This window comes from Castellaniella sp. (genome assembly GCF_049673105.1).
GTDB lineage: Bacteria > Pseudomonadota > Gammaproteobacteria > Burkholderiales > Burkholderiaceae_B > Castellaniella.
Window position 1 is genome coordinate 1 of the sequence record NZ_JBATXG010000014.1, and the last position, 110,203, is coordinate 110,203.

General features: G+C 64.0%; 109 protein-coding genes and 2 tRNA genes. 60 read left to right on the forward strand and 51 right to left on the reverse strand.

Annotated features, from left to right (window positions below; genetic code table 11):
• Window positions 1–110 precede the first annotated feature (110 nt).
• Window positions 111–1,664 carry a methyl-accepting chemotaxis protein gene (locus WBF69_RS04630; protein WP_424261705.1) on the reverse strand — a complete coding sequence of 518 codons (1,554 nt, stop codon included), beginning with the start codon at window positions 1,662–1,664 and terminating at the stop codon, window positions 111–113.
• 334 nt (window positions 1,665–1,998) lie between these two features.
• On the opposite strand from WBF69_RS04630, the gene WBF69_RS04635 reads away from it, so the two are divergent.
• The 6 genes from WBF69_RS04635 to WBF69_RS04660 all read left to right on the forward strand — a co-directional run bounded on the left by WBF69_RS04635 (window position 1,999) and on the right by WBF69_RS04660 (window position 8,016).
• Window positions 1,999–2,823, forward strand: a complete 825-nt coding sequence (locus WBF69_RS04635; protein ID WP_424261707.1) for an energy transducer TonB — start codon at window positions 1,999–2,001, stop codon at window positions 2,821–2,823.
• Window positions 2,824–2,853: 30 nt separating this feature from the next.
• Window positions 2,854–3,744 carry a MotA/TolQ/ExbB proton channel family protein gene (locus WBF69_RS04640; RefSeq protein WP_424261915.1) on the forward strand — a complete coding sequence of 297 codons (891 nt, stop codon included), beginning with the start codon at window positions 2,854–2,856 and terminating at the stop codon, window positions 3,742–3,744.
• A gap of 2 nt (window positions 3,745–3,746) precedes the next feature.
• On the forward strand, window positions 3,747–4,202 hold the full coding sequence (locus WBF69_RS04645; RefSeq protein WP_424261709.1) for an ExbD/TolR family protein: 456 nt from the start codon (window positions 3,747–3,749) through the stop codon (window positions 4,200–4,202).
• A gap of 132 nt (window positions 4,203–4,334) precedes the next feature.
• A complete protein-coding gene (locus tag WBF69_RS04650; RefSeq protein WP_424261711.1) occupies window positions 4,335–5,006 on the forward strand; it encodes a response regulator in 672 nt (223 codons plus the stop codon).
• A 61-nt stretch (window positions 5,007–5,067) separates the two neighbouring features.
• Window positions 5,068–6,126, forward strand: coding sequence for a sensor histidine kinase (locus WBF69_RS04655; protein ID WP_424261713.1), 1,059 nt, complete (start codon window positions 5,068–5,070; stop codon window positions 6,124–6,126).
• 3 nt (window positions 6,127–6,129) lie between these two features.
• The gene (locus WBF69_RS04660; RefSeq protein WP_424261715.1) at window positions 6,130–8,016 is read left to right on the forward strand and encodes a potassium transporter Kup; all 1,887 of its coding nucleotides are present in this window, start codon (window positions 6,130–6,132) and stop codon (window positions 8,014–8,016) included.
• 4 nt (window positions 8,017–8,020) lie between these two features.
• Here WBF69_RS04660 and WBF69_RS04665 read toward each other — a convergent pair whose 3' ends face one another.
• From WBF69_RS04665 to WBF69_RS04695, 7 genes are all read right to left on the reverse strand, one after another.
• Window positions 8,021–8,419, reverse strand: coding sequence for a hypothetical protein (locus tag WBF69_RS04665; RefSeq protein ID WP_424261717.1), 399 nt, complete (start codon window positions 8,417–8,419; stop codon window positions 8,021–8,023).
• 107 nt (window positions 8,420–8,526) lie between these two features.
• Window positions 8,527–8,871, reverse strand: coding sequence for a monovalent cation/H(+) antiporter subunit G (gene mnhG, locus WBF69_RS04670; protein ID WP_424261719.1), 345 nt, complete (start codon window positions 8,869–8,871; stop codon window positions 8,527–8,529).
• Window positions 8,868–9,152 carry a K+/H+ antiporter subunit F gene (locus tag WBF69_RS04675; protein WP_424261721.1) on the reverse strand — a complete coding sequence of 95 codons (285 nt, stop codon included), beginning with the start codon at window positions 9,150–9,152 and terminating at the stop codon, window positions 8,868–8,870. Before WBF69_RS04675 ends, mnhG begins: the two co-directional genes overlap by 4 nt.
• Window positions 9,149–9,640 carry a Na+/H+ antiporter subunit E gene (locus WBF69_RS04680; protein WP_424261723.1) on the reverse strand — a complete coding sequence of 164 codons (492 nt, stop codon included), beginning with the start codon at window positions 9,638–9,640 and terminating at the stop codon, window positions 9,149–9,151. Before WBF69_RS04680 ends, WBF69_RS04675 begins: the two co-directional genes overlap by 4 nt.
• Complete coding sequence (locus tag WBF69_RS04685) at window positions 9,637–11,259, reverse strand: monovalent cation/H+ antiporter subunit D (protein ID WP_424261725.1); 1,623 nt, start codon at window positions 11,257–11,259, stop codon at window positions 9,637–9,639. Before WBF69_RS04685 ends, WBF69_RS04680 begins: the two co-directional genes overlap by 4 nt.
• Complete coding sequence (locus WBF69_RS04690) at window positions 11,256–11,597, reverse strand: Na+/H+ antiporter subunit C (RefSeq protein ID WP_424261728.1); 342 nt, start codon at window positions 11,595–11,597, stop codon at window positions 11,256–11,258. The genes WBF69_RS04685 and WBF69_RS04690 overlap by 4 nt, the downstream gene beginning before the upstream one ends.
• Window positions 11,598–11,599: 2 nt before the next feature.
• Window positions 11,600–14,506: a monovalent cation/H+ antiporter subunit A gene (locus WBF69_RS04695; protein WP_424261730.1), complete on the reverse strand. Its 2,907-nt coding sequence runs from the start codon at window positions 14,504–14,506 to the stop codon at window positions 11,600–11,602.
• Window positions 14,507–14,683: 177 nt separating this feature from the next.
• Here WBF69_RS04695 and hemN point away from each other — a divergent pair, with 177 nt between their 5' ends.
• Window positions 14,684–16,123, forward strand: coding sequence for an oxygen-independent coproporphyrinogen III oxidase (gene hemN, locus WBF69_RS04700; protein WP_424261732.1), 1,440 nt, complete (start codon window positions 14,684–14,686; stop codon window positions 16,121–16,123).
• Here the strand turns inward: hemN and WBF69_RS04705 are convergent.
• Complete coding sequence (locus tag WBF69_RS04705) at window positions 16,105–16,506, reverse strand: YbaN family protein (protein ID WP_424261734.1); 402 nt, start codon at window positions 16,504–16,506, stop codon at window positions 16,105–16,107. The genes hemN and WBF69_RS04705 overlap by 19 nt on opposite strands.
• A 75-nt stretch (window positions 16,507–16,581) precedes the next feature.
• Between WBF69_RS04705 and WBF69_RS04710 the strand changes: the two genes are divergently transcribed.
• Complete coding sequence (locus WBF69_RS04710) at window positions 16,582–17,241, forward strand: Crp/Fnr family transcriptional regulator (RefSeq protein WP_424261917.1); 660 nt, start codon at window positions 16,582–16,584, stop codon at window positions 17,239–17,241.
• On the opposite strand, the gene WBF69_RS04715 is transcribed toward WBF69_RS04710, so the two are convergent.
• Together WBF69_RS04715 and WBF69_RS04720 are read right to left on the reverse strand one after the other, a co-directional pair.
• A complete protein-coding gene (locus WBF69_RS04715) occupies window positions 17,238–18,578 on the reverse strand; it encodes a hypothetical protein (RefSeq protein ID WP_424261736.1) in 1,341 nt (446 codons plus the stop codon). The genes WBF69_RS04710 and WBF69_RS04715 overlap by 4 nt on opposite strands.
• A 2-nt stretch (window positions 18,579–18,580) precedes the next feature.
• Complete coding sequence (locus WBF69_RS04720; protein WP_424261738.1) at window positions 18,581–18,802, reverse strand: DUF2249 domain-containing protein; 222 nt, start codon at window positions 18,800–18,802, stop codon at window positions 18,581–18,583.
• Between the two features lie 197 nt (window positions 18,803–18,999).
• Between WBF69_RS04720 and ubiU the strand changes: the two genes are divergently transcribed.
• The 5 genes from ubiU to alr all read left to right on the forward strand — a co-directional run bounded on the left by ubiU (window position 19,000) and on the right by alr (window position 24,207).
• On the forward strand, window positions 19,000–20,055 hold the full coding sequence (gene ubiU / locus WBF69_RS04725; RefSeq protein WP_424261740.1) for a ubiquinone anaerobic biosynthesis protein UbiU: 1,056 nt from the start codon (window positions 19,000–19,002) through the stop codon (window positions 20,053–20,055).
• Window positions 20,056–20,128: 73 nt separating this feature from the next.
• Window positions 20,129–21,082, forward strand: coding sequence for a ubiquinone anaerobic biosynthesis protein UbiV (ubiV, locus tag WBF69_RS04730; RefSeq protein ID WP_424261742.1), 954 nt, complete (start codon window positions 20,129–20,131; stop codon window positions 21,080–21,082).
• A 37-nt stretch (window positions 21,083–21,119) separates the two neighbouring features.
• On the forward strand, window positions 21,120–21,623 hold the full coding sequence (ubiT, locus tag WBF69_RS04735) for a ubiquinone anaerobic biosynthesis accessory factor UbiT (protein WP_424261744.1): 504 nt from the start codon (window positions 21,120–21,122) through the stop codon (window positions 21,621–21,623).
• Between the two features lie 92 nt (window positions 21,624–21,715).
• Window positions 21,716–23,038 carry a D-serine ammonia-lyase gene (locus tag WBF69_RS04740; RefSeq protein WP_424261746.1) on the forward strand — a complete coding sequence of 441 codons (1,323 nt, stop codon included), beginning with the start codon at window positions 21,716–21,718 and terminating at the stop codon, window positions 23,036–23,038.
• A 53-nt stretch (window positions 23,039–23,091) separates the two neighbouring features.
• Window positions 23,092–24,207, forward strand: coding sequence for an alanine racemase (gene alr, locus WBF69_RS04745; protein ID WP_424261748.1), 1,116 nt, complete (start codon window positions 23,092–23,094; stop codon window positions 24,205–24,207).
• A 27-nt stretch (window positions 24,208–24,234) separates the two neighbouring features.
• On the opposite strand, the gene WBF69_RS04750 is transcribed toward alr, so the two are convergent.
• The 7 genes from WBF69_RS04750 to WBF69_RS04780 all read right to left on the reverse strand — a co-directional run bounded on the left by WBF69_RS04750 (window position 24,235) and on the right by WBF69_RS04780 (window position 30,209).
• Entirely contained in the window at window positions 24,235–25,044 is an 810-nt protein-coding gene (locus tag WBF69_RS04750) for an anaerobic ribonucleoside-triphosphate reductase activating protein (protein WP_424261750.1), read from the reverse strand.
• Between the two features lie 13 nt (window positions 25,045–25,057).
• Window positions 25,058–25,240, reverse strand: coding sequence for an anaerobic ribonucleoside-triphosphate reductase (gene nrdD / locus WBF69_RS04755; RefSeq protein WP_424261752.1), 183 nt, complete (start codon window positions 25,238–25,240; stop codon window positions 25,058–25,060).
• 96 nt (window positions 25,241–25,336) lie between these two features.
• Complete coding sequence (locus WBF69_RS04760) at window positions 25,337–27,145, reverse strand: ribonucleoside triphosphate reductase (protein ID WP_424261754.1); 1,809 nt, start codon at window positions 27,143–27,145, stop codon at window positions 25,337–25,339.
• A gap of 258 nt (window positions 27,146–27,403) precedes the next feature.
• Entirely contained in the window at window positions 27,404–27,643 is a 240-nt protein-coding gene (locus WBF69_RS04765) for a DUF2249 domain-containing protein (RefSeq protein ID WP_043681763.1), read from the reverse strand.
• Window positions 27,644–27,817: 174 nt separating this feature from the next.
• Window positions 27,818–28,012 (reverse strand): oxidoreductase-like domain-containing protein, encoded by a 195-nt coding sequence (locus WBF69_RS04770; RefSeq protein ID WP_424261756.1) that lies wholly within the window; start codon window positions 28,010–28,012, stop codon window positions 27,818–27,820.
• 57 nt (window positions 28,013–28,069) lie between these two features.
• Window positions 28,070–28,900 (reverse strand): class II glutamine amidotransferase, encoded by an 831-nt coding sequence (locus WBF69_RS04775; protein WP_424261758.1) that lies wholly within the window; start codon window positions 28,898–28,900, stop codon window positions 28,070–28,072.
• 154 nt (window positions 28,901–29,054) lie between these two features.
• Window positions 29,055–30,209 (reverse strand): cytochrome P450, encoded by a 1,155-nt coding sequence (locus tag WBF69_RS04780; RefSeq protein WP_424261760.1) that lies wholly within the window; start codon window positions 30,207–30,209, stop codon window positions 29,055–29,057.
• 184 nt (window positions 30,210–30,393) lie between these two features.
• On the opposite strand from WBF69_RS04780, the gene WBF69_RS04785 reads away from it, so the two are divergent.
• Together WBF69_RS04785 and clpB are read left to right on the forward strand one after the other, a co-directional pair.
• The gene (locus tag WBF69_RS04785; RefSeq protein WP_424261762.1) at window positions 30,394–30,540 is read left to right on the forward strand and encodes a hypothetical protein; all 147 of its coding nucleotides are present in this window, start codon (window positions 30,394–30,396) and stop codon (window positions 30,538–30,540) included.
• Between the two features lie 96 nt (window positions 30,541–30,636).
• Window positions 30,637–33,228 (forward strand): ATP-dependent chaperone ClpB, encoded by a 2,592-nt coding sequence (gene clpB, locus WBF69_RS04790; RefSeq protein ID WP_424261764.1) that lies wholly within the window; start codon window positions 30,637–30,639, stop codon window positions 33,226–33,228.
• A 142-nt stretch (window positions 33,229–33,370) separates the two neighbouring features.
• Here the strand turns inward: clpB and WBF69_RS04795 are convergent, their stop codons facing one another.
• A complete protein-coding gene (locus WBF69_RS04795; RefSeq protein ID WP_424261766.1) occupies window positions 33,371–33,757 on the reverse strand; it encodes a winged helix-turn-helix transcriptional regulator in 387 nt (128 codons plus the stop codon).
• Window positions 33,758–33,913: 156 nt separating this feature from the next.
• On the opposite strand from WBF69_RS04795, the gene WBF69_RS04800 reads away from it, so the two are divergent.
• The gene (locus WBF69_RS04800) at window positions 33,914–34,762 is read left to right on the forward strand and encodes an SDR family oxidoreductase (RefSeq protein ID WP_424261768.1); all 849 of its coding nucleotides are present in this window, start codon (window positions 33,914–33,916) and stop codon (window positions 34,760–34,762) included.
• An 8-nt stretch (window positions 34,763–34,770) separates the two neighbouring features.
• On the opposite strand, the gene WBF69_RS04805 is transcribed toward WBF69_RS04800, so the two are convergent.
• Window positions 34,771–35,019, reverse strand: coding sequence for a GlsB/YeaQ/YmgE family stress response membrane protein (locus tag WBF69_RS04805; protein ID WP_424261770.1), 249 nt, complete (start codon window positions 35,017–35,019; stop codon window positions 34,771–34,773).
• A gap of 111 nt (window positions 35,020–35,130) precedes the next feature.
• Window positions 35,131–37,893: a bifunctional [glutamate--ammonia ligase]-adenylyl-L-tyrosine phosphorylase/[glutamate--ammonia-ligase] adenylyltransferase gene (gene glnE / locus WBF69_RS04810; protein ID WP_424261772.1), complete on the reverse strand. Its 2,763-nt coding sequence runs from the start codon at window positions 37,891–37,893 to the stop codon at window positions 35,131–35,133.
• 124 nt (window positions 37,894–38,017) lie between these two features.
• Between glnE and WBF69_RS04815 the strand changes: the two genes are divergently transcribed.
• Complete coding sequence (locus WBF69_RS04815; protein WP_424261774.1) at window positions 38,018–41,575, forward strand: YhdP family protein; 3,558 nt, start codon at window positions 38,018–38,020, stop codon at window positions 41,573–41,575.
• 25 nt (window positions 41,576–41,600) lie between these two features.
• On the opposite strand, the gene WBF69_RS04820 is transcribed toward WBF69_RS04815, so the two are convergent.
• Complete coding sequence (locus tag WBF69_RS04820; protein ID WP_323017073.1) at window positions 41,601–42,026, reverse strand: Lrp/AsnC family transcriptional regulator; 426 nt, start codon at window positions 42,024–42,026, stop codon at window positions 41,601–41,603.
• A 240-nt stretch (window positions 42,027–42,266) separates the two neighbouring features.
• On the opposite strand from WBF69_RS04820, the gene WBF69_RS04825 reads away from it, so the two are divergent.
• Together WBF69_RS04825 and rocF are read left to right on the forward strand one after the other, a co-directional pair.
• The gene (locus WBF69_RS04825) at window positions 42,267–43,343 is read left to right on the forward strand and encodes an ornithine cyclodeaminase (protein ID WP_424261776.1); all 1,077 of its coding nucleotides are present in this window, start codon (window positions 42,267–42,269) and stop codon (window positions 43,341–43,343) included.
• Between the two features lie 17 nt (window positions 43,344–43,360).
• Complete coding sequence (gene rocF / locus WBF69_RS04830) at window positions 43,361–44,302, forward strand: arginase (RefSeq protein WP_424261778.1); 942 nt, start codon at window positions 43,361–43,363, stop codon at window positions 44,300–44,302.
• 92 nt (window positions 44,303–44,394) lie between these two features.
• Here the strand turns inward: rocF and WBF69_RS04835 are convergent, their stop codons facing one another.
• The 9 genes from WBF69_RS04835 to WBF69_RS04875 are packed head-to-tail and all read right to left on the reverse strand — an operon-like array spanning window position 44,395 to window position 52,990.
• A complete protein-coding gene (locus WBF69_RS04835) occupies window positions 44,395–45,846 on the reverse strand; it encodes a cryptochrome/photolyase family protein (protein ID WP_424261919.1) in 1,452 nt (483 codons plus the stop codon).
• A gap of 53 nt (window positions 45,847–45,899) precedes the next feature.
• The gene (locus WBF69_RS04840) at window positions 45,900–46,379 is read right to left on the reverse strand and encodes a nuclear transport factor 2 family protein (protein WP_322998648.1); all 480 of its coding nucleotides are present in this window, start codon (window positions 46,377–46,379) and stop codon (window positions 45,900–45,902) included.
• A 2-nt stretch (window positions 46,380–46,381) separates the two neighbouring features.
• Window positions 46,382–47,164, reverse strand: a complete 783-nt coding sequence (locus tag WBF69_RS04845) for an SDR family NAD(P)-dependent oxidoreductase (RefSeq protein WP_424261781.1) — start codon at window positions 47,162–47,164, stop codon at window positions 46,382–46,384.
• Between the two features lie 4 nt (window positions 47,165–47,168).
• Window positions 47,169–47,705, reverse strand: a complete 537-nt coding sequence (locus WBF69_RS04850; protein ID WP_322998646.1) for a DUF3833 domain-containing protein — start codon at window positions 47,703–47,705, stop codon at window positions 47,169–47,171.
• The gene (locus WBF69_RS04855; protein WP_424261783.1) at window positions 47,702–49,012 is read right to left on the reverse strand and encodes an MFS transporter; all 1,311 of its coding nucleotides are present in this window, start codon (window positions 49,010–49,012) and stop codon (window positions 47,702–47,704) included. The genes WBF69_RS04850 and WBF69_RS04855 overlap by 4 nt, the downstream gene beginning before the upstream one ends.
• Window positions 49,009–49,605: a chalcone isomerase family protein gene (locus tag WBF69_RS04860; RefSeq protein ID WP_424261785.1), complete on the reverse strand. Its 597-nt coding sequence runs from the start codon at window positions 49,603–49,605 to the stop codon at window positions 49,009–49,011. The genes WBF69_RS04855 and WBF69_RS04860 overlap by 4 nt, the downstream gene beginning before the upstream one ends.
• 27 nt (window positions 49,606–49,632) lie before the next feature.
• Complete coding sequence (locus WBF69_RS04865) at window positions 49,633–50,862, reverse strand: class I SAM-dependent methyltransferase (protein WP_424261787.1); 1,230 nt, start codon at window positions 50,860–50,862, stop codon at window positions 49,633–49,635.
• Window positions 50,863–50,864: 2 nt separating this feature from the next.
• Entirely contained in the window at window positions 50,865–51,689 is an 825-nt protein-coding gene (locus tag WBF69_RS04870) for a DUF1365 domain-containing protein (RefSeq protein WP_424261789.1), read from the reverse strand.
• Complete coding sequence (locus tag WBF69_RS04875) at window positions 51,686–52,990, reverse strand: NAD(P)/FAD-dependent oxidoreductase (RefSeq protein WP_424261791.1); 1,305 nt, start codon at window positions 52,988–52,990, stop codon at window positions 51,686–51,688. Before WBF69_RS04875 ends, WBF69_RS04870 begins: the two co-directional genes overlap by 4 nt.
• A gap of 117 nt (window positions 52,991–53,107) precedes the next feature.
• Here WBF69_RS04875 and WBF69_RS04880 point away from each other — a divergent pair, with 117 nt between their 5' ends.
• The 3 genes from WBF69_RS04880 to WBF69_RS04890 all read left to right on the forward strand — a co-directional run bounded on the left by WBF69_RS04880 (window position 53,108) and on the right by WBF69_RS04890 (window position 55,708).
• The gene (locus tag WBF69_RS04880) at window positions 53,108–54,082 is read left to right on the forward strand and encodes a MerR family transcriptional regulator (RefSeq protein WP_424261793.1); all 975 of its coding nucleotides are present in this window, start codon (window positions 53,108–53,110) and stop codon (window positions 54,080–54,082) included.
• Between the two features lie 18 nt (window positions 54,083–54,100).
• A complete protein-coding gene (locus tag WBF69_RS04885) occupies window positions 54,101–54,703 on the forward strand; it encodes a lipocalin family protein (RefSeq protein ID WP_322998639.1) in 603 nt (200 codons plus the stop codon).
• Between the two features lie 105 nt (window positions 54,704–54,808).
• Window positions 54,809–55,708: a TIGR01777 family oxidoreductase gene (locus WBF69_RS04890; protein WP_424261795.1), complete on the forward strand. Its 900-nt coding sequence runs from the start codon at window positions 54,809–54,811 to the stop codon at window positions 55,706–55,708.
• A gap of 105 nt (window positions 55,709–55,813) precedes the next feature.
• On the opposite strand, the gene gdhA is transcribed toward WBF69_RS04890, so the two are convergent.
• From gdhA to trxA, 3 genes are all read right to left on the reverse strand, one after another.
• The gene (gene gdhA / locus WBF69_RS04895) at window positions 55,814–57,154 is read right to left on the reverse strand and encodes an NADP-specific glutamate dehydrogenase (protein WP_424261797.1); all 1,341 of its coding nucleotides are present in this window, start codon (window positions 57,152–57,154) and stop codon (window positions 55,814–55,816) included.
• A gap of 12 nt (window positions 57,155–57,166) precedes the next feature.
• Complete coding sequence (gene rho / locus WBF69_RS04900; protein ID WP_424261799.1) at window positions 57,167–58,423, reverse strand: transcription termination factor Rho; 1,257 nt, start codon at window positions 58,421–58,423, stop codon at window positions 57,167–57,169.
• Between the two features lie 83 nt (window positions 58,424–58,506).
• Window positions 58,507–58,833 (reverse strand): thioredoxin TrxA, encoded by a 327-nt coding sequence (gene trxA, locus WBF69_RS04905; RefSeq protein ID WP_424261801.1) that lies wholly within the window; start codon window positions 58,831–58,833, stop codon window positions 58,507–58,509.
• A 142-nt stretch (window positions 58,834–58,975) separates the two neighbouring features.
• Between trxA and WBF69_RS04910 the strand changes: the two genes are divergently transcribed.
• From WBF69_RS04910 to WBF69_RS04970, 13 genes are all read left to right on the forward strand, one after another.
• Window positions 58,976–60,949 (forward strand): DNA topoisomerase IV subunit B, encoded by a 1,974-nt coding sequence (locus tag WBF69_RS04910; RefSeq protein WP_424261803.1) that lies wholly within the window; start codon window positions 58,976–58,978, stop codon window positions 60,947–60,949.
• Between the two features lie 9 nt (window positions 60,950–60,958).
• Window positions 60,959–63,262: a DNA topoisomerase IV subunit A gene (parC, locus tag WBF69_RS04915; RefSeq protein ID WP_424261805.1), complete on the forward strand. Its 2,304-nt coding sequence runs from the start codon at window positions 60,959–60,961 to the stop codon at window positions 63,260–63,262.
• 116 nt (window positions 63,263–63,378) lie between these two features.
• Entirely contained in the window at window positions 63,379–64,422 is a 1,044-nt protein-coding gene (locus tag WBF69_RS04920; protein ID WP_424261807.1) for a CDP-6-deoxy-delta-3,4-glucoseen reductase, read from the forward strand.
• A complete protein-coding gene (locus WBF69_RS04925; RefSeq protein WP_424261809.1) occupies window positions 64,419–65,672 on the forward strand; it encodes a D-amino acid dehydrogenase in 1,254 nt (417 codons plus the stop codon). The genes WBF69_RS04920 and WBF69_RS04925 overlap by 4 nt, the downstream gene beginning before the upstream one ends.
• 7 nt (window positions 65,673–65,679) lie before the next feature.
• The gene (locus WBF69_RS04930) at window positions 65,680–66,996 is read left to right on the forward strand and encodes an extracellular solute-binding protein (protein ID WP_424261811.1); all 1,317 of its coding nucleotides are present in this window, start codon (window positions 65,680–65,682) and stop codon (window positions 66,994–66,996) included.
• Window positions 66,997–67,141: 145 nt separating this feature from the next.
• Window positions 67,142–68,017, forward strand: a complete 876-nt coding sequence (locus WBF69_RS04935; protein ID WP_424261813.1) for a TcpQ domain-containing protein — start codon at window positions 67,142–67,144, stop codon at window positions 68,015–68,017.
• Window positions 68,014–69,606, forward strand: a complete 1,593-nt coding sequence (locus tag WBF69_RS04940) for a hypothetical protein (protein ID WP_424261815.1) — start codon at window positions 68,014–68,016, stop codon at window positions 69,604–69,606. The genes WBF69_RS04935 and WBF69_RS04940 overlap by 4 nt, the downstream gene beginning before the upstream one ends.
• On the forward strand, window positions 69,607–70,866 hold the full coding sequence (locus tag WBF69_RS04945; RefSeq protein WP_424261817.1) for a hypothetical protein: 1,260 nt from the start codon (window positions 69,607–69,609) through the stop codon (window positions 70,864–70,866).
• Window positions 70,850–71,338 (forward strand): hypothetical protein, encoded by a 489-nt coding sequence (locus WBF69_RS04950; protein WP_424261819.1) that lies wholly within the window; start codon window positions 70,850–70,852, stop codon window positions 71,336–71,338. The genes WBF69_RS04945 and WBF69_RS04950 overlap by 17 nt, the downstream gene beginning before the upstream one ends.
• A complete protein-coding gene (locus WBF69_RS04955) occupies window positions 71,335–73,020 on the forward strand; it encodes an ATPase, T2SS/T4P/T4SS family (protein WP_424261822.1) in 1,686 nt (561 codons plus the stop codon). Before WBF69_RS04950 ends, WBF69_RS04955 begins: the two co-directional genes overlap by 4 nt.
• The gene (locus WBF69_RS04960) at window positions 73,008–74,132 is read left to right on the forward strand and encodes a hypothetical protein (RefSeq protein WP_424261824.1); all 1,125 of its coding nucleotides are present in this window, start codon (window positions 73,008–73,010) and stop codon (window positions 74,130–74,132) included. Before WBF69_RS04955 ends, WBF69_RS04960 begins: the two co-directional genes overlap by 13 nt.
• A gap of 40 nt (window positions 74,133–74,172) precedes the next feature.
• Window positions 74,173–74,760 (forward strand): type 4 pilus major pilin, encoded by a 588-nt coding sequence (locus tag WBF69_RS04965; protein WP_424261826.1) that lies wholly within the window; start codon window positions 74,173–74,175, stop codon window positions 74,758–74,760.
• Entirely contained in the window at window positions 74,750–75,817 is a 1,068-nt protein-coding gene (locus WBF69_RS04970; protein ID WP_424261828.1) for a pilus assembly FimT family protein, read from the forward strand. Before WBF69_RS04965 ends, WBF69_RS04970 begins: the two co-directional genes overlap by 11 nt.
• 49 nt (window positions 75,818–75,866) lie before the next feature.
• Here the strand turns inward: WBF69_RS04970 and WBF69_RS04975 are convergent, their stop codons facing one another.
• Window positions 75,867–76,370, reverse strand: coding sequence for a cysteine hydrolase family protein (locus WBF69_RS04975; RefSeq protein WP_424261830.1), 504 nt, complete (start codon window positions 76,368–76,370; stop codon window positions 75,867–75,869).
• Window positions 76,371–76,464: 94 nt separating this feature from the next.
• Here WBF69_RS04975 and WBF69_RS04980 point away from each other — a divergent pair, with 94 nt between their 5' ends.
• Window positions 76,465–77,397 carry a GlxA family transcriptional regulator gene (locus WBF69_RS04980; RefSeq protein WP_424261832.1) on the forward strand — a complete coding sequence of 311 codons (933 nt, stop codon included), beginning with the start codon at window positions 76,465–76,467 and terminating at the stop codon, window positions 77,395–77,397.
• 26 nt (window positions 77,398–77,423) lie between these two features.
• On the opposite strand, the gene WBF69_RS04985 is transcribed toward WBF69_RS04980, so the two are convergent.
• Both WBF69_RS04985 and uraH read right to left on the reverse strand, forming a co-directional pair.
• Entirely contained in the window at window positions 77,424–78,644 is a 1,221-nt protein-coding gene (locus WBF69_RS04985) for a urate hydroxylase PuuD (RefSeq protein ID WP_424261834.1), read from the reverse strand.
• A gap of 51 nt (window positions 78,645–78,695) precedes the next feature.
• On the reverse strand, window positions 78,696–79,049 hold the full coding sequence (gene uraH, locus WBF69_RS04990; RefSeq protein WP_424261836.1) for a hydroxyisourate hydrolase: 354 nt from the start codon (window positions 79,047–79,049) through the stop codon (window positions 78,696–78,698).
• Window positions 79,050–79,312: 263 nt separating this feature from the next.
• On the opposite strand from uraH, the gene WBF69_RS04995 reads away from it, so the two are divergent.
• From WBF69_RS04995 to yghU, 6 genes are all read left to right on the forward strand, one after another.
• On the forward strand, window positions 79,313–80,071 hold the full coding sequence (locus tag WBF69_RS04995; RefSeq protein WP_424261838.1) for a GntR family transcriptional regulator: 759 nt from the start codon (window positions 79,313–79,315) through the stop codon (window positions 80,069–80,071).
• 37 nt (window positions 80,072–80,108) lie between these two features.
• On the forward strand, window positions 80,109–81,038 hold the full coding sequence (gene puuE / locus WBF69_RS05000) for an allantoinase PuuE (protein ID WP_424261840.1): 930 nt from the start codon (window positions 80,109–80,111) through the stop codon (window positions 81,036–81,038).
• 178 nt (window positions 81,039–81,216) lie between these two features.
• On the forward strand, window positions 81,217–82,224 hold the full coding sequence (gene alc / locus WBF69_RS05005; protein ID WP_424261921.1) for an allantoicase: 1,008 nt from the start codon (window positions 81,217–81,219) through the stop codon (window positions 82,222–82,224).
• A 41-nt stretch (window positions 82,225–82,265) separates the two neighbouring features.
• Window positions 82,266–83,522, forward strand: coding sequence for a M20/M25/M40 family metallo-hydrolase (locus WBF69_RS05010; RefSeq protein ID WP_424261842.1), 1,257 nt, complete (start codon window positions 82,266–82,268; stop codon window positions 83,520–83,522).
• A gap of 58 nt (window positions 83,523–83,580) precedes the next feature.
• Entirely contained in the window at window positions 83,581–83,799 is a 219-nt protein-coding gene (locus WBF69_RS05015; protein ID WP_424261844.1) for a SlyX family protein, read from the forward strand.
• Between the two features lie 74 nt (window positions 83,800–83,873).
• Window positions 83,874–84,716 carry a glutathione-dependent disulfide-bond oxidoreductase gene (gene yghU, locus WBF69_RS05020; protein WP_424261846.1) on the forward strand — a complete coding sequence of 281 codons (843 nt, stop codon included), beginning with the start codon at window positions 83,874–83,876 and terminating at the stop codon, window positions 84,714–84,716.
• Here yghU and WBF69_RS05025 read toward each other — a convergent pair.
• The gene (locus WBF69_RS05025) at window positions 84,713–85,906 is read right to left on the reverse strand and encodes an MFS transporter (protein ID WP_424261848.1); all 1,194 of its coding nucleotides are present in this window, start codon (window positions 85,904–85,906) and stop codon (window positions 84,713–84,715) included. The genes yghU and WBF69_RS05025 overlap by 4 nt on opposite strands.
• A gap of 195 nt (window positions 85,907–86,101) precedes the next feature.
• On the opposite strand from WBF69_RS05025, the gene WBF69_RS05030 reads away from it, so the two are divergent.
• The 4 genes from WBF69_RS05030 to WBF69_RS05045 all read left to right on the forward strand — a co-directional run bounded on the left by WBF69_RS05030 (window position 86,102) and on the right by WBF69_RS05045 (window position 89,321).
• The gene (locus WBF69_RS05030; RefSeq protein ID WP_424261850.1) at window positions 86,102–87,001 is read left to right on the forward strand and encodes a carbohydrate kinase family protein; all 900 of its coding nucleotides are present in this window, start codon (window positions 86,102–86,104) and stop codon (window positions 86,999–87,001) included.
• A gap of 103 nt (window positions 87,002–87,104) precedes the next feature.
• Window positions 87,105–88,046, forward strand: coding sequence for a sulfurtransferase (locus tag WBF69_RS05035; protein WP_424261852.1), 942 nt, complete (start codon window positions 87,105–87,107; stop codon window positions 88,044–88,046).
• A gap of 18 nt (window positions 88,047–88,064) precedes the next feature.
• The gene (locus WBF69_RS05040) at window positions 88,065–89,144 is read left to right on the forward strand and encodes a YeeE/YedE thiosulfate transporter family protein (RefSeq protein WP_424261923.1); all 1,080 of its coding nucleotides are present in this window, start codon (window positions 88,065–88,067) and stop codon (window positions 89,142–89,144) included.
• 15 nt (window positions 89,145–89,159) lie between these two features.
• Window positions 89,160–89,321, forward strand: a complete 162-nt coding sequence (locus WBF69_RS05045) for a hypothetical protein (RefSeq protein ID WP_424261854.1) — start codon at window positions 89,160–89,162, stop codon at window positions 89,319–89,321.
• Window positions 89,322–89,340: 19 nt separating this feature from the next.
• On the opposite strand, the gene WBF69_RS05050 is transcribed toward WBF69_RS05045, so the two are convergent.
• Entirely contained in the window at window positions 89,341–90,234 is an 894-nt protein-coding gene (locus WBF69_RS05050; RefSeq protein ID WP_424261856.1) for an MBL fold metallo-hydrolase, read from the reverse strand.
• Window positions 90,235–90,367: 133 nt separating this feature from the next.
• On the opposite strand from WBF69_RS05050, the gene WBF69_RS05055 reads away from it, so the two are divergent.
• From WBF69_RS05055 to WBF69_RS05065, 3 genes are read left to right on the forward strand one after another with little or no spacing between them, the layout of a single operon-like run.
• Window positions 90,368–90,694 carry a metalloregulator ArsR/SmtB family transcription factor gene (locus WBF69_RS05055; protein ID WP_424261858.1) on the forward strand — a complete coding sequence of 109 codons (327 nt, stop codon included), beginning with the start codon at window positions 90,368–90,370 and terminating at the stop codon, window positions 90,692–90,694.
• Window positions 90,684–91,118, forward strand: coding sequence for a YeeE/YedE family protein (locus tag WBF69_RS05060; RefSeq protein WP_424261925.1), 435 nt, complete (start codon window positions 90,684–90,686; stop codon window positions 91,116–91,118). The genes WBF69_RS05055 and WBF69_RS05060 overlap by 11 nt, the downstream gene beginning before the upstream one ends.
• Before the next feature lie 10 nt (window positions 91,119–91,128).
• Window positions 91,129–91,545: a DUF6691 family protein gene (locus WBF69_RS05065; protein ID WP_424261860.1), complete on the forward strand. Its 417-nt coding sequence runs from the start codon at window positions 91,129–91,131 to the stop codon at window positions 91,543–91,545.
• On the opposite strand, the gene WBF69_RS05070 is transcribed toward WBF69_RS05065, so the two are convergent.
• Window positions 91,518–92,111 carry a cytochrome b gene (locus tag WBF69_RS05070; protein ID WP_424261862.1) on the reverse strand — a complete coding sequence of 198 codons (594 nt, stop codon included), beginning with the start codon at window positions 92,109–92,111 and terminating at the stop codon, window positions 91,518–91,520. The genes WBF69_RS05065 and WBF69_RS05070 overlap by 28 nt on opposite strands.
• 110 nt (window positions 92,112–92,221) lie before the next feature.
• Window positions 92,222–93,031, reverse strand: coding sequence for an AraC family transcriptional regulator (locus WBF69_RS05075; RefSeq protein WP_424261864.1), 810 nt, complete (start codon window positions 93,029–93,031; stop codon window positions 92,222–92,224).
• A 70-nt stretch (window positions 93,032–93,101) separates the two neighbouring features.
• Here WBF69_RS05075 and WBF69_RS05080 point away from each other — a divergent pair, with 70 nt between their 5' ends.
• Window positions 93,102–93,494 carry a nuclear transport factor 2 family protein gene (locus tag WBF69_RS05080; protein WP_424261866.1) on the forward strand — a complete coding sequence of 131 codons (393 nt, stop codon included), beginning with the start codon at window positions 93,102–93,104 and terminating at the stop codon, window positions 93,492–93,494.
• A 125-nt stretch (window positions 93,495–93,619) separates the two neighbouring features.
• On the opposite strand, the gene WBF69_RS05085 is transcribed toward WBF69_RS05080, so the two are convergent.
• A tRNA-Thr gene (locus tag WBF69_RS05085) sits at window positions 93,620–93,695 on the reverse strand.
• A 113-nt stretch (window positions 93,696–93,808) separates the two neighbouring features.
• On the opposite strand from WBF69_RS05085, the gene WBF69_RS05090 reads away from it, so the two are divergent.
• Window positions 93,809–94,177, forward strand: coding sequence for an MAPEG family protein (locus WBF69_RS05090; RefSeq protein WP_424261868.1), 369 nt, complete (start codon window positions 93,809–93,811; stop codon window positions 94,175–94,177).
• Between the two features lie 57 nt (window positions 94,178–94,234).
• Here the strand turns inward: WBF69_RS05090 and WBF69_RS05095 are convergent, their stop codons facing one another.
• The 4 genes from WBF69_RS05095 to WBF69_RS05110 form a co-directional block, all read right to left on the reverse strand.
• Complete coding sequence (locus WBF69_RS05095; protein WP_424261870.1) at window positions 94,235–95,353, reverse strand: AI-2E family transporter; 1,119 nt, start codon at window positions 95,351–95,353, stop codon at window positions 94,235–94,237.
• Between the two features lie 22 nt (window positions 95,354–95,375).
• The gene (locus WBF69_RS05100) at window positions 95,376–96,605 is read right to left on the reverse strand and encodes a DUF3422 domain-containing protein (protein WP_424261872.1); all 1,230 of its coding nucleotides are present in this window, start codon (window positions 96,603–96,605) and stop codon (window positions 95,376–95,378) included.
• A gap of 562 nt (window positions 96,606–97,167) precedes the next feature.
• Window positions 97,168–97,713, reverse strand: coding sequence for a DUF488 family protein (locus WBF69_RS05105; RefSeq protein WP_424261874.1), 546 nt, complete (start codon window positions 97,711–97,713; stop codon window positions 97,168–97,170).
• An 86-nt stretch (window positions 97,714–97,799) separates the two neighbouring features.
• Window positions 97,800–98,063, reverse strand: coding sequence for a zf-TFIIB domain-containing protein (locus WBF69_RS05110; RefSeq protein WP_424261876.1), 264 nt, complete (start codon window positions 98,061–98,063; stop codon window positions 97,800–97,802).
• Window positions 98,064–98,205: 142 nt separating this feature from the next.
• Between WBF69_RS05110 and WBF69_RS05115 the strand changes: the two genes are divergently transcribed.
• From WBF69_RS05115 to WBF69_RS05125, 3 genes are read left to right on the forward strand one after another with little or no spacing between them, the layout of a single operon-like run.
• Entirely contained in the window at window positions 98,206–98,577 is a 372-nt protein-coding gene (locus tag WBF69_RS05115; protein ID WP_424261878.1) for an MbcA/ParS/Xre antitoxin family protein, read from the forward strand.
• Window positions 98,574–99,320 carry an RES family NAD+ phosphorylase gene (locus WBF69_RS05120; RefSeq protein ID WP_424261880.1) on the forward strand — a complete coding sequence of 249 codons (747 nt, stop codon included), beginning with the start codon at window positions 98,574–98,576 and terminating at the stop codon, window positions 99,318–99,320. Before WBF69_RS05115 ends, WBF69_RS05120 begins: the two co-directional genes overlap by 4 nt.
• Before the next feature lie 39 nt (window positions 99,321–99,359).
• The gene (locus WBF69_RS05125; protein ID WP_424261882.1) at window positions 99,360–99,743 is read left to right on the forward strand and encodes an RNA-binding S4 domain-containing protein; all 384 of its coding nucleotides are present in this window, start codon (window positions 99,360–99,362) and stop codon (window positions 99,741–99,743) included.
• A gap of 3 nt (window positions 99,744–99,746) precedes the next feature.
• On the opposite strand, the gene WBF69_RS05130 is transcribed toward WBF69_RS05125, so the two are convergent.
• Window positions 99,747–100,829: an acyltransferase family protein gene (locus WBF69_RS05130; RefSeq protein WP_424261884.1), complete on the reverse strand. Its 1,083-nt coding sequence runs from the start codon at window positions 100,827–100,829 to the stop codon at window positions 99,747–99,749.
• Between the two features lie 309 nt (window positions 100,830–101,138).
• On the opposite strand from WBF69_RS05130, the gene WBF69_RS05135 reads away from it, so the two are divergent.
• Entirely contained in the window at window positions 101,139–101,957 is an 819-nt protein-coding gene (locus tag WBF69_RS05135) for a universal stress protein (RefSeq protein WP_424261886.1), read from the forward strand.
• A 65-nt stretch (window positions 101,958–102,022) separates the two neighbouring features.
• Window positions 102,023–102,098, forward strand: a tRNA-Asn gene (locus WBF69_RS05140).
• Between the two features lie 442 nt (window positions 102,099–102,540).
• On the opposite strand, the gene WBF69_RS05145 is transcribed toward WBF69_RS05140, so the two are convergent.
• Window positions 102,541–104,118, reverse strand: coding sequence for a glutamate synthase-related protein (locus WBF69_RS05145; RefSeq protein ID WP_424261888.1), 1,578 nt, complete (start codon window positions 104,116–104,118; stop codon window positions 102,541–102,543).
• 303 nt (window positions 104,119–104,421) lie between these two features.
• Here WBF69_RS05145 and WBF69_RS05150 point away from each other — a divergent pair, with 303 nt between their 5' ends.
• From WBF69_RS05150 to WBF69_RS05165, 4 genes are all read left to right on the forward strand, one after another.
• The gene (locus WBF69_RS05150) at window positions 104,422–104,760 is read left to right on the forward strand and encodes a mannonate dehydratase (RefSeq protein ID WP_424261890.1); all 339 of its coding nucleotides are present in this window, start codon (window positions 104,422–104,424) and stop codon (window positions 104,758–104,760) included.
• A complete protein-coding gene (locus WBF69_RS05155; RefSeq protein WP_424261929.1) occupies window positions 104,669–104,923 on the forward strand; it encodes a hypothetical protein in 255 nt (84 codons plus the stop codon). The genes WBF69_RS05150 and WBF69_RS05155 overlap by 92 nt, the downstream gene beginning before the upstream one ends.
• Before the next feature lie 204 nt (window positions 104,924–105,127).
• On the forward strand, window positions 105,128–105,448 hold the full coding sequence (locus WBF69_RS05160) for a hypothetical protein (protein WP_424261892.1): 321 nt from the start codon (window positions 105,128–105,130) through the stop codon (window positions 105,446–105,448).
• 99 nt (window positions 105,449–105,547) lie between these two features.
• Window positions 105,548–105,940: a YchJ family protein gene (locus tag WBF69_RS05165; RefSeq protein WP_424261927.1), complete on the forward strand. Its 393-nt coding sequence runs from the start codon at window positions 105,548–105,550 to the stop codon at window positions 105,938–105,940.
• Here WBF69_RS05165 and WBF69_RS05170 read toward each other — a convergent pair.
• The 3 genes from WBF69_RS05170 to WBF69_RS05180 are packed head-to-tail and all read right to left on the reverse strand — an operon-like array spanning window position 105,937 to window position 110,174.
• Window positions 105,937–107,535: a DHA2 family efflux MFS transporter permease subunit gene (locus tag WBF69_RS05170; protein ID WP_424261894.1), complete on the reverse strand. Its 1,599-nt coding sequence runs from the start codon at window positions 107,533–107,535 to the stop codon at window positions 105,937–105,939. The two genes, WBF69_RS05165 and WBF69_RS05170, sit on opposite strands and share 4 nt — an antisense overlap.
• Complete coding sequence (locus WBF69_RS05175) at window positions 107,532–108,722, reverse strand: HlyD family efflux transporter periplasmic adaptor subunit (RefSeq protein WP_424261896.1); 1,191 nt, start codon at window positions 108,720–108,722, stop codon at window positions 107,532–107,534. Before WBF69_RS05175 ends, WBF69_RS05170 begins: the two co-directional genes overlap by 4 nt.
• A 15-nt stretch (window positions 108,723–108,737) precedes the next feature.
• Window positions 108,738–110,174, reverse strand: coding sequence for an efflux transporter outer membrane subunit (locus WBF69_RS05180; protein WP_424261898.1), 1,437 nt, complete (start codon window positions 110,172–110,174; stop codon window positions 108,738–108,740).
• Window positions 110,175–110,203 lie beyond the last annotated feature (29 nt).

Sequence of the window (110,203 nt, forward strand, 5' to 3'; positions counted from 1 at the left end):
TGGACCACCAGGCCGTGGATCCCTAGGATAGAATCGATTGGGGACATCGGCATTGCTCCATTAAACGTGTTCTTCGCAAAAACAAGTCTAATGAATGCCGGTGTCCCCCGTTAATGATGTAGAGCCCGATCTTCGCCCAGCCTGAAGGTCGCCACCAGGTCTGTCAGCGTATCTGCCTGGCGGCGCAGGCTGGCGGCTGCCGTGGCGGACGCCTCGACCAGGCCGGCGTTCTGGCGGGTGACGCCGTCCATTTGCGTCATGGCGGAATTGATTTCCTCGATGCCGGTGCTTTGTTCGCGGCTGGCGGCGCTGATTTCACCCATGATGTCGGTCACGCGGTGGATGCTGTCGATGACCGCCTGCATGGTGGCGCCGGCATGGGCGGCTTGCTCGTTGCCTTTGGCGGTGGCGGCGACCGAAGTATCGATCAGGTCCTTGATTTCCCGGGCTGCTGCTGCGGATCGCTGCGCCAGTGCGCGGACCTCGGCGGCGACCACGGCGAATCCGCGTCCTTGCTCACCGGCGCGGGCGGCTTCCACTGCGGCGTTCAGGGCCAGGATATTGGTCTGAAAGGCGATCGAATCGATGACGCCGATGATGTCGACGACCTGCTGCGATTTGTTGTCGATTTCACCCATGGTGCCAACCAGTTCGCCGACGATCAAGCCACCGTCGGTGGCGGTCTGGGCGGCGGACTCGGCCAGCGTATTGGCTTGTCGGGCGTTATCGGCGCTCAGGCGCACGGTCGCCGTGATCTGTTCCATGGTGGCGGCGGTTTCCGCCAGAGAGCTGGCTTGTTCGTCGGTGCGTGACGACAGATCCAGATTGCCTTCCGTGATCTGCGCCGAGGCGGTCGCGATGGCGTTGGAACTGCTGCGCACTTCGCTGACGGCTTGGCGCAAGTTGTCGGTCATGATGCTCAGTGCGGTCAGCAGTTGGCCGATTTCATCGCGGCTGTGAGCCCGGATGTGTACATCGAGCTGTCGCTGGGCGACGGTGCCCGCCAGATCGACGGCATGGCGCAGCGGTCGGACGATGGATCGCGTGACGCGCCAGGCAAATAGCGGCGCCAGGATCAGCGCTAGCAGCGTGGCGATCGCCAGCACGGTCAGCCCCAGCTGGCTGGATCGGGCGCTTTGGTCAAATAGCTGTTGCACCGATTCATTCTGGCGCTGCGACAACTGGTCGATCCGCGCCAGATAGTCAGCGGTCATTTTAGGCAGTTGCTGATTGAAAAAGGCGTCGGCTTCGCCGTAGTTGCCGCTGTCCAGGTCCTTGAACGCCTGGTTGCGGCTTTGCAGATAGGCGGCTCGGTCCTGCGCCGCTTGCTGCAGCAGCTTTTCCGCCGCCGCGCTGTTCAGCATGGCGTTCAGGCCTTGCGTGATGTCTTGCGTTTGCGCATCGGCTTTGGCGACCGATTCCTTCAGGGCGCGCAAGGTATCCGGGTCTGCCGCCAGCATGGCCTGCGTCTGGTTGGCGGCAATGTTGATCTGGCGGCCCAGTTGCTGCAGCAGATTGTTGGTTTGCAGCCGCTCATTCAGGGCGTGGTTGTCTTGCTGGGAATCCAGGATGCGCCAGGCGCCGATACCCGACAGAATCAGCAGCAAAATCACGACGAAACTGAAGCTCAGGGTGAGACGAGTGCTGATTTTCAGGTGGCGCATGGCGGGTCTCGCGAGGTTGAGGCCCGGCCATCTTAGTCGGGATGCTTCAGATTGTGACCTCGCTGCCGCATCTTTCTGTTATGCCTGAATGGTATGGGATTGAGCAATGCGGCAGTGCGCGGTCAGAAAGATGCGTGTTTGTATTGCATGGGTTTCTGGGAATTCCATGATGTTCATTAAACCCGTCAGGGCGAGATGAAGATAGACTTCACCTCTATCTGAGTGGCGGCCTGTAACAGGAAGAACGAGGTTGGACGTTCATGCCGAAATCAGTATTGAGAATCGTTTTCATTACTGATAATATCCCGCTTTTACTAATGTGGTTTCCATGTTCATGGGTTCGGGCTCTTCCTTGCGTTTTCCCTGGCTGAAGGCACTGGCTGCCGTGACGGCGCTCGGCCTGCATGCCGTCGTGCTGGCGATGGTGTTGTCGGCTCCGGTTGCTCAGGTGGCGATGGGGCAGCCCGATGCGCTGGATGTGCAGTTTGTCGAGCTGGGGCCTGCGCTGGATGCCGCCCCGGCATCGCCGCCCGCTGACCTGCCGGCTATCCCCGAACCCGAACCCATCGTCGAACCCGAGCCGGCCGCGGAACCGGAACCTGCGGTAGAACCAGTGCCCGAACCCGAACCCGTGGTTGAAGAACCCGAGCCGGAAGCCATTACCGAGGCGCCGCCGCCCAAGCCCAAACCGGCGTCGCCCCCAAAGCCGACCCCAAAGCCGACCCCAAAGCCGACCCCAAAGCCCAAACCCGTCGCTAAGCCGCAGCCCGTGCGCGAAAAGACGCCGCCGGCGGTCACGCCTGCTGCGGCAAGTCCGGCTGGCGGCGCTTTGCAGGCTGCTCAGGCACGGGGAGAAAATCAGGCGGTGGACCCGGACCGCCCGCGCACGATAGGTCGCGTGGATTATCTGGGCAAACGTCCCAGCCCCGTCTACCCGCGTGTGTCCCAGCGGCGTGGCGAGCAGGGTCGGGTGTTGTTGCGGGTACTGATTTCCCCCCGAGGGGACGTCGCGCACGTCAAGGTGCAGCGGTCCTCGGGATATGAGCGGCTGGACGATGCTGCGATCCAGGCGATGCAGCAGGCTCGCTTTCGCCCTTATACGGAAAACGGCATCGCCTACAAGGCGCTGGTGGACATTCCCTTCGATTTCGTTTTATAGGTCCAGGACCGACAGGAGTTTCAGAACATGATGATCGATCTGATCGGCAACGCCGCGCTGACGTTGGCTCAGGCTGTAGGGCCGGATGCTGCCCAGGCGGCTGTCGCCGTGGCGCAGAGCGCCGCGCCCGTCGCCGGAGCAGCCAACCAGGCGGCGAGCGCATTGTCCGCCGCCGAGTTGGCCGGCGGCAGCCAGGGGGTGATGCATTTCATCGGGCAAAGTGATGTCGTGGGGAAGTCCTTATTCGGGTTTTTGCTGCTGATGTCCCTGGCCAGTTGGTATCTGATCCTGGCCAAAGGCTTTACGCATCTGCGCATCCGCCAGCGATCCAGGAAATTTCTGGCGGAATTCTGGGCGGCCAGTTCCCTGGAACAGGTGGAACATGAAATCGCCACTCACGGGGCGGAAGAGCCTTTCGCGCATCTGGCCAGCCATGCCATCCATGCGCAAAAGCATCATGCCAAATATGGGGCGCTGAAGCTGGAGGAAAGCGGTTCGACCGCAGCCTTCGTGACACGCACCATCCGCAAGGTGATCGATGAGGAAACCGCCAGGCTGGAAAATGGTCTGACCGTGCTGGCTTCGGTCGGTTCCACAGCGCCTTTTGTCGGCCTGTTCGGCACGGTGTGGGGGGTGTATCACGCGTTGCTGAGCATCGGCATGGCCGACGGCGTGACCATCAGCGGCATCGCCGGGCCGGTGGGCGAGGCGCTGATCATGACGGGGCTGGGGCTGGCGGTCGCCATCCCGGCGGTGCTGGCCTATAACGCCTTCGTGCGGCTGAACCGGGTCTACCTGGCGCAGCTGGATGCCTTTGCCCACGATCTGTTCACGTTTCTGACGACCGGTCAGCAGGTGGCGGATGATCGGCATGAGCGTCATGGTCGTCACATTACCTTGGCCAGCAGCAGGGAGGCCTGATCATGGCGTTCGGCAGTTTTGATTCCAAGGGGCCCGGCACAACCATGTCGGAAATCAATATGGTGCCGCTGATCGACGTGATGCTGGTGCTGCTGGTGATCTTCATCATTACCGCGCCGCTGCTCAGTCATTCGATCCGCATCAATGTGCCGCAGGTCACGGCGCAGCCGGTTGAACAGCAGCCCAAGGTCATCGATCTGGCCATCGACCCCAGCGGCGCGGTGTTCTGGAACGGGCAGCCGGCGGCGCTGGACGATCTGGAATCCCTGTTGGCCGCCGAATCCGCCGCCGACCCGCAGCCCGAGGTGCGAATCCGCGCCGATATGGATACCCGTTATGGGGAACTGGCGCAGATCATGGGCGCGGCGCGGCGGGCCGGCATGAAGCGTCTGGGCTTCGTCACGCGTCCGGATGCGCCTGCCGAGAGCGGCGCCGAGACACCGGTCCCGGCGCAGTAAGCGCGCACGGGAACAGTACGCTGATGCGGCATCCGGATGAGCCTGAGCGCATGTATTCATGCGTTTGTCAGCTATGTAACGGCGCGCGCTGGCAGATGCCTGAGAATGACTTGTTCGAGCTAGAATCAGCGGATGCGAGTTCTAGTCATTGAAGACGACACGACCCTGGGCCATGCGCTTCAGGAATTTCTGGGCGGCCAGGGCTATGCCGTGGATTGGCTGCAGTCCGGCGACGGGGTCGAGGGCGCCGTGGCCGGGCAGTCCTACGATCTGCTGCTGCTGGACCTGAATCTGCCGGGCCTTAGTGGCCTGGAAGTCCTGCAGCGGTTGCGGGCCGGCGGTTCCCAGATCCCGATGCTGATTCTGACGGCGCGCGACGGCCTGGATGATCGGGTGGCCGGCTTGGATGCAGGCGCCGACGATTATGTGACCAAGCCCTTTGAACTGGCCGAACTGGCTGCCAGGGTCCGGGCGCTGGCCCGTCGCCATGCCGGGCAGGCGCAGACGGTGCTGGAATGCGGGCCGCTGGCCTTCGATACCGTGGGCCGTCAGATCCGGGCCAACGGTAAACGGCTGGCCCTGTCCGTGCGGGAACTGTCGGTGCTGGAAATGCTGATGGCCCGACCTGGCCGGGTGGTGACCAAACAGCAGATCGTCAATTCCCTGTCGGCCTGGGATGCCGATTTCAGTGAAAACGCGGTCGAAGTCTATGTCTATCGCCTGCGCAAACGCCTGGACGGCACCGGAGCGGGCATTCAGACCGTACGCGGCTTTGGCTATCTGCTCGATATTGACAGTGCCTAACTCATCCGCAGGCTCCGATCCCCTTCGGGATCTTCAGGCACTTGGTCTGTTTGGACGCCTGATGCCTCAGGACTCACTGGCTCGCAAGCTGGTGCGTCGGCTGCTGCCGGCCCTGTTCATCCTGGTGGCCATCGACCTGCTGGCGACCTGGTTCATGACGAGCATCGTCGGACCTCAGCCCTGGTTGCTGCGCGATCTGTTCTGGGCGATGTTGCTGACCCAGGGCCTGCTGGTCGTGCTGTTCGTCTGGGTGCTGATTTCCGGCATCCGGCGGGAACTCACCTCGATCAACCAGCTGGCCGACCAGATCCGCCAGCGTTCCATCGAGGACTTGCAGCCCCTGGACCTGACCGGCTTGCCGAGCGAAGTCGCTCCGCTGGTGCTGCATTTCAATGATTTGTTGGGGCGTCTGGACGATTCAGTGCAGGCGCAGCGCCGTTTCATCGGTCACGCCGCCCATCAGTTGCGCACGCCGCTGGCGGGCCTGAAACTGGAATCCGAACTGATGCTGGGGCAGGATCTGCCCGACACGATCCGTACGCGGGCGAATCGCATCAAATCCGTGACGGATCATATGATCCGCATGGGCCAGCAGTTGCTGGTGCTGGCCCGCGCCGATCACGCCGCGCGGCCCCAGGACAGTTTCGTGCGCCTGGATCTGTGCGAATGGATGCGGCAGGCGGGGGCGGACTGGTTGGGCCGGGCGCGAGATCAATCCGTCGATCTGCAGCTGGCGGCGCCTGGTGACCCGGTCTGGGTCGATGGCGATCCGGTACTGCTGGCCGAGCTGCTGGCCAATCTGATCGACAATGCCTTGCGCTACGGGCAAGGGGTCGGCCTGATCCAGCTGCGGGTCATCAGCAATCCGCCCTCATTTTCCGTCGAGGACGATGGCTCGGGCATCCGCGCCGAAGACATTGATCGCGTGTTCGAGGCCTTTTACAGGGCAGCCGACGCCGGGCCTGGCGGCTCTGGTCTGGGGCTGGCCATCGTGCGGGAAATTGCCCGAGCCCACGGCGCCTGGTGGAAGGTCGTCAGCCGCCCGACCTTTCCAGGCACCCGGATCACCCTGATTTTTCCCGGTCCCTGGCGAGGGGCCTGTTTGACGCGGGCAGAATAGATCATGAGCACTCAGAAACCGTCGGACTCGAACAGTCCGCAGGCGGCGTTGTTGATCGGTGCGCTGGGGGTCGTATATGGCGACATCGGCACCAGCCCGCTGTACACCATGAAGGTCGCCTTGTCGGGGACCGGCAATCCCGATGTGGAACACATTCTCGGCATGCTGTCGATGCTGTTCTGGATGCTGATCCTGGTGGTGTCGCTGAAATACGTGACCTGCATCTTGCGCGCCGACAATCGGGGGGAAGGCGGGACGCTGGCCTTGATGGAACTGGCCATGCGCGGACGCCCCGGCAAGGTGCGCTGGCGCCTGGCCGTGCTGGGTCTGATGGGGGCGGCGCTGTTTTATGGCGACAGCATGATCACGCCGGCGATTTCCGTGCTGTCCGCCGTCGAGGGCATTGGCATCGTCTCTCATCGGCTTGATGCATGGGTCGTGCCGATCGCCGTGCTGGTCCTGCTGGCGCTGTTTATGGTGCAGTCGCGCGGCACAGGCACAGTGGGTCGGATGTTCGGACCCGTCATGCTGGTCTGGTTCCTGACGCTGGGCGTTCTGGGGGCCTGGCGGGTGGCAGGCCAGCTGCAGGTGCTGCAGGCCATCAATCCGGTCTGGGCGTTGCGCTTCATCGGCGATGCGCCCTGGGAAACCTTTCTGGCCCTGGGCGCGCTGGTGCTGGCCCTGACCGGGGCGGAAGCCCTGTATGCCGATATGGGCCACTTTGGCGGGTCGGTGATCCGCCGAGCCTGGTTCGCTCTGGTCCTGCCGGCGCTGGTGCTGTGTTATTTCGGCCAGGGGGCGCTGTTGCTCAGCGACCCGTCGGCCATCCGCAATCCATTTTTCCTGTTGGCGCCGGACTGGGGCCTGATCCCCTTGGTGGGTCTGGCGACCGTCGCCACCGTGATTGCCTCGCAGTCGGTGATTTCAGGGGCGTTTTCCGTGACCCGACAGGCGGTGCAGCTGGGCTATTGGCCGCGCATGGTGATCCAGCATACGTCGGCCAGGGAAGAAGGCCAGATCTACATGCCGCGCGTCAATTGGCTGCTGTTGCTGGCGGTGCTGGCCCTGACCTTGTCGTTCGGCTCGTCTGACAGCCTGGCGCATGCCTATGGCTTTGCCGTGACGGGGACGATGCTGATGACGTCGCTGCTGGCCTTTGCCGTGCTGCCGCGCGCCTCGCGCGGCCTGCGCCGCGTCGCCTGGCTGGCGCTGATTTCCCTGTTCCTGCTGATCGACGTGTTGTTGTTCACGTCCAATACCCTGAAGCTGCACGAGGGCGGTTGGCTGCCGCTGGTGGTAGGCATCATTTTGTTGACGCTGATGGTGACGTGGAAACAGGGGCGGCAGCGCATTCATGACACCTTGGCCGGCGACCACCAGCCTTTGGTCAGTTTCATGGAATCTCTGGAAGCCTACCCGCCCACCCGCGTGCCGGGCACGGCGGTGTTCATGAGCATGATCGTCGGCACGGTGCCGCCGGCCTTGCTGCATAACTTGAAACACAATAAGGTCCTGCATGAACAGGCTCTGTTTTTGACGATCGAAGTGGCTGATGAGCCCTACGTGCCATTCGGCGAACGCGTCCGGATCGAGCGGGTCAGCCGCAGCAGCTGGCAGGCGGTCGCCCGTTGGGGCTTCAAGCAGGAACCCAATGTGCCGCAAGTGGTGGAACAGATTGCTCAAGAGGCGCAGGATCTGAACCTGGAGCCGATGCAGACATCCTATTTCCTGTCGCGCCAGACCGTCATCGTGGTGCGGCGCCTGCCCTGGCACCAGAGCTGGCGCCGCCACCTGTTTGCGTTCATGGCGCGCAATGCCAGCCGCACCACCCGGTTCTACAAGATTCCGCCCAACCGGGTGGTGGAAATGGGCATGCAGATGGAGCTGTGACCGCTTACGACCCGGTCGTGGCCGGGATGGTGATCGTGGTTTCGCGCAGTACGCCGCCGGATTGCACTGAGCCTTCCGTGCGGGTGTTGGCATTGTCCATCAGCTTCATGCATTCCTGGCGCTGATCGGCGGGCAGGCTGTCGCAGCGCAGCGTGCGGTTCCGGGCTTCGGATTGCATGGATGGAGTGGTCAGCTTGTCCTGCCGGGCGGCTTGCGCAGCGGCGCCGGCTTCGCGCAGGCAGGCTTGCTTGTCGATGCCGGGGGTGGAATTGCAGCGGGCCACGTCCTGCTGGTATTGAGTCTGGGGACCGGCTGCCTGGACGCCGGGGGCGAATAGCGCCGCGCAGCTGAGTCCGGCTGCCAGCAGGCTGGCTCTTAGGGAAATCCGCAATGCTTGATGCATGATGAGCACTCCTGTTTTGAATGCCGGACGGTATCCCGGTCCGGCGTGGGTGACTCTTTGAGTGTACGGGTTCCCACCTATTCGTATGTTACAAATATGCTCAGAATTCAGCGATGATCATCGTCGGCCGTCTTGGAGGGCGGGACCGGCGCAATGCCTCGGCGGATGGCGCTTTGCATCAGCAAGATGGCAGTAACGGGCGCGGTCATGAACAGGAACAGGCAGATCAGCCATTCGTGGAAGATCGGTCGTCCCTGCAGCAGGCTGGCCACCAGCGTGGCGGCCAGGACGACGCAAAACGTGCCCAGCGTCATGCCCAGTGTCGGGGCGTGCATGCGGTCGTAGAAGGTGCGCAGCCGCAGCAGACCCAGCGACCCGATCAGGGTGACCAGACCCGCCAGGATCAGCAGCAGGGAGACCAGTACGGCGGCCCACAGAGGCAGTTCGTTCATGGCTCGATGACCTCGCCGCGCAGCAGGAATTTGGCCAATGCGGATGAGCCGACGAAGCCGAACAGCGCGATCAGCAGGGCCACGTCGAAATACAGGCCGGCCTCGAAGCGCAGCCCCAGCACCAGCAGGATCAGCATGCCGTTGATGTAGATCGTGTCCAGCGCCAGGATACGGTCTTCGGCCTGCGGTCCCCGGATCAGGCGGACGGCGGCGCAGGCCAGGCCCAGGGCGAAGCACAGCAGGGCGAAGCCGCCTGCCCAGTTCAGCAGCGTTGCGCTCATTCGAAGATCTCCATCAGTGGACGTTCGTAGCGTTCCTGGATGATGTGGGTCAGGCCTGCCGGATCGGACAGGTCCAGCACATGCAGGGTCAGGACGTGGCGCACGGTGTCGTGTCCCGCCCAGACCGTGCCAGGGGTGAAGGTGACGATGCAGGCCAGGGCGGCCAGACCGTGGGGATCGCGGATCCGCAGGGGAATGTCCAGGAATCCCGACTGTTCTTGAGAGGCATCGCCCTGCAGGATGCGCCGGCTGACCCGGTAGTTGGAGAGCACGATGTCCCGGGCGACGTGGGCGGTCAGCCGCAAGGCGACGAGCGGATGGCGCGGACGAGAACGGACAGGCCGCAAGATCGGCGCCAGCAAGCTGAGGATCAGGGCGATGAGCAGGCCCAGCGCAATCTGCCCGACCGACAGGCTGTCGTTCAGGACCAGCCACAGGATCAGTAACAGGCAGGGTAGGGGCAGGAAGCTCAGCAGACGTCTGATCATGGCTGGGGTCCTGTGTTGGCCGGCCCCAGGACAGCCTGGACGTAGCGCGCGGGCTGGTCCAGGTAGTGGGCGGTGTCTTCCAGGTAGCTCATGGCGGGGCCGGCCTGGATGGTCAGCGCGGCGCAGGCCCCCAGCAGCACCAGAATGGGGATGATTTCGGTCAGGCGCAGGGCGGGGGTGTGCAGCTGTTCCGGCATCCAGAACAGGCGCACGCCGCAACGGCCCAGCGCCATCAGGCAGGCCAGGCCCGATCCCAGCATGGCGGCCACCAGCAGCCAGACGTTGACGGTCGGGGCGCCGAATTCCGCCGTGCGCAAGGCTGCGGACAGCAAGGAAAATTTCGCGACGAAGCCAGACAGCGGCGGCAGGCCGATGATGAGCAGGGCGCAGACGAAAAAGCTCAGTCCCAGGAAAGCCATGGTGGCTGGCAGCGGCGTCCCCACCGCCTGTTCAGACAGGCTGATGACATCGGGCTCGTCTGCCTCGAAGGCTTCTTGTGTGACGGCCAGGATATCCGCGCCAAAGGACTGGCTGCGTTCGGTCAGTTCCAGCAGCAGGAACAGAGCGCCGAGCGCCAGCACCGAGCTGAGCAGGTAGTACAGGGCGGGGCCGGTCAGGGTGACGCCCGGCATGCCCAGGGCCGCGAACAGCGTGCCCGACGAGGTGATGATGGCATAGGCGGCGATGCGCCGAGGCTGTGTGCTGGCCAACATGCCCAGGGTGCCGAAGGCCAGGGTGGCGATGCCGGCCGGAAACATCCAGGCGCCGCCGAAGGCCGCCGGCGCGCCGGCGGGCAGCAGCAGCGAACCGATGCGCAACAGGGCGTAGATGCCGACCTTGGTCATGATGGCGAACAGGGCGGCCACGGGGGCGCAGGCCTCGGCATAGGCGTTGGGCAGCCAGAAGTTCAGGGGCCAGGCGGCTGCCTTGATCAGAAAAGCGACTCCCAGGATGGCGGCGGCGCTGTCGAATAGTTGCCGGTCGGCGCCGTGCAGCGTCAGCGCGCGCACGGACAGGTCGGCCAGATTCAGGGTGCCGGTCAGGCCGTAGATCAGGGCGATGGCCACCAGCAGCAAAAACGAAGCAATCAGATTGATGCCGATGTAGTGCAGGCCGGCGCCCACGCGCCGCTTGCCGGAACCATGCAGCATCAGGCCATAGGACGCCGTCAGCAGGATCTCGAAGAAGACGAACAGATTGAACAGATCACCTGTCAGGAAGGCCCCGTTCAGGCCCATCAATTGCAATTGGAACAAAGGGTGGAAATGGCTGCCGGCGCGGTCCCAGCGCGCAGTCGAATAGATCCAGGCGCACAGGCCTAGCACGGCGGTCAGGCCCAGCATCAGGGCGGACAGCCGGTCGGCCACCAGCACGATGCCAAAAGGCGCGGCCCAGTTGCCCAGGCGGTACACCCCGATGTTCTCAATCCAGAGCGATCCGCCGATTCCCTGGGTGGCGCGGATCAGCAGCAGCGCGGCGGCGACCTGCAGCGCCAGAGAGACGGCGCCCAGCCCGACGCGCAGCGATCGCTGGCTGTCGCGTGTCAACAGCATCAGGGCGCCCGCCAGCAGCGGAATCAGGATCGGCAGGACCGGCAGATGTTGCATCCAGATGCTCATGAGCTGTGTTCCTCGCCATCGACGTGGTCGGTGTCGCTCATGCCGCGCGAAGCCAGCAGCACGACCAGGAACAAGGCGGTGGTGGCAAAGCCGATGACGATGGCGGTCAGCACCAGCGCCTGAGGCAGGGGGTCGGCATAGCTGGCGGGATCCGTCCAGTGGGGATCGATGACGGGCGGCGCGTCCAGGCGCAGGCGGCCCATGGCGAAGATGAACAGATTGACGGCGTAGGCCATCAGCACCAGACCCATGATGAACTGGAAAGTGCGCGGGCGCAGCAGCAGCCAGATGCCGGATCCTGCCAGTACGCCGATTGCCAGGGCCAATATCCATTCCATGGTCAGGACTCCACAAGCGGCGCATCAGCCGGTTCGGTGATGTTGCGGTGAAAGCGCAGGGACTGGTGCGCCAGCGCGATCAGCATCAGGATGGTGGCGCCGACCACCAGCATATATACCCCCAGGTCGAAGATCAGCGCGGTGGACAGGTGGATCACGCCGACCAGCGGCAGGACCACATCCAGGGTATAGGCCGACAGCAAAGGTTCGCCGGCCCACCAGACGGCCAGGGCGGCGCTGCCCGCGACCAGCAGGCCCAGCGCGATCCATGCCTGAGGGCGAATCAGCGGGCGGGCTTCGACCCACAGAATGCCGCCCACCATGTACTGCAGCAAAATGCCGGTGGCCATGACCAGGCCGCCGACAAAGCCGCCGCCGGGCAGATTGTGTCCACGCAGCAGGAAATACAGGGAAATCAGGGTGGAGACCGGCAGCAGCAGGCGCACCAGCACGGCGGGGATGTGCATCAGGCCTTCGGGCAGCGGCGCTTTGGGGTCGGGGTCTCGGGCGGGCGCCTGTTGCAGGATGCGGCGCAGGCGCGGTGAGGCCACCAGGGCTTCGGCAGGGGGGCGGAAGCGCCGCAGCAGGGCATAAACGCATAGGGCCACGATGGCCAGCACCGTGATTTCGCCAAAGGTATCGAAGGCGCGGAAGTCCACCAGGATGACGTTGACGACGTTGGCGCCTCCGCCCAGCGGCCAGGCCTGCTGGACGAAAAAGCCGGAAATGCTTTGGTAGATGCCGGGTCGGGTCATCATGACGTAGGCCAGAACGGCCAGCCCCGCGCCACCGGCCACCGCCGTGGCGAAATCCCGCCAGCGGCGCCATTGCGTGCCTTGCCAGGTGGCGCTGGGGTATTCCTCGATGCGCGGGGGCAGCCAGCGCAGACCCAGCAGGATCAGCACGGTGGTGACGACTTCGACGGTCAACTGGGTGAGGGCCAGATCGGGCGCCGAGAGCCAGGCGAAGGTCACGCAGGTGATCAGGCCCGTGGCGCCTGCCAGCATCAGGGATGCCGTGCGGTGGTATTTTGCCTGATAAGCAGAGGCGATCGCGCAGGCGCCGCCCATCAGCCACATCAGGCCAAAGGACCACTGCAATGGCGTGTCGCCGGATACCGCCTGTGGCCACCAGCCGCCGCGCAGCAGCGGCAGCATCGCGACGCCCAGGGTGCTGAGCACCAGCAGCAGAACCTGGGTCTGCAGCCGTTGAGTCTGCAGCCGGTGCAGCAGCCAGGCGGTACCGCTATCGATGGCTTCCAGGGCGGTTTCGAAGCTTTGACGACCGTCCAGACGGTAGATCAGAGGGACTTGGCCGGGTACCCGGCGGTCGCGCTCGCGCAGGGCCAGGTACAGGCCGATGCCGGCCACCAGGGCGATCGTGCTCATGATCAGGGGCAGATTGATACCGTGCCAGACCTGCAGATCGAAAGCCGGTACATTGGGCCCCAGCAGGCCGCGCATGACCATGTCCAGAATGGCCCCCAGGGTCAGACTGGGCAGGATGCCGACGGCCAGACAGATCACGACCAGCACGGTGCAGGGGATCAGCATCATGCGGGCCGGGTCGTGCGGCGTGCGCGGCAGATCGGTCGCGGGCGGACCGAAAAAGACCTGCAGCACGAGGCGCAGGGAATAGGTCACGCTAAAGGCTCCCGCCACCACGGCGGCTAGCGGCAAGCCCCAGCGGCTGGCCCAGTGGCCGGTGATGAACACGGTTTCGGCAAAGAACATTTCCTTTGAGATGAAGCCGTTGAGCAACGGCACGCCCGCCATCGCGGCTGCCGATACCATGGCCAGGGTGGCGGTCAACGGCATCAATGTGCGCAGGCCCGACAGGCGTGTCAGGTCGCGGGTGCCGCTTTCGTGATCGACGATGCCGGCGGCCATGAACAGGGACGCTTTGAAGGTGGCGTGGTTGATCATGTGGAAGACGGCGGCCACCAGCGCCAGCGGGCTGCTCATGCCCAGCAGCAGGGTGATCAGGCCCAGGTGGCTGATGGTCGAATACGCCAGCACGCTTTTGATATCGCGCTGGAAGGTGGCGGCGTAAGCCCCCAGCAGCAGCGAACACAGGCCCGCGCCGCCGATGGTCCAGGTCCACCAGTCGGTGCCGGAAAAAATCGGCCAGAAGCGCGCCAGCAGAAAGACGCCCGCCTTGACCATGGTGGCGGAATGCAGATACGCCGACACCGGGGTGGGCGCCGCCATGGCGTTGGGCAGCCAGAAATGAAAGGGAAACTGGGCGCTTTTCGTCAGCGCTCCCAGGGCCAGCAGCACCAGCAGGATCGGATACCAGCGGTGATTGCGGATCTCGTTGGCGGCGGCCAGCACGGCATCCAGGTCGTAGCTGCCGACGATGTGGCCGATGATCAGCATGCTGGCCAGCAGGCAGAAGCCGCCGCCGCCCGTCACCAGCAGCGCCATGCGGGCGCCGCGCCGGGCTTCCGGGCGGTGTTGCCAGTAGCCGATCAGCATGAAGGACGACAGGCTGGTCAGTTCCCAGAACACCAGCAGCTGGATCAGGTTGCCTGCCAGGACGATGCCCAGCATGGCGCCCATGAAGCTGAGCAGAAAAGTGAAAAAACGCGGGACCGGGTCCTGATCCGATAGATAATAGTGCGCATACAGGGCGATGAGCGCGCCCATGGCCGAAATGATCACTGAAAAGAGCCAGGCGTAACCGTCCATGCGCAAGGTCAGGTCCACACCCTGGGTGGGAATCCAGGGGATGCTGATCTTGATGACGCCCAGCGCGGCGACTTCGGGTGTCGCCGCCAGCGTCAGCGCCAGACAGGCCAGCGCGCTGCCGCCGGCGATCCAGGCCCCGGTGCGGCGCGCGTTGGCGGGAAGCAGTGCGGCGCACAGGCTACCTGCAAACGGGATCGCGAGGATCAGGGTTAAAAGCATGGGGGCGTGGTTGATTCAGGGATTCGGCTAGCCGTTTATGATACGCGAAGTCTGAGACTTGACTTGAATCAAGCCGGATGGTCGCATTTCGCAGGACAATGCGCTTCGATACAGGACAATATAGCCAAATTGCGCCGGAGCCTTTCGTCTCTGGCCGAGGCATCAGGAAAGCATGGCATGAACACTCCCGCAAGCCCCGATACTGATCACATCCCCGGCGATGGTCGAACCATCGCCTTTCCTGATCTGGAAATCTCCGAAGCGCTGATTCGCCGTTTCGATCAGTCCGGTCCCCGCTATACGTCCTATCCGACGGCGGACCGCTTTCAGCAGCATTATCCCGTCTCGTCCTATGTGGACCATCTGGCGCGGCGGGCGGCAGCCGACCAGCCTGCGCCTTTATCGGTCTACGTGCACCTGCCTTTCTGTGAATCGCTGTGCTATTTTTGCGGCTGTAACAAGATCATTACCCAGGACCATAGCCGGTCTGCCGACTACTTGAACATCCTGTTCAAGGAAATGGACATGATCAGCCCGCACCTGGGCGCGGCGCGCCAGACCGTGCAGCTGCATCTAGGCGGCGGGACGCCGACTTTTCTGAGCGCGGCGGAACTGACCACGCTGATGGAACATATCCGCGGGCTGGTCGACTTCACGCCCGATGCCGAACTGGGCGTCGAGATCGACCCGCGCACCGTGACGCCCGATTCCCTGGCCATGCTGGCCGGCCTGGGTTTCAATCGCACCAGTTTCGGTGTGCAGGATTTCGATCCGGAGGTGCAGGCGGCGGTCAATCGCATCCAGCCCTACGATATGGTGCGCACGGCGCTGCAGGCCAGTCGCGACAATGGTTTCCAGTCCATCAACGCCGACCTGATCTACGGGCTGCCCAAACAAACGCTGAATAGCTTCAGCCGCACCCTGGACCAATTGATCGAGCTGTCGCCTGATCGCATCGCGCTGTACAACTACGCGCACCTGCCCGACCGCTTCAAATCCCAACGCCTGATCAATGCCGAGGATCTGCCATCGGCTGATACCCGGCTGCAGATCTTCCTGATGTCGGTGCGCCGGCTGCTGGAAGCCGGTTATGCCTATATCGGTCTGGATCACTTCGCCAAGCCCGACGACGAATTGAATCGGGCGCGGCTGAACGGCGGCCTGCACCGTAATTTCCAGGGCTATACCACCCGGGCGGAATGCGATCTGGTGGGTTTCGGGATTTCGGCCATCGGCAAGGTCGGCGATGCCTACGTGCAGAATCACCATTCCCTGAACGCCTACACCGAGGCGCTGGGGCGCGGGGAGCTGCCGACCGCCAAGGGTTTCGATCTCAGCCCAGACGACGTCATCCGGCGGGAAATCATCATGACGCTCATGTGCAGCATGCCGCTGGATTTCGCGGCGTTCCAGGAACGCCACGGGCAATCCTTCCAGACCTGTTTCGCCGATGAATTGGTGCGCCTGAGGCCTTATGCGGATGCCGGACTGCTGACCATCGATGCGCACGGTTTGCAGGTGCTGCCCAAAGGGCGGGTGTTCGTGCGCGCCTTTGCCATGGTGTTCGACCAGTATGTCCGTCGGCCCAGGGTGGCGACCTATTCGAAATTGATCTGATCGTCGGGTTTGCTGGGGTCGCGGCGGGGCCGCGTCGGCAGGCGCCATAGGTAAATCGTGACGCCGATGCCGGGGATCAGCAGCAGCCAACGAGCCCAGGCGATCGGCATGATCCAGGCCGATGCCGCCAGCGATGGCCACATCATGGCGAGCGCCAGGCATTTGCTACGCAAGGGGATGCCGCGCCCCGATTGGAAGTCGCGGATATACGGACCGAGAATGCGATGGGACATCAGCCAGGCGTGCAGGCGCTGCGAGCCGCGCATATAGCAGAAGGCAGCCAGCAACAGGAAGGGGGTGGCGGGCAGCAGGGGCAGGAAAACCCCCAGCACACCCAACACCAGGGAAATCGTGCCCAGCACGGTGTACACGACGCGGATCATGAACGGAATTCTAGCAATGCCGCGCCCGCGCGTGGGAAACCTTCTGGTACCGAGGATGCGCCGCGTCACGGCCGGATCCGCGATTTGCTGGCGCAGGTGCCGTTGTTCAACGAGCTGCCCGCCGCCGATCTGACCCCGATCGTTCACGGCACCAGTGAGATCTCCGCGCGGCGCGGCGAGATCATCTTTCATCGAGGCGATCCCTGCCTGGGGTTTCATGTGGTGGTCTACGGCCAGGTCAAGCTCGTCTTCGTGTCGGCATCCGGGGTGGAGCGGGTGGTGCGCCTGATCGGTCCTGGCGATGGTTTTGGCGAAGCCTTGATGTTCATGGGCCAGAACTACATCGTCACCGCCGAAGCCCTGCGCGACACGCTGCTGCTGCACGTCGGGCGCGATGTGCTGTTCGAGCAGATCGATCGGCATCCGGGCGTGGCCCGCAAGATGCTGGCCGGTTTGAGCCGACGGCTCTACAGCCTGATGGGCGACGTGGAAGCCTATACCCTGCACACAGGCGCCCAGCGCTTGATTGCCTTCTTGCTGCACCAGTGGCCGGGCGAAATCGAACAGCCGTTTCGCATCGAAATCAGCAAATCCATCATCGCGTCGCGTCTGAACCTGACGCCGGAACACTTTTCCCGCATCCTGCGCGAGCTGAGCGAACGCGGCCTGATCCGAGTGCGGGGGCGGGAATTCACCATCCTGGATGCGGATGGTTTGCGCGCCTATCGCGGCTAAGGCTGCGTTTTCTCTGCCATGTCCGCCAGGATCTTCAGGGTTCTGCGATACAGCATCAGCGCCCGACCCAGGTTGACGATCAGCACGCTGCTGGCCAGGATCATCAAGGGCCCGGCTGCCTGAGCGGCGGGGGCCCAACCTGTGGCGGCCAGCGTCCATGACACGGCCACCAGAGCATACAGCGCGACGTGCCATTGGCCGGCTGCGGCGGGGATATAGGCCGCCATCTTGGGCAGGATCTTCAGGTAGATGCGCGCCTGGGCCGGATCATGGTCCGGGATCACGCGGGCATCCTGAGCATGTTTCCACAGCAGAAAGGGCACGATCTTGTACAGCATGCCGTGGACGATCGATCCCAGGCCGCCGACGATCAGCAAAACGCCCAACACCATTGCAGCTTGCGGGGCCTGACCGTGGCGCAGCCAGATCCAGGCCGGCGCACAGGCCAGCAGGCAGATCAGCCCGGTGAACCAGAACAGCGTGGTGGGTTCGGCGGTCGGGCGTTTGCGCGTGCCCAGCCGATGCAGAGACGTGCCGATCCAGCTGACATAGGCGCCGGCAAGCAGCAGTTCGACCGTCTCGCGCATCAAGTGCGGCAGGCCGGTGGAGGCATCCAGCGCCGTCCAGGCCACCAGCAGGCCGGGGATCAGCAGGGGTAGCCAGCGAGTGACGGATTTCGGGTAGATTTCCGTCAGTTGAAAGATCGGCAGCAGCTGAAAAGACATGCCCATCAGCAGCAGCCCGCCCCAGCCCAGCAGCCCCCACAGGATGTGGCCGCCGGCCCAGCCGGGCAGAGCCGTGCCCGCACCCAGGGCGCCGGCCATGCTCAGGCCGATGAGGACAGTCAAGGCCAGCGCCGCCAGGGCGCCGCGCACGGGAACGAGAATTTCCCGCGCGCCCTTGTACACCTGCCGCCGCTGGCGCCACAGCGCCAGGCTGACGGCGCCCAGATAGATGGCAAAGGCCGCCCCCAGCAGCGCGACGGCAGCCAGCCAGGCGGGGGGCGCCCACCACAAAAAGCCTGTCACCAGCGCCAATGTGCCCACCGTCAGCAAAGCGTGGACGGTCGCGGCCACAGCGCGCGCCGGAGTGACAGCCACATTGCACGCCACTGCCAGAATCTGGATCAGGGCGCCCAGCATGGCGCTGCCCAGAATGCCCAGGGTCCAGAGGTGCGTCATTGCCAGCGTGGCTCTGTCCCAGCGGGACATGAAGGCCTGCGGATCCGACCAGGTCGCCAGCAGCCCGGCCAGCAAGCCAAATACCGGCACGTTCAGGAAGAAGGGCAGGGGTACGCCCAGGGCGGGCGTTTTGTCGAAATCCAGGGCGCGCTGCATGATCAACCGATCCAGATCGTGACTTGGAAATGCGTTTCTTCGAAGGTGCATTCGTGCTGGAAGCCGTCGCGGTCCAGCATGGTGTACAAGGGATAAGGTTCCCGGTCGATCAGCATGTGCAGCCGCTGATCGGGGGCCAGGTCGGCCAGCGCCTCCAGGCATTGTTCCAGGGGTTCGGGCGGGGGCAGACCGCGTACGTCCAGGGTGATGTCGGGCAGGGCCATGAAAAGTCCTTTCAGAAGAAGCTGCTACCTTACACGATGAGGGGCGGGGAAGCGGCCTAAAACCGTATATCAAACACCGCTTCCCTTGATGCGGATTAAGGCCTTGGCCGGCAAGACAGGGCATAGTGCCGACTGTTGCCGATGCAGGACACCAGCGGCATGTTCCGCCTGCACGGCTTGAACCGTCAGGATGCCCCATGTCTGCATTACCTTCCTCTACCCGCCCTGGCGTAGTGCATCGCCACGATCATTCCGACTTTGAACTGGTCTGTCCAGCCGGCAGCCTGCCCGCGCTGAAATCCGCCGTGGACGAGGGCGCCGATTGCGTCTACCTGGGCTTTCGGGATGCCACTAACGCGCGCAACTTCGCCGGCCTGAATTTCGACGCCGCCGCCATCGCTCAGGGCATCCGTTATGCTCACGACCGGCAGCGCAAGGTTTTTCTGGCCTTGAATACCTATCCCCAGCCCGACGCCTGGCGCGTGTGGCAGACCGCTGTCGATCAGGCAGCCGATGCCGGTGTGGATGCCGTCATCATGGCCGATCCGGGTCTGATGGCCTATGCCCATGCCCGCTACCCCGATCTGCGTCTGCACCTGTCCGTGCAGGGGTCGGCGACCAATTACGAAGCCATCCAGTTCTATCACGAACGCTTTGGCGTGGCCCGCGCCGTGCTGCCGCGCGTACTGTCGGTGGCCCAGGTGCAGCAGGTCTGCGAAAACAGCCCGGTCGAAATCGAGGTCTTCGGTTTCGGCAGTCTGTGCGTCATGGTCGAAGGCCGCTGCGCCCTGTCGTCCTACGCGACCGGCGAATCGCCCAATACGCACGGCGTCTGTTCCCCCGCCAAACACGTGCGCTGGCAGCAGACCGATCGGGGTCTGGAATCCCGCCTGAACAACGTGCTGATCGACCGCTACGACCAAGCCGAGAACGCCGGCTATCCCACCCTGTGCAAAGGCCGCTTCGACGTGGCCGGTGAAAACTACTACGCCCTGGAAGAACCCACCAGTCTGAACACGCTGGAATTGCTGCCCAGGCTGATGGCGATGGGTGTGCGGGCGATCAAGATCGAAGGCCGCCAGCGCAGCCCGGCCTATGTGGCCCAGGTCACGCGGGTGTGGCGCCAGGCCATCGATCAGGCTCGTACCAACCCGGCGCGCTATTCCGTGCATCCGTCCTGGATGGCCGAATTGAACAAGGTCGCCGAAGGGCAACAGCACACGCTGGGCGCGTACAACCGCCCCTGGAAATAAACGTTCATCACATGCAGGCGGATCAGGCTGGCCCCAGCAGGCCGCCGCGCCTGGCCTCGTCAGGAAAAACATCATGAAACTCGCTTTGGGTCCTTTGCAGTACTACTGGCCGCGGGTCGCCACGCTGGAATTCTATGCATCGGTCTGCGACTGGCCGGTGGATATCGTCTATCTGGGCGAGACCGTCTGTTCCCGGCGTCACGAATTGCGCTTGCCCGACTGGATCGAGGTCGCCGACATGCTCGCCCAGGCCGGCAAGACGCCGATCCTGTCCACGCAGGTGTTGCTGGAATCCGGCAACGACCTGAACATCCTGCGCAAGATCACCGAAAACGAACGCTACGGCATCGAAGCCAACGACATGGGGGCGGTGCATCGGATGAGTGGGCGGCCATTCGTTGGGGGGCCGTTCTTGAATATCTATAGCAAACCCACGTTGGATGTGATCGCCGCCCAGGGCGCGACGCGCTGGGTGATGCCCCTGGAAATGGGGCGCGACAGCCTGGCGACGCTGCAGCGGGACCGCCCGGCGGGCCTGCAGACGGAAGTCTTTGCCTATGGCCGCATGCCGCTGGCGTTTTCCGCCCGCTGCTTTACCGCGCGCAATCGCAATTTCCCCAAGGACAACTGTCAGTACGTCTGCATGGATCACCCTGATGGGCTGCTGCTGGAAACCAAGGAATCCCAGGCCTTCCTGACGATCAACGGCATCCAGACGCAGTCGGCGCTGGTGAACACCCTGATCCACGAACTGGACGAACTGCGCAGCCTGGGCGTGGATGTGCTGCGCCTGAGCCCCCAGTCGCAGCACATGGATCAGGTTGTGGCGGCTTTCAGGGCCGTGCTGGACGGGCAGGAATCCGCTGCCGCCGCGCATGAACGGCTGGTGCCCCTGATGCCGGCGGGCCCCTGTAATGGCTACTGGCATGGGCGGCCTGGCCTGGACATGGTGCTGCCGGGCGGGGTCGTCGCATCGTCGGCACCGGATGTCCACGCCCCTGGCGTCAAGGCGCGCGTCGTCGCCTGATGCGCCGCGTCCCCTCCGTCTTTTCACGAGTCTGAACATGCAAAATCCCAGCAATCCCGTCTATCGCATTCCTCAGCCCCTGGCTCAGGTTCTGGGGCGCCTGCCTCGCTACCCCGGTTCCAGGCTGTTCGTCGCCGGGTTGAATCTGGTGCTGGCGCGCCATTTGCACCCGGACACCCTGCATATGCTGGAAGGCCGATCGCTGCGTATTCAGGTCGCCGACGCGCAGGTCTGTTTTGATTACACCTGGCGCGACCGGGCCTTCCGAGCGGCCCGGCACGGCGATGCCGCGCCGGATCTGACATTGCGTGCGGACGCCGTGGATTTCTATCATCTGCTGCAGCGGACCGAAGACCCGGATACGCTCTTTTTCAGCCGCCGCCTGGTGATCGAGGGCGACACCGAATTGGGGCTGATGGTGAAAAACACGCTGGATGCCATCGACATGGCGGTGTTCCACCCGAAAGTCGTGTTGCGCGATGTCTTGAAGGGATTGCGGCCCGGTGCAAAACCGGATGCCGAATGGGGTTACAGGGCCTGATATTGGTCCCGTGTTGCATCCTGTCGCTTGAGCAGTCAGACTGCAAGGGCGCGCGCCTGCCATCAGCGGGTGCCGCGTCACAGGAGCAATGCATGACGAATATTTCTCAGGCCCGATACCCCGGCCTGCCAGCGGGGCTGACGCAAGGTCAGCCCTTGCTTTGGCTGAATCCCGGCTATGACCCTCAGGCTGATGGCCGACAAACCGGCCTGGATCCTCAGATCGCCGAAGACCGCTTCACCCGTTGCGCCGGCTTGTTGGCGCAGATGTTTCCCGAACTGCAGGCGGGCGGCGGTCGCTTGTCGTCGCCGTTGACGGCGATCCCCCATTTGCGGGATGCCTTGACCCGCGCGCCGGTCGCCGGCGCCTGGCTGCTGAAGCGCGACGATGCCTTGCCGGTGGCCGGTTCGGTCAAGGCGCGGGGCGGTTTTCATGAAATCCTGTCTTTGGCGGAACGGATCGCCGCCGAAGCCGACTTGCTGCCGGATGGGGCGGACCGTCTGGTATTGGCCGGTCCGGCGGCTCAAGCCGTGCTGGGGCGCCATGCCGTCGCGGTGGGCAGCACCGGTAATCTGGGCCTGAGCATCGGCCTGATCGGCGCGGGCCTGGGGCTGCGCGCAGTGGTGCACATGTCGGCGGACGCCAAGGAATGGAAAAAACAGCGCCTGCGGGCGCGCGGCATCGAAGTCGTCGAACACCAAGGGGATTATGCGGCAGCCGTGGCGGCGGGGCGGGCCATTGCCCAGGCCGATCCGCTGATGCATTTCGTCGATGACGAGCATTCCGAGGCCTTGTTCCTGGGGTATGCGGCTGCCGCGCATGAATTGCAGGCGCAGCTGCAGACGGCAGGCCGCCGGGTGGACGCCGAGCATCCGCTGTTCGTCTATCTGCCCTGCGGGGTCGGCGGTGCGCCGGGCGGGATTCTGTATGGCCTGAAACGGCTGTTCGGGGCGCACGTGCACGGGTTTTTCGTCGAGCCGACAGCGTCGCCCTGCATGCTGGTGCAGTTGGCCTGCGGCGTGCAGCAGCCGGTGTCGGTTTATGACGTCGGTCTGGACAATCGCACCGATGCCGACGGGCTGGCGGTGGGGCTGGCCTCGCCGCTGGTGGCGCCCTTGATGGCGTCCTTGCTGTCGGGGGTGTTCACCGTGGCCGAAGACACCTTCTATGCCGACGCCTGGCGCCTGGAAGACACCGAGGGCATCTATATCGAACCGTCGGCGGCGACCGGCTTGCGCGGGCCGCTGCAGGTGCTGGATACGCCGCAGGGCCGGGCCTATCTGCAAAGCCAGGGGCTGGCTTCCGTCATGGATCAGGCCACCCATGTGATCTGGAGCACCGGCGGTTCCCTGGTGCCGGAGGACATCCGCCAGGGTTTTCGCCAGCGCGGACGCCAGGCCGCCGGCGTCGCCTAAGACTGCCTGGCGGGTCGCGGCGCGGCGAGGGTTTTTTTTGTGGGGGGAAAGCCATGTCACGCCCGATTCTGGCCACGATCCATATTCCGGCTCTGGCGCATAACCTGCAGGTGGTGGCCCACCGGCTGCGCAGCGGTGCCGCCGGAAAGCCCGCCCGGATCTGGGCGGTCGTCAAAGCCTATGGGTATGGGCATGGTCTGGAAGCCGCCGTACAAGGTTTTGCCCAGGCCGACGGCCTGGCCCTGCTGGATCTGCATGAGGCGCTTCGCTGCCGGGAACTGGGCTGGCAGCGACCGATCCTGTTGCTGGAAGGCTTCTTCCGCTCATCGGACCTGGACGTGATGGCCCGGCATGGCATCAGTACGGTGCTGCATAGCCAGGCCCAGCTTGCCATGCTGGCCGCCTGGTCGGGGCCGGGCAGCATCGATGCCCATGTGATGCTCAATTCCGGCATGCATCGCTTGGGGTTTCAGCCGCAGGAATTCCGTGCGGCCTACGATCAAGCGCGGGCCTTGCAGCAGCGCGGCATGCTGGGTGCCGTCGGCAAAATGACCCATTTTGCCCGCGCGGATGACGATCTGCTCGTGACGCGGGATCAATTGGCCTGCTTTACCCGATTGGCCGCGGATCTGCCGGGGCCGACCAGCGTCTGCAATTCGGCGGCGGTCCTGGATCCTGGCCTGGCCGCCGCCGTGCCGGGGGACGAGCAGTGGGTGCGGCCCGGCATCTGCCTGTACGGGGCGTCGCCTTATGTGGGCCGGAATGCCGAATCCCTGGATTTGCAGCCCGCCATGACGCTCACATCCGAACTGATCAGCACCCATGTCCTGCCTGCGGGGCAAGCCATCGGTTATGGTCACGCCTTTCGCACGGATCGCGATATGCGGGTGGGTATCGTGGCCTGCGGCTATGCAGATGGTTATCCCCGCCATGCCATCACCGGCACGCCGATCACGGTGGCCGGGGTCCATACCCGCGTGGTGGGGCGGGTGTCCATGGATATGCTGTCCGTCGATCTGGATTCTGTGCCGGCGGCGGATATTGGTTCGCCTGTCGTGCTGTGGGGCGTGGGCGGGCCGTCTGTGGACGAGGTCTCCTGGTCGTCCAGCACCATCGCCAATGATGTGTTGGCCGGTCTGACGCAGCGGGTACGGCGTGTGCTGGGATAGGGGCTGCACGGGCCAGGGGCCGACGGATCAAGGACGCCGGATCTGAAACGAAGCAAACATCGCTGTCAGTGCTGCTCGGGTGGCATCGCCCGGCCAGTCTTGCAGGGATTGCCCTTGCGCGTTCAAGGCGCCATCAGCGCAGCCCTGAGGGCGAAAGATCTGCACCGCGTAGTTCGACACGCCCAGGTTCGCCAGCGAGCGGCCCAACGCCAGCAATTCCTCTGAGCTGATCAGATCCGGGTGCGCGGTGGTGCGGCATTCGAAGTTCACGCCGCTGTCCAGCACGGCTTGCAGGCTGGCGCGGGCCGGCGCGCCGCTGCCGGCTACCTGTGTGACACGTTCGTAGTGCTCGAAACCGGTCTTGATATCCAGGCCTACCCAATCCAGCAGAGGCAGCACTTGCGCCAGTCGGCGCGGGTGGGTGCCTCCGGTGTGCAGGCCGATGCGGTACCCCAGGCTGCGCGCCTGGCGGATGGCCTGATCCAGGCCGGGGTCCATCGTGGGTTCGCCGCCGCTGAAGACCACGCCGTCGATCAGGCCGACCCGGCGGCGCATGAACGCCATGATGTCGGTCCAGTCCAGAGGGCTGGCGGCGGTGCGCGGCTGCAGATGCGGGTTGTGGCAATAGCCGCAGCGCCAGGGGCAGCCCTGCACGAAGACCACTGCGGCCAGCAGGCCGGGGAAGTCAGTGGCGGTGAAGGGCGTCAGGCCGCCGACCTTGAGTTGCGGGACGCCGGCCGGCGGCGTGGCGCGGATGCGCTGGTGAACCGGGCGCTTGGCGGGTTCACCCCCGTCGCTGGCGGCTGCGGCGTGTCGGGCAAGGTCGGCGGCGTGCATGGCGGGCTCCGGATCAGGCCGTGCGGGCGCCTGTCGCTGGGTCGGCAGGACGCTCGACGAAGAAGCGGCGTTCGTGGAACTCGCCTTTCTTGCCGATGTTGAAGGACGAGACGGGGCGGTGGTAGCCCATGACGCGGGTCCAGATTTCGCATGGCTGGCGTTCGGCGTCGTTCAGAGTGAGGTGGGTGTTGGACATGGTGATGTGCTCCTGAGGGGCGGATGAAATCGGACCGTGGTCCGGACGGAAAATGGGGTGAGTCAGAAGATGGGCGCACGACCGAGCCGGGATGACTCAGTGGGCGTAGATCGCCTGTCCGGCCTGCGTCGGGGGCGTAGCAGCGCCCGGTGCAAGCGCTGGCGCGCTGGCCCGGCTGTTGTGCTTGCGGGCGATCAGCTCGTCGTCGCACTGGGGGCAGAATTCGTGCCGGCCCGGCAGGTAGCCGTGCTTGGGGCAGATGGAAAAGGTCGGCGTGATCGTGATGTAGGGCAGGGAAAAGCGGCTGAGCGTGCGGCGCACCAGTTCGCGGCAGGCCTTGGCCGAAGACAGCGGTTCGGTCATGTACAGGTGCAATACGGTGCCGCCCGTGTATTTGCGCTGCAGCTCGTCCTGGCGCTCCAGCGCCTCGAAAGGGTCGTCTGTGAAGCCCACCGGCAGCTGCGACGAGTTCGTGTAATAGGGCATGTCGTGCGTGCCGGCCTGCAGGATGTCGGGCCAGCGGGCGCGGTCTTCCTTGGCGAAGCGGTAGGTGGTGCCCTCGGCGGGCGTGGCTTCCAGGTTGTACAGATGGCCGGTGGTTTCCTGGAATTCGATCATGCGGGCGCGCACGTGATCCAGCAGACGCACGGCGAAGGCGTGGCCCCAGGGGCTGCTCAGGTCGTGCGCGTCCGCCGTGAAGTTGCGGATCATTTCATTGATGCCGTTCACCCCCAGGGTGGAAAAGTGATTGCGCAATGTGCCCAGATAGCGGCGGGTATAGGGGAACAGACCGTCGTCCATCAGGTCCTGGATGACGCGGCGCTTGATTTCCAGGCTTTGGCGGCCCAGGACCAGCAGCTCGTCCAGCCGCGCGAACAGGGCGGTTTCGTCGCCCCGGTGCAGATAGCCCAGGCGGGCGCAGTTGATCGTCACCACGCCCAGCGAACCCGTCTGTTCCGCCGAGCCGAACAGGCCGTTGCCGCGTTTCAGCAGTTCGCGCAGGTCCAGTTGCAGGCGGCAGCACATGGACCGGATCATATTGGGCTTGAGTTCCGAATTGATGAAGTTCTGGAAATAGGGCAGACCGTATTTCGCCGTCATGTCGAACAGCCGTTCCGCATTGGGGCTGTGCCAGTCGAAATCCGGCGTGATGTTGTAGGTCGGAATGGGAAAAGTGAAGGCGCGCCCCTTGGCGTCACCGGCCATCATGACTTCGATGTAGGCCTGGTTGACCATGTCCATTTCGGCTTGCAGGTCGCCGTAGGAAAAGGGCATTTCCTGGCCGCCGATCACCGGCACCTGGCCGCGCAGGTCTTCCGGGCAGACCCAGTCGAAGGTCAGGTTGGTGAAGGGCGTCTGCGTACCCCAGCGCGAAGGCACGTTCAGGTTGTAGATCAGTTCCTGCATGCACTGGCGCACCTGCTCGTAGCTCATGGCGTCCTTGCGGATGAAGGGGGCCATGTAGGTGTCAAAGGAGCTGAAGGCCTGTGCGCCCGCCCATTCATTTTGCAGTGTGCCCAGAAAATTGACGATCTGACCCACGGCGCTGGACATGCGGCGCGGCGGCGCGGATTCGACCTTGCCCGGCACGCCGTTCAGGCCCTCGGTCAGCAGGGTGCGCAGCGACCAGCCGGCGCAGTAGCCCGACAGCATGTCCAGGTCGTGGATGTGCAGATCGCCCTGGCGGTGGGCCTGGCCGATGGATTCCGGGTAGACGTGGCTGAGCCAGTAGTTGGCGATCATCTTGCCGGACGTGTTCAGGATCAACCCGCCCAGGGAATAGCCCTGGTTGGCATTGGCGTTGACGCGCCAGTCTTGTTGCTGCAGGTATTCGTCGATGGAGCGGATCACGTCGATCTGCGGAACAGGGCGCGGGTCAGCCTGAATCTGGGCCGGTGAAGTCATGCTGTTAACCTCTATATATTGTGTTTGTGTGAATACTAAACACAATATATGGTGTCATCAAGCATGAGACCCGACTTTCTTCGATAGGCTTGATATGAGTTAAGTGGCGAAGATGTTCTTCGGTGAAGGCCGGAAAGCAGCGCACATGCTGCATGGATCACCGCGACGCTGATGGCCCGTGATGCTGCTGGCAGGCAAAAAAAAAGCCACCGGAGCAGGTGGCTGGGTGTGCGCCAAACGGCGTAACTGGCGGGGCGTTCAGGGCACGATATGGAAATCGATGACGATTTCGCCCGGATTGCGGGCCAGATATTCGAACTGGATGTTTTCGCCGAAATGGTTTTTCAGCTGCTGCAGCAGCGGCAGGGGGTCGTGATCGTTGCAGAAACGCATGGTTTCGCCCGGCTGCAGGGCCGACAGGGCGCCGAAGATGGCGGCATGCCGGAAGCGTTTGGCGATGCCCCGCGCATCAAGGGGATAGGTGTTTTCGGCAAACATGGGGATAGCGTCGGAAGCCACGGTGCATCATTCCTGAAAAGATGAATCGGAAAGTCAGATTATAAAAATGACCAGGCTGAAAACGGGCAGGAACCCTATGCGCAGCGCGGGTTCCTGTGGATCGTGCGCGGGGCGGTGCAGCGAGCCACCCCGGCATCATGCCGGTGGGCTGGTTCAGGACCCGGCGGCGTCTTTCACCAGGTCCGGGTGGCGCTCTTCCCAGGCCTTTATGTCTTGCTGCCAGCTGCGTTTTGCTTCGGCATAGGTGTCGAACACGCAGGGGCAGCAGCCGTTGCCGCAGCATTCGTTCAGATCGGGCTCGATGGGTTCGATCGGGCGCGGGTCGTTGTCGGTGGGGGTATCGCTCATGACATCATCATAGGACATTGGGTACAGGGCATCGGTGGCCTGGACGGTTGTCCTGTGTCAGGCGCAGGCCAGATTTTCCCGGTTGCTGCGCTGGATGTCGTCGGGGATGTCGATCTGCATGCTGGGCTGCGGATGGCCGTCGATGAACATCATCAGTTCGCCGGTGCGAAAGGCGGTCCAGGTTTCATTGTCGGTCAGCGGCTTGGTGGTGATGATGGCCACGCAATCGCTGCTGGTCGTGACGTGGGCGAAGTCCACCGCCATGTTTGTATCGACCAGGCGGGCTTCTTGAAAGGGCCATGCCCGCACGATGTAGGTCAGTTGGGTGGAGCAGTGCGCCACCATGCAGCGCCCGTTGGACAGCAGAAAATTGAATACGCCGTAGCGGGTCAGTTTTTTCGTCATGTCGGCCACGGCGGCAAAGAGCTCTTGCTCATCAGGTTCGCTGGCGCCGAATCGCGTGCGCAGTCCTTCCATCATGAAACAAAAGGCGCGTTCGCTGTCGGTCTGGCCGATGGGCAGGTAATCGCCGCGCAAGGCGGGATGGAAGGATTTCAGGTCGCCATTGTGGGCGAACAGCCAGTGGCGTCCCCAGAGTTCGCGCACAAAGGGGTGGCAGTTTTCCAGTTCCAGCGCGCCCTGGGTGGCTTTGCGGATATGGGCGATGACGTTGCGCGATTTGATCGGGTAGCGCTTGATCAGATCGGCCACGGGCGATTGGCAGCAGGGGGCGTTGTCCAGAAAGCAGCGCGAACCACGGTTTTCGTAAAAGGCGATGCCAAAGCCATCCGCGTGGTGGTCGGTGTCGCCGCCTCGAGCAGCAAAGCCCGTAAAGGAAAACGTGATGTCCGTCGGCGTGGCGCAATTCATGCCCAATAGCTGACACATGGCAAGCAGGTCCCAGGAAAAACCGGAGCGGCGACCGCCCCGAATGGTTCATGCTTGAATTGTAGTCTTGCCGGGCCGGATATTACTGTGGCTTGGTATGAGAATCCGTGATGAGCTTATGCCGTGTTTCATCCTGGCCACGAATGCCGGGCGGTCAGTCGTGCCGCAGCCTCAGGATCACCTGTCGATAGCCGCTGGCCGGGTAAATGGCCGGCATGGGCGGGTGCTCTTCACTGGGCGCCAGCGACCGGGTATTCGCCAACAGCGCCTGGATGATGGCGACGAGTTCCAGGCGGGCCAGCGGGGCGCCGGGGCAGACATGGATGCCGGCGCCGTACAGCAGGTTCAGGGCCGGGTCGCGGTCCAGCCGGAATGCGTCGGGATCGCCGAACACGGCCTCGTCCCGATTGGCCGAAGCCCAGATCAGCGTCAGGCGCTCGCCCGGCTGAATCCGGGTGTTGCCGACCTGTACCGGACAGGTCGGGGTGCGGCGGTTGGCGATCAGGGGGGCATGGATGCGCAGGATTTCATCGTTCGCTGCGCCGACCAGGGCCGGATCACGGCGCAACTGGTCCTGCACATCGGGGTGGGTCGCCAGATATGAGGCGATGATGCCCACGCTGGAGGCCATGGTGCCCAGTTCGCCGACCGTCCAATTGCGCAGGATGCTGACGATCTCGTCTTCGGTCAGCAATCTGCCCTGAACGGTTTCATGCATCAGGCGGGTCGTGACGTCATCCGGGGCCTGTGCGCCCGCCTGGCGGCGGACTTTCAGCAGATCGCGGATGGTTTGGTCGAATTCCGTGGCCACAGCGGCGATGGCATGGCTGTCGCCCGACAGGGTCGCGACGTTTTTCTTGTTGATCCACTGCAGCAGCGGTTCGTGCAGGCTGTCGGGCCAGCCCAGAAAGGCGCATTGCATGCGCAAGGCAAAGGGGTGCGCCAGACCGAACATGATTTCCGTGCTGGCATTGCGCGGCAGGGCGGCGACCAGTTCGGTGCAGATCCGACGGCAGGTGGGTTCGAAGTCAGCGATGCGATCCGGGCCGAAGTAGGGTTCGATCACCGCGCGGTAGGCGGTGTGTTCCGGCGGGTCCATGCTGTTGGGTACCGACACATGGCGCGACGCCTGGCTGCTGAAGGTGGCCGGGTCCATCAGGATGCGCATCACGTCGGCGTGACGAAAGACAGAGTGATGCAGATAGTCGCTGTGGGCCACCGGGCAGCGCTGGCGCATGGCGTCGTAGGCGGCGATCGGGTCGGCGAGCACGTCCGGGGCGCGGGGGTCCCAGTCCTGGTGTGAAGTCATGGCAGTTCTTTATAGTCGGGAAGGGTGGCCTTGAATCAGATGTGTCTGGCTGTCATGCCAGGGTAAACCCCGGGTATGGCCGCCGGCTGCCGGACGGCGGATTTATCTGGCGGGGGATTGATTTTTCTCAATGGAACGGGATTCCCGTGCATGGGCATGCGCCGTGCATGTGGGGTCATGGTGTTTGGCACACGTGACCCTGGCGCTGGCGTCGGGCCGGGTGCCCTATGTCTGCTGGAACAACTGGGCATCCGCCGCCGGCCGATCGGCGGATCTGGCCGCCGAAGACCTGTCGCGGCACTGGCTGAAAGGGGCGGGGCTGGTGCGGTGATGATTGCGTTCGTCGTGTCTTGAAAACCCCCTGATTACCCGCATATACATCGCATATCGGGGCGTATGCGTCCCTTCCCAATAAGGGGTTCCACTCATGCGATTCGACAAACTGACGACGAAATTTCAGCAGGCGCTGGCCGACGCCCAAAGTCTGGCCGTACGCCAAGACCATCCCTATATTGAAAATGCCCATCTGCTGTCGGCCCTGCTGGCCGACGCGGACAGCGGCGCAGGCAGCCTGCTGGCGCGGGCCGGCGTGGCGGTGCCGCGCCTGCAAGCCGAGCTGGACCGCCAGATCAAGGCCTTGCCTGCTGTCCAGGGCACCGAGGGCAATATCCAGGTCAGCCGCGATCTGCAGGCCGCCCTGGCGCGCACCGACAAAGAAGCCGGTCAGCGCGGCGACGCCTACATCGCCAGCGAACTCTACCTGCTGGCCCTGGCCGATGACAAAGGCGATGTAGGCCGTGCATTACGGGATGCCGGCCTGCAGCGCAAGGCCCTGGAAGCCGCGATCGACGCGGTGCGCGGCGGCGCGACCGTGGAAGGTGCGGAAGACGAGGACAACCGCCAGGCCTTGAAAAAATACACCCTGGACCTGACTGCCCGCGCCCGCGAGGGCAAGCTCGACCCCGTGATCGGGCGCGACGACGAAATCCGCCGCACCATCCAGATCCTGCAGCGCCGCACGAAAAACAACCCGGTGCTGATCGGCGAGCCCGGCGTGGGCAAGACCGCCATCGTCGAAGGCCTGGCGCAGCGCATCGTCAATGGCGAGGTCCCGGAAACCCTGAAGGGCAAGCGCGTCCTGACGCTGGACCTGGCCGGCCTGCTGGCGGGTGCCAAATATCGCGGCGAATTCGAGGAACGCCTCAAGGCCGTGTTGAAGGAACTATCCCAGGATTCGGGCCAGACCATCGTTTTCATCGACGAACTGCACACCATGGTGGGCGCCGGCAAGGCCGAAGGCGCGATGGACGCCGGCAATATGCTCAAGCCCGCTCTGTCGCGCGGTGAACTGCATTGCGTGGGCGCCACGACGCTGGACGAGTACCGCCAGTACATCGAAAAGGACGCGGCGCTGGAACGGCGCTTCCAGAAGGTGCTGGTCGACGAGCCCGATGTGGAATCCACCATCGCCATTTTGCGCGGCCTGCAGGAACGCTATGAACTGCACCACGGTGTACAGATCACCGATCCGGCCATCGTCGCGGCGGCGGAATTGTCGCATCGCTACATCACCGATCGTTTCCTGCCGGACAAGGCCATCGACCTGATCGACGAGGCGGCGGCCCGCATCCGCATGGAAATCGATTCCAAGCCCGAAGTCATGGATCGGCTGGACCGGCGCATCATTCAGCTGAAGATCGAGCGCGAGGCCGTGCGCAAGGATACCGACGAGGCATCCGAACGCCGCTTGAAGGCCATCGAGGAAGAACTCGAAACCCTGCAGCGTGAATACAACGACTACGAAGAAGTCTGGAAAGCGGAAAAGGCCGCTGTCCAGGGTTCGCAGGCCGTGAAAGAGGAAATCGACCAGGTTCGCGCGGAAATGGCCGATCTGCAGCGCAGGGGCCAGTACGACAAATTGGCGGAACTGCAATACGGGCGTTTGCCCGAACTGGAATCCCGGCTGAAAGCGGCGGAAGCCGCCCCGAAGGATGCGGAATCCGGCAAGCCGCGCCTTTTGCGCACCCAGGTGGGCGCCGAGGAAATCGCCGAGGTCGTCTCGCGAGCGACCGGCATTCCCGTGTCGCGCATGATGCAGGGCGAACGCGCGAAACTGCTGGGCATGGAAGCGGTATTGCACGAGCGTGTCGTGGGCCAGGACGAGGCCGTGCGCCTGGTGTCCGAAGCCATCCGCCGTTCACGCGCGGGCCTGTCCGACCCCAGCCGGCCCTATGGTTCGTTCCTGTTTCTGGGGCCGACCGGGGTTGGCAAGACCGAATTGACCAAGGCGCTGGCGCGTTTTCTATTCGATTCGGACAGCCATCTGGTGCGCATCGACATGAGCGAGTTCATGGAAAAACATTCCGTGGCCCGTCTGATCGGCGCGCCTCCGGGCTATGTCGGCTACGAGGAAGGCGGCTACCTGACCGAGGCCGTGCGGCGCAAACCCTATAGCGTGATTCTGCTGGACGAAATCGAAAAAGCGCACCCGGATGTCTTCAACGTGCTGTTGCAGGTGCTGGACGATGGCCGTTTGACCGATGGCCAGGGGCGCACCGTGGATTTCCGCAACACGGTGATCATCATGACCTCGAACATCGGGTCGCAGCATATCCAGAATCTGGCGGACCAGCCCTATGACGTGGTCAAGGAAGTCATCCGCGACGAACTGAAAACCGCTTTCCGACCTGAATTTCTGAACCGGATCGACGAGATCGTGGTCTTTCACGGCCTGGATGCCACCCACATCGAACCCATTGCGCGGATTCAATTGAAGCGCCTGGCCGAACGCCTGGCCCAGCATGAAATGCGTCTAGAGGTCACCGACGATGCGATCAAGGAACTGGCGCGGGTCGGCTACGATCCGGTGTTCGGCGCGCGACCCTTGAAACGCGCTATCCAGCAGTATCTGGAAAACCCCGTCGCCCGCCTGATCCTGGACGGCACATTTGGCCCGCGCGATGTGGTGCCGGTGGATTGGGACGGCGAGAAGTTCGTCTTCGAACGCACGCTGCAGTAAGCGTTCGGTCGGCCGCGCTCGCATGCGCCGGGCCGTCTCCTGTTCATGAATCCTGCGTGGGGGTTCGATGGGCGGGAGACGTCCCGGTTTGCATTCGCGGCTGTGTCCGCATCTGTAGGGCGCGTCGGTTGTGTCGTCCCTGTCAGGATTGCGCCTGATGGATGCGCGGCAGATTGTGCTCGATCCAGTCGGCCAGGACGCGCACTTTTTCGGCCGCTTCGCGGCCCAACGGGGTCAGGCTGTATTCGACGTGGGGCGGCACGACTTCCAGGGCGGTGCGCAGCACCAGCCCGTCGCCTTCCAGCCACTGCAAGGTCTGCGCCAGCATGCGTTCGCTGACCCCGCCGATGGCGCGGCGCAGTTCGCTGAAGCGGTGCATCCGCGTTTCCAGAACGATCAGGACCAGCACGCCCCAGCGGCTGGTGACGTGTTTGAGCACTTCGCGCGAAGGGCAGTCGGTCGCCAGCAGATTGCCGGGGCGCAACCGCTGGGATAGCGACAAAGGGGGATCGGACGGCGAATCGTTCATGGCAAAGGCCTGGTCATCGGGGGAGCGCCGTGCAGGCGGTTCCCATTGAGGAATGGATTGGATCAACAAACGCATACTAACATTTTTGTACGTACTTACTAAAAGTTTGTTTATGGATTAGAGTGGCATCACGTTCACATTCACGGATGAATTCACATGACTATCGCCATCACCGGCGCCACCGGACAACTGGGCCGCCTCGTTATCGAACACCTGAAGACCCGCGTGTCGCCTTCCCAATTGCGCGCGCTGGCGCGCACGCCGGCCAAGGCGTCCGACCTGGGCATCGAGGCGCATGCGGCCGACTACGATCAACCGCAGACCCTGGCGGCGGCCCTGGCCGGCGTGGATACCCTGCTGCTGATTTCTTCCAGCGAAGTCGGCCGCCGCGCCGTACAGCACCGCCATGCGATTGATGCCGCTCGGACGGCGGGCGTGCGTCGCATCGTCTACACCAGCCTGCTGCGCGCCGATACGTCGGCGCTGAGCCTGGCGGGCGAACACCGGGAAACCGAGCAGATGCTGAAGGATTCCGGCCTGGCCTGGACGATCCTGCGCAACGGTTGGTACACCGAAAACTACATGGGTTCCGTCGTGGGTGCGCTGGCGGGCGGCGCCCTGGTCGGCAGCGCCGGCCAGGGCCGGATTGCCTCGGCCGCGCGCGCCGACTATGCCGAAGCGGCCGCCGTGGCCCTGACGACCGCAGGTCACGAAGGGAAAACCTATGAACTGGCCGGCGACGCCGCCTACACACTGGACGATCTGGCAGCGGAAATCTCGCGCCAGTCAGGCCTGACGATTCCCTACCGGAACCTGCCCGTGGCCGACTACGCCGCCATCCTGGCGGGCCACGGCCTGCCGCAGGGCCTGGCGGAAGCGATCGCCGGCTGGGACGCCGACGCGTCCCGGGGAGCGCTGTACGACGATGGCCGCCAGCTCTCGAAACTGATCGGCCGGCCCACGACCCCGATGTCCGAGTCCGTGGCCGCCGCGCTGAAGGCCTGAAGCGCCGTTCAGGCCCGTTTGGCAATCATGCCGTAGATCCACAGCACGATCAGGGCGCCGACGATGGAGCCGATCCAGCCGGCGCCTTGTCCTGCCTGGTACAGGCCCAGGGCCGCCCCCAGGTAGCCTGCGACGACCGACCCCACGACCCCCAGGATCGTGGTCATGATGATGCCCAGTTTCTGTTCGCCAGGCATAATGGCCCGGGCGATCAGACCGATGATGAAACCCACGATGATCATGCCGATAATGCCCATGCTGTGCTCCTTGAGGTTTGAAAGACTGAACGCAGGATAGCGATCAGGCAGGCGGGCGTCCAGACATCCTTAACATTCCTTGAGCAACAAAATGTTGCGCCTCGCGCTCGATCAAGGGCGGGAGGCGGTTTCCAGCACCTGGCCCCACAATGCCCGCACCGCGTCCCGTTCCCGCTGGAATTCATCCGCCGGCACCCGCGCTTTTTCCGCCCCCTGCAGCCGTAGCGCATGCTGCCGGCGCCGGAATACCCGGTACGCGTCCGCGACCTCGGCGGCCAGCAGGCCTGGCACCAGGCCTGCCTGTGCGGCCAGCCCCAGCAGCGCGATATTCCCCAGATTGCCCAGCAGTTCCGGATGCGCGCCCGATTGGCTGAGCACGAGAAACTGCGTGATGAATTCGATGTCCACCATGCCGCCCCGATCGTGCTTCAGATCGAAGTCCTCGCTGCGGTTGGGGTGTCCCTGGGAGATTTTGTCGCGCATGCTCAGGACGTCGCGGCGCAGGGCATCCGGATCGCGGGGCAGCAGCAGAATGCGCTGGCGGATGTCCTCGAAACGGGCGCCGATGGCGGCGTCTCCCGCGACAAAGCGGGCGCGGGTCAGGGCCTGATGTTCCCAAGGCCATGCCTGATTCAGTTGATAGTGTTCAAAGGCGTCGATGGGCAGCGCCAGCAGGCCGGCGTCGCCGTCCGGGCGCAGACGCAGATCGATTTCGTACAGGCGGCCCGATGAGGTCAAGGTAGACAGCCACGAGGCCACCCGGCGCCCCAGCTTGGCGTAGCGTTCGCCCGCGTCCTGATCGGGGTCGTCGTACAGGAAGACCAGATCCAGGTCGGATGCGTAGCCGATTTCCTTGCCGCCCAGCTTGCCGTAGGCAATGATGGCGAAGCGGGGCGTGCCAGGGTCGGCACGGCGCTCGCGCGGCAGCACCTGGGGCCAGACCCGGTAGATCGCCTCGGCCAGCATCAGGTCGGCCAGCGCGGACAGGTGGTCGGCCAGGCCCTCGACGCTGATGACGCTTTCGAGATCCTGGGCCAGCAGCTGGAAGGTCACCTGATGCTGCACGTCGCGCATCAGGTTCATCTGCTGCTCGACGTCAGGCTGGCCGTCGGGCAGCACGCAGGCGTCCAGGTCGCTGCGCAATTGTTCGGCGATGGCCGGAAAATCAGGGGCCTGCATCAGGCTGCGCCATTCGATCAGGCTGTCGAGCAGCAGGGGGTAGCGGCTCAGGTACTGGGACGCCCAGGGGCTGGCGCTGACGATGCGGGCCACGCGAGCCAGGGTTTCCGGGTATTCGGCCAGCAGCGCCAGGTAGGCGCTGCGCTGGGCGATGTGTTCGACCAGATTCAGCAGGCGCTGCAGGGTGGCGGGGGGATCGTCCGTCCGGGTAGCGGCCTGCATCAGGCCGGGCAGCAGCGCCTGCAGCCGTTGCCGGCTGGTGCGCGGCAGGCTCTGGATGCGATGGCTGTCCAGCAGGGCGTCGATGCGAACTTGCATGTCTTGCGCCTGTGTGTCCGACAGCGCAGCGGAGCCGGCGTCGGGGGCGGCGGGCGTGTCCTCGGCTGTCGCATCGCCCCCCATGCCGGCGATGCGGAAAGCGTCCTGGAAGCAGCGGGATACATACGCCCGATGCTCTTCCAGGGTCGTCTGGAACGCGGTCGTGTCCGGGTGCCCCAGCGCCTGGGCCAGCGCAGCCAGCCCGCTGGTGTCATGGGGCAACAGGTGGGTCTGTTCGTCTTCGCGGTATTGCAGCAGGTGCTCGACGCGTCTCAGATAGACGTAGGCGGCTTCCAGGCCACGGGCCTGGTCGCTGTCCAGGATGCCGGCGCGTTGCTGCTTGTGCAAGGCGGCCAGCAGATTGCGCTGTTGCAGCGAAGGCTGGCGACCGGCCCGGATCAGCTGGTTTAGCTGGATCACGAATTCGATTTCCCGGATGCCGCCTTCGCCCAGCTTGATATTGTGCCGTGTGTCGACGCCGTGGCGCGCCTGGGCGCGCCGCTGCCAGTCGGTGCGGATACGTTCCCGCAGACCGCGCAGGGACGATAGCGTGTCGAAATCGAAATATTTGCGATAAACAAATGGCCGGCGCAGGGATTCCAGCGTCTGCGCCTGGGTGGTGAAGGCGCTTTCGTCAAACAGCGGACAGGGGATCAGGCGGGCCTTCAGCCAGGCATAGCGTTCCCATTCCCTGCCCTGGGATACCAGGTAGTTTTCCAGGGCGGGCAGGCTCCAGGCCAGCGGGCCGCTGTCGCCGTCGGGGCGCAGCCGCAGGTCGGTGCGAAAGACATAGCCGTCGGCATCCAGTTCCGACAGGATGGGCATCATCAGCCGGCAGACCCTGCCGTAGAATTCGTGGTGGCTGATGCGCCGGCGGCCATCGGTTTCGCCTTCCTCGTCGTACAGCATGATCAGGTCGATGTCGGACGAGACGTTCAATTCCTTGCCGCCCAGCTTGCCCATGCCCAGGATCAGCATGTCCTGGGGTTCGCCGGTGGCGGGGTGGCGCGGCACACCGTGGATGTCCATCAGTGTGCGCATGGCGCAGGCGTAGGCCTGGCCGATCGCCAGGTCTGCCAGGGTCGACATGGCGGCCACGACTTCGTGCAGCGGCGCCAGCCCGGCGATATCGCGCACCATCAGGGTGTGGAAAACGCGCCGGCGCAGTCGGCGCAGGGCTTGTTGCAGGGCGGGGCGATCGGGCGTCTGTCCGGCAGGCAGGTTCAATTCCTGGTCGTACCAGGCCTGAATCGTTCTGCGTGCCAGAGGTTCGGCGCTATCATCCAGCAGCCGGGCCTGTTCGCCAGGGTGGGCGGCCAGGTGGCGCCGCAGGACGCCGGACCAGTGCAGGGCGGGCTCTATAATGGCTCGGGACATCGGATCCATCAGTGATTCGGTGAAACTGGGCCCGGTGCAGCCGGGTGGCAGGGGGCTTTAACATACTGCAAAAACCGGCATGCGCCAATTCATTTCAAAGCTTTCCTGTGTCTGGTCGCGACCCATGTGCGCGGCACTGCTCTGCCTGTATTTCGGGCTGGCAGGGTTGCTGCTGGCCGGACGCTACCTGATTCTGCCGCATCTGGACGATTGGCGTCCGCAGGTTGCGGCGCAGTTGTCTCAGGCGCTGGGGGCGCAGGTATCCCTGGGGCCGATCCAGGTGTCCTGGCGGGGCTGGAACCCGCAGGTCGATTTCAGCCAGGTGCGGATCATCGATGCGCAGGGGCGCGACCTGCTGGCGGCGCCCAGCGTCCGGGCCGAGCTGAACTGGGCTGCCATCCTGCCCGGCAGCCAGGGGGCGCTGCGCCTGCAGGTGCGGGGCATGGATCTGGGCCTTGACCGCTTGCCGGATGGGCGGCTCAGCCTGTTGGGGCAGATACTGACCGCGGATCAGGCAGGCGACGGGGCGGCGGTTCCCGCGTGGCTGCAATGGGTGCTGGCTCAGCCCCTGATCGCCTTTCAGGACGCCACCGTGCGCTGGGATGATCAGTTGCGCGGGGCGCCCGAAATGCTGCTGCGCGATGCGCATGTCGTCTTGCGCCATCAGGGATCCGGAGCATGGGGGCTGTCCCTGTCGGCGCGGGCGCCGATGGCGGGCGACGCCCGTCTGAATCTCAAGATAGTGGCCGATGCGGCGGCGCTGGCGCAGGGCAAAAATGCCGATTGGCAGGGCTGGTTGCAGCTTGCCGGGGCCGGGGCGCGCGATTGGCGCCCCTGGGTCGATCTGCCGCAAGCCCTGGAACGGGGCCGGCTGGATGCGCAATTCTGGGCTAATAGCGGACCACAGACGCCGCAATTGACCGCGCTGCTGGGTCTGCAGTCCGTGCGCTGGGAATCCCCGGAGACCGGGAACGTACAGGTGCCGCAGGCGGAACTGTGGCTGCAGGGGGGGCTGGATCAATGGCGGGCGCTGGCTCGGGGCGACGATGCCCCGGACGGCCTGGTCTTTGATCTGCGCGCCCAGGACGCGCAGCTGACGCAAGCGGAATGGTTCGATGCGCCCTTGGCCTTTGGCGCGGTGGCGGCGCGGGGCAGCGTGCGGCATGCGGGCCGCTGGGGGCTGGAACTGCAGCGCCTGGATTGGCGCAATCCCGACATCGCTCTGCAGGGGGCGGGCACGTGGGATGAAGGAGGGCTGGCCGGCACCGCGGATTTCCAGGGCACCATCGCCCGCGCCAAGCTGAATGCGATCCACCGGTATTTGCCGCGCGAGGTCGATGCCGATGCGCGGGAATGGCTGGCGAAAGGCCTGCAAGCGGGTACGCTCATCAACGGCCATTGGTTGCTGCGCGGGGATCTGGCTGAATTTCCTTTTGGCGTGCGGCAGCAGGCGGGGGATTTCCAGGTGCGGGGGGATTTCCGGGACGCCCGGATCGAATTCGTACCGGACGCACCCCAGGAACAACGCTGGCCCCTGCTGCAGGATGTGAACGGCACGGCGGATCTGCATCGTATGGATCTGCGTCTGACGGCGTCGTCGGCGTGGATGGAACCCGTCCCAGAGCAGGTGATCCGCCTGAACGGCGTGCAGGCCAGAATTCCTGATCTGGAACATGATGCCACCCTGCAGGTGTCGGGCCATAGCGCCGCTGACGGCGACGCCTATATGCACCTGATCCGGCAGACGCCGCTCGCGCACCTGCTCGACGGGGTCTTCGACGAGGCATCGGCCTCCGGCGACTGGCAGGTGCCTTTGTCTCTGACCATTCCGCTGTTGCGCACGGACGAGACCTTGGTGCAAGGGCGTATCGACCTGCATGAGGGCAGCCTGCAGTTCATGCCGGAGGCGCCGCCCTTCGAGGCCATCGACGGCAGCCTGCATTTCAGCGAACAGGGCGTGCAGCTGGCCCATCCTTTGGCGGCGCGCTTGCTGGGCGGCGCCGTCCAGGTGCGCGGGGCCTTGGGGGGCGCGAAAGCAGCGGGCTTGTCCTTTCAGGGCCACATGACGGCCAAGGCCTTGGCCGCCTTTGTCGGCGTGCCGGGCATGAGCCGTCTGTCGGGTGCGCTGGATTATCAGGCGCAATTGGCGCAGCAGGGCAATGCCTACGTCTTCCAATTGCATTCCGATACGCGCGGTCTGGGGCTGGATTTTCCAGCGCCCTTGGCCAAGCCCGCTGACCAGGCGCGGTCCCTGCAAGTGCGCTGGACCGATGCCGATACGCAGGCCGACGTCCTGGAAGCGCGCTTGGGCGATCTGGTTACGACGAGGTTTCGTCATGTCCGAAAGACGCGGCGCGGACCCTATTTCCAGCAGGTGCTGATCGGCGTGGGGCAGGCGGCGGATGCGGCTGAGCCGGGCTTGCGGCTGGCGCTGCGTTATCCGCTGATCGATCTGGATTTCTGGAATGATGTCGTGGATGAATTTTCCATCCCCAGACGCGGTCAAGGGGCTGGTGCCCGTTCGGCGGCGCGGCCTTTGTGGCCGGATCTGTCTTTGCTCAGCGTTCAGGCGGATCAGTTGCGTTTGCAGTTCACGCGCCTGGATCAGGCGGTGTTGCGGGTAACGCGCACACAGGATGAGCAGTGGTCGCTGAATCTGCGTTCCGAACAAACGACGGGCACCCTGAAATGGCGTGAACGCAATGGCCGGGTGCAAGGCCCTGTCGCGGGGCGCTTCGCCCGTCTGAGCTTGGGAGATGATGCCAGGGACACGCGCTCTCTGCTACCCGATCCACCCTCTGACGACGATGTCAGTTTTGACGATGATCTGGAGATCCCTGGTCTGGTCTTGCAGGCCGACGAGCTGCGCCTGTATGGGCGCACCGTGGGGGCCTTGTCTTTGGAAGGCGTGCGTGACAGCGCGCGTCAAGTCTGGCAGCTGAATCATCTGCGCATCGGGGATGATGACGCCCGGCTGCAGGGGGCGGGCGCCTGGCGTCTGCGCGGCCCGGACAGGGGGCTGAGCCTGCAGGCGACGGTCAAGGCCCAGGACCTGGGCGCGTGGCTATCGCGCGCGGGCTGGCCCAACATGCTGTCGGGCGGCCAGGGTTCCCTGAAAGCGGATCTCACCTGGCGCGACCTGCCGTGGCACCATGACAAGACCGCTCTGCGGGGCACCTTGCAGCTCGAACTCGACAAGGGCCGCATCTTGAAGCTCGCGTCGCAGACCGGGAAATTGCTGGAAATCCTGTCGTTGCAGTCCATCGCGCGCCTGAACCATCTGGAACAGGGGCTGACGGGCCTGCCCAAGGACGGCTTTCCCTTTGATCAACTGCGCGGGTCCATGAGTCTGCGCCAAGGTGTCGTCCGGGCGCATGATTACAAGATCATCGGCTCGGTCGGCACCATTCTCCTGGAGGGCAGCGCGGGCATCGTCGACAAGTCCCTGGATCTGCAGGCGGTCATCGTGCCCAATCTGGACGTCAGCGGCGCCGCCCTGGCAGCCGGTATCGCCATCAACCCGCTGATCGGCCTGGGGGCGTTCGTCACGCAATGGCTATTGAAAACGCCGCTGGCCAAGGCCATGACGGTGCGCTATCAAGTCAAAGGAACCTGGGACGAGCCCAAGATCACGGAAATTCCGGTGGATACCGCTACCGCTCACGAGTCGAACAGCGGCTGATCGGCTGGCCTGTAGCGCAGCCCTGTCAGCGCAGTTGCCGGGTCTTCAGGTGCAGGCTGGTTTCGGTAGCCGAGATGCCCTTGATCAGGCGGATGCGTTCCAGGGCGTCGGATAGCTGGGCGATACTGGTGACCCGCAGTTCGGCCAGCAGATCCCAGCGTCCGTTGGTGTCATGCAGCGCCCATACGGCGGGCTCTCCGGTCAGGTCGCGCACGATGCGCGACGTTTCATGGCCTTCGATGGCGATGCTCATCCAGGCGTTGATGTCCTGCGGCTGGGCGTCGGCCTGCACGCGCACGGTATAGCCCAGGATGATGTGATCGCGTTCCATGCGGGCGATGCGGTTGCAGACGGTACCGCGCGATACCCCCAGCTTTTTCGCCAAGGTGGCCACCGAGAGGCGGGCGTCGTTGCGTAGATAAGAGAGGATTTGGTGGTCGAGGGAGTCCATTCCAAAGCTGCTTCTGACATATTGATATCAACATCATACATTTTGTCCAAAGAATTATCGTTTTTTGTAAGAAATTGACTATATGAATTGCCTCTCCTCTGAAGAATAATAAGTTCAGTCCGATCGGAAACCCTTCGGCCCCGTCCTTGATCAAGCGGTATTTGCGGTGGATCGAACGAGGGATGCGCATGGATTTCAAGATGCCGGATCAAAACACAATAATCAGACAGGAGGCGCATCATGGCATTGATGCTGACGACAAGCGACGTAGCCGTGCTGGTTGCTCGTATGAATATCCGCAGGACTCTGGACCTGTTGTCCCGATACATTCAGGATGATTTCGTGCGCTGGGAGTCTTTCGAAAAGATTGCCCGCCTGGCCAGTCATTCCACGGTCGGTGTGATCGAACTGATGCCGACGTCGGATGCGGACCGCTATTCCTTCAAATTCGTCAACGGCCACCCTTCCAACCCTTCTCATGGCTTGCCCACCGTCATGGCGTTTGGCGCACTGGCGGAAGTCAGTACCGGTCGGCCCTTGCTGTTGAGTGAACTGACTCTGACGACCGCGCTGCGCACGGCGGCCACGTCTGTCATGGCCGCCCGCGTCCTGGCGCGCAAAGAAGCCCATACCATGGCACTGATCGGCAATGGCGCTCAAAGCGAATTCCAGGCGCTGGCTTTTCATCATCTGCTGGGCATCGATACGTTGCGGATCTATGACATTGATCCCGAAGCCAGCCATAAGCTGAAGCAGAATTTGGCAGGCGTCCAAGGCCTGGATGTCCAGTTGGCCCGTAGCACGCAGGATGCGGTGGCTGGGGTGGATATCATCACGACCGTCACGGCGGACAAGACCAATGCATTGATCCTGACGCCCGATATGGTGCAGCCCGGTGTGCACGTCAATGCCGTTGGCGGGGATTGTCCGGGCAAGACCGAATTGCATGCCGATATTCTGTCGGGCGCCACGACGTTCGTGGAATTTGAGCCCCAGTCCCGGATCGAGGGAGAGATCCAGCAGATGCCCAGCACGTATGCGGTGATCCCGCTCTGGGAAGTGCTGACGGGACGGCGCCCTGGCCGCCGGTCCGATGCCGAGATCACGATATTTGATTCCGTCGGTTTTGCGCTGGAAGATTTTTCCGCTTTGCGTTTCCTTTGGGATCAAGCACGGGCATTGCAGATCGGTCGCGAGTTCGAACTGGTGCCGCAAGCCGGCAATCCCAAGGATCTGTTTGGCGCCATGCGGCACCTGTCTGCCGATACGACTGCAGGCATGGAAAAGGCGGCGCTGGCCTGCCCGCATGAGGCCTGAGTCTACTAGGGAGATCGATGATGACAGGAAAGGTAGCCGCCCTGATCGGCGCACCGACGGATATCGGCGCGGGCGCCCGTGGCGCCTCGATGGGGCCGGAGGCGCTGCGCGTGGCCGGCCTGGAGCGGGCGCTGATCCGGCAGGGTCTGAGCGTCGTCGATGCCGGCAATCTGAGCGGCCCTGGCAACCCCTGGCAGCCTGCGCGGGATGGCTATCGTCATCTGCCCGAGGTCCTGCAGTGGAACCAGTTCCTTTTCGAGGCTGTGACGGCGCAGCTACAGGCCGGCCGCATTCCGGTCATGCTGGGTGGGGACCACTGCCTGGGCGCCGGTTCGGTGGGCGCCGTCGCCCGCCATTGTCGACGGATCGGGCGCCCTTTGCGGGTATTCTGGCTGGATGCGCATACGGATTTCAATACGGCCAGCTTGACGCCCAGCGGAAATATGCACGGCATGCCGGTCGCCTGTCTGTGCGGTTTTGGTCCGGATGAACTGGTGAACCTGGGGGGATCGGGACCCGCTGTGCAGATCGGCGATCTGCGCATGATCGGCATCCGCAGCGTCGATCCCCAGGAACGCCTGTTCGTGCATGAGCAGGGCCTGGATGTATACGACATGCGCCTGATCGACGAACTGGGCATGCGGGCAGTGATGCAGGCCGCCCTGGCCGATCTGCCCGAAGATGCACACATTCACGTCAGTTTCGACGTCGATTTTCTGGACCCCGGCTATGCCCCCGGTGTGGGGACCACCGTGCAGGGCGGGCCGACCTGGCGCGAGGCTCAGCTGTGCATGGAGATGCTGGCCGATACCGGTCGGGTCGCTTCGCTGGACATCGTCGAGCTGAATCCGGCGCTGGATGTGCGCAACGGCACCGCCAAAGCGGCCGTGCAGATGGTAGAGAGCCTGTTCGGCAAGAGCACTTTGGTGCGGGACCGGCTGCTGAGACCCTTGCCGTAGGCAGGTCTGTCACAGATTCCCGCGATCTGCGGGGACCTTGCAGGCGCTTCGCGGCCAAGCGCCCAAGCGGCCGCACCTCGCCGGGCAGGCGCTCAGGCTGGCTGCAACGAAAAGCGCCTCAGGGTGCGTTCTCTTGCGCGCGCGTGGTCGACGATCGGCAGCGGGTAGTCTACCCCCAGGCGCAGGCCGCAGGCCGCCAGGGCGTCAGGCTTCATGGCGGCAGGAAAGTGGATGTGCGCATCGGGGACATGCGCCAGTTCCGGCAGATAGCGGCGAATGAACTTGCCGTCTGGGTCGAAGCGCCGCGACTGCGTGATAGGGTTGAAGATGCGAAAGTAAGGCTGTGCGTCGCAGCCTGTGGAAGCCGCCCATTGCCAGCCGCCGTTGTTGGCGGCCAGGTCGTAATCATTCAGGTGCTGGGCAAAATAACGCTCGCCCCGGCGCCAGTCGATGCCCAGATCCTTGGTCAGAAAACTTGCCGTCACCATGCGCAGGCGGTTGTGCATATAGCCGGTTTGCAGCAGCTGGCGCATGCCGGCATCGACCAGGGGATAGCCGGTGCGCGCCTCGCACCAGGCTTGCCACAGATCGGGCGCGTCGTCCCACTGCACCTGGTCGTACTCGGGTTTGAACGACTGTGTGACCACGCGCGGATGGTGCCACAGGATCATGAAATAGAAGTCGCGCCAAGCCAGCTCGGACAGCCAGGTTTGAGCCCCCGCGCAGCCTTGGGCTGCCTGCTGGGCAGCCAGTGCGGCGAGCTGGCGAATGGACACGGTGCCGAAACGCAGGTGTACCGACAAGTAGGATACGCCCTTGTATCCGGGGTAGTCGCGCGCCTCGCGATAGGCCGCCATGCGCGGTGCGAAGTCGCGCAGCAATTGCTGTGCGCCGCTCATGCCGGTGGGCAGGGCCGATTCCTGCAGATTGGCCGAGGCGAAGCCCAGATCCGACAATGTTGGCAGGTATTCCCCCTGGGGTGGCGGCGCCAGGTGGTGAGCATAGCGGTGGACGGGGTAGGGGGTAAGCTGGAACGTATTCAGTTTTTGCAGCCAGGCGCGCTTGTAGGGCGTGAACACGCTGTAGGGGCCGCCTTGCTGGGTCAGTACCTCGCTGCGTTCCAGCAGCACTTGGTCCTTGTAATCGCTGAAGCCGATGCCCAGCGCGAGCAAGGCGTCGGCCACGCGCTGGTCGCGTTCAATGGCCTGCGGTTCGTAGTCGCGGTTGACCAGCACTTCTTGCACCCCCAGTGCTTGGGCCAATTGCACGATGCAGTCCGGCGCCGGGCCATGACGCACGATCAGTCCGCCGCCGGGGGCGCCGCTGCGCGCGGCCAGCTGCTGCAATGCCTGATGCAATTCCAGCACGCCGGCGTGGATGAATGCCACGCGCCGGTCTTGGCGGCTGGGCAGCGCGTCCAGGATGTCGGTGTCGAACACAAAGGCACAGTACACCCGCTTGAAGCGGCGCAGTGCGTGGTACAGCGCGGCATGGTCTTCGCAGCGCAGGTCGCGGCGCAGCCAGACCAGGGCATTCGGGCCCATTGCTGGCGGATGGGGGCGGGCGGTATGGGGGGGCGTTGGCATTTCGCGGAATCCTAGCGGGTGGCAGAGGCGGATTGGCGCAGCCAGCGCATCAGGGTTCCGATCAGCGGGATTTTTTCATATAACTCTTCGGCGGCGTCCCAGTAGTCGCGGTGCAGCATCACGCGGCCCTGGGTGTCGAAGCGCACCAGGGTGGCGCCATGGATGCATTGCTCGACACGCGGTCGCCAGCGGCGCATGCGAAAGCGGAATTCCCAGGACAGAAAAGCCTGGTCACCCTGCACCAGATGCTGGGTGACGGTGAAGCGGGGTTGATCCAGCGTGGCGAACATGTGGCTGAAAATCTGCGTGATGGCGCGTACGCCGCGCACGTCGTTGAACGGGTCCTTGAAATGTGCTTCGGGTGCGTACAGGGTGTCCAGCATCGCCAGATGCGTGGGCGAGAGCTGCTCGTAAAGCTCGATCAGCCGCTGCGTGGCGGCTTCGGTCGTGGCCTGCCTGTCGCGGTCAGCAGGCGGGAATGAAGTCTGCATGTTCAAAGCCCCGTGAAACGGTGTACCAAGGGGAAATACCAGCGATACGGCAAGCAGCGCATGAGCTTGAGCACAGCGGTGAAACGTTTGGGAAAGTGCAGTTCGAATTTCCCTTGCTCCCAGCCGCGGACGATGGCCTGCGCCGCCTGCTCGGGCGTGAGGAGTGCGGGCATGGAAAACTGGTTTTGCGCGGTCAGCGGCGTATCGACAAAACCGGGGTTGATCAGGCTGACGCCCACTCCCTTGGGGTGCAGATCAAGATACAGGCTTTCCGCCAGATTGATCAGAGCCGCCTTGGTGGGGCCATAGGCCAGGCTTTGCGGCAGACCGCGCCAACCGGCCACGCTGGCTATCAGGCTCAGATGCGGTGCGCGCCCCGCGTCAGCCGCCTGCAGCAGCGCGGGCACCACGGCGCAGAGCACCTGCAGCGCGCCCGTGACGTTCACGCGCTGATGCTGCAGCAGTTCGGCCAGATCCAGCGTTTCGACCGACATGGGGCGGTAGTGTCCGGCGCAGTAGCACACCAGATCCAGCGCGCCACCGGCCAGAATCTGCTGCGTCGCGCTGGTGACGGCCTGGGCGTCGGTCACGTCGAGCGCCAGCGCCTGGCTGCCGGGATGCTCGCGCCCGAAGGCGTCAAGCAGATCCTGTTGGCGTGCCGATACGCATACCTGTGCGCCACGTGCGTGCAGCAATACGGCCAAGGCGCGTCCGATACCGCTGGACGCGCCGATCAGCCATACGCGCTTGCCGCGCCAGTCGGGGATGGGGGGGTTGGGGGGCATGGCGCTATTCCTTGGTGAAGGACAACAGCACCTCGCCCAGCGTGATGCCGAACTTGCTCATGGTGGCACGGTTGAGCATCACGCGCTCATCGACCAGGAACATCCAGTCGTCGAACTGCACTTCGTACTCCTTGTCGTCCACCGGCAAGCGCAGCGTATAGTTCCAGCGAAAGGCGTTGCCGGATTCCTGACCATGAGCCTCTCCCACCACATCGTCGGCGCGACCGGTGTAGCGACCATCTGCATGTTTGGTCAAACGCCAGATGCGGCGCTGGGTCGTCCCGTCCGAGTAGGTGAAGAACTCATCCAGCACGCCCTGATTGCCTTCCCAATGGCAGTCCATCACGACTGTGAAGCGGCGCGCCACTTCGCCGCTGCGCTTTTGAAAAATGCCGTGGGCATGAACGCGGCCGTTGAAATAGCGGTCGAGTTCCAGTTTGGGGCGCTGCTGGGCATAGTCGCTCACCTGAGGGCTGGCGCAGCCCGCAAGCACAGCGGTGCCCGCGAGCAGGGCTAAAAGGACGTGACGGCGAGTGTTCATGACATGGCTCCTGTGGGAGAGTTCTGGGGGGCGATCATCCGGCTATGCAGCAGCCAGGCTGCCGCGAGCTTGAGCGCGCAGGGCAGCAGCGCATAAATCCAGGCCAGACGCTGCAAGGCCAGCGGATCCTGGCTGCCGGGCACATAGCCCAGCCATTGCAAGAGCGGCAGGGTGACGCCGGCGGCCAGCGCCAGGTTGAGCTTGGTGGCCAGATTCCACCAGCCCAGGTAGGCGCCGTCATGCGCACCCTGCGCGCCGTGGCGTTCGATCAGCAAGGCCAGCAGGGCGCCGGGCGCAACCAGGTCAGCCCCCAGCGCCGCACCCGACAGCACGCAGATGACGGCAAAGGCGGCCAGCTGGCCGCCTTGCAGAGCTGCCGCCCAGCCAAAGCAGGCCACTGCCAGCAGCATGCCGGCCAGCCACGCGCGTTCCAGCCCGAAGCGGCGCACGAACTGCAGCCAGGCGGGCATGGACAGCGCACCGCTGACGAAATACAGCGTCAGAAACAGCGCAATCTGCGACGGCGAGGCCAGAAGCCTGTCTTGGGCGAAAAACAGCATCAGCGCAGCCGGAATGGCGCTGGCGATGCCATTGCACAAAAACACCGCCAGCAGCCGGCGAAAGGACGCCTGGGTCAGCGGCTGCCAGAGCCGGGACTTGCCCGCCGTGTGTTCCTCATGGGGTTCGATTGCGAGCGGCGGGCGCGGTGCCTGCCAGAGCGTCAGCCAGCCGGCGAGCAATGCCAGCGCGAATACCCCCAGCATGGGACCTGCGCCCCAGGCCACCGAGAGCGCGCTGGCCGCAACCACGCCGATCAAGCCCAGACCCTCGCGCCAGGCCACGATGCGGCTGCGTTGTACCCGGTCGCCCCCCAGCTGCACCCCCCAGGCCTGGTGGGCAATCAGCAACAGACTGTGTGCCAGGCAGGTGAACAAAAGCCCCGCCACCATCCAGGCCGCCAGCGCCGTCGTGCCCCGCACGAGCGGCAAGAACAGCCCCGCCATGCCGCCGCCCAGAAGCAGCGCCGAGGCGCCGGCCGTCCACAGAACCGCATGTATGCTGCGGCGGTAGAGCAAGTCGCTCAAACGTCCCAGCAGCGGATCGGCCCCCGCATCCATCAGCCGTACCAGCAGCAACAGCGCCCCTACGGTGCTCAGCGGCAGGCCGAGATCATCGGCGTAGTAGTGCGGCAGCACCACATACAGCGGCAAGGCAGCAAAGGCCAGGGGCAGGCCCAGCAGTCCATAGGACAGCCCCGCACGCCAAGGCAGCGCCTGAGAAGCCCGCCATGACGGACCGCCTGTCATGACCCTGTTCCTGATTCGAGCGCCAGCAAGTCGTTGCGCAAGTCGGGTTCCGACGTGCTGGGCGACAGCCAGATGGCGAAGAAGCGGCGTGCCAGTTCGGCATCGTCGATTGCCGCCAGCGCCTGTCGGCCATGCCACAGACGCATGCCCACGCCGGGTTGGTATAAACCCGTCAGGCGGTCGCCCGGCTGTACGTCGGGCAACGCGGCAATCAGCGCTGTCAGCCAGCGCTGGGCCTGTGCGGGCGGCAGTTTGCCCTGACGCTCGATCTCTTCGATGGAGCGTTGGGCGATGGCGGTCCCCGTGAAGGTGCGGTGGTAAGTCAGTTCCAGCGCCAGCGGATACGCGTCGAAGTCGGCTGCCTCGAACCGAGGGCCTGCCCACAGGCGGGCGTCGTAGATCAGTAGCCCGAGAAAGCGCATCTGCCCCTGACCCTGCAACGTGGCTTCGGGCAGCGCTGGGTGGATGAAGGCAGGCGGGGCCGCGGGCTGATCGGCTGCGGCGCTGAGATCAGCCACCCCCAAGACCATCGCGGCGGCCAGCAGCTGAACCCGCACCAGGCGCATCAACGGTGAGTAACGGTAGAAAGGCATAGGCACCGATCGAAAGGGATGATATTTTCAGTCTTTCACGAGCGTGAACTGCACCACGTCGATATTGCGGCTGTCGAAAGCGGCTTCGCAGTACGCGAGATAGAACTCCCAAGTGCGCAGGAATTTCGCATCAAACCCCTGTGCCAGCACCTGGACCTGCTGCTGCTTGAACCGGATATGCCAGCGGCGCAGGGTTTCGGCGTAGTCGGCGCCGAAGGCCAGCTCCTCCACCACGCGCAGCCCCTTTTGCTGCGCTGCTGCACGGAATTGCTTGGGGCTGGGCAGGCAGCCGCCGGGAAAGATGTATTGCTGAATGAAATCCGTCCCCTGTATATAGCGCTCGAACAAGGCGTCGTCGATGACGATGCTTTGCACGCAGGCGCGACCGCCGGGTTTGAGCAAACGCGCCACGGTGCCGAAATAGCCGGGCCAGTAAGATTGCCCCACGGCTTCGATCATTTCGATCGAGCAAATGGCATCGAACGGGGCGTCCTGGATGTCACGGTAGTCTTGCAGGCGCAGCTCGGCCTGGGTGGACAGCCCCGCCTCATGCAGGCGCTGGCGGCCAAACGCCAGTTGCTCGGTAGAGAGCGTCACGCCGGTGACATGGGCCTGGAATTCTCCCGCCGCCATCTCTGCCAGTGCGCCCCAGCCGCAGCCAATTTCCAGCACCCGGTCGCCCGGCCGGACGCCGGCGCTGCGCAAGGCGCGGCGCATCTTGGCGTGCTGGGCGGCAGTCAGATCGCCCCCCGGATCGCCCTGGAACCAGGCGGATGAGTAATTCATGCTCGGGTCCAGCCACAGCGCGTAGAATGCGTTGCCCAAGTCGTAGTGGGCGTGGATGTTGCGCCTGCTGCCGGCGCGTGTATTGCGGTTGAGCAGGTGGCGCAGGCGGCGGGCCCATCGCCCCCACCAGGCGCCGTAGACCATTGATTCGAGCGCGTCGCGGTTGGCCATCAGCAGGCGCAAAAGGTCGGTCAGCTGCGGTGTGCTCCAGTGCTGATCGATATAAGCCTCGGCCAGCCCGATGTCGCCCGAGCGCAGGACGGCACCAAATACCCCCCAGTCATGCAGATGCAGGCTGGAATATGGATGGCCCCCCTGGCCCAGTTCAAGAGCACTGCCATCGGGCAGTATCAGATGCAGCGTGCCGTGTTGCAGGCGCTGGAGCAGTCGCAAGGCGTACTGCGCCGTCCTGGGCAGACCAGGCGGCAGACGCAGCGGCAAGGGCATCGAGATCGGCGTGGTGGTGTTCATGATCAGCGGTCGGTTGCAGATGAGCGGGACACAGGCACCGCAGGCGCCTGGGGCTTCGTGTGGAAAGGCACTCGCTTGAGCCACAGCAGCAGCGCGTTCCAGAGAATGCGGGCCATTACGCCCAGGGTGAGCAGCGGGTAGCGCCAAAGGGCGCGGCGGCGGCTGGAGGCGTTGAGCGGCTCCAGCTTGCCGGCCATGCCGGTGAGCAATACGGGACCCTCGGCGTCGTGGTAGTCGATGCGCACTTTGACCGATCGCAGTCCATCGGCTCCGCCCCGGCGAAACTCAAAGCGGTAGCCGCCGTCCAGAGTGCAGAACGGTGAGACGTGAAACACCTTGCGTGCCTGCAGTTCCTGCCCGTAGCGCGGGTGGTCCAACAGGTAGGCGTGGCGCTCGCCGAAGGTATTGTTCACCTCGGCGACAATGCTGCGCAGGCTGCCGTCCAGGCGGTGGCAATACCAGAAGCTCACCGGCTTGAAGCTGTAGCCCAGCACGCGCGGGTAGCATTGCAACCAGATCTCGCCCTGTGCGTCGGTGATGCCCTCGGCCTGCAGCAGTGCCTCCAGCCAGGCCAACGCTCCGCCTTGTTGCGGAGCCAGGCCGTCCCCGTGGTCGGTGTCGCGGAACGAAAGCCATCCCGCGCGGTTCAGTGCCAGCACGCCTGCCGCTTCGGGCCGTTCGCGCAATGTGCGCATGGGCAGCAACAGGAAGAAGGTGGGCACGATGAAGCGGTGGCGGCGCGGGCGCAGCCGGGTGTGCCACACGTGGCCGAAGCCGATGTGCGGCACGTTGCCCACCATAGCGGCGCTGGCAGCGGGAGTGTTCATGCGGCCTCCCGGTAGCGCATCTGCGTCAGCAGCGCGTCGGCGGCGCGGTAGCCCGATTGCAGGCCGTCCTCATGAAAACCGTAGCCGGTCCAGGCGCCCGCGAACCAGGTGTGCTGCACGCCCTGTATCCGGGGGATCTGACTTTGCGCGGACCATGCTTGCAGGTCGAAGACGGGGTGGTCGTAATCGAACTCGCCCAGGATTTTTTGCGGATCGATGGGACGCACCGGGTTGAGCGACACCAGCACCGGCTCTGCAAAGGGCAGAGGCTGCAGGCGATTGATCCAGTAGTGCAGGCATACCCGGGCCAGTTCCTGCGCGTCGTCGGCGGCACGTTCGTAATTCCATGCTGCCCAGGCGGCGCGGCGCTGCGGCATCACGCGGGTGTCGGTGTGCAGCACGGCGCGGTTGGACTGGTAGCGGATGGCCCCCAGTACGCGCCGCTCGATGGTGCTGGGCCGCTGCAGCAGACGCAAGGCTTGGTCGCTATGCACGGCCAGCACGGCGGCGTCGAAATGTTCGGTGGCACCGCCTGTGTGCACGAGTACGCCGGCGGTGTTGCGTTCGATGTGCGTGACTGGCGTGGACAGGCGTGCATCCAGGCCTTGCAGGATGGCGTTGACATAATGGCGCGCTCCGCCCGCCACGGTGTGCCATTGAGGCCGGTTCCGCACCTGGATAAGGCCATGGTTGTGACAGAAGCGCACCATGGTGGCGACGGGAAAACGCAGCATCTGATCAGTCGGGCAACTCCAGATGCAGCCGAGCATGGGCAGAAAATACCAGTGGCGAAAGGCTGCGCTGAAGCCGTGCTGATCCAGAAAATCACCCAGCGATTGCGCCAGCGCCTGTTCTTGTCCGCTATCGGCCAGCGCGGTGCACAGGCGGTTGAAGCGCAGCAGTTCCGAGAGCATGCCTAAAAAGCGCGGGCGCAGCAGATTGCGTCGCTGGGCAAACACGGTTGTCAGGCTGGAACCGCTCCATTCCAGCGCCCCCGCGCCCAGTGCGCCTGCCCCAGGCACCTGCACGGAAAACGACATGTCGGACGGGGCGGTAGGCACCTTCAGCTTGTCGAGCAAGGCAATCAATCCGGGATAGGTGCGCTCGTTGAACACCAGAAAACCGGTGTCGACCCCATGCGTCACAATCCGACCACGAGCGTCAGGCAAAGAGACATCCACGGTGTGCGTATGCCCGCCAAAATAGCTTCCGGCCTCGTACAACGTGACCTGCGCCTGCCCGTGCAACCGGTGTGCGGCCGCCAAACCCGAGATTCCTGATCCGATGACAGCAACTTTCATGGTCTTGTCCGCTGTGCGATGATGGTCCGAGCAGCACAACTGCACTGCTCTTGTGGTGTAATGTACTAGACAAACCCTTTTTTGTCTAAGACAATTTGGCCCAACCATTCATTTACCATGAACTCTTCGACCACACCGATTGCTCTCGCTGCGTCCGTATCCGACGACGCCGGTCTGCCGATTGCCGCCGTCGAGCGCGAGACTGGCCTGGGCAAGGACACGCTGCGCGTCTGGGAGCGACGCTACGGGTTTCCCACGCCATTGCGTGATGCTTCGGGTGACAGGGTCTACAGTCTGGATCAGGTGCAACAGCTCAGACTGATCAGTCGGTTGTTGGGTATCGGTCTGCGTCCCGGCAAGGTGGTCGGTCTGGATCAAGCCACGTTGCAGGATCTTCTGACCCAGCGTTCTCCCGTACAGAACACTGTTTTGTCCAAGACAAAATCACCTAGTTCCGGCGCAGACCTGGTCATCGGAGATTTGCTCCACGCCATCGGCGCGCACGATCCGCACACCTTGCGGTACAGCCTCAGCCATGCGCAGTTGCGTATGGGATTGGCACCCTTCGTGACGGATCTGGTGGCGCCGCTGACGACGGCGGTGGGCGAGGCCTGGGCGCAGGGGCGCTTCGAGATCTTCGAGGAACACCTGTATACCGAGGTCATCACCGGTGTGCTGCGCCACGCCATCGCTTCGCTGGCCCTGCAGCCCGTGTCACAGGGTCCCAAAGTGCTGCTCACGACCGTACCGCAAGAGCAGCACAGCCTGGGGCTGCTGATGGTCGAGGCGTTATTGGCGTTGGAAGGTTGCACTTGCGTATCGCTGGGCACACAGACCCCGCTGAGCGATATCGTCGAAGCGGCGCAAGCACATCAGGTCGATGTGGTGGCCTTGAGTTTCAGTAATCTGCATAAAGCGGCGGTGGTGCGCGCCAGTCTGCGCGAGCTGCGCGCCCAGTTGCTGGCGTCCACGGCGCTGTGGGTTGGGGGTGCGTGCACCGCGCTGTACCAATGGCCGGTGGCCGGCATCAGCACCGTGCAGCATTTGTCGGGCCTGCAGCCCTTGGTGGCGCAGTGGCGCCACGCCAATTGAATTGACGCAGGATTTGCCATGTTTTCTATCGCACGCATACTTCAAGGCGCAATCACCCCTCAGTCGATCCGGCCGCGCCGGGCGCTGCTGGCGCTGCTGGTGACCGGTGCCGGTTTACTACTGACGGGCTGCGCCGGCACGCGCCCCCCGCCCGGCGTGACGGCCGTCAGTCCGTTCGATGTGCAGCGCTACGCAGGCCGCTGGTACGAGCTGGCGCGGCTGGACCACGCCTTCGAGCGCGGCATGACCGATGTCTCGGCCACCTACACCGTGCAGGCCGATGGCAGCGTACGTGTGGTCAATCGTGGTTATGCGCTTGCCGCAGGCCAATGGCGCCAGGCAGTGGGCAAGGCCCTGTTCACCGGCGCGCCCACCACCGGCTCGCTCAAGGTGTCTTTTTTTGGGCCGTTTTATGGCGGCTACCACGTCGTCGCGCTGGATCCGGACTATCGCTGGGCGCTTGTGCTTGGTTCCGACACCGGCTATGCCTGGATCTTGGCGCGCGACAAGCAATTGCCGACCGCTCAGCGCGACGCGATCGTGGCGCGGGCGCGGGACCTGGGCGTGGATACTTCGGCGCTGATCTGGGTGCCGCACGAGCGCCAGGATCCGGCATTCTGAGCGTAATATGGCAATAGCGCACTCTGGTCTGTCGTGCGGTCCAGGCGCGACCTGGGGGGCGCTTGCCTTGATGGCCCATCCGACAACCTTGGGAAGAAACACGTCATGCGCATTTTGCTCACCGGCGGTACCGGCTTGATCGGGCAGGCCCTGTGCCGACATTGGCGGCACCAGGGCCATGAATTATGGGTCTGGAGCCGCAATCCCCAGCAAGTCCCCGCGCTGTGCAGCGGCGCACAGGGCATTGCACAGCTGCAGGCGCTCGATGGCGGCCCGGCGATGGACGCCGTGATCAACCTGGCGGGTGCGCCGATTGCCGATCGCCCATGGACAGAGGCGCGGCGGCGTTTGCTGTGGCGCAGCCGTGTCGATCTGACGCGTACCTTGGTCGACTGGATGGGTCGGCAGGCCACGTCACCGCGTGTGCTGATCTCGGGTTCTGCCGTGGGCTGGTATGGCGACGGCGGCGAGCAATGGCTGGCCGAAGACAGTGCGCCATGCACAAGCGACTTCGGCAGTCGGTTGTGCATGGCCTGGGAGCAAGAAGCCGAGCGTGCGCAACAGTGGGGTGTGCGTGTGGCGCTGCTGCGCACCGCGCCAGTGCTGGCACCACAAGGGGGTATGCTGGCGCGGTTGCTGCCCCCGTTCCGCTTGGGTCTGGGCGCGCGCCTGGGCAGCGGCCGGCAGTGGATGCCCTGGATACATCTGGACGACCAGGTGGCCCTCATTGATCATTTGCTCCGGCACGAGCGCTGCAGTGGCCCCTATAACGCCTGCGCACCCGATCCGGTGCGCAACACCGACTTCACCCAAGCCCTGGCGCGTGCGCTGCACCGCCCGGCGGTGTTGGCCGTACCCGCCTGGGCTTTGCGCCTGGCCTTGGGTGAAATGTCGGTGCTGCTGCTCGGCGGCCAGAGGCTGACGCCGCGCCGTGCGCAAGAAGCGGGGTTTGTCTGGACGCATCCACAGATTTCAGCGGCTTTGGGTCATGTGCTGCAAAAGTGATCCTTTGTTGAGCACTGCCTCTGTCCATGAAAGCCAGGTTGAAATGAAAAAAGCTCCCGAGGGAGCTTTTTTCATGGTCGTGGCCAAATCGCTTGCCGGAGCATGTCAATATACCCCTTGGGCCAGCATGGCGTCGGCGACTTTGACGAAGCCGGCGATATTGGCGCCGTTCAGGTAATTGACCTTTTGGCCTGCGGTGCCGTAGCGCACGCAGTTCTGGTGGATGTCGCGCATGATGGCGTGCAGCTTGGCGTCGACCTCGTCGCGCGTCCAGTGCAGGCGCTGCGCGTTCTGGCTCATTTCCAGGCCGGATACCGCTACGCCGCCTGCGTTGCTGGCTTTGCCGGGGGCGTACAGGATGCCGGCGGAAATCAGGGCTTCGGAGGCCTCGATGCTGCAGGGCATATTAGCGCCTTCGGCCACGCAGCGTACGCCGTTGGCAATCAGGGTGCGGGCGTCTTCGATTTCCAGTTCGTTTTGCGTCGCGCAGGGCAGGGCCACGTCCACCGGCACGTGCCAGGGGCGTTTGCCGGCCTCGAAGGTCAGGCCGAAGGCCTTGGCGTATTCCTCGATGCAGCCGCGTTTCTCGTTTTTCAGCTCGATCAGGGCAGCCAGTTTTTCAGGCGTGAAGCCGGCGGGGTCGACGATGCAGCCGCGGGAGTCGGATACCGTGATCACCCGGGCGCCCAATTGCATGCATTTTTCGATAGCGTATTGGGCGACGTTTCCCGAGCCAGACACCGATACCGTGTAGCCTTCCAGGGACTGGCCCGCATGTCTGAGCATTTCTTCGGCGAAATAGACCGTGCCGTAGCCCGTGGCTTCGGGGCGGATCAGGCTGCCGCCAAAGGCCAGACCTTTGCCGGTAAAGACGCAGCCGCTCTGGTTGGACAGTTTTTTCATCATGCCGGCCATGAAGCCGACCTCGCGGGCGCCCACGCCGATGTCGCCGGCGGGCACGTCCGTGTCCGGGCCCAGGTGACGATGGAGTTCAATCATCAAGGCTTGGCAAAAGCGCATGACTTCAGCGTCGGACTTGCCTTTGGGGTCAAAGTCGGAGCCGCCTTTACCGCTGCCCATCGGCAGGGTGGTCAGAGCGTTTTTGAAAGTCTGTTCGAAGGCCAGGAATTTCAGGATCGACAGATTCACCGAGGGGTGAAAGCGCATGCCGCCTTTGTAGGGGCCGATGGCTGAGCTGTGCTGGACGCGAAAGCCGCGATTGACGCGGGTGCGACCCGTGTCATCCATCCAGCAGACGCGGAACTGGAATGCGCGTTCAGGTTCCACGATGCGCTCGAGCAGCGCCTGGCTGGCGTAGCGTGGATTGTGCTGGATGAAAGGCCACAGGCTGTGCATGACTTCTTTGACAGCCTGCATGAATTCGGGTTGATGTGGGTCGCGTGCCTGCAGTTGGGTTAGAAATTCATCGACGGAAGGAAGACTCATCAAGGTGCTCGCTTATTTTTTCATCATGTCAAAAAATTCGGCGTTGTTTTTGGTTGCCCGGATTTTGTCCAGGATGAATTCCATGGCATCGATTTCGTCCATATCGTGGATGAACTTGCGTAGTACCCAGACCTTTTGTAAAAGTTCGGGCTTGATCAGGAGCTCTTCGCGACGCGTGCCGGATTTGTTCAGGTTGATGGCCGGGTAGATGCGTTTTTCGGCCAATCGTCGTTCCAGGTGCACTTCAGAGTTGCCGGTGCCCTTGAATTCTTCGTAAATGACTTCGTCCATGCGGCTGCCGGTTTCGATCAGGGCTGTGCCGATGATGGTGAGCGAGCCGCCTTCTTCCAGGTTTCGCGCGGCGCCGAAAAAGCGTTTCGGGCGCTGCAGCGCGTTGGCGTCGACGCCGCCGGTCAGGACTTTGCCCGAGGCCGGCACCACGGTGTTGTAGGCGCGCGCCAGACGGGTGATGGAATCCAGCAGGATAACCACGTCTTTTTTCAGTTCGACCAGGCGCTTGGCCTTTTCGATCACCATTTCGGCGACCTGCACGTGGCGGGTGGCCGGCTCGTCGAAGGTGGAGGCCACGACTTCGCCGCGCACCGTGCGCTGCATTTCCGTGACTTCTTCAGGGCGTTCATCGACCAGCAACACGATCATGACCGCATCGGGGTAGTTCGTGGTGATGGCATGCGCGATGTGCTGCATGATCACCGTCTTGCCCGATTTCGGACTGGCCACGATCAGGGCGCGTTGGCCTTTGCCGATGGGGGCAAAGATGTCCATGATGCGACCGGTGATGTTTTCCTTGCTTTTGATGTCGCGTTCCAGGACCAGCGGCTCGTCTGGGTGCAGCGGCGTCAGGTTCTCGAACATGATCCGGTGCTTGATGGTCTCGGGCTGCATGCCGTTGACCTTGTCGACCTTGACCAGGGCGAAATAGCGCTCGCCGTCCTTGGGGATGCGGACCTCGCCTTCGATGGAGTCACCGGTGTGCAGGTTGAAGCGGCGGATCTGCGAGGGCGAGATGTAGATGTCGTCGGTGCTGGCCAGATAGGAGGTTTCTGGCGAGCGCAGGAAGCCGAACCCGTCAGGCAGCACTTCCAGCACGCCATCGCCGAAGATCTGCTCGCCTTGTTTGGCGCGCCGCTTCATGATGGCAAACATCAGTTCCTGCTTGCGCAGCCGGTTGGCGTTGTCGATATCGAGTTCGGCAGCCATTTCCAGCAGCTGCGACACGTGCAGCGCTTTGAGTTCGTTCAGGTGCATGGGAGGGGAGGGAAAGAAGGAATCATCGGGCGCGCTGCAGGACCGGGACCGGCCTGCATGGCATCACTGCGAATAGTGAAAAATCAGAGCGCTTCGTCTAGGAAGGCCTGAAGCTGGGTGCGGGACAGAGCGCCGACTTTGGTGTCTGCGATCTTGCCGTCCTTGAACAGCATCAGGGTGGGAATGCCGCGGATGCCGTATTGGGCAGCGCTGTCGGGGTTTTCGTCCACGTTCAATTTGACGATGGTGACGCGGCCCTGGTATTTGGCGGCGGCTTCGTCGAGCAGCGGGGCGACCATTTTGCAGGGGCCGCACCATTCGGCCCAGTAGTCGACCAGAACGGGTAATTCGGATTGGAGCACGTCGGCCTGAAAAGAGGCATCGCTTACGTGCTTGATGGAGTCACTCATAGTGCGGATATCGTGCGCAAATGATAGGGAAGGGAGGCGATGGGCCAGATGAAACGCCGCCGCGCAGCGGGGCGCGTGAGGCCCTATGTCACTAAGCATACCATTATCTCCGTAAAATGGTGGCCTTTTTGATTGCAAATGAATGGACACCACCGTGAGCACAGCACGCTATGACGAGTCATCGATTCGGGTCCTGAAGGGACTGGAGCCGGTGCGCCAGCGACCAGGGATGTACACGCGCACCGATAATCCGCTGCACATCATCCAGGAAGTCATCGACAATGCCGCCGACGAGGCGCTGGCCGGGTTCGGGCGCAGCATCGCCGTCACCCTGCATGTCGACGGCAGCCTGACCGTGGAAGATGACGGGCGCGGCATCCCGGTGGGCGAACACCCCGAGGAACACGCTCCCGTGGTGGAACTGGTGTTCACCCGCCTGCATGCGGGGGGCAAGTTCAACAAGGCCGACGGCGGCGCTTACGCGTTTTCCGGCGGCCTGCATGGCGTGGGGGTATCCGTGACCAACGCGCTGTCCACCCGGTTGGAAGTCACCGTCTGGCGCGAGGGCGGCGAGTACCGGATCGTGTTTGCCGATGGTGCGGTGATCGAGCCGCTGGCGCAGGTGGGCGCCGTGGGCAAGCGCCGCTCGGGCACCCGCGTACGGGCCTGGCCGGATGCCCGCTATTTCGATCAGGCGCAGGTCCCCCTGGGTGATCTGGAGCATGCGCTGCGCAGCAAGGCGGTGCTGCTGCCGGGCACGCGCGTCACCCTGACGATCGAGAAGACCGGCCAGCAGCGCGAATGGCACTACGAGGATGGTCTGAAGGGCTACCTGAGCGAGGCCCTGGGCGATACCCCGGTCCTGGTGCCCTTGTTTGCGGGCCAGCAGTATGCGGACGACGAGGACGAGCAATACGCCTTGGGCGAGGGCGCCCAGTGGGTGGTGGGCTGGACCGAAGAAGGCGCGGTAGTGCGCGAGTCGTACGTCAATCTGATCGCCACCACGGCGGGCGGCACGCACGAATCCGGCCTGCGGGAAGGCCTGTTCAATGCGGTGAAGTCCTTTGCCGAGCTGCACAATCTGCTGCCCAAAGGCATCCGCCTGCTGCCGGAAGACGTGTTCGCGCGGGCCAGCTTCATCCTTTCGGCCAAGGTCCTGGACCCGCAGTTCCAGGGCCAGATCAAGGAACGCCTGAACAGCCGCGACGCGGTGCGCCTGGTGGGCGGGTTTCTGAAAAATGCCCTGGAATTATGGCTGCACGCCAACGTCGAATTCGGCAAGCGCCTGGCGGAATTGGCGATCGGCCAGGCCCAGGCGCGCAGTCGCGCCGCCCGCAAGGTCGAAAAGCGCAAGGGATCCGGGGTGGCGGTGCTGCCCGGCAAGCTGACCGACTGCGAATCCACGGATGTCAGCCGCACGGAGGTCTTTCTGGTCGAGGGCGATTCTGCCGGCGGGTCGGCCAAGATGGGGCGCGACAAGGAATTCCAGGCGATTTTGCCTCTGCGCGGCAAGATCCTGAATGCCTGGGAAGTCGAGCGCGACCGTCTGTTCGCCAACAACGAGATCCATGATATTTCGGTCGCCATCGGGGTGGACCCGCATGCCGCTGGGCAGGATGCGGACCTGTCCGGGCTGCGCTATGGGCGCATCTGTATATTGTCGGATGCCGACGTCGATGGCGCCCATATTCAGGTACTGCTGCTGACTTTGTTCCTGCGCCATTTTCCGCGCCTGATCGACGCGGGCCATGTCTACATCGCCCGTCCGCCCTTGTTCCGGGTCGATGTGCCGGCGGCGGGCAAGCGCCCGGCCCGCAAGCTCTATTGCCTGGATCAGGTGGAACTGGATGCGGTGCAGGAAAAACTGCGCGGCGAGGGCTTGAAAGAAGGGGCCTGGCGCATCAGCCGCTTCAAGGGGCTGGGCGAAATGAACGCCGAACAGTTGTGGGATACCACACTGAACCCGGATACGCGCCGGCTGGCCCAGGTGCGTCACGGCGACGAAGGCCTGGATGCCTCGGCGCGCATGTTCGACATGCTGATGGCGCGCGGCGAGGCCAACCAGCGGCGTGTCTGGCTGGAAGAAAAAGGCAATCTGGCCGAAGTGGATGTGTAAGGAATGACGATGGATGCCAATACACCTGATTCTCTGGTGGCAGAGGATGATGAAAGCCTGGTGCTGGGGCGTTATGCCGAGCAGGCTTACCTGGATTACGCCGTGTCGGTGGTGCGTGGCCGCGCGCTGCCGGAAGTATCGGACGGGCAGAAGCCCGTGCAGCGGCGCATTCTGTACGCCATGGACGCCATGGGTCTGGGGCCGCAGTCGCGTCCGGTGAAATCGGCCCGTGTCGTGGGCGATGTGCTGGGCAAATATCACCCGCATGGCGACCAGGCGGCGTATGACGCCATGGTGCGCATGGCGCAGGATTTCGCGCTGCGCTATCCGCTGATCGATGGCCAGGGCAATTTCGGTTCGCGCGACGGCGACAATGCCGCCGCCATGCGCTACACCGAGGCCCGCCTGACGCCGTTTTCCCGCTTGTTGCTCGACGAGCTGGACGAAGGCACGGTGGATTTCACCCCCAACTACGACGGCAGCCAGCAGGAACCCGTGTGCCTGCCTGCCCGTCTGCCCATCATGCTGCTCAATGGGGCCTCGGGCATCGCGGTGGGGATGGCGACTGAAATCCCATCCCATAATCTGCGCGAAGTCGCTCAAGCCTGCGTGGCGCTGCTGCGCAGGCCGACGCTGAGCGACGCTGATCTGTACACCATGATTCCGGGGCCGGACTTTCCGGGCGGCGGGCAGATCATTTCATCCGCGGAAGACATTGCGCAGATCTATGCCAGTGGCCGGGGCAGCCTGAAGGCCCGCGCCCGCTGGCACTTCGAGGACATGGCGCGGGGGCAGTGGCAGCTGGTCGTCACCGAACTGCCGCCGGGCACCTCCGCCCAGAAGATTCTGGAAACCATCGAGGACCTGACCAATCCCAAGCCGCGTGCGGGCAAAAAATCTTTGTCAGCCGAACAGCAGCAGGCCAAGGCGCTGGTGCTGGGGCTGCTGGATGCGGTGCGCGACGAATCGGGCAAGCAGGCGCCGGTGCGCCTGGTGTTCGAGCCCAAATCCCGCAGCATCGACCGTGACGAGTTTGTCAATCTGCTGCTGGTGCGCACCGGGCTGGAAGGCAATGTGTCGCTGAACCTGGTATGCATCGACACGGATGGCCGGCCCGGCCAGCGCAGCCTGCGCCAGGTGCTGGAATCCTGGCTGGCCTTCCGGGCGCAGACGGTGACCCGGCGCACGCGCCATCGCCTGGACAAGGTGCTGGACCGTATCCATATCCTGGAAGGGCGCAGCATCGTCTATCTGAACGTGGACGAGGTCATCCGCACGATTCGCGAGGCGGACGATCCCAAAGTCGCGCTGATGGAACGGTTCTCGCTGTCCGAGCGCCAGGCCGACGATATTCTGGAAATGCGCTTGCGGCAGCTGGCCCGTCTGGAGGGCATCCGCATCGAGCAGGAACTGGAAAAGAAGCGCGAGGAACAGCAGGAATTGCAGCATCTGCTGGACAATCCCGACGCCTTCCGCCGTCTGATGATCCGCGAGATCGAATCCGACGCCAAGCAGTACGGGGACGACCGCCGCACCTTGATCGAGGCCGCCGACCGCGCCGTGCTGGAAACCCAGGTGCTGGACGAACCCGTCACGGTCATCATGTCGCAAAAAGGCTGGCTGCGGGTGCGTCAGGGGCATGGGCACGACGTTGGGCAGTTCAGCTTCAAGACGGGCGATGCCTTGTACGACGCCGTGGAATGCCGCAGCACCCAGGAACTGACGGCGCTGTCCAATACCGGGCGCAGCTACAGCATGGCGGTGGCCAGCCTGCCCTCGGCGCGCGGCGACGGCCAGCCGGTCACGTCCATGCTGACGCTGGAACCCAGCAGCCGGATCGTGCATATGTGGGTGGCGCCGCCTGATCAGCGTCTGCTGTTGGGCGTGGCCTCGGGCTATGGCTTCGTGGCGACGGGCGGCGACCTGTCCACCCGCCAGCATGCCGGCAAGCAGTTCGTCACGGTGGACAAGGGCGATGCCTTGCTCAAGCCCCTGCTGCTCAAGCCCGACGATCAGGCAGTCGCTCTGTTCAGCCAGAAAGGCAAATTCCTGGTTGTGGCGCTGGACGAACTGAAAACTCTGGCCGGCGGGGGCCGCGGCACCATCCTGATGGGGCTGGACGAGGGCGACCGCCTGGCGCAGTGGGCCGCCGTGGGGCCGATGGGGGTGGTGCTGCGCGGCGTCTATCGCGCCCGCGACACCGAGCTGACCTTGTCTCCGGACGATCTGGCCATCTATGTGGGGCGCCGCGCCCGCAAGGGCAAGCTACTGGATGTGAAGATCAAGCAGCCCAGCCTGTGGTCCGGCAACTGAAGACAGGGTGACGCAGGACAGGCGGACGCCGGGCGGACCGGCGTACCGCCGCTGCCGGTCGACGGGTCCGGGCGGGGCTAAAATGAGAAATCGCCCACGTTTTTTTGGAATTCGTCATGAGTCTCAAGGTCTCGGTGCAGCCGGCAGGTCGGGATTTCGCCGTCGAGCCGGGGCAGACCATCCTGGACGCCGCCTTGGCCGCCGGCATGGTCCTGCCCTATAGCTGCCGCAACGGCACCTGCTCCACTTGCCGGGGGAAGGTCCTGTCGGGTAGCTACGAGGCCGGGCCAGCGCCGGAACGGATTCTCGACGCCGCCGACCGGGCGCAGGGCTATACCTTGCTGTGCCAGGCGCGGCCCACGTCCGACGTGGTGATCGAAGCCGAAGAAGTCCGCATGCGCGGCGATATCGTCGTGCGCAAAATGCCGGTGCGGGTGCAGGCGCTGACGCCGCTGGCTGACGATGTCATGGAAGTCACGCTGCAGTTGCCCTCGGCGGAAGCCTTCGCCTTCCAGCCAGGGCAATATCTGGATTTTCTGTTCAAGGACGGCAGGCGGCGCAGTTATTCCATGGCCTGCGCCCAGACGCAGGATCACCGGGTGCAGCTGCACCTGCGCCACATGCCGGGCGGGATGTTCACCGACACGGTGTTCGGGCGCGGCGAGACCCCCCTGAAGGCGCGCGACATCCTGCGCATCGAAGGTCCCTTGGGTTCATTTTTCCTGCGCGACGAAGATCGCCCCATCGTCTTTCTGGCCAGCGGCACCGGCTTCGCCCCTATCAAGGCCATGATCGAAAGCATGTTGATGCGCGGCGACCGTCGTCCTGCCGTGCTGTACTGGGGGGGGCGGCGGCCCGCCGATCTGTATCAGGCCGACCTGGCCCGAACCTGGCTGGATCAGTGGCCGGACTTCGGCTTTGTGCCGGTCGTCTCCGATGCCTTGCCCGAGGACGGCTGGACAGGCCGTTGCGGCTGGGTTCATCAGGCGGTCCTGGACGATTTTTCGGATCTGTCCGGCCATCAGGTATATGCTTGCGGCGCGCCGGCCATGGTCGAGGCCGCACGCCAGGATTTCGTGCAGCAGCGCGCCTTGCCGCCAGCGATGTTTTACGCCGATGCCTTTACGTCCGAGGCCGATCTCGCCGAGGTCCGGGCATGAAGGTTGCGGTGTTTGGCGCCGGCATCATCGGGGTATCCAGCGCCTGGTGGCTGGCCCGGGCGGGTCACGAAGTCGAGGTCATCGAACGCCGCCCTGGGGTGGCGCTGGAAACCAGCCGTGCCAATGGCGGGCAGATTTCGGTCTGCTACGCCGAACCCTGGGCCAGCGCCCACATGCTGAAAAAAGTCTTGCGCTGGATCGGTCGGGCGAATGCGCCTTTGCGCGTCAGTCCGCGCCTGGACCCTCGCCAGTGGCTGTGGTGCGCGCGCTATCTGAACGAATGCCGGGCGCCGCGTTTTGCCGCCAATCTTCGGGCCATGGTGACTTTGGCGCAGTACAGTCGCGCCACTTTGCGCGAACTCAGGGCCGATCTGGGTGTCGAATACGATCATCTGGAACGCGGCATCCTGGCGTTTTATCGGGATCCGCGCGAATTCGAATACGCGCAGGCCAGCGCGGCGCGGATGCGCGAACTGGGGGTGGATCGCCGGATCGTGGATGCGGCGGAAGTCCTGCGCATCGAACCGGCACTGGCGGCTGCTCGCGACCCGATCGTCGGGGGCGATTTCACGGTGGACGATGAATCGGGCGACGTGCATCTGTTCACGCGCGCGCTGGCCGAGCGGGCGCAGGCCGCCGGGGTGATCTTCCGCTTCAATACGAGGGTCAGCCGCCTGGTGCCGGTCAATGACCGCATCTCGGTGGCTGAATTGCTCGAACCCGACGGGTTCTTCCGATCCCTGCGGGCTGACGCCTATGTGGTGGCGCTGGGCAGCTTCAGCCCGCAACTGCTGGCGCCCCTGTGGGTGTCCTGCCCGGTCTGGCCCGCCAAGGGCTATTCCGCCACGTTTCGCCTGCGCGATCCGGCTGCTGCGCCGATGGTCAGCCTGGTCGACCAGGAAGCCAAGATCGTCGTTTCGCGATTGGGCGATCATCTGCGCATGGCGGGGACGGCGGAAATCGGCGGTTATTCCCGCGCGTTGGATACTGGCCGTTGCAATCAGCTGGCGGAACATGCCAGATCCCTGTTCCCAAGTGCGCTTGATTTTGATAACGTTCAGTTCTGGTCCGGTTTGCGACCGACAACGCCATCGAACGTGCCGTTGATCGGTCGTTCGCGCATCCGTAATCTGTATCTGAACACGGGGCACGGCAGCCTGGGTTGGACCATGGGAGCCGGTTCCGGCAGAGTGTTGGCGGATCTGGTCTCAGGGCGCGCTCCCGACATTCGATTTCCTTTTTTGGATTGACTGATTCATGAAGAATTTCCCCTTTGGTTCCGGCGCTGCGCGTTCGGGGTATCGTGCTGCCTGCATGCTGGCGGCAGCCGTGGCGGCATCGCCGGTCTGGGCCGCCACCGATGTGCCGGTGTGGATCAGTCTGGACGGGCATAACGCCGATGCTTTTCAGTCCATGGTCAAGGACTACAACCGCAGCCAGTCCGACGTGCAGGTCAAGATCCGCACGTTCGATACGCCCGAAGCCCTGAACCAGGCGCTGGATGCTGCAGCGGCGTCCAAATCCCTGCCTGCTTTGGCACAGATCGGCGACAGCCACACCCTGGAAGACATCTCGCAGCGATCCTATATCCAGCCGCTGTATACCCTGGAAAAATCTGCTCCCCTGAAAGGCGTACGCTGGTTCGTGTCCTCGGACAATGCGTTCATCCATGACGCCAAGGGCCGCCTGATGGCCTTTCCGGCGATGCTGGAAGTCCCCGTGATGTATTACAACCAGGACGCCTTCAAGAAAGCCGGTCTGGTGCCTGCCACGCCGCAGCGTACCTGGATGGATTTGCAGGGCCAGCTGGTCAGCCTGGCGAACAAGGGTTCGCGCAAATGCCCGCTGACGTCCGACTTGCCAGTGTCGATCAATCTGGAAAACCTGGCCGCCGTCAACAATCAGTTGTACGCCAGCGCGGATAACGGCCTGAAGGCCAAAGGCCTGCCCAGTTTTTCCTTTGACGTCACCTACGTGCGCCATCTGTCCCTGATGATCAGTTGGGTGCGCTCCGAAATCATGGTGCGCCCGGATGCCGGCATGCATTCCGTCAGCCGTTTCGCCAAGGGCGAGTGCGCGGTGATGATGTCCAGCTCCGGCCACATCGGCGCATTCAACGACCAGCGCAAGCTGCAGTACGCGGTGTCCGGCCTGCCGTACTATCCCGAAGTCACCAAGGTCCCCGGCAATCCTTTTGTCAGCGGCGCGGGGCTGTGGGTCATGAAATCCCCCAAACCCGTGACCGATGCCACGGCGGCCTTTTTGGGCTGGATGACGCAGCCCGAGCAGGCGTCGCGCTGGTATCAGCAGACCGGTTATCTGCCGCTGACGCAGGCGGCTTTCGATACCACGCCGCCCAGCTACTACAAAAATCTGGGCCAGTGGCGTGATCTGGTGGCCGTGTACGCAGGGCGTTCCGCCGTCACCGGGCAGGGGTTCCGCATCCACAATTACCCGGCGATCCGGACCCGTTTCCAGCAGATCCTGACCGCCGCTCTCGACGGCCAGCAACCCGCTGTGACCGCCCTGAATTCGGCTTCCGCCGAGGGCAACCGGCTGGCGCACCAGCGTTAGGATCGCTGCCAGGACGTTTTTATCCGTTCGTACATCCCAGTCTGGCGGCGGTTTCGCCGCCAGGCCACCATAGGCGCCTGATTCCCTGAATCCGGCGCCTTTTTTTTGGGCATGTCGCATCCAGGGGGATTCTGGGAGAAGCGGCATGGTCAGGCTTTTGGGAATGGTGGTGCTGGTGCTGGGTCTGGCGGGTTGCGTCACGACCGATGCCGGGGCCGGGTGGCGGGCATGGGCGGGGCTGGAACCCTCCGTCGGGCGCTATCACTTCGACTGGCGGCTGTCCGGGGATGCCGATCTGGCGCCCTTGCAGATATTCGATGATGGGCGCGAGACCTGGCTGCAGTATCCAGCGGGCCAGGCGGTTCCCGCGCTGTTTGCCCGCACGGCGGCGGGGGACCGCTTGCTGCAGGCGCGGCGCACCGGGGACTATCTGGTGCTGCGTGGAGTGCCGGATCATCTGTTGATGCGCGGCGGGCTGCTGGTGGCCGAGGCCCGGCGGGTGGCGGATGGCGCGCCGGGCGCTGTCGCAGGGGATCGCGACACGGTAGCGCTGGGGGCGGGTGTTGCGCCGGCGCTCAGCGCTGATGCCGGGCAGCCGTCCCAGGCTGTGCGACCGGGCGGGTCTGGCGCCTTGGTGTCTGATGCGGCCAGGCACCCGGCAGCGGCTGCCGATCTGCCCAATAAACCAATGCCGAGTCCGCCGCTCAAGCTGGCGCCGCCGGTGTCGCGCCCCTTCGAGGTCACGCCCGCCGATGGCAATATGCGCCGGGCGCTAAGCCGCTGGGCAGGCCTGGCCGGATGGACATTCGAGGCCGAGCATTGGGCGGTGGACGTGGATATTCCCCTGGCCGGATCGGCTGTCTTCGACGAGGCATTCCGGCCTGCCGTGCGCAATCTGCTGGCCGCGACCGAACTGGGCGACCGGCCGGTGCAGCCATGCTTTTATGCTAACCGTGTCTTGCGCGTGGTGCCGCTGGCGCAGCGCTGTGATCGCACCCAGGCGCCCGGAGACGGCGCATGAACCCCCGGAACGCTGGGGCGTTGCTGGCCCTGTCACTGCTGCTGTCGGGCTGCGCCTTGCAGGAACGCTTGCAGCAGGCCGCGCAGCGCTATCGCCAGGCGGATCAGGCGGTGGAACAGGGGCACGAGCGCTTTGTCCGTTCTCTGAACGACCCGGTTCAGCGGCGGGCGGCGCAGGATATCGACAAGCCCTGGGTGGCGGGCAGGTCGCAGCCCTTGGCCAGGGAACTGTCCCTGCCGCCGGCCTTGCGGGCGCGAGTGCGCACGACCTTGCTGTTTGCGGATGGCACGGACGACCTGTCGCGCATTGCCCGACGGATCTCTGCGGTCACCGGCATTCCTGTGCACGTCCGCCCGGATGCCTTGCTGCCATCCTGGCACTTTTTACCGCGACTGGCGCAGACAGCGGGGCAGGGGGTGGCGCCCAGGGATGCCGAACAGCCCTTTGATCTGGCGAGCGCGCCGGCGCCGCTGCCGCAGATCCTCGACCGCTTGTGTGCGCACCTGGGCGTCAGATGGCGCTACGTTCAGGACCGCATCGAGTTTTTCCGGACCGAGACGCGCGTCTTCAATATTCGCGCCCTGACCTTGGATGCGCGGGCGCAGGCCTCGCTGGGTCTGGGCGCCCGGCAGACGGACGGGGGGTTCATCAGCACGTCCAGCACACAGTTGCAAAGCGGCGATCAGGATGTGATGAAAACCGTGCGGGCCCGTATCGAACCCTTTCTGTCGCAGGCCGGTTTGCTGGTGGCCGAACAGGGGGCGGGCGCGACGATCGTCGTCACCGATCTGCCGGATGTGCTGGACCGGGTCGCCGCGTATCTGGATCAGGAAAACCGCTCCCTGACCCGGCGCGTGCGCTTGGTGTTCGAAGAATTGACCGTGGCGCTCAACGAACAGGCGCAGGCCAGTCTGGACTGGAACGTGGTGTTTTCCGGCGCCCGCCTGGCCGCTGGCCTGGCGGTGCCCGCCCTGAGCAGCGGGCCGGCAGGCCGTCTGGGGGTGGGAATCACGCACGGCACGCTGAGCGGCAGCGAGGCCGTCATCCAGGCGCTGGGGGAATCCGTGCGTTTGGTGCGCCGCAGCAGCGTGCCCATGCTGACCCTGAATCGCCGTCCGGTGACCCATGCTGTGCGCACCACGTTTTCCTATATCGATCGGGTGGAAACCACACCCCTGTCCGGGGCCAACGGCTTGGCGGTGCCGGCGGTGTCCGTCAATCAAAAGGAAGAAACCGTGGGGTCGCTGCTGACGCTCGTTCCCGATGCTCAGGAAAACGGCCAGATTCTGCTGTCGCTGGCGTATGACAATACCGTGGCGCAGCCTCTAAAGACGGTCACTTTCGGCGGTCGGGACAATCCTTTGCAGTTGCAGCAGCTGACGGTCGAGGGCAACGGCACCGTGCAGCAGTTGGCGCTGCAGCCGGGCCAGCCGCTGGTGGTGTCGGGCTTCGATCGACAGCAGTCCGAGGCCGGAGAGCGGCGTCTGAATCCTGGCCTGCCCGCCATCCTGGGCGGTGGTGATCGGCTCAATACCCAGCGCCTGGCGACCGTGCTGATCATCACCGCGCAGGTCGAGGAAGGTCTGTAAATGATGCTGGCCGGACGTCTCATCTGGGTAGAGCGAACGCCGCTGGTCTTCGGGTTGGAGTGGATGCCGGTGCTGGGTGAACCCGAACTCGCCGGCGCTCAGGCGCGTCGCGAGGGGGCCTCGCATCAGGCGCTGTCAGGCAATCCACCGGCTGCTCTGGGGCTGGTGCGGGGACTGAAATCGCGGCAGCCCTGCTGGGCAGCGGCGGACCTGTGGGCGCGGCAGCATCCCCAGGGGGCGGTGGCCTGCGTCGTGCCGTTGGGGCCGGATGCCTGGCATGTTCTGGCCAGTCACGAAGGTGTGGTGCTGGCGCGGGCGGATCGCAGCTATCCGGATGCCGATCTGGCGGATCAGGCGGTGGAAGCCTTGCGGCTGGCCTATCCCCGTCTGCAGGTGCGGCCTTGCGATGCCGATGGGAATGAGGTGCTGCAGGCCCTGGCCCGGCAGGCGGCATCGGCGCCGCCTTTGGTCCGGGTGCGTCGCCGGGGCGGATGGCTGGCCCTGTTGGCGCTGGTGGTCCTGGCGGGCGCTGGATGGTGGGGCTGGGGCGTCGCTGCGGAAAAGGCGTCAGCGCTGGAACAGGCGTCCGATAGCCGTCTGCTCTGGGAACGGGCCTTGGCGCATGTGCTGGCCCAGCGTCCTGTGCATGGCGAACAAGGGACGCGGACCTTGCTGCAAGCCTTGTATGAGCAGCCTGTGCAGGTTGCGGGCTGGGTACTGCAGCAGGTGCACTGCCAGCCCGGCGCAGGCGGCTGGCAGTGCCGCAGCGAATACCGGCGGCTGGCTGCGCAGGCGGACAATCGCGGCCTGCTGCGGGCGGCGCCCACAGCCTGGCGGCTCGATTTTCCGACGCTGGATCGGGCCCAGGCGGCTTGGACCCTGCCCCTGGCCGGGCAGCCCGCCGATCCTGCTCGCCTGCCTGCTTCGCGCCTGGTGGCCCGTGACTGGGCCAGCGCCTTGCAAGCGGTATTGCCCGCTTTTACTGCCTTGCGCATGGATGCGCCCCAGGCGGTGCAGGTGCCGCCGCCCCGGGACGAGCAAGGCCGGGCGGTTGCGCCGCCGCCAGACTTGCCCCGTTTGGCCAGCCGGTTGCTGAAAGTCGAAGGTCCCTTGCGCTCGGGCGAGCTGCTGGCGCCGCTGTCGCAGTCGGTGTCCTGGCACAAGGTCTCTCTGTCGCATGCGCCGGGCGCGCGCCCTGGCCTCAAAGCCAGCCGTCTGGTCTTGCACCTGGAAGGATCCCTATATGAAAACCAAGAGTGATATCCGGCAGTGTCGTGTGTTGCGTCTCTGGATAGGGGCGTGTCTGGTCTGGGGCGTGGGGGCATCGCTATCGCTGGCGCAGCCGGCCCCCGCTGTATCCGTCTTTGCTTCGCCGCCGGAGGAATCCTGGGAAATGCAGTCCGTGCGTGAATTGATGCAGCAGGATCTGCGCGAGGCCTTGCAGGCCGGGTCTTCTGCTGCAGCGGGGCGCGGGGCGGACCATGCGGCGCGGCCCTTGTTGGCGCCGCGCCTGGTCGCCCTGTACGGGGTGGGGCGGGCGCTCATGGCCGAAGTCCAGGTCGGCCAGCGGGCCTATCTGTATGTGCGCGGCCAGGCTTTCCCCGCCGGACATGCCAAGGATCCAGGAGTGTATCAACTGCGCGGCATGAATGGCGCCTGTGTGCAGCTGGAACGTGGTGAGGATCGCCATTCCCTATGCCTGCGCATGTTGTTGGGCGAGGGGCGGCCATGAAAGCCTGGTCTTCCGTGCTGCGGGTAGCCGAACCCCCGATGCCTTTCGATCTGTCTGCCGCCGCCACCATCGATCACTCCGAGCAACTGTCAGCGCTGCAGCCCCCGCTGCGGCGGGTGCTGGCGCGGCAGTTGGGGGTGGAAGCGCTGGCGGACCGGATCTGCCCGGTGGAACGGGCCGACGGCACTGTCACCGTGCTGGCGCGGGCGGAATACGTGGGCGGTGATCAGGCCGATGCCCTGGTGCGGCGTATCCAGGCGACAGGCGGGCGCTTGTCGGAGCCTGCGCGCTACGTGCTGCCGGCGGCGCTGCTGCTGGCCTTGTCGCGCGATTCCGGCTCTGCGATGTCCTCGGTGGTGACGGCCGCGGACCGCACCCCCACGGCCTTGGCCGGGGTGTTTCAGGATCTGGTGGAATGGGGGGTACGCCAGCAGGCGACCGATCTGCACCTGAATGTCTATCGCGATGCCCCCGAATCCGAGGTTCGCTACACCGTGTCGGGTCGGTATATCGCGCCGGATCGCTTCCGGCCCATGCGAACCGATTTGCTGCTGGACGTGCTGTCGGTGGCCTGGATGGACATTCAAGGCGGTAACGGGGCGGTCTTCGATCCCACTCTGGAGCAGCAGGGCAGTCTGTTGCGGCGTGTGGATGGCAAGGCCTACACCTTGCGCTGGGCCTCGCTGGCAGCGGACCGCGGCCCCAGCGTCTGCCTGCGGTTTCTGGCGCGGGATGCGCAGGTACGGGATGCGGGCCTGAGCGCCCTGGGTTATCGGCCCGATCAGCAGGCCTGTTTCGAGCGTGTCATGCGCTCCGAAGGCGGCGCCATCGTGCTGGCTGGCGCCGTCGGTTCCGGCAAATCCACCACGCTGGCGGCCCTGATCCGGGGCCTGCCCGATGAGCGCAAGGTCATCACGCTGGAAGAACCGGTGGAATACCGGATCGCGCGGGCGGTGCAGAACACCATTGGCCGCGATCTGGACCAGCAGGCGCATGGGCGCTATGCGGCCAAGCTGCGCACCCTGAAGCGTTCCGCCATGCATGATGTGCTGTTGGGGGAAATCCGCGATGCGGAAAGCGGCCTGGCCTTGATGGACTTGGCCGGGTCGGGCGTCAACGTCTATACCACGGTGCATGCGCCCTCCGCGCGCGCCATTGTGGATCGGCTTTCGTCCGCCTTCATCGGCGTGCCGCGCGATTTTCTGCAGATGCCGGGAGTGCTCAAGCTGCTGGTGTTCCAGGCGCTCTTGCCGCAATTGTGCGCGTCCTGCGCGGTGCCGGCCACGCCTGCGGACCTGTCGCGCCAGCAGCAAGGGACCCGTCAGGACTGGTCTCGCTGGCTGGGCTGGATCGAGCAGCTGTGGGGCATCCGGGCGGAGCAACTGCGCATCCGCCGTCCCGATGGCTGCGCCCGCTGCCGCTTGCCGCAGCTGCCGGAACTAGCCGGTTATGCCGGCCGGACGGTCGCCGCCGAATTGCTTGAGCCGGGCGTGCAGTCGGATGTGTCGGCCACGGCATCCGGTTTTCTGCCCGACCCCGTCGACAGCGCGCTGGCGCACGCCATGCTCAAGGTCGGGGCGGGCCAGGTCGACCCGCGCGACGTCGAGACGCGCTTCATGGCCTTCGAAACCCTGCTGCTGCGCCGTCAGCGGCAGGCAAGGGGCGCCTCATGTTCCGCGTGAGGGCGTTGGCGCAGCGGTTCCCGGCATGGCGCGATCGTCTGGATGCCTGGCGTTTCTCGGACCGGCGGGCGGACTACTTCGAGTATCTGCATGCGGTGCTGGCAGGCACACAGGGCCGTCTGACCATCCGGGAATTGTTCGATCGGGATGCGCAGCGTTATGGGCCGGGTACGGTGCGCGGGCGGCTATCCGGTCGCTGGTCGGCTGCCTGCGAGGCCAGCGGCGGGGACCTGGACGCTACCTGGCGCGGCTGTCTGCCCGCCGACGAGCGCGCTTTGATCCGGGTGGCGCAGGCGTTTGGCAATGCCCGCTTGCTGGCCTGCTTTCAGGCGCTGGCCGGACATCTGGGCCTGCTGATCCGAACGCGGCAGTTGCTGTGGACGACGCTGGGCTCGGCTGCCGTTGCGCTGCTCGTCGTCAGTGTGCTGGTGCTGGCGGTGCCGGCCTGGACGGTGCCCGCTTTGCTGCAGGCGTTCCAGGGTCTGCCGCCGGCCTTTCAGGGCGATTGGGCGCGATCCCTGTTTGCCGCCGCCCGGTTGTTGCGCGATTGGGGACTCGGCATCCCCGTGTTGGTGGCCGCCTTGTCGTTGACCGTGTGGTGGGCGTTGCCGCGCACCTGCGGTCCGTGGCGTCGTCGCCTGGATCGGGTGGGGTTGTGGCGCTTGTATCGTCAGGTCCAGGCTCTGCGCCTGCTGGCCCTGGTATCCATTTTGCTGCAGCCGGGCGCAGGTAGCTCGTCTCAGCTCAGACCGGTGATCCTATTGTTTCTGGATGGCGCCAGCCCCTGGCTGCGGGCGCATCTGCAGCGAATGGTCTGGCGCATCGACCAGGGGCTGGCCGGCGCGGCTGCCTGGGATACCGGGCTGTTGGATCGCGAACTGTATTGGTATCTGGAAGACGTGGTGGCGGCGCAAGGCCTGCCGGCAGGGTTTCAGGCGGCCCATGCGCGCATGGCCACGGTCTGGTTGGCCCGTATCCGGGTGCAGGCCCAGACCTTGCGCTGGCTTGCCCTGTTATCGGGTGTGGCGGTCGTAATGGGAATCGGCGTGTGGCATTACGCAGCCATCGATGATTTGCGTCGGGGCTGGATGATGTTTCACGCCAGCCAATAGGGGCTGGCGTGTCATGGCCGGAAAACGGCAAGGGGGGTGTATGCAGAACGATGAACGCGTGTGGAATAGGGGATCGGCAAGGGGGCGTCGGCGGTCTCAGCAGGGGTTTTCTCTGATCGAGGTGTCTATCGTCACGGCCATTGTGTTGTTGATTGCGGTGATAGGCATTCCCGCCATTGGCGGATATGTGCTTGAAAACAAGGTGCCCAAAGTCGGTCAGGAACTCGCGCGGTTCGTGATGCAGACGCGCGTCAATGCCGGCACCTCGGGTGATCCGCCGTATGCCGGTATCGGCACGGAGAACCTGGCTTCGATGGTGGCGGATTCGACCGTGCTGACCCGCACCAGCGCCGGCGCCGTGCTGCATGGGCTGGGTGGCGGCGGCACGGTCGAGGTCGAATCTGACGATGCCGGCGCCGGCTTTCTGGTGCGCCTGGCGCAGGTCAACCACGTCGCGTGTCCCTCGATCGCCTCGGTGCTGCAGCGGGTGGCGGACCGTATCACGGTCAGCGCCAACGGCGGGGCGGCCCGGACGGTCAAGGACGACACGACGCCCTACAGCGCCTTATCCGCCGAATCGGCCTGCGCCAAGGGCGACACCAACCAGTTTGTGTTCCATGTGCGCTAGGCAGCGCCGTCAGCGCGGCTCTTTGCTGCTGGAATTCATGTTGGTGGCCGCGCTGAGCCTGGCCGTGGCGGTGTGGGCCGGTCAGGAATGGGCGCAGCGGGCCCGCGCCACGCAGGCGCAGGCCCTGGCTGCCTGGATGGAACCTGCCAGAGCGGCGGCTGAGGCCTATCTGCGCCAGCATGCCGCCGCCCTGCAACAGGCGGACGCGCCACAGGCCCTGGCGGCCCACGGCGTTGCCGACTGGGCGGCGCCCGATTGGGCGGAACTGCAGGCAGCCGGCTTGATGGCGGATGGCTGGCAGGCCCAGGGGCCCTTGCGTCAGACGCTGGCGCTGCGGATAGTGCGCACGGGGGCTTGTCCGCACGCCCCTTGTCGGCTGCAGGCCTTGATCGGCACACGTGGCGGCTTGCGGCGCGCGGACGGCGGAGTCGATGAGGCGTTGGTGGCGCAGTGGCTGATGGCCGCTCAGGGTCGCGGATTGGTGCTCTGGCCGCACGATCCCCTGCATTTCAGAGGGGTGGGGCGTCGTCTGGCCTTGCCTGAGGGGGCATCTTGGGGGGCAGGCGCGGTCGCATTGGCGGTTGATCTGACGCTGGCGGCGGACGATGAGGCGACTGGTTCGACCGGTGCCGAGACGGATTTCCTGCGGGTCCGTGATACCCGCAACCCGGATTTCCAGGGCGATGCCTCGGTGCGCGGCACGATCCGCAGCGGCGCGTGGGTGCATACCCAGGAGGGGGTGGTGCTGGAACAGGGGTGGATCGGGGGCAGCCCTTGCGCGACCGAGAGCGCAGTGGGCCGGGATGGCCGCTACGCCGGCCTGCTGGTCTGCCGCCAGGGCGTCTGGCAGGAACTGGCGCGTCCGGCGGGCGGCGGCTATATGATCAATAGCCGCCGGGGCTGCTTCAGCTCCGCGGGGCAAGCGACGCTCAATCCTTTGACCGGCGCCTGCGGCTGCGCACCGGGGTATACCAGGGTCCAGATTGCAGAAAGCGGGTCTCTGGTCGCGCCGGAAGGCTTGTCGCAGGGGTTTATTTGTCAGCCCAATAGTCACTGAGCAGGGCGGGCGTGGCGCCGCACCGCCCCCGGCATGCGGCCCGCCGCGCTTACGCCCAGATATCCTCGGTCTTGCTCACAGCCAGTTTGGAACGCAAGGCGTTCAGGGCGATGCGGTGCACGACTTCCGTCGGCGCCGCGCACAGATCCTCCAGGACGGTGACGCCGAAGGGCTGCGCGTCGGTCGACATGGCGGTGAATACCACGCAGTTCTGAGTCATCATGCCGCACAGCAGCAGCGCGTCGATGCCATTGAGCTGCGCGGCCAGATCGGTTTCCTGGAACGCATCGGCGAACTGCTTGATGACCACCGGGGCATTCCCGGCAGCGGTCAGGATGGCGGGCCGGATCTCGGAGCCCGGGCTGTTAGCCGCAAACAGTCCGGTTGCCAGGGGCGAGACGTGCCGGATCAGCACGATGCGGTCTCCCGCCTGCCGGGCCTTGTGGATGGCCTCGACGATGGCGGGTTCTGTGTCCTCGGCGGCGTGCAGCGGGAGCACCCCGCCAGGAAAGTAATCGTTCTGGACGTCGATCACGACGAGTGCACGGTGCATAGCGGTTCTCCTGAATGGGTGTCCAGGCAATCTTAGGGTCGGATACAGGCCAGGTCGACTGGCTGGATGGCCAGTTTTCAATTAAATTCAGCCAATGCACATCGCCATCATCGCTTACGACGCTATTAGCCCTTTCATGCTCTCGACGCCGATCGCCGTGTTCGGGGAACCGTTCGCGGACGAGGCGCACCAGGTGGACGTCTGCGCCGAACATCCTGTGATTTCTACGCAGGGCGGCCTGACAGTGCAGATCCCGCATGGGCTGGACACTGCGTCGACTGCCGATCTGCTGATACTGCCCGGTTGGCGTCATGCGGATGAACCGCTGCCCGAACCGGTGGTGCGTGTCATTCGCGCCACGGTTGACCGCGGGGGCATCGTCGCCGGCCTGTGTCTGGGCGCCTTCGGTCTGGCTCAGGCCGGTGTGCTCGATGGGCGGCGGGCGACGACGCACTGGGCGTGCATTCCGGCGTTTGCCGCGCGGTTTCCGCGCGTGCAGGTCGATGCGGGAGCGATTTTTGTGGATGAGGGGCAGGTCGTGACATCCGCCGGTATCGCGGCTGGATTGGATTGTTGCCTGCATCTTCTTGCGCGGATTTCCGGCCAGGCCGAGGCGAATCGCGTCGCGCGCCGCATGGTGATCGCGCCGCAGCGTGGCGGCGGCCATCCCCAGGTGGTCGAGCGTCCAGCGCCGGTCTCACAGACCGATCATCGGGTGGCTGAATTGCTGGATCGGTTGCGCGCAGACCCTGTAGACGTACCGCCCTTTGAAGTCCTGGCCCGACAGGTGGGCGCCAGCCCCCGCAGCCTGGCTCGCCATATCCGCGCGCGTACCGGCGACAACCTGGGCGGCTGGTTGCGGCGCTCGCGGCTGTTGCGGGCGCAGGCGCTGTTGGCGGCGGGCGACCCGATTGAATTGACCGCCACCCGCAGCGGATTTCCTGACGGGCAGGCGCTGCGGGTGGCGTTCCGGCGCGAACTGGGCATGACCCCGCGCCAGTGGATGATGCGTCAGCGCATCGGATAGCGGCATCCGGTGCGCTGAGGCGGGTCTTACTGTCCGCTCCAGGCGGCGATGACGGCGCGTTCCTCATCCGTCATTTTCGTCAGATTGGCCAGCGGCATGTATTGATTGCCCACCACCAGCTTGATCTGCGCGGCGTGCTGCAGCGTTTCCGCCGTGGTGTCCAGCATGATGCCGGCGGGCGCTGCGGCGAAGCCGGGCTGAGTGGGCTTGACCGAATGGCATTCGGTGCAGCGCGCAGCGATGATGCCGTGCACCTGTTCGATGGTGACGGCGGCCTGAGCGGGTGCGCCGCTAGCCAGGCCCGCGACCGGCGTAGCAGGCGATGGCGCGGCGATCCACCCGATCAGGGCCAGCATGATGACGCCGGCAGCCGGGTAGCGCAGATCGTTCTTGCCCGTGTGGCGCAGCACGAAATACTGGCGGATCACGGCGCCGGCGAAGATGAACAGCGACATGATGACCCAGGCGTATTCATTCGAATAGGTGAATGAATAGTGGTTGCTGAGCATCAGGAAAATCACCGGCAGCGTGAAATAGGTGTTGTGCACCGAGCGCTGCTTGCCCCAGGCGCCATCCAAAGGGTTGGGCTTTTCACCGGCTTTCAGGGCCTTGACCATGCGGCGCTGGCCGGGAATGATCCAGAAGAACACGCTGGCCGACATGCAGGTGGCCATCAGGGCGCCGGTGATCAGGAAAGCCGCCCGACCCGGAAAGATCTGGGTCGTCAACCAGGCCACGAGCACCATCATCACGCCCACGGCGACACTCAGCCAGCCGTCGTGGTTGACGGTCGGGCTGATGATGCGGCACAGGCGCGAATACACGTTGTAGCCCACCACCAGGAACAGCACGGCCAGGATACCGGCCTCGGTGCCGCTCATGTTGCGGGCCCATTCCCAGGGACTGGCTGGGTTCACCAGGTAGATGTCGGCCTTCAGCAGGTACAACAGCATGAACAGGCCGAAACCGGACAGCCAGGTGGTGTAGGCCTTCCAGAACGACCAGTGCAGGTCGTTGGGCAGCTCAGCCGGGTTGGTCAGGTATTTTTGGTTGTGATAGAAGCCGCCGCCGTGCACGGCCCACATTTCACCGTAGACGCCCAGCCTCTTGCTGTGTTCGCCTTTGGGGGCGTGCAGGCTGAGATCCAGCATGACGAAATAGATCGATTCGCCGATCCAGGCGATGGCGGCGATCACGTGCAGCCAGCGCAGCAGCAGATTGCCGTATTCCAGGAAAAAGCCTTCCATGGCCCTGTCTCCTTTTGTTTTATTGGATGAATGCCGGGGAACCGGCGGCGCTTAGCTGCCGCGATAAGTGGACCAGGTCCAGGGCGTCACGACCAAGGGCACGTGATAGTTCTGTTCCGGGTGGGCGATGCCGAAACGCAGCACCACCACATCCACAAAACGCGGTTCGGGCAGATCCACGCCCTTGGCCGCGAAGTAGTCCCCCGCATGGAAGACCAGCTCGTATGTCCCTTTGAGCAGCGCGTCACCGCTGAGCAAGGGCGCGTCACATCGGCCATCGTGATTGGTGGCGGTCTGTGTGAGCAAAGTGCGGGTATCGCCTTCCAGGCGATAGAGTTCCAGGGCGACGCCCTGAGCCGGCACACCGTGTACGGTGTCCAGGACATGGGTGGAGAGTTTTCCCATGAGATTGATCCCCGGTCAGTATCCTGCCAATGTGGCCCCCGGTATGGCCGTTCCGGTCACAGGACCGGTTCGCGAAGCGTCCGCAAGTGCACGGATTGTCTCGGGGCAGGATGGTTGGCGTCGGTGCCGGTCAGGCTGTTTTAGTGCGTCCAGAGAGGCATCCGACATATTGTCAACAATTTGTGTTGACGATTCTCGCGTGATCCCCAATAATTGTCAACAATTTTTGTTGACCATGATTCGATACCGAATCGCTCACGCCGATGCTCCAGTTGAAACCTTCACGGGGTGTTTCGCCGGATCTGAAGGCCCCCAAGGCCTCTTCCCTGCGTAACCCGAAGCCTGCCAGCCAGTCATCCGAAGTCGATCGCGTCTATGGCGAGATCTTCGATGCCGCCATGGACCGCCGCCTGATGCCGGGCGCCAAGCTGACGGAATCGGCCTTGTGCTCGATCTTTGACTGTTCGCGCAGCACCGTGCGGGCGGCGTTGGCGCAGCTGGCTTACGACAAGATCGTGCTGATCGAGCCCAATCGCGGTGCTCGGGTCTGGCAAGCCACCCCCAAGGAAGTGCGCGATGTCTTTGCCATGCGCCGCGCGCTGGAAGGCGTCACCATCGATCAGCTGGTCGAACTGGACGACATCGCCCGGCGCCTGGCGCCGCTGGACGAGATGGTGGATCGGGAACAGCAGGCCTACGAGCAGGGCGACCGGATCAGCTGGATCCGGCTGTCCAATGCATTTCACGTCGAGCTGGCCCGCTTGCTGGACAACCAGGTACTGACGGACATGCTGTCGGGGCTGTGCGCTCGCACGACGCTGATCATCGCCCTGGGCGGCAGCCCCGAAGGCAGCGCCTGTTCGTATGTCGAACACCGGCACATTCTGGACCATATCCGGCAGCGCGACGCTCAGGGCGCGCGGGCGGCCATGGACCATCATTTACAGGACTGCGAACAGCGGATGGAGACGCCGGAAGACGGCGTCATCGATCCCTGGTCGGCCCTTAATGCGCGGCGCTGACATCCCGCGTTGATATTCATCCCTCAGGAGACCCATCATGACCGACCCCCATTACCCGCGCGATCTGGCCGGTTATGGCCGTACTCCCCCGCAGGCCAATTGGCCGGGCCAGGCCCGTGTGGCCGTCCAGTTCGTCATGAACTACGAGGAAGGCGGCGAAAACTGCGTGTTGCATGGAGATGCCGGGTCGGAGCAGTTTCTGTCGGAAATCATCGGTGCCGCCGCCTATCCCGATCGTCATCTGTCGATGGAATCCATCTATGAATATGGGTCGCGGGCCGGGGTCTGGCGCATTCTGCGGGAATTCGAGCGTCGCGGTTTGCCCTTGACCGTGTTCGGCGTGGGCATGGCGCTGGAACGCAATCCGGAAGCAGCTCGCGCCTTTGTCGAACTGGGGCACGAAGTCGCGTGCCACGGCTACCGCTGGATCCATTATCAGCACGTGCCCGAATCGGTCGAGCGTGAGCATTTTCAGCGCTGTGTGGACATCGTCACCCGGCTGCTGGGTCGTCATCCCGATGGCTGGTATACCGGTCGCGACAGCCCCAATACGCTGCGCATCGTCGCAGAAGAAGGCAAATTTCTGTACGACTCCGACTATTACGGCGACGACCTGCCGTTCTGGACCGAGGTCGATCTGGGTCATGGCAAGACCCATCCGCAGCTGATCGTGCCCTATACCCTGGATACGAACGACATGCGCTTTGCTTCGCCCCAGGGTTTCAACACGGGCGATCATTTCTTCCATTATCTGCGCGATGCGTTCGACGTGCTGTATGCCGAGGGCGACACCGCGCCCAAGATGATGTCCGTGGGCCTGCATTGCCGTCTGACGGGCCGTCCGGCGCGCTTTGCCGGCCTGCAGCGCTTCCTGGACCATATCCAGAAACACGACCGGGTGTGGATCGCCACGCGGGCCGATATTGCCCGTCACTGGGTCAAGGAACATCCCTTCAAGGCCGCCTAAGACCATCCCCGCGCCGGTGGATATCCGCCGCGGGCGCGGCGTCCTGAATGTCAGGACTGTTTTTCCGCTGGGCATGAGGCCCGGCGCCTCACCATCTGGGCTGCGGCCCGGATGGGTTCATTCTGAATCTCTGGAGCGTATCACCATGGCTTCTCTCAATCTGCCCGTCGGCACCGTGATCGATGCCCCGGCTGTCGATCTGCCTGTTTTTGCCACTCGCCATCCGAACCTGGCCAGCGAAAAAATGGGTGCGAAAGTCGTGTCCTGCACGGACGAATTTTTCGCCAGCGCCTCACGTATGCTGCAGGACTCCGAGCCTGTGTTCATCGTGGGCAAGTTCGACGATCATGGCAAATGGATGGACGGCTGGGAAACGCAGCGCCGTCGCAACGGCGGCAACGATACCGCCGTGATCAAACTGGGTCTGCCCGGTGTCATTCGCGGTCTGGACATCAATACCAGTCACTTCACCGGTAATTTTCCTCCGGCGGCATCCGTGCAGGCCGCCCGCTGCGAGGGCGACCCGACGGACAAGACCGAATGGGTGGAAATCGTAGCGGCAACGTCCTTGAAGGGCAATTCCCATCATTTTGTGGACATCTCGGATGACCGTGTCTGGACGCACCTGCGCCTGAACATCTTCCCGGATGGCGGCGTGGCCCGCCTGCGCGTCTATGGTCAGCCGGCCTGCGACTGGGACAAGCAAGACCCCAACACCTTGTACGAAGTGTCTGCCTTGGCCAGCGGCGGGCGCATCGTGGGCTACAACGATTCCCACTTTGGCTCGCCCATGCCGCTGCTGACCCCTGGTCGTGGCGCCAATATGGGCGATGGCTGGGAAACCCGCCGCCGTCGAGAACCCGGCAATGACTGGGTCATCATCGAACTGGGCCATCCGGTCACGGTCGAGAAAATCGAGATCGACACGGCTCACTTCAAGGGCAACTACCCGGATCGCGTGTCCGTGCAAGGCGCGCTGGTCAAGGAATCCACCGATCAGTCGCTGATCACGCAAGCCATGTTCTGGCCCGAGATTCTGGGCGAACAAAAGACCGAGATGGACAAGCAGCACTTTTACGAAGGCGCCGCGCTGAAATCAGTGGGGGCGGTGTCGCACGTGCGGGTGAACATGTTCCCCGATGGCGGCATCAGCCGTGTGCGCATCTGGGGACGTTTGTCTCGTTGATGAGTGCGGGCGCCTGCGGGCGCCCGCGGTTTCAGGAGTTCATGATGAGTACGACCGCGTCTGTGGATCCGGCCTTGTCCGCCCGCCTGCATGCTTGGGTGGACGAGCATTTTGATGAACAGGTGGCGCTGCTGCAGCGCCTGGTGGGCATTCCCACCGATACGCCGCCGGGCGACACCGCCCCGCATGCCGAGGCGGTTGCCGCCGTGCTGGAAGGCTGGGGCTGGCAGGTGGAACGCCATGCCGTCCCTGCCGATGAAATGCAGGCTTACGGCATGCGCAGCATCACCAATCTGATCGCGCGCCGCCAGTACGCGTCGGGCGGTCCGGTGATCGCCCTGAATGCGCATGGCGACGTGGTGCCGCCGGGTGACGGCTGGACCCACGATCCTTACGGCGGCGAGGTCGTCGACGGGCGTCTGTACGGCCGGGCATCCGCGGTGTCCAAGAGCGATTTCACCACCTATCTGCATGCCGTGCGGGCGTTGGAAGCCAGCGGCGCCTCGCTGAAAGGCGCGGTGGAATTGCACTTTACTTACGACGAAGAATTCGGCGGCCTGAAAGGCCCCGGCTGGTTGCTCGATCATGGTCTGAGCAAGCCGGATTATGCGGTGTGCGCCAGTTTCAGCTATGCGGTGGTCACGGCGCACAACGGCTGCCTGCAGTTTGAAATCACGGTCAACGGCAAAGCAACGCACGGCTCGGCGCCCAAGACCGGCCACGATGCGCTGCAAGCGGCCAACCGCATCCTGACGGAAATCTACCGGCAGGCGGCGGCGCTGGATGACATCCATTCCGGCATCGACGGCATCACGAACCCGACCATGATCGTCGGCAGGATCGAGGGCGGCACCAATACCAATGTGGTGCCGGGGCAGGTGGTGCTGAGAATGGACCGCCGCCTGATTCCGGAAGAAGACCCCGAGCAGGTCGAAGCTCAAGTGCGGCAATTCATTCAGGCGGCGGTCCAGGGGCTGCCAGGTATTACAATCGGTATTCGCCGGCTGTTGTTGGCCCGTGCTCTGCGTCCCTTGCCGGGTCATGAAAAGCTGGTGGCCAGCCTGCAAAAGCATGCCCGCCATGTATTCGGCGAGACCATTCCTGCGGTGGGCACGCCCCTGTATGCCGATGCCCGACTGTACGCCGAGCACGGTATTCCCACCGTCATGTACGGGGCCGGCCCGCGCACGGTGCTGGAATCCGGGGCCAAGCAGGCCGACGAGCATGTCGTGCTGACTGATCTAAAAGGCGCCACCCAGGTGGTGGCCGGCATGCTGGCGGAGTTCCTGGCCGTTTGACCGTCGGCCCCCGGTTTGCCGCCTGTGCTGTAATAAGGGCTTGCCGGGGGGTATGGACATGAGTGAACAGGCTGTGCTGGAAGCGCGTATCGTCGAACTGGAAATGAAGGCCGTCTATGCCGACGATCTGCTGGATCAACTGAATCAGACGGTGTTCCGGCAACAGCAGCAGATCGAAGCTCTGGCCCGCGAATTGCTCAGCCTGCGTCAGCAGCGCGGCCCCGAGGGGCCGTCCGGCGCGCGCAATCCGCAAGACGAGCGTCCTCCCCATTATTGATGTCGTCCGGTCCGGCGTTTGCCGGGCCGGCATCACTTTCATCGCGCCGCTTCGCCGGCAGGAGCCCATCACCTATGAATCAGCCGTCCGATTACGTTCCGCCTAAAGTCTGGGTCTGGGAAAAACCCAGCGGCGGGCGCTTCGCCAGTATCAATCGCCCCGTGTCGGGTCCGACGCACGACAAGGAACTGCCGGTGGGCCGGCATCCCCTGCAACTGTATTCCCAGGGTACGCCCAATGGCATCAAAGTCACGATCCTGCTCGAAGAGCTGTTGGCCGCCGGTCATGCCGGGGCCGAATACGATGCCTGGCTGATCCAGATCGGCGAAGGCGACCAGTTCGGCAGCGGTTTTGTCGACGTGAATCCGAATTCCAAGATCCCGGCCCTGGTCGACCGCAGCGGCGCATCACCCATCCGGGTGTTCGAATCCGGCGCCATCCTGCTGCACCTGGCGGAAAAGTTCGGCGCCTTTCTGCCGACGGATCCGGCAGGCCGCGCGGAATGCCTGTCCTGGCTGTTCTGGCAGGTGGGCAGCGCGCCCTATGTGGGCGGCGGATTGGGGCATTTTTATGCGTATGCGCCGATCAAGATCGAATACGCCATCGACCGCTTTGCCATGGAAGCCAAGCGCCAGCTGGACGTCTTGGACCAGCGTCTGGCGCAGCATGAATATGTGTCGGGGGATGCCTATACCATCGCCGATATGGCGATCTGGCCCTGGTACGGCGGGCTGGTGCTGGGTCATGTATATGGCGTCACCGAGTTCCTGTCGGCGCAGGATTACCAGCATGTGCTGCGCTGGGCAAATCATATGGCAGACCGCCCGGCTGTGCAGCGGGGGCGGCTGGTCAATCGTACCGCCGAGGGCAACCTGCGCGAACGCCACGCCGCCTCGGATTTCGATGGGCTGATTTAGCGGGCGGCGCGGGACCGGTCGAGGGCGATGGACAGCATCAGGATGGCAAAGCCGCCCAGCGCCAGCCCGCTGCCCACCCAGCCCGGCGAGGTCCAGCCGTAGCCTCCCGCAATGGCCATCCCGCCCAACAGCGGCCCCAGGGCATTGGCGAAATTAAAGGCAGAATGATTCAGCGCGGCAGCCAGGCCCTGGGCATGCCGCGCAACATCCATCAGCCGGGTCTGCAGCACCGTCCCCAGCGCGCCGCCAAAACCGATGAAAAAGACGTTCAGGGTGATTGACCAGACGTGGTCGGCAGCCAGCGGGAACAGCGCGGTCATGGCCGCGCTCCACAGCAGCAGGCCCGCCGCAGTCGGCAACATGGCTTTGTCCGCCAGCCAGGGAATCAGGATATTGCCTACCGTCAGGCCGATGCCGAAGACACTCAAGATCAGCGGCACGGTCTCTGGCGAGACATGGGTGACTTCCAGCAGCACGTCGGCCAGATAGGTGTAGACCGCGAACAGGCCGCCAAAGCCGATGGCGCCCACCGCCAGGGTCAGCCAGAGCTGCAGGTGCTTCAGGGCGCCGAGTTCGCGTCGGGGACTGGCGCCTGGTTCCGGCGGGCTATGAGGCGCCAGCCGCGCCACCAGAATCATCGTCAGCAGGCCCGACAGGGCGACCAGGCCAAAGCCCCACCGCCAGGTCAGGGCATGACCCAGCCAGTTGGCGAGCGGCACGCCGACAATGGTGGCCACCGTCAGACCCAGGAACATGCGGCCCACCGCCTGATTGCGTTTGCTGTGCGGCACCAGCGATACCGCCACCAGGGATCCGATGCCGAAATAAGCGCCGTGCGGCAGGCCGCTCAAGAACCGCAGCACCAGCAGGGATTCGTAGTTGGGTGCAAAGGCGCACAGAGCGTTGAATAGCGAGAACATGCCCATCAGCCAGATCAGCAGTGTGCGCCGCGCAATCCGGGCCGCCAGCACGGTCAGCAGCGGCGCGCCCACCACCACGCCCAGCGCATAGGCGCTGATGACGTGCCCGGCGGTCGGCGCGTCGATGCCCAGATCCTGCGCGAAATAGGGCAGCAGGCTCATGGTGGCGAATTCAGTCGTGCCAATGGCAAAGGCGCCGATGGCCAGCGCCAGGATGACCAGGCCGGGCGATGCGGGCGCTCGCTGGGCCGGGGAATGGGAATGGGGCATGAGATCGGGAAGAGAATTCTTCAGCTCAGCAGTGTACTGCACAAGGGAAAACCCTGATTTTTCTTGGCATCGCCTAGGGGGTACCCGCACCTGTGCCGGATGGCTGGCTGTCGCGTGCGGGGGCGGCGGCATTGCTATCCCCCGGCGTCTGGATTAGGCTTTCCGATCTTTGTCACCCTTACGGTCTGGATCAGCATGCACTTCACCACCATTGGCGCGGCCATCGTCGATATCGTCGTTTCTCATGTCCAGCCCATGCGGGGCGCCAAGCAGGATGTGGACCATATCGGCCTGTATGCCGGGGGTGGGGCGGTCAATGCGGCGCTGAACGTCGCAGCGCTGGGCGCGCAGGTGACGGTGCATGCCTGCGTGGGGCGCGATCTGGAAGGCGGTCTGATCCGTGATTTGCTGCAGCGGCACGGAATTCGCGCCGCGATTTCAGATCACACGCTGCCGACCGGCAAGGCGGTGGTGATGGTGGATGATGCGGGCGCCGCCCGGGCCTATGCGCAGCGCGGCGCCAGCGCCTGGGTCGGCGGGCAGGGCTTCGCGGGCCTGTCGCAGGCCGATGTCGTGTATGTGACGGGCTTGTCTCTGGAATCCCAGGCGTGGCTGCAGGATGCCCTGGCCGACATGACGGCACGGCCCTTTCGTCTGGTGGTGACGCCTGGCGCGCGGCAGCTGTCCGATCCCGCCGCCTTGCACGGTCTGTGGGATCAGGCGGATCTGTTATGCGTCAATGCCAACGAGGCGGCGAAACTGGGAGGCGGGAACGCTTTGCAGACCGATGCGCCGCCGCCCGACGTGGCGCAGGCCCTGGCCCGCCGGCTGATCCGGCGCCAGGGGCAGTCCATTCTGGTCACCTTGGGGTCCGGCGGGGCGTTATTTTTTGATGGCGAACAAGGGCATTTTCATGCGGCCCGGACCGTCCCGGCGGTTTCGACTATCGGGGCGGGCGATGCCTTCGCCTCGGCTTTCGTGCACGCCTGGGCGGATGGCGCATCGCCCCAGGCCGCCTTGTCCGCCGCCACCGACAGCGCTGCGCGGATCATCCAGATCGTACCCGCCAATCAGGCGGGGCCGTTGCGTGCTTAGTGTCCTGTTTTTCATATAACTGACAGCTATATCTGTATCGCTGGCCGCCAGATTGAATCTGGGACAATGATCGCCTGTTCCGTTTTCTCTTATGGTTTGCGCGATGAAACTTCTGTCTGTCTTTTTCAGTGGCGCGGTCCTGGCCCTGGCCGCCACGACCAGCGCCTGGGCGGCCCAGCCGCTGCTGACCCCGGCTGAATTGAATGCCCTGCATCAACAGGCCTCGGTGCGCGTCATCGATATCCGCCCCGCCGAAGCGTATGCGGCTGGTCATATTCCAGGCGCGGTGTCGGCCCCCTATGCTCAGTGGCGCGGCCCGGCGAACAATCCCGGCCAGCTGCCGCCGGTGGATCGTTTGACGCAATTGGTGCAGGCGCTGGGCGTGGATCAGGGCGTGCATGCCGTCGTGGTGTCTTCGGGGGCGGACAGCTCGGATTTCGGCGCCTCGGCGCGGGTCTACTGGACGCTGAAATACTTGGGTCTGACTGATCTGTCGGTCTTGAATGGCGGGCTGAAGGCCTGGGCGGATGCGGGGCTGGCGCAAGACCAGGCGACGCCGACCGTCGCGGCCAGCGCTTTCCAGGCGCAGCTGAACGAAAACATTCTGGCGACCACGGACCAGGTAGCGGCCCAGGTCGGCAATCCTCAGACCCGTCTGGTCGATGCGCGCCCACTGGATTTCTATCTGGGCAAGGTCAAGGCCCCCACCGCCCAGGTGCCGGGCACCATCCAGGGCGCGGTCAACGTGGAAAACGGCCGTTGGTTCCAGCCCGGCACTTCGATCTTCGTGTCCTCGGATCAAGCCCGTCAGATCGCAGCGGAACTGCTGCCCGGCGAACAGGCGGCTGAAACGATTTCCTTTTGCAACACCGGCCACTGGGCGGCGACCGACTGGTTCGCGCTGTCGGAAGTGGTCGGCGTGAAAAATGTGCGGCTGTATCCGGAATCGCTGGCCGAATGGTCGCAGGATTCGTCCCGGCCCATGAGCAACGTCCCCAGTCGCGGCAGCCAGATTCTGGACCAGGTCAAAGGCCTGTTCGGTTAAACAGGCCGATATTTCATGATGAAGAGACTTCCTCTGGCGGTGGTGCTGGCTGCCTTTCTGGTCTTTCTGGCCTGGTCCGTCGCCTTGCGTCAGGCGTTGTTGTTTCTGGTCGGCATCGGCCTGGGCGCCGTGCTGTCCGGCGCGCGCTTCGGCTTTACCACCGGCTGGCGGCGTTTGATCGAACAGCGGGATCCATCCGGCGTGTTGGCGCAGTTGGTCTTGCTGGCGATCGCCGCCGCCGTGTCCATGCCCTTGCTGGCGGCTTATCCGACGGATCTGGGGGCGGCGCTGGGGCCGCCCAGCGTCAGTCTGATCGTCGGGGCCTTCGTGTTCGGCGCTTGCATGCAGGTGGCCGATGGCTGCGGTTCCGGCACCCTGTACAAAGCCGGTCTGGGCATTCCCATGAACATGGCGATTCTGCCCTTGTTTGCCATCGGCAGCTTTCTGGGGTCCGCGACCCTGGACCAATGGCTGTCGCTGGGCGCTTTGCCGCCTTATGGGCTGGTGACGCAGGTCGGTGCGCCCACGGCCTTGTTGTTGACGCTGGCAGGATTGGCTGTGATCGGCTGGAGCGTGACCCGCTGGACCGGGGCCGCAGCCCCTTGGTGGGACCGGAAACTGTTGATCGGCGCGGTGCTGTTGGCCTTGCTGGCGGTGCTGAATCTGGTGATCGCCGGCCAGCCCTGGGGCATTGTGTACGGCTTTGGCCTATGGGCCGCCAAGCTGGCCACGGCGACCCATCTGTTCGATCCGGCGGCCAACGCCTTCTGGAGCGAACCGGTCAATGCCGCCACGCTGGCCCAATCCGTTTTTCTGGACGTCACCTCGATCACCAATATCGGCATCCTGGCCGGCGCCTTGTGGATTGCCGCCGGCAAACCGCGCGCCGCCGCACGGCCCATGACGGCCAGCCAGTGGATGATCGGGCTGGGGGCGGGGCTGCTGTTGGGGTATAGCTCCCGCTTGGCTTTCGGCTGCAATATCGGCGCCATGGTCAGCGGTATTTCCACTGGCAGCCTGCACGGCTGGATCTGGGTGCCGATGGCCTTCCTGGGTTCTTTGATCGGTGTGCGGGTGCGCCGCCGGTTTGCGTTCTGAACGGGGCGCCAGATGATGAACCGATTATTGACCCTGGTCTTTTGGCTGCTGCTGGTCTCGTTCTTTGCCTGGGACTGGATGGACAGCGCTCCGGTCAACATCCGCGCCGAACCTCCGCTGATTGCTGCTGGTTCGGGTGTGGCGCCTAGCGGCGGGCACTGCGCCTCGACGTTCTGACGTTCGCCGTGACGTGACGTCAGCGAGGTTCTTTCGCCCCTGCTGACGCCGCAGGCAGCGCATTGAGCGGGATCTTCAGGTAGGACAGGCCGTTGGCTTCGGCAGCCGGCAGGTGGCCGGCGCGGATGTTGACCTGCAGCGCCGGCAGCATCAACGCCGGGGCATCCAGCGTGGCGTCGCGCGCCTGGCGCAGCGCTACGAAGGCGTCTTCCGTGATGCCGTCGCGCACGTGGATGTTGTGCGCCTTGTGCTGAGCCACGTTGCTTTCCCAGGCGGCGGGACGGGTGTCGGGCGGATAGTCGTGGCAGGCGAACAGCCGGGTGGCATCCGGCAGCGCCAGGATGCGCTGGATGGACCGGTACAGCGTCCGCGCGTCACCCCCCGGAAAATCGGTGCGCGCCGTGCCCAGATCGGGCATGAACAGCGTATCGCCGGTAAAGACGGCGTCTTCTACCTGATAGGCCATGTCCGCCGGCGTGTGGCCCGGAACGAACAGGGCGCTGGCCTGCAGCGTGCCGATCATGAAGGTGTCGCCATCGGCGAACAGATGGTCGAACTGGCTGCCGTCGGCCTGGAATTCCGCCCCCAGGTTGTACAGGGTTTTGAATACCCCTTGTACCTGACGGATGGGTGCGCCGATGGCGATGCGTCCCCCGGCCTGCTGCCGCAGATAGGCCGCAGCCGACAAATGATCGGCGTGCGCATGGGTTTCCAGAATCCACTGCAGAGTCAATCCCTGATCGCGCAAATAGTCCAGCATCCGGTCGGCGGATGCCGTGGATGTGCGCCCGGATGCCGGCGTGTAGTCCAGCACGGGGTCGATGATCGCCGCCATTTGGCTGGCGGGATCAGACAGCGCGTAGCTGACGGTGCCGGTGACGGAATCAAAAAATGGCTGAATCGAAAGGGACACGGCGGTTTCCTGGGTTCAAGGCGACAGCGCCCACAAGGGAGCTGTCTGATCATAGCGCTCTGATTTTCAATCTATTGAATAATATTATATTAATTGATATATTATTAATCAATCCCTACTGCTTGCCTGTGCCATGTCTTCCGACACTTTAGACCCTGACCGTTTACGGGACGCCGCCGCCTTGGCGGTGGCCGACCTGAAAGTCCTGGCCAATTCCGACCGCCTGTTGTTGCTGTGTCAGCTATCCCAGGGGGAACGCTGCGTGGGTGAATTGGAAACCCTGCTGGGCATCCATCAGCCTACCTTGTCGCAGCAGCTGGGGGTGCTGCGATCCGAAGGCGTGGTCGCTACCCGGCGCAGCGGCAAGCAGGTCTTTTACCGCGTCGCCAATGCGCAGATGCTGCGGGTGCTGGTGGCGCTTTATGCCATTTACTGTCCTACGGGAACCCATCATGATTGATTGGAATGCTTTTACGCCCTGGTCCGCCTTGATCGGCGGCGTGATGATCGGCGGGGCGGCTGCCCTGTTCATTTTGCTCAATGGCCGCATTGCGGGCATCAGCGGCGTGTTGGGCGGCTTGCTGCGAGCAGGGCCGGGGGACCGCGGCTGGCGGCTGGCTTTTCTGGCCGGCTTGATGGCGGCGCCCTGGCTGGCCTACGGGATGGGATATAGCGCTCCGATCCGGATCGATGCGGATGCCGGCATCCTGATCCTCGCCGGGCTGCTGGTGGGGCTGGGCACCCGCTATGCGGGCGGCTGCACCTCCGGGCACGGCGTGTGCGGCCTGTCGCGATTGTCGCCGCGTTCTTTGGTGGCCACTGTGTGCTTCATCGGCGCCGGCATGTTGACCGTGGCGGCAGCGCGCCATTTTCTGGGATGGTAAGGATCACATCATGGCATTGTTCACTGCATTTCTGTCCGGCCTGATCTTTGGCATCGGTCTCCTGGTGTCGGGCATGGCCGAACCGGCCAAGGTCATTGGTTTTCTGGATATCACCGGGGCCTGGGATCCTTCCCTGGTGCTGGTGATGGGCGGCGCCGTGCTGGCCGGTCTGCTGGCGTTCCGGCTGGCAGGCCGACGGGCGACGACCTATCTGGGGCTGCCCTTGACGCTGCCTGCCGTGCGCATCATCGATCGTCGGCTTGTTGTCGGCAGCCTGGTGTTCGGCATCGGCTGGGGTTTGGTGGGCCTGTGCCCCGGTCCGGCACTGGTCGGTCTGGGGGCGGGGCGCTGGCAGGCGGCGCTGTTCGTCGCCGCCATGCTGGCGGGCATGGGCATCTTTCAGTGGCTGGAGAAACGCCGGTCCTGATGACGGTTGAGCCGAACGGCGTCTGCTCGCTGCCCGGGCAGCATGCGCACCAGCGTATTGTCGTGCCAGACATAATGGTGCGCCAGGGCGGCAGCGGCGTGCATGCCGATCAGGAAATAGCCGATGTTGCCGATGACTTCATGGGTGTCTTGCAGCGTGTGGCCCAGGGCTTCGTCCGGCCCCAGCAGGGCGGGCCATTCCCACGTGTAGAAAGGCACATGCTTGCCCTGTGCGCTCAGCGTCAGCCAGCCCAGCAGCGGCATCAGAATCAGAAAGACGTACAGAGTGATGTGCATGGCCTGCGCCAGCCGGTGCTGCCAGGCCGGAACCGGCGGTGTAATGGGCGGGATGCGCGATGCGCTGCGGATGATCAGGCGGACGAACACCAGGCAGAACACCGTCAGCCCCAGCATGGCGTGCCATGCCTTCATCGCATCGTGCAGCGGGTTGCTCTTGGGGACCAGTCCGCGCAGTTCGATCAGGGCATAGATGGCGATCAGCAAAGCCAGCATCAGCCAGTGAGCCGTCATCATCAGGCGGTTGTAGCGCTCTCTCGATGGGATCATGATCCAGCCTTTGCAGGGTGACAGGATGGAAGCATGATAGGCAGTTGCGGATGAATGGCGAATGAATGCGGCCCGACGCGAAGCGCTGACACGCTCGGCAGAGGATCGAATCAACGCTTCAAGGCTGCATAGCGCCCTGGGGTGACACCAAAGGCCCTGTGGAACATGGCGATGAACGCGCTCACATTGTCGTATCCCAGGTCCAACGCAATCGCCGTCACCTGCCGGCCCGACGCCAGCAGCTCCAGCGCCTTGAGCAAACGCACGCGCTGACGCCATTCGGTGAAGGTGAACCCGGTCTCGGCAATGAAACGGCGGGTCAGTGTCCTGGATGCGATACTTGCCCAGTCAGCCCATTCCTCCAATCGCCGCCCATCATCGGGCCGGTCGGATAGGGCTTGGGTGATCCTCAGCAGTCGCGCATCCTGCGGCATAGGCAGGCCGAGAGCAAGCTGCGGCGATGAACGGATCTCATCGAGAATGACGCCCGCCAGCCGAGCCTGCGACGCATCAAGTGCACTGCCCGTCCACGAGGCGGCACGCGCCACCGCCTCGCGCATCAGACCCGAGACAGCCAAGACGCAAGGCTCGTTGGGCAGTTCGGTGCAGGCGGGTGCCACGACATACATACTCCACCCCACGAAAGGCCCATGCGAGCGCAGCCCATGCGGTACGTTTGGCGGTATCCAGACGGCATGCGTGGCGGGTACTACCCAACGGCTGCAGCCCGCCTCGACCGACAGCAGGCCCGTTGTTGCGCCAAGCAACTGCCCGCGCGCATGGCGATGGCGTCGTGTGGCCCGCACCGTACTGGATTGTCGCGCCACAACCAGCAGGAGTGGACCGTCTGCAGTGGCAGCTTGCGCCGGCGAAATCATCGGGCTGGACATGTTTGGCGTGAAATTGGCATCGAGTGTCATTTATACCGTACTAACGCCATGCTGGCTTGCTTACAGTGTTTCTTTCCACTCTCAGTCAGAAAGACACAATATGCAAATCACTAATATCCGCTCAGCCTTGGACGATCTCCTCAACCAGCAGCAACGCCCCTTGGAAGATGTGCTCACTCGCCATTTCGGCCCCGATTTCAGGCAGCGTACCAACGGACAATGGGCCGACCGCGACGCCTTCGCGCAGCATGCGCGCAAACTGCGCGAAGTGACGGCCTCGGCCCGCATCGAGATCCTGGACGAACTGCGCGATGGCAACCGTTATGCGGACCGCCACCGTGTGTATGTAGTCAAGCGCGATGGCTCCAGGGTCGTGCAAGAAGTGTATCTATTCGCGGAACTGGATGCCGAGGGGCGTTTCGCATGTATTGAGGAAACCACGCTGATGCTCGAGGGCGCGGAATCCGACCGCGAGATGGGCAGCATGAAATAACGTTTGTTGATGGGGTGAAGGTCGGTGAGGTCGGCGCAGTCCAGCGAAGTACCGGGCTGAAGTCATCACCAAACAAAAAAGCCCCAGGCGATGGATCGCAAAGGGCTTGATTGACATGATGGGAATGGTGCCGGCTAGAGGAGTCGAACCCCCGACCTTCGCATTACGAATGCGCTGCTCTACCAACTGAGCTAAGCCGGCCATGACGCTTAAAGCGTCATCCTATGACGTCAAAGCGCCACAGTCTGGCAGGACCATACCCCACCAAAGCCAGCTATTATACATGGAATTTTTTGAATAAAAGGATGGACTCCATGAACCTGATTCCGGGCCTGATGATCGCCGCCGCTGCGCTGCCCTATGCTGCCGCCATCGCAGCCAAGGCGGGCGGCACACGCTTCGATAACGACAATCCCCGGCCCTGGCTGGCATCCCAGCAAGGCTGGCGGGCGCGGGCCAACGCCGCCCAGGCCAATCTGTTCGAAGGTCTGCCCTTCTTTTACGCAGCGGTGCTGTATGCCCTGTATGCGGATGTGGCCGTCGACCGGCTGGCCGGCCTGATGGGTGTCTGGATCGCGCTGCGGGTGCTGTTCGTCGCGGCGTACATCCTGGGGCGCGGGACGATGCGCTCGCTGATCTGGGCGGCGGCGCTGGTCGTGAATGTCGCGATCCTGCTGTCCTGACACCGGGCAGCAGGCTGCGGCCCTCTGGCGGATATTTTCCGCGCGGGCCGCTGGCGTTCAATCCTGGTCCGACGCCGCGCTGTGGGGCGCAACTGGGGTCTTGTCCTGTTGGCTGCCGTTTTGGATCATGGCCAACGCATCGGGGAAAAGCCCCCAGCAGGCCATGAACAACGCCGCAAACAGCGGGCCGATGACAAAGCCGTTCAGGCCGAACACCGACAGGCCGCCCAGGGTGGAAATCAGCACGACATAGTCCGGCATCTTGGTATCTTTTCCCACCAGGATGGGGCGCAGCAGATTGTCGATCAGGCCGATCACCGTGACGCCGAACACGGTCAGCGTGATGCCCTGCCACCAGGCGCCGGTCACCAGGAAGTACACGGCCACCGGCACCCAGATCAGCGATGCCCCCACGGCGGGCAGCAACGACAGAAAGGCCATCAGCACTCCCCAGAACAGCGCGCCCTGGATGTCCAGAAAGGTGAACATCAGGCCGCCCAGCAGACCCTGGGTGGCGGCGATCACGATATTGCCCTTGACGGTGGCTCGCACTACGGTGGCGAATTTCTGAAAAAGCTTGTGCCGATGGTCTTCGTGCAGCGGGACAAGCTGCATGAACGCCGGTGCGAGCTTTGCGCTGTCGCGCAGCAGGAAGAACAGCAGATACAGCATCACACCCAGTCCGACCACGAACTGAAATGTGTTCTGCCCGATATTGACGGCTTGCTTGGCCAGGAACTGACTGGCCTGCAGGGCGCCGGTGGACAGTTTTTCGCGGATGCTGAGCAGATCGCCCACCCCGAAGGAATCCAGCCAACCGTGGACCGAAGGGGGCAGGGCGGCAACGATCTGTTCGTAGTACTGGCCTAAGTTCAGCTGCCCGGAATTGATTCGGGTGTACAGGCCGGCGACTTCGTTGGCCAGGGCGCCGGCGATGAACAGCAGCGGCAGAATCACCATCAGAGTGATGCACAGCACCGTCAGGAAGGATGCCAGGCCAGGGCGCTGTCCGCCCAGCAGGCGCAGCAGCCAGCGGTGCAGCGGGTTGAAGATCACCGCCAGTACGCCACCCCAGAAAATGGCGGCGTAAAACGGCATCAGGACACTGATGAACGCAATCGAAACGGCGGCCAGCAGCAGCAGAAAGCTGCGGAAATGGAGTGTATTGGTATGCATGGATGTTGGTGTGACTTTTTGGTCAGTGTCGCCGGGCGTTGCGGATCCGGTGGGCGATGGCGCCGATGATGATGGCTGCGACCGGCATGCTGCTGAGCAAAGCGGTCTGCGGCGACCAGTCAAAGCCCAACGTCAGGATCCCCTGGTACAACAGTTTGAACAGGCTGAACAGATAGTAGCTGATGGCGATGATGGACAGGCCCTCGACCGCTCTTTGGATCTTGATCTGGGTATCGGCGCGGGTACTCAGACTTTGCAGGATCTGGCTGTTTTGCTCTTCCATTTCGACCTGCACCCGCGCCTGCAGCAGATTGCCCAGATGCGCCACGGCGCTGCCGATGCGCGTCAGGCGCTGATCGGTGGATTCGCAGTAGCGCACCGTCGGGCGGAAGCGCTGGGCGATGAAGGTGCCCAGCTGCTGGCAGTCGCCGGTGCGGCTTTCGTGCAGCTCGGCAATGCGTTCGAACACCAGTTGGGCATAGGCTTCGGTGGCGCTGAAGCGCAGGCGGGTGCGGGTCTGGGTCTGGGTCACGCGGGCCGACAGCCGCGTGATGCGTTTGAGCAGCGCCCGGATGTCGTCGGCCTCGGTCCGGGCGTTGTCGTCCGACAGCGCCACCAGTTCGGCTTCATATTGCCGCAATTCGCTGCCCAGCGATCGCGCCAGCGGCAGGGTCAGCGATGCCATCAGGCGATAGGTTTCGATTTCCAGCAGCCGTCGTGCCATCCGGCCGAGGCGACGACCATCCAGCTGGCGGTTGAGCACCAGCATGCGGTTCAATCCGTTGCCGTTCAGACGCAGGTCGCTCCAGACGGTGGCCTTGCCATCGTCCAGTTCCGATCCGACCGGGTCATGGAAGCCATAGGCGGCCAGATCGCCGCGCCAGGATGCTTCCGATTCCACGCAGATCTGGTCGGCATTGATGAGCAGCTCGCTGTGGGTCTCGGCGACCTCGGCCAGCACCGCGGGTAAAGCAGGCCAGGGACTGTGGGCCGCACCGGGGCTGACCAGGGTGAGTGTCAGGAATTCCGTGTGCCGTTCCCATTTCAGGCGCGCGTCACCGACTGGAAATTCGCCTTGGGGCAGGGAAGGGTCGGCCAGGGCGACATGGCGGTCGCACAAGGTGCGGATGATGGTCTGCGCGGCATCGTCTTCGTCCAGAAAGGCCAGGTGAAAGACCTGTGCCGGCGCGTCGAAATACATCGAAGGTCTGGCGTGCAGCTCGTTGTGCAGGGTGTGGCGTTGCAGATGCATGCGGCTTCAGTCCGAACGGTGAAGTCTAAAGAGATTCAGTGTATCCAAAATCTATATGAAAAACGCCGCAGCGGGATGCTGCGGCGTTGAATAGAGCCGATCAGAAGACTGTGATGAGTTCAGGATGCGGTTTTCGGCATGGTGTGATGTTTGACGGACGGGTGGGCTTTTTTGGCTTTGTGTTGCGTCTGAGCCTTATGAGCCGGGGCCTGTTTCGCAGTCGCCGGGGCCGCGGTTTGAGCGGGCGTGCTTGCGGTATTGGCCGCGAAAACAGGCGCAGCCGTGGCGAGGCCAAGAACAGCTGCCGAGCAGGCCGCCAGGTAGGCAATGCGGGAACGTGTCGTCATGACAGGGACTCCAGAGAGTATCTGGATGCACCTTGCATCCAGGCAGGCAGATTGATCTGCCATGATGCTCAGATCATGGTCCGGCGAAATGGTTCTCGGGCGACATGAATGTTTACCATGTTGACGGCTGGTTGAACGAGCGGCGCCAGTGCGCTCTGGGGCGGTGGCGGGATCAAGCCTTTGTCCGCTCTGGACGCTGCCGCGGCCAGTGCTTTTCAGTCGGCAGCCTGATTGGCAGGGGGATACAGCACGCTGCCGTCCGGCTGGATGACGGCGCCATGTGTCAGGCTGGCCGCGTCGACATGGTTGAGTCCCATGATGTGCAGGACCGGGATTTCCCGGGCGATCAGATAGTCGCTGATGATGCGCCGGTGGCAGCGCCACCAGACGGCCTCCGAGCACATGATGGCGCAGCGCTGGACCTGAGCCCGGTTGATCAGGATGTCCAGGCCTTGGTGGAATGCATCCGTCAGGGCATAGTCGGCGTAGTGGTGGAAACTGTCGTTTTCCCAGAAACCGTTGGTTTCGGGCGGCGTGATTTTCGATTTGCCGCGCAACCCGCCCAGCGCGTCCAGATGTTCGTAATCGATGCCGTAGGGGGCCAGCGAGCCGGGCAGGGTTTCGCGGTTGAACTGCGGATTGGTGCGCGACCGTGGCACGGTGCGGATGTCCACCAGCCGTTCGATTCCGGATGCCTGCAACAGGGCCGCGAAGGCGGGCAGATCATGGGTGGAATGGCCGATGGTGTAGATGGGTGACATCGCCTTGGTCCGGGAATCCGATGAACCCATCATAGTCCTTCGCTGCGGCGCACGATGGCGGAACGCCGCCACCGATCAGGGACTGCCTAGTCGAAGATCTCGTGCCAGAACGACTTGTGCTTTCGATAGCCGTCATGCCGGCGGGAATCTTCGTAGCGGGGCTGCTGCGCATGTCCCTGGGGGGCGGCGGGCCGGGCTGCGGGCGCCGATTCGCTGACGCTGCGCTCGATCAGCTTGTCGAGCTCGCCACGATCCAGCCAGACGCCTCGGCAATTGGGGCAGTAGTCGATTTCGATATTCTGACGCGAGGACATGGACAGATTCGTATCCGGGCAGGCGGGGCATTTCATAGGCAATGACTCCGAGTGGGGAAATGAATAATGTTGGACCGTTCAGCTTGTCGTAAGTTCCGGTATTTGTCTGTATTGTTATAAATGCACTTTTATAAGATAATTGTGCATATAGCACTATATTTCCAACGCGGGAGGCGCCATGACTGCACTGCTCAAGACTTCTCCGGCCCCGGATGCCGTCCTGGCCAAGGCCGTGCTGCGGGCCGGTGATCAGCTGGGCTTGCGCCAGGCTCAATTGGCGGCGGTCCTGGGCATGCATCGCACGGCGGTCAGCCGCATGAAAACAGCCCAGTCCCTGGATCCCGACTCCAAACAAGGCGAAATCGCGCTATTGCTGATCCGGGTGGCGCGGGCCTTGTTTGCGCTGACCGGGGGGGATGCCGAATGGATCCGGCATTTCATGCAGTCACCCAATACGGTCACGGGTGGGGTGCCTGCCGAACAGATTCGCACCATTCAAGGGTTGATGACGGTGCTGCGCTTCGTCGATGCCCTGCGGGGCAAGATTTGATCTGGGCGGAATGCGACGGCCCGGATCAGATCCAGCCTCTCCGGGGCATCTTGCACCGGCTGGTCGAAAGCCAGGAACAGATCGCCACCCTGGCCTATGTCGATACGCTGGAAGAACAGGCTGTCCTGGAAGCCCTGCTGGAAACCTCCAAGCCCCCTTGGCCTGCAGGCAGCGACCGCTGTCATTACCTGCTGCGATCGCCTTTCCGGTACCCGCCTCTGCCCTGGGGGTCGCGTTTCGGGGCCCGGCACGAGCCCGGCCTGCTGTATGGCGGTCTGAGTCAGCAGACCACGTTGGCTGAGTCCGCCTATTACCGTTTCGTCTTTCGTCAGTCCATGACGGGGCCGGCCCCCAAGGACGTGCTGATCACCCAGCATACTTTGTTCACCGCAGGGTACCGGACGGATCAAGGCCTGATGTTGCAGGCGCCGCCGTTCGATCGTTTCAGTGCGCTGCTGATGCATCCGTCCGATTACGCCGCCACCCAGCAACTCGGGGCGGAAATGCGCGGAGCGGGCGTTCAGGCTTTTGAATACGCATCCGCCCGCGATCCAGCGCATCAGCCCTGCGTCGGCTTGTTCACCCATCAGGCGCTGGCGGGCGTCAAGCCCTTGACCCAGGCAGCCTGGCTGTGCGAACTGCGCGAACGCGAAGTCTCCTTCAAGCCCCTGGCCGCCCAATCGGTGGTGAGCTGCTCTCTGGACGACTTCCTGGTCGATGGCGTCTTGCCCCGGCCCGCCTGATCCCCTATCGTGTCATCCTGGCAGCAGCAAGGAAACCGCATGGACAAGATCCGGCTCGACAAATGGCTGTGGGCCGCCCGCTTCTACAAGACCCGCAGTCTGGCGGCGCATGAGATCGGCGCAGGTCGCATTCAACTCAATGATCAGGTCGTCGCCAAACCCGCCCGTGAAGTCGCCGTGGGTGATCGCGTGCGGGTGCGCAAAACCGGTCTGGACATCGAGGTCGATATCCGCGCGATCAGCGGCGTGCGCGGCCCGGCGCCCCAGGCTGCGCTGCTGTATCAGGAAACTGCCGACAGCATCGCGGCTCGCGAACGGGCGGCGGAACAGCGCCGCCTGGCACCGGAACCCGCCCAGGACTTAAACGCTGGCCGGCCAACCAAGCGGGATCGCCGGCTGATCGATCAGATGCGGGGACGGTAGGCTCTAGCCCGGCGCGAGGCGCCTGACGATCCCGGCCTTTGCTTTCCGGTAGTAGATCGCGCAGGCGACCGGAATCAGCGTGGGCAGGATGATATACAGCGGGGAAAATACCGGGCTGCTGAAATGGTCCAACGGCGCGGCGTTCCGGATGTCGTAGAGCCCCAGTGTGTGGAAGGCCAGGTCCAGGAACAGATAGCCGATCAGGTGATAGCTCATGATCGCCTTGGATTCCCTGCCGGCGGCCTCGAACAGTTCCATTCTTTCGCTGGATAGCACCCACGCCAGGTAGAACGTCGAATAGATGCCGCAGCAGATCCTGATGAACGACATGACAAACCCGTCGGGGTATTTGCTCCAGGCCATGACGACCGTGTGGTTGAAGCCGATCTGCGAGGAAACGTACATGATGAAGAACGCGGCGATGAATCCGTACAGGCTCAAGGACCGCCACAGGAACGGTCTGATCACATAGCCGGCCAGATAGAAGGCCGAGGCGACGCAGAACTGGCTCAGGTAGTTGTCGTTGATGTCCCTGCCGGCCTGGAAGCGGCCTGCGAAGATCTCGGTCCCCAGGTATCCCAGCGCCAGAATCGCCAGGATATACACGCCGGACGAGAGCCTCCATGCCTGCGTCGCCTTGATGATCGGAAACCAGGCGGACGACGTCACCGCGTAACAGACGATAAACCAGAGGACGAGAAAATAGGTGTTCTGCTCGAAGTTCGACTCGTAGTTGGCGAGCAGGATGTCGTGGATCGAGCCGTTGAACGGATCGCCCTGGATGTCGGCGCCCAGGCCGTTTCTGAACAGGACCGCCAGCGACCCGATCACCAGGTAGGTCGAGATCGCATACAGCACGTGTTTTCTGGCGATCCCCGTGTAGAACTTCCGCGCACTGGTGCGCGGATCCAGCAGCAGCCCGCCGATGAAGAAGAACAGCGGCATGTGGAAGGTGTACGGTCGATAGAAGTCAAAGAGCGACCCGTGATAATGACCGATGACCACCATGACGATGCCCATGGCCTTGGCGTAATGGATCGCCAGGGACTCGCGTGCGGTCGGTTTGTCGTGAATATGGCGCTCCATCAGCGTCCTTCGCGATGGCTCGGTGTCGTGGGTCCCGATTGGAGGGGGCTGACACACCGTATTGCCGGAACTGAAAGCGTAACATCGCTGAATGCCTGGAAAGGGCAAGGGCGCTACGCGAAGTAAGTGCGCGTCACAGGACATGTGATGGCCTGGCCTTTTGCCGTGATTTGCTCCTGAGTTTTGCTTTTCCGCAAGAATCAGCGCGGCTGGGCATAGGGCGTTCATGTCCGGTCAACTTATACTGTGCTGGATGCGCAGCACACGCTGCGCCATGACCTCTCAATAACGCCTTCTGGAGTGATCGCTATGTACAAACGTATTCTGGTACCGCTCGATGGGTCGCCATTTTCGGAAGAGGTGATTCCCTATGCAGCTGGCTTGGCGAGTGTGCATGGCACGGAACTGACACTGCTGCGCATTGTGGACAAGGCGTCCGATGAAGAAAAGGCACAGGACTATCTGGGCGCCCTGGCGTCCCGCTATGGCGCCGGCAGCCGGTGTGTGCTGGATACGGGCGATGCCGCCCAGGCGATTCTGAAACAAGCCGCCCAAGAGCCGGCAACCTTGCTGGCCATGACCTCGCGCGGGCGGTCCGGCCTGATGGAATTCATGCTCGGCAGCGTGGCTCAGCGTGTCGTGCGCGGCGCCGGCGGACCGGTGCTTGTGTATCGCCCGACCGGGGCTGGCACACCGGTCCGCGAGCCGGTCAAACTGCGCAGCGTCGTGGTGCCCCTGGATGGCAGCGCCCTGCCGGAAGCCATGGCCCACGACGCAGCCCGGTTTGCTCACTGGGCCGGCGCCGGTCTGGAAGTCGTCAGTGCGATCCAGCCCGTCATTGCCGCGCAGGTAGGCGATGAACCCAGCCGTGAAATCCCTGGACTGGAATCCGGCTATGTGCATACTCAGGCCTCCGCGCTTGCCAAACAGCACGGCGTCAGCGTTGACTGGGATGTGCTGCACGGCGAGCCGGTGCAGGCGATTGCCGATCATGTGGCCCGCCGCAGTGACGTCATCTTGGCGATGGTGACGCGTCGCCACGACGCCCTGGAAACCGCTTTGCTGGGCAGCGTGACCTCGGGATGCCTGCGCAAGGCCGGTGTGCCGATCCTGATGCGCCTGCCTTGAATGCGTAAAATGGCGGTTCTTGTGCGGCCGCAAAAAATTATGCTATAGTTTCGCTTCTTTGCAATTCCCCGATAGCTCAGTCGGTAGAGCGACGGACTGTTAATCCGCAGGTCCCAGGTTCGAGCCCTGGTCGGGGAGCCAAGAAATTCAAGGACTTAGATGAAAATCTAGGTCCTTTTTCTTTGCCTGTATGTGGGGTGATTCATGAGCCTGGTGCAGTCGGCCAAGCTCAACAGCCACGGGGTTCCTTGCGTAGTCCATCGTGAATGCGGGTAAGTCGGGCGTCAGCGGAAGGTTACGCCCTGTCATTCATTTTTCAGTATCTTGATGGAAAATGGCGGCGCTACAAGAGAGGTTGTCATGAAAAGGCTATTTTTGGTTTGCGCGATGGTTGCCATGCTTTCGGCCTGTGCGGTGTATACGCCACGTGGATCTGTGGTTGTGGATCCGGCTCCGGGCTATGGGCACGGTGGGTTCTGCCCTCCAGGGCAAGCCAAAAAGGGCAACTGCTGAGCGGTCGACCATGACACCCGTCGTCCGCAGCTGTGTGCAGCGGCCCAATAATCTTTCAATACATCCCTTTTTATCGATCCGGCATGAATCCAGACCATTCTATGCCGGCTAGTTCGGCCAGCGATCTATGCCAGCTTGCAAGATTGTCTTTCTGGAACTGATCGAGATGATTGTGCCCGCAGGCGCGCGCCAAGATGCGCATCAAATCGGTGCTGGCCTCGAAGAAAGTGGCCAGGCGTTGAGCGGATACCTCTACATTCAGGCGCTTGCGCAGTTGCGGGTCCTGCGTCGCGATGCCGGTTGGGCATAGATTGGTGTGGCAAATACGGGCTGCGATACAGCCGATGGCCTGCATCGCAGCATTGGCCAGTGCGACACCATCGGCTCCCAGCGCCAGCGCTTTGGCAAAGTCAGTATGAGTTCGCAGACCGCCTGTGATGATCAGCGTGACGCGCCCACTGGCTTTCAACTGATCAAGACAATGGCGGGCGCGGGCCAGAGCCGGGATGGTGGGTACCGAGATGTGGTCCCGGAACATGAGGGGGGCGTCCCCCGTTCCGCCGCCGCGACCATCCAAGATGATGTAGTCTGCGCCGGCTTTGACGGCGAATGCAATATCCCGCTCGATATGCTGGGCGCTGAGTTTGAACCCGATAGGGATGCCCCCGGTGATCTCGCGTACGTGATTGGCGAAGCGAGCGAAATCGTCGACGGTGTGCAGATCGCGGAACGTGGGTGGCGAATCCGCATCCTGGCCTTCGGGCAGATGGCGGATTTCAGCGATGCGACCAGTCACTTTTCGACCAGGCAGGTGCCCCCCTGTACCTGTCTTGGCGGATTGACCGCATTTGAAATGAAAGGCCTGCACCAGAGGCAGGAGAGATTCGTGATAGCCAAATTCGGCCGATGCGTATTCGTACAGGTAGCGATGGTTGACTTGTTGCACCTCGGGCAACATCCCCCCTTCGCCGGAACAAATGCCTGTCCCGGCAAGTTCCGCCCCTTTGGCCAGGGCGATTTTGGCTTCTTCGGACAGTGCCCCGAAGCTCATGTCGCTGACTAGCAGAGGGATGTCGAGTTGTAGCGGTTTCTTGGTGTCCGGACCGATGATCAACTGTGTGCCCACCGGCACACCCTCCATCAGGGGTTGACAGGCCAGCTGCGCCGTCATGAACTGGATGTCGTTCCAGTCAGGCAGTTGGCTGCGGGGGACGCCCATCGCAGCCATCTCTCCGTAACGGCCCATTTTGCTCAGGCCTTCGCGCGCCAGGCGATGGATGAACGCGACGGTTGGTTCTTCAGGAGTCTGTGAGACTTCTGGCGCCGGGTCGGAGGCCGTCGGGGTAGCCGTTGCCGACGGTTCTGTGGCGGTGGCATCCTCCAGAGAGAATGCCTTGCCCACCATGGCATCGGGCACCTTGGTGTGATGCCCATCGCAAAAGGGCGCGTCTTTGGTTTGCTTGCAGCGGCACAGCCAGGCTTCTCCATTCTTCTCTGCGATGAAGGCCAGTGGCGTGAATCCGGTGCCTCGGTGCGAACCGTCACAGAAAGGCTGATTCTTCGAGCGACCACAGCGGCACCAATAGTATTCCTGGCCGGCTTTCAGTTCGACCGCGATAGGTTTGTTCGCGGCAATAATGGGTTTCAAGACGTGTCTCCTTTTTTAGGTCCGGGTATCCCAGCGGATACGATCAACTGACGCGCTGCTGCAGCAGTCGATGCGCCGTTCGGCATGGACTCGCGTGCGCCATGCTTGGATGCCTAGCAGTTGGATGACTGCCGTGTGCGATTTGTTTCAGTGTGCGCACACCGATATTGCATCTGTGACGATGCGGGGACCGGTTGCTGTTCGCTGTGCATAAGCTTCAGTTTGCCAACGCGGCAGCGTTTGGTGTGTTCGTGCCCGTGTTCGCGGACTGCCGCATGCGAGGGCGCCGGCACGTCATAGGATGTGCTGTTCGGCTCATTCCACGAGGCCGAGCATCTGACGGGCGATACGAATATGGTTGTCCTGATCGATGCAGCCTTGCAGGAAGAACAGCGTCGGCGCGCTGCTGGCCGCAAGGACTGTTCGATCCCTTTTCGCCCGGATCACGGACAGGACATTCTGGACGATCTCAAACGCAAGGCACAGCCGGGTTATCCGGCCATTGGCCGCCTGCGATGTCCGGCCTTTTGCGTTTGCGGTAGCGGCCTGGATGCGATACTGCCGGGGTGTGACGGATGCGGGGGTGTCCTATGCGCTGCGCGATCCGCGGGAATCCGAGATTCTGGCAGTCGTGCGAGATAGTGGTCTGGATGCCACGGCTCTGTCGCAAGGGCTGATGCAGTTGAACGGCCTGTTTCCTGCCAGCTTGCGCGATTCGGCTGTATGGCAGGATCTGGTGGCTGGTACCCTTGACCACATGCTGAACCGAGGCATTAAGGACTCCGCCGCTGCGCAGTCCCAGTAGTCCCGTCGCCTGCTCGTGCTCGGCTCCAGATGGTCGGTCTTGCAGAAACGTCGTCAGGCATCGCTCTCGTGCCGTGACGACGGTCAGATAATACTGCCGCCACCGCTCAGCATGTACTGGATGGTGTTCATGGTTTTCCTCGAGGGATTTTTGCGCAAAGGTGGGCTTAGAATCAGCCAACGTCATGTTAGAGATGAGAGCGCCATGAAAATCAACAAAACTGAAAAATCGTCGGCAGGGAAAGCGGGGGATTTGCGCGCAAAATTTCCTGGGCAAGCAGAAACACAGATTGACGGCCAAGGGCGGCTGGCCGTTCAGATCACCACCTGGGTTTCGAACGGGACGGATGGCTCGGATCAGCACCAAGTAGCGTTGACCGATGGCGATATCGAAAGGCTGCTCACCTGCCTTGCGCATCCTCGCGATGCGGACACCGCGAAGGCCGTGAGCAAGCTCATGAAAGAAAACCTTAGAAATGCGCTTCGCTTGGTCGCGCTGGGCTCAGGCACTGCGCTGGTCGATTAATGGTGCGGCGTGTCCTCCTGCCGATGGGGCATCCACTGCTTCTGACCATAGGCGGTTGGGTCTACGAGGCGTCGGTCAAGCAATCATTCCAAGATGAGCATGCCTACCCCTGATTCCTTCGCTTGTCCCTGCGGCTTGCCGGCTGCCTATCAGGCCTGTTGCGGTCGCTGGCATCATGGGGCGCTGCATCTGCAGGCGCCCGACGCGCAGGTCCTGATGCGCTCGCGCTACAGCGCCTATGTGCTGGATGACCTCGATTATGTGTTGCAGACTTGGCACCCTGACACGCGGCCTGCCGTGCTGGCGCCCAATGAACCCGGCACGAAGTGGCTGGGGTTGGAAGTGCGTCGCCATGATCGGCAGGATGCGGACCATGAAACCGTAGAATTCGTGGCGCGGGTTCGGGCCCATGGTCGCGCGTCCCGCCTGCACGAAGTCAGCCGTTTCGTGCGCGAGGGGGGACGCTGGTTGTATGTGGATGGGGTGATTTAATGCGCCCCGGCCGCAGCCCCGCCGCCGTGGTCCGCTGTCTTCGGACGGGCCAGCCAGATCAATCCGATCAGGATCAGGAAGATGAAGGCCGATGCGTAGAAGAAATCGGTGGCCGACATGGTGTAGGCCTGCTGGTTGATGATCCGGTCGAGCAGGGCGGCGCCGTGCAACTGGTCGATGCCCAGGTTCTGCATGCCGCCCATGATGTGATCGAAAGCCGGTTCGCCGGGGCGGGCGGCTTCGGTCAGGCGGGCATGGTGCAGGATGGCGCGGTCGTCCCATATCGTCGTGGTGATGGACGTGCCGAAGGCGCCGCAGACCAGGCGAAAGAAATTCGTCAGGCCGGCGGCTGCGGGAATGCGGTCCGGGCGCAGGCCGGACAATGAAATCGTCGTCAGCGGGATGAAGAACGTCGCCATCGCCGCCCCTTGGATGAAAGTCGGCAGCATGACGCCGAACAGATCCACATTGGTGTTGTATTGCGCCCGCATGTAGCTGATCAGGGAAAAGATCAGAAAGGCCACGGTGGCGATGATGCGCGGATCGTGGCGGGCCAGCATCTTGCCTACCACGGGCGACAGGATGATGGCCAGGATGCCCACCGGCGCGGCGGCCACGCCCGCCCAGGTGGCGGTGTAGCCCATGGTGTTCTGCAGCCACAGGGGCAGCAGCACCACCGTGCCGAAGAACACGCCGTAGGCGATCGACAGGGCGATGGTGCCGGACGTGAAATTGCGCTGGGCGAACAGGGTCAGATCCACGACGGGGTGGGCCGCCGTCAATTCCCAGATGACGAAGTAGACAAAGGTGATGACCGAAATGACGGCCAGGATGCAGATCAGCGGGCTGGCGAACCAGTCCAGGTCCTTGCCCTTGTCCAGCATGATTTGCAGGGCGCCGACCCAGACTACCAGCAAAAACAGGCCCATGCGGTCGATGGGCAGCTTGTAGCGCCGCGAGTCGCGGGCTTTGTACACCTGCCACGACGCCCAGGCGGCCAGCAGGCCGATGGGCACGTTGATGTAGAAGATCCAGGACCAGGCGTAGTTGTCGGAAATCCAGCCGCCCAGCAGCGGCCCGGCAATCGGCCCCACCAGGATCGTCATCGACCACAAGGCCAGCGCCATGCCGGCTTTGGCCCGGGGATAGCTGGCCAGCATCAGCGATTGGGACAGCGGAATCATCGGCCCGGCGACCGCGCCCTGCAGCACGCGGAAGAACACCAGCGATTCGAAGGACCAGGCGAAGCCGCACAGCCAGGACGTCAGGACGAACAGCAGTGTAGCCAGAACGAACAGGCGCACCTGGCCGAAGCGCTGGGTCAGCCAGCCGGTCAGGGGGACAGTGATGGCGTTGGCCACGGCGAAGGACGTGATCACCCAGGTGCCCTGGGTGGTGCTGACGCCCAGGTCGCCTGCGATCGTCGGGATCGACACGTTGGCGATCGACGAATCCAGCACGTTCATGAAGACGGCTGCTGACACGGCGATCGTGCCCAAGACGCGGGCGCTGCCTTCCAGCGGCGGGTGGCCGCCTTCGGGCGGCTGGGCGGGCGCGGTCGGCGCTGCGCCGTCATCCAATGCGGCGGTGCTCATGATGCAGTCTGGTTTTCCTGGATGATGCGCCGAATCAGGGCGTCGACCTCGGCGGGTTCATGATCGTAGACCGGGGTGCTCAAGTCAGTCGCCGGTGCGCTGGGGGCGGTCTGGTCCGGGGCAGAGGACAGATCGACATCCACCGTCATGGACAGGCCCACACGCAAGGGATGGTCCTGCAGATCTTGGGGGTCCAGCGCAATACGCACGGGCACGCGCTGGATGACTTTGATCCAGTTGCCGCTGGCGTTCTGGGCCGGCAGCAGGGCGAAGGCGCCGCCGCTGCCCGCGGATACGCCGACCACCGTGCCGTGGTAGGTGACTGCGCTGCCGTACAGGTCGGAGACCAGCGTGGCTTTCTGGCCCGCTTGCATGGCGCGCAACTGGTTTTCCTTGAAATTGGCCTCGACCCACAGGCTTTGCAGCGGCACGACGGTCATCAGCGGCGTGCCGGGCTGGATGCGCTGGCCCAGTTGCACGGAACGCTGCGCGATCATGCCGCCCACCGGAGCCAGCACGCGGGTGCGCGCCTGAGCCAGCCAGGCCTGACGGACCTGATCGGCGGCTTGCAGGACGTCCGGGTGCGTGGCGACGGTGCTGCCCTGAGTCAGGGCCTGATTGGTGGCCAGCTTGGCTTTGGCCACGGCCAGCCCGGCGCGAGCCTGGGCCAGGCCGGCCTGGGCGGATTTGACCGCCACCTGAGCGTGCAACAGTTCTTCGCCGCTGACACCGCCCGATCCGCGTAGGGCATTGCGCCGCTGCAAGTCGTTGTCCGCCTTGTGCAGCAGGGTGTCAGCCTGTTCGACGTTGGCTTGGCCGACGGCGACATCCGCAGCCAGGGCGTCGTTCTGCACGAACAGCGTCTGTGTGTGGCGCACGGTCTGGGCCAGGGCGGCTTCGGCCTGGGCGAGCGTGATGCTGGTATCGCTATGGTCCAGCGTCACCAGCAGACTGCCCTGGGCGACGGTCTGGGTCTCGTCCGCGCCGATGGACACGACCGTGCCGGGGATCTGGGCGCTGACCGACACCAGATTGCCGTGCACATAGGCGTCGTCGGTGGATTCGTAATGCGAGGCGAAGATCATCCACCAGATCCCGTACAGCAGGCCGATCAGGATGAAGACGCCGGTGGTGGCCCACATCAGGCGTTTGCGGATGGGGCGGGCTTGAGTGCTGGTTGCGGTCATGATGCGTGTGGTGGTTCAGTCGATGGGGGTCGAAGACGGATGAGTCGCGTTTGCCTGGGCCGGCGCCGGCTCGTAGCCGCCACCCAGCGCGGTGGCCAGTTGTACGTCCAGCACATAGGCGCGGGCGTGCAGGTCCGTGGTCTGCACGGTCTGTTTCAGCGCTTCGCTTTGGGCCAGCAGCACCTGCACGAAATTGCCCAGGCCCGCCTTATAGCGGTCCAGCGCGACGTCGTAGGCGGAGGTGATGGCTTTCAGGCTGGCTTCCTGGTGACGAATCTGTTCCTGTAGCGCCCGGATCGAGGCGCTGGCATCCGCGACCTCGCGCAGGGCGCCCAGGACGGTTTCGTTGTATTGCGCGATGGCTTCGTCGCGGGCGGCTCGTTGGCCGGCCAACTGGGCATTCAGAGCGCCGGCGTGGAAAATCGGCAAGGTAATCACCGGTCCGGCGCTGGTGTTCTCGCTGCTGCTGCGCACCAGTTTGTCCATGCCCAGGGATAGGAAGCCGGCCGCGGCGGACAGATTCACGTTGGGCAGGAAATCGGCCTTGGCGGCAGAGACCTCCGCCCCGGCGGCTTGTGCCTGCAGACGGGCGGCCACGATGTCGGGGCGGCGCCCCAGCAGGGCCAGGGGCATGTGTTCCGGGACGCCTTGGGGCAGGGCCTGCTGCGCCTGTATGGGTAATGCGGGCAGCTGTTCGGGCGACACCCCCAGCAAGGCGGCCAGCTGATGGCTGAGCAGGGCGGCGTTGTTGCGGGCCTGGCTGAGCTGCACCTGGGCGGAAGACACGGCGGAATCCGCCTGATCCACATCCACCTGGATGCCCAGGCCGTTCTGGTAACGGTCGCGTGTGATGTCCAGGGCTTCTTGCAGCTTGCCGACGATGGATTCGATGGCAGCCGCCTGGGCCTGGGCGTTTTGCTGTTGAAAATAGCTTTGCGCGACGGCTGACACCAGCAAGGTGCGGGCTTGCTGGCTGGATGCCTGGGCGGCGGCGGCGCGATGCCCGGCGGCGGTGGCCAAGGCGCTTTGCTTGCCCCACAGATCCAGATTGAAGTCCAGCTGCAGTCCCAGGCCTGTGTCGCTCTGGTAGGAGCCTCCCAGCGGGGGCGGGTAGATGTAGTTTTCGCTGAGCCGTTCGCGAGTCAGGTGGTAGTTGGCATTGATCTGGGGCCATTGCACGGCGCGCGCGCCGCGCATGGCGGCTTGCGCGGCGCGCACCCTGGCCGCCGCCGCTTGCAGGGATGGGTTGGACTGCAGCGCCTGGTCGACCAGGTGGTTCAGCTGCGGGTCCTGGTAGCGGGTCCACCAGTCGTGTCGAGGCCAGGCCAGATTCGGGTCGGCCTGCAGAGCCAGGCTTTCGCCGCTCAGGGTCTGAACAGCGGGCGCGCCGGGATCCATGGGAGCGCAGGCCGACAGGGCCAGAACCAGCAGCAGGGGGGTGAAAAATTTCATGCTGACAAGAAGCTGAAAGTAGTTGATAT

Excerpts from the sequence above, each read along its gene's own strand:
- WBF69_RS04630 (WP_424261705.1), bottom strand. The coding sequence starts at position 1,664 with ATGCGCCACCTGAAAATCAGCACTCGTCTCACCCTGAGCTTCAGTTTC.
- WBF69_RS04635 (WP_424261707.1), top strand. The coding sequence starts at position 1,999 with ATGGGTTCGGGCTCTTCCTTGCGTTTTCCCTGGCTGAAGGCACTGGCT.
- WBF69_RS04640 (WP_424261915.1), top strand. The coding sequence starts at position 2,854 with ATGATCGATCTGATCGGCAACGCCGCGCTGACGTTGGCTCAGGCTGTA.
- WBF69_RS04645 (WP_424261709.1), top strand. The coding sequence starts at position 3,747 with ATGGCGTTCGGCAGTTTTGATTCCAAGGGGCCCGGCACAACCATGTCG.
- WBF69_RS04650 (WP_424261711.1), top strand. The coding sequence starts at position 4,335 with ATGCGAGTTCTAGTCATTGAAGACGACACGACCCTGGGCCATGCGCTT.
- WBF69_RS04655 (WP_424261713.1), top strand. The coding sequence starts at position 5,068 with ATGCCTCAGGACTCACTGGCTCGCAAGCTGGTGCGTCGGCTGCTGCCG.
- WBF69_RS04660 (WP_424261715.1), top strand. The coding sequence starts at position 6,130 with ATGAGCACTCAGAAACCGTCGGACTCGAACAGTCCGCAGGCGGCGTTG.
- WBF69_RS04665 (WP_424261717.1), bottom strand. The coding sequence starts at position 8,419 with ATGCATCAAGCATTGCGGATTTCCCTAAGAGCCAGCCTGCTGGCAGCC.
- mnhG (WP_424261719.1), bottom strand. The coding sequence starts at position 8,871 with ATGAACGAACTGCCTCTGTGGGCCGCCGTACTGGTCTCCCTGCTGCTG.
- WBF69_RS04675 (WP_424261721.1), bottom strand. The coding sequence starts at position 9,152 with ATGAGCGCAACGCTGCTGAACTGGGCAGGCGGCTTCGCCCTGCTGTGC.
- WBF69_RS04680 (WP_424261723.1), bottom strand. The coding sequence starts at position 9,640 with ATGATCAGACGTCTGCTGAGCTTCCTGCCCCTACCCTGCCTGTTACTG.
- WBF69_RS04685 (WP_424261725.1), bottom strand. The coding sequence starts at position 11,259 with ATGAGCATCTGGATGCAACATCTGCCGGTCCTGCCGATCCTGATTCCG.
- WBF69_RS04690 (WP_424261728.1), bottom strand. The coding sequence starts at position 11,597 with ATGGAATGGATATTGGCCCTGGCAATCGGCGTACTGGCAGGATCCGGC.
- WBF69_RS04695 (WP_424261730.1), bottom strand. The coding sequence starts at position 14,506 with ATGCTTTTAACCCTGATCCTCGCGATCCCGTTTGCAGGTAGCCTGTGC.
- hemN (WP_424261732.1), top strand. The coding sequence starts at position 14,684 with ATGAACACTCCCGCAAGCCCCGATACTGATCACATCCCCGGCGATGGT.
- WBF69_RS04705 (WP_424261734.1), bottom strand. The coding sequence starts at position 16,506 with ATGATCCGCGTCGTGTACACCGTGCTGGGCACGATTTCCCTGGTGTTG.
- WBF69_RS04715 (WP_424261736.1), bottom strand. The coding sequence starts at position 18,578 with ATGCAGCGCGCCCTGGATTTCGACAAAACGCCCGCCCTGGGCGTACCC.
- WBF69_RS04720 (WP_424261738.1), bottom strand. The coding sequence starts at position 18,802 with ATGGCCCTGCCCGACATCACCCTGGACGTACGCGGTCTGCCCCCGCCC.
- ubiU (WP_424261740.1), top strand. The coding sequence starts at position 19,000 with ATGTCTGCATTACCTTCCTCTACCCGCCCTGGCGTAGTGCATCGCCAC.
- ubiV (WP_424261742.1), top strand. The coding sequence starts at position 20,129 with ATGAAACTCGCTTTGGGTCCTTTGCAGTACTACTGGCCGCGGGTCGCC.
- ubiT (WP_424261744.1), top strand. The coding sequence starts at position 21,120 with ATGCAAAATCCCAGCAATCCCGTCTATCGCATTCCTCAGCCCCTGGCT.
- WBF69_RS04740 (WP_424261746.1), top strand. The coding sequence starts at position 21,716 with ATGACGAATATTTCTCAGGCCCGATACCCCGGCCTGCCAGCGGGGCTG.
- alr (WP_424261748.1), top strand. The coding sequence starts at position 23,092 with ATGTCACGCCCGATTCTGGCCACGATCCATATTCCGGCTCTGGCGCAT.
- WBF69_RS04750 (WP_424261750.1), bottom strand. The coding sequence starts at position 25,044 with ATGCACGCCGCCGACCTTGCCCGACACGCCGCAGCCGCCAGCGACGGG.
- nrdD (WP_424261752.1), bottom strand. The coding sequence starts at position 25,240 with ATGTCCAACACCCACCTCACTCTGAACGACGCCGAACGCCAGCCATGC.
- WBF69_RS04760 (WP_424261754.1), bottom strand. The coding sequence starts at position 27,145 with ATGACTTCACCGGCCCAGATTCAGGCTGACCCGCGCCCTGTTCCGCAG.
- WBF69_RS04765 (WP_043681763.1), bottom strand. The coding sequence starts at position 27,643 with ATGTTTGCCGAAAACACCTATCCCCTTGATGCGCGGGGCATCGCCAAA.
- WBF69_RS04770 (WP_424261756.1), bottom strand. The coding sequence starts at position 28,012 with ATGAGCGATACCCCCACCGACAACGACCCGCGCCCGATCGAACCCATC.
- WBF69_RS04775 (WP_424261758.1), bottom strand. The coding sequence starts at position 28,900 with ATGTGTCAGCTATTGGGCATGAATTGCGCCACGCCGACGGACATCACG.
- WBF69_RS04780 (WP_424261760.1), bottom strand. The coding sequence starts at position 30,209 with ATGACTTCACACCAGGACTGGGACCCCCGCGCCCCGGACGTGCTCGCC.
- clpB (WP_424261764.1), top strand. The coding sequence starts at position 30,637 with ATGCGATTCGACAAACTGACGACGAAATTTCAGCAGGCGCTGGCCGAC.
- WBF69_RS04795 (WP_424261766.1), bottom strand. The coding sequence starts at position 33,757 with ATGAACGATTCGCCGTCCGATCCCCCTTTGTCGCTATCCCAGCGGTTG.
- WBF69_RS04800 (WP_424261768.1), top strand. The coding sequence starts at position 33,914 with ATGACTATCGCCATCACCGGCGCCACCGGACAACTGGGCCGCCTCGTT.
- WBF69_RS04805 (WP_424261770.1), bottom strand. The coding sequence starts at position 35,019 with ATGGGCATTATCGGCATGATCATCGTGGGTTTCATCATCGGTCTGATC.
- glnE (WP_424261772.1), bottom strand. The coding sequence starts at position 37,893 with ATGTCCCGAGCCATTATAGAGCCCGCCCTGCACTGGTCCGGCGTCCTG.
- WBF69_RS04815 (WP_424261774.1), top strand. The coding sequence starts at position 38,018 with ATGTGCGCGGCACTGCTCTGCCTGTATTTCGGGCTGGCAGGGTTGCTG.
- WBF69_RS04820 (WP_323017073.1), bottom strand. The coding sequence starts at position 42,026 with ATGGACTCCCTCGACCACCAAATCCTCTCTTATCTACGCAACGACGCC.
- WBF69_RS04825 (WP_424261776.1), top strand. The coding sequence starts at position 42,267 with ATGGCATTGATGCTGACGACAAGCGACGTAGCCGTGCTGGTTGCTCGT.
- rocF (WP_424261778.1), top strand. The coding sequence starts at position 43,361 with ATGATGACAGGAAAGGTAGCCGCCCTGATCGGCGCACCGACGGATATC.
- WBF69_RS04835 (WP_424261919.1), bottom strand. The coding sequence starts at position 45,846 with ATGGGCCCGAATGCCCTGGTCTGGCTGCGCCGCGACCTGCGCTGCGAA.
- WBF69_RS04840 (WP_322998648.1), bottom strand. The coding sequence starts at position 46,379 with ATGCAGACTTCATTCCCGCCTGCTGACCGCGACAGGCAGGCCACGACC.
- WBF69_RS04845 (WP_424261781.1), bottom strand. The coding sequence starts at position 47,164 with ATGCCCCCCAACCCCCCCATCCCCGACTGGCGCGGCAAGCGCGTATGG.
- WBF69_RS04850 (WP_322998646.1), bottom strand. The coding sequence starts at position 47,705 with ATGAACACTCGCCGTCACGTCCTTTTAGCCCTGCTCGCGGGCACCGCT.
- WBF69_RS04855 (WP_424261783.1), bottom strand. The coding sequence starts at position 49,012 with ATGACAGGCGGTCCGTCATGGCGGGCTTCTCAGGCGCTGCCTTGGCGT.
- WBF69_RS04860 (WP_424261785.1), bottom strand. The coding sequence starts at position 49,605 with ATGCCTTTCTACCGTTACTCACCGTTGATGCGCCTGGTGCGGGTTCAG.
- WBF69_RS04865 (WP_424261787.1), bottom strand. The coding sequence starts at position 50,862 with ATGAACACCACCACGCCGATCTCGATGCCCTTGCCGCTGCGTCTGCCG.
- WBF69_RS04870 (WP_424261789.1), bottom strand. The coding sequence starts at position 51,689 with ATGAACACTCCCGCTGCCAGCGCCGCTATGGTGGGCAACGTGCCGCAC.
- WBF69_RS04875 (WP_424261791.1), bottom strand. The coding sequence starts at position 52,990 with ATGAAAGTTGCTGTCATCGGATCAGGAATCTCGGGTTTGGCGGCCGCA.
- WBF69_RS04880 (WP_424261793.1), top strand. The coding sequence starts at position 53,108 with ATGAACTCTTCGACCACACCGATTGCTCTCGCTGCGTCCGTATCCGAC.
- WBF69_RS04885 (WP_322998639.1), top strand. The coding sequence starts at position 54,101 with ATGTTTTCTATCGCACGCATACTTCAAGGCGCAATCACCCCTCAGTCG.
- WBF69_RS04890 (WP_424261795.1), top strand. The coding sequence starts at position 54,809 with ATGCGCATTTTGCTCACCGGCGGTACCGGCTTGATCGGGCAGGCCCTG.
- gdhA (WP_424261797.1), bottom strand. The coding sequence starts at position 57,154 with ATGAGTCTTCCTTCCGTCGATGAATTTCTAACCCAACTGCAGGCACGC.
- rho (WP_424261799.1), bottom strand. The coding sequence starts at position 58,423 with ATGCACCTGAACGAACTCAAAGCGCTGCACGTGTCGCAGCTGCTGGAA.
- trxA (WP_424261801.1), bottom strand. The coding sequence starts at position 58,833 with ATGAGTGACTCCATCAAGCACGTAAGCGATGCCTCTTTTCAGGCCGAC.
- WBF69_RS04910 (WP_424261803.1), top strand. The coding sequence starts at position 58,976 with ATGGACACCACCGTGAGCACAGCACGCTATGACGAGTCATCGATTCGG.
- parC (WP_424261805.1), top strand. The coding sequence starts at position 60,959 with ATGGATGCCAATACACCTGATTCTCTGGTGGCAGAGGATGATGAAAGC.
- WBF69_RS04920 (WP_424261807.1), top strand. The coding sequence starts at position 63,379 with ATGAGTCTCAAGGTCTCGGTGCAGCCGGCAGGTCGGGATTTCGCCGTC.
- WBF69_RS04925 (WP_424261809.1), top strand. The coding sequence starts at position 64,419 with ATGAAGGTTGCGGTGTTTGGCGCCGGCATCATCGGGGTATCCAGCGCC.
- WBF69_RS04930 (WP_424261811.1), top strand. The coding sequence starts at position 65,680 with ATGAAGAATTTCCCCTTTGGTTCCGGCGCTGCGCGTTCGGGGTATCGT.
- WBF69_RS04935 (WP_424261813.1), top strand. The coding sequence starts at position 67,142 with ATGGTCAGGCTTTTGGGAATGGTGGTGCTGGTGCTGGGTCTGGCGGGT.
- WBF69_RS04940 (WP_424261815.1), top strand. The coding sequence starts at position 68,014 with ATGAACCCCCGGAACGCTGGGGCGTTGCTGGCCCTGTCACTGCTGCTG.
- WBF69_RS04945 (WP_424261817.1), top strand. The coding sequence starts at position 69,607 with ATGATGCTGGCCGGACGTCTCATCTGGGTAGAGCGAACGCCGCTGGTC.
- WBF69_RS04950 (WP_424261819.1), top strand. The coding sequence starts at position 70,850 with ATGAAAACCAAGAGTGATATCCGGCAGTGTCGTGTGTTGCGTCTCTGG.
- WBF69_RS04955 (WP_424261822.1), top strand. The coding sequence starts at position 71,335 with ATGAAAGCCTGGTCTTCCGTGCTGCGGGTAGCCGAACCCCCGATGCCT.
- WBF69_RS04960 (WP_424261824.1), top strand. The coding sequence starts at position 73,008 with ATGTTCCGCGTGAGGGCGTTGGCGCAGCGGTTCCCGGCATGGCGCGAT.
- WBF69_RS04965 (WP_424261826.1), top strand. The coding sequence starts at position 74,173 with ATGCAGAACGATGAACGCGTGTGGAATAGGGGATCGGCAAGGGGGCGT.
- WBF69_RS04970 (WP_424261828.1), top strand. The coding sequence starts at position 74,750 with ATGTGCGCTAGGCAGCGCCGTCAGCGCGGCTCTTTGCTGCTGGAATTC.
- WBF69_RS04975 (WP_424261830.1), bottom strand. The coding sequence starts at position 76,370 with ATGCACCGTGCACTCGTCGTGATCGACGTCCAGAACGATTACTTTCCT.
- WBF69_RS04980 (WP_424261832.1), top strand. The coding sequence starts at position 76,465 with ATGCACATCGCCATCATCGCTTACGACGCTATTAGCCCTTTCATGCTC.
- WBF69_RS04985 (WP_424261834.1), bottom strand. The coding sequence starts at position 78,644 with ATGGAAGGCTTTTTCCTGGAATACGGCAATCTGCTGCTGCGCTGGCTG.
- uraH (WP_424261836.1), bottom strand. The coding sequence starts at position 79,049 with ATGGGAAAACTCTCCACCCATGTCCTGGACACCGTACACGGTGTGCCG.
- WBF69_RS04995 (WP_424261838.1), top strand. The coding sequence starts at position 79,313 with ATGCTCCAGTTGAAACCTTCACGGGGTGTTTCGCCGGATCTGAAGGCC.
- puuE (WP_424261840.1), top strand. The coding sequence starts at position 80,109 with ATGACCGACCCCCATTACCCGCGCGATCTGGCCGGTTATGGCCGTACT.
- WBF69_RS05010 (WP_424261842.1), top strand. The coding sequence starts at position 82,266 with ATGATGAGTACGACCGCGTCTGTGGATCCGGCCTTGTCCGCCCGCCTG.
- WBF69_RS05015 (WP_424261844.1), top strand. The coding sequence starts at position 83,581 with ATGAGTGAACAGGCTGTGCTGGAAGCGCGTATCGTCGAACTGGAAATG.
- yghU (WP_424261846.1), top strand. The coding sequence starts at position 83,874 with ATGAATCAGCCGTCCGATTACGTTCCGCCTAAAGTCTGGGTCTGGGAA.
- WBF69_RS05025 (WP_424261848.1), bottom strand. The coding sequence starts at position 85,906 with ATGCCCCATTCCCATTCCCCGGCCCAGCGAGCGCCCGCATCGCCCGGC.
- WBF69_RS05030 (WP_424261850.1), top strand. The coding sequence starts at position 86,102 with ATGCACTTCACCACCATTGGCGCGGCCATCGTCGATATCGTCGTTTCT.
- WBF69_RS05035 (WP_424261852.1), top strand. The coding sequence starts at position 87,105 with ATGAAACTTCTGTCTGTCTTTTTCAGTGGCGCGGTCCTGGCCCTGGCC.
- WBF69_RS05040 (WP_424261923.1), top strand. The coding sequence starts at position 88,065 with ATGAAGAGACTTCCTCTGGCGGTGGTGCTGGCTGCCTTTCTGGTCTTT.
- WBF69_RS05045 (WP_424261854.1), top strand. The coding sequence starts at position 89,160 with ATGAACCGATTATTGACCCTGGTCTTTTGGCTGCTGCTGGTCTCGTTC.
- WBF69_RS05055 (WP_424261858.1), top strand. The coding sequence starts at position 90,368 with ATGTCTTCCGACACTTTAGACCCTGACCGTTTACGGGACGCCGCCGCC.
- WBF69_RS05065 (WP_424261860.1), top strand. The coding sequence starts at position 91,129 with ATGGCATTGTTCACTGCATTTCTGTCCGGCCTGATCTTTGGCATCGGT.
- WBF69_RS05070 (WP_424261862.1), bottom strand. The coding sequence starts at position 92,111 with ATGATCCCATCGAGAGAGCGCTACAACCGCCTGATGATGACGGCTCAC.
- WBF69_RS05075 (WP_424261864.1), bottom strand. The coding sequence starts at position 93,031 with ATGACACTCGATGCCAATTTCACGCCAAACATGTCCAGCCCGATGATT.
- WBF69_RS05080 (WP_424261866.1), top strand. The coding sequence starts at position 93,102 with ATGCAAATCACTAATATCCGCTCAGCCTTGGACGATCTCCTCAACCAG.
- WBF69_RS05090 (WP_424261868.1), top strand. The coding sequence starts at position 93,809 with ATGAACCTGATTCCGGGCCTGATGATCGCCGCCGCTGCGCTGCCCTAT.
- WBF69_RS05095 (WP_424261870.1), bottom strand. The coding sequence starts at position 95,353 with ATGCATACCAATACACTCCATTTCCGCAGCTTTCTGCTGCTGCTGGCC.
- WBF69_RS05100 (WP_424261872.1), bottom strand. The coding sequence starts at position 96,605 with ATGCATCTGCAACGCCACACCCTGCACAACGAGCTGCACGCCAGACCT.
- WBF69_RS05105 (WP_424261874.1), bottom strand. The coding sequence starts at position 97,713 with ATGTCACCCATCTACACCATCGGCCATTCCACCCATGATCTGCCCGCC.
- WBF69_RS05110 (WP_424261876.1), bottom strand. The coding sequence starts at position 98,063 with ATGAAATGCCCCGCCTGCCCGGATACGAATCTGTCCATGTCCTCGCGT.
- WBF69_RS05115 (WP_424261878.1), top strand. The coding sequence starts at position 98,206 with ATGACTGCACTGCTCAAGACTTCTCCGGCCCCGGATGCCGTCCTGGCC.
- WBF69_RS05125 (WP_424261882.1), top strand. The coding sequence starts at position 99,360 with ATGGACAAGATCCGGCTCGACAAATGGCTGTGGGCCGCCCGCTTCTAC.
- WBF69_RS05130 (WP_424261884.1), bottom strand. The coding sequence starts at position 100,829 with ATGGAGCGCCATATTCACGACAAACCGACCGCACGCGAGTCCCTGGCG.
- WBF69_RS05135 (WP_424261886.1), top strand. The coding sequence starts at position 101,139 with ATGTACAAACGTATTCTGGTACCGCTCGATGGGTCGCCATTTTCGGAA.
- WBF69_RS05155 (WP_424261929.1), top strand. The coding sequence starts at position 104,669 with ATGCGATACTGCCGGGGTGTGACGGATGCGGGGGTGTCCTATGCGCTG.
- WBF69_RS05160 (WP_424261892.1), top strand. The coding sequence starts at position 105,128 with ATGAAAATCAACAAAACTGAAAAATCGTCGGCAGGGAAAGCGGGGGAT.
- WBF69_RS05165 (WP_424261927.1), top strand. The coding sequence starts at position 105,548 with ATGCCTACCCCTGATTCCTTCGCTTGTCCCTGCGGCTTGCCGGCTGCC.
- WBF69_RS05170 (WP_424261894.1), bottom strand. The coding sequence starts at position 107,535 with ATGAGCACCGCCGCATTGGATGACGGCGCAGCGCCGACCGCGCCCGCC.
- WBF69_RS05175 (WP_424261896.1), bottom strand. The coding sequence starts at position 108,722 with ATGACCGCAACCAGCACTCAAGCCCGCCCCATCCGCAAACGCCTGATG.
- WBF69_RS05180 (WP_424261898.1), bottom strand. The coding sequence starts at position 110,174 with ATGAAATTTTTCACCCCCCTGCTGCTGGTTCTGGCCCTGTCGGCCTGC.